Source organism: Pseudovibrio sp. Ad26, from assembly GCF_001623285.1.
GTDB lineage: Bacteria > Pseudomonadota > Alphaproteobacteria > Rhizobiales > Stappiaceae > Pseudovibrio > Pseudovibrio ascidiaceicola.
Window position 1 is genome coordinate 227495 of record NZ_LMCE01000095.1, and the last position, 88478, is coordinate 315972.

The window sequence follows — 88478 nt, forward strand, 5'->3', positions numbered from 1 at the left end:
ACGATCAGCAAGCGCACGATCTGCAACACCGCCAATGCGGTCCAGCACATCTTCGCCGGCTCCCAACTGATTAGTCAGCTTGCGGGAAACCGCCTCAGCTTCACCCAGACGCACACCAAGAGTACGGTCTGCATTTCCGCAAGTGGACTTGAGACCCATGATCGCACGCTCTGCAATTTCCGTTGCTGTAATCAGCTCAGAAATGGTTGCGCGCAAGGACTCTTCATCGGAGCGGAGACGGCTTAGGCGACGGTTAAGCGTCCAGCAATACCCAATGGTAATCACAAGAAGAACCGCAACGATGCATTCAATAATAAGACCTAGGGACATCTAGTTTGTCTCCAGTTCGCTTTGCAGGGACTTTTCAAAAGCGGCAAGCGTCATTTTCGGTTGCTTCAGCTTCTTTGAAATTTCGATGGAAATTCGGTCATCAACATGGCCCATAAGGCCTTCTGTCAAAGCCACGCCCCCGCACTTCACCTGAACAGGATCACGAGGGCCGGTATCAAACAGCAAGGTTTGACCAACTTCCAGATTCAACACCCGCTGGAGCGGGATGGTGTTTTCATAAAGGACAGCATCAACCTGTACTTCTGAGGAATAAACCTCAGTGGCAAGGTGCTCTTCCCAAATAGGATCACGCCCGAACTTCTCACCCATGAACATCTGCAGAAGCAGGTCACGGATTGGTTCAAGGGTCGCGTAAGGCAGCACAATCTCAACTTTACCGCCGCGATCTTCCATGTCGATACGCAGCTCAACCATGATGGCGGCATTCGCAGGACGGGAAATCGCGGCAAAGCGCGGGTTCGTCTCAAGGCGCTCAAGCGGGAAGCTCACCGGAGACAGCGGGCCAAAAGCCTGCTCCGCATCCAGCAGAATAATCTCGATCATCCGGCGCACCAGATTGCTCTCAATCGTGGTGTATGGCCGCCCTTCAACGCGTGTAGGTGAAGACCCACGGCCACCACCAAGCAACACATCAATGATGGAATAGATCAGAGAGCTTTCAACGGTGACAAGCCCAAAGCCATCCCATTCCTTGGCCTTGAACACACCAAGGATCGCCGGAAGTGGAATTGAGTTCAGGTAGTCACCAAAACGCACATTGGTCATGGAGTCCAAAGAGACTTCTACATTGTCCGATGTGAAATTACGCAGAGATGTCGTTGTGAGACGTACGAGACGGTCAAACACGATCTCCAGCATCGGCAAGCGCTCGTAAGACACCATTGCCGAATTGATCAGCGCACGAATACCGCCTTCATCACCAGCCAGAGACCCATCCAGCGTAAAGCCCAGAAGGTTGTCGATCTCTTCCTGATTCAGAATACGGTCCGCACCACGAGACGCGCTCTCTACATCCGGCTCGCTGTCGTCGATCATCGCAGCCCATTGAGCTGCGGCCTCTTCACCGCCTTCTACGCCTTGCTCCTGAAGCGCAGCGCCCCACGCCGCGGCAAGATCCTCATCGCTGTCACCGCCCTCAGCTTCAGAAAGAGCGGTGTCCCAGGCATCATCCATATTTTCAGGGAGAGTATCGGTATCTGACATATGCCGCTCCCCTACTGGATCAGGATCTCTTTAAAGAGAACCCCTTCAACCTTGGCTGGATAGATTGCAGAGTTGATGCGGCGCAGAAGTTGCTCCTTCAAGCGGAACAGTCCGGCAGATCCTTCCAGATCAGCAGGGCGCAACTCACGCAGATAAATCTGGAAAGCATCAAGAATGCGCGGAAGATAAGGCTCCACCTGAGAAACCATGCTGTCGCTCTCAACTTCAAGAGCGATGCGGACTTTCAGGTAGGTCGTACGGCCTTGGGTAGAAAGGTTCACCGTCATTTCTGGCAGATCGTAAAAAACGACAGGCTTGGTTTGGATCTGCTCAACAGTGCCATCCGCCCGTTTGACGGTGGCTGTGTCGCCCAGATTGATCCAGTCCATGACATATGCACCGCCCACACCAAGGGTTAACAGCAAGACGCCAGCAATCGCTCCGATAACGATCTTGCGTTTGCCGGACTTACCGTCATCCTCAGTATTTTGCAGTTCCGCATCTGCCATTTTTGCGTCCCGGTGAATCGCAATTAAAAGTTTAGTAACTATTAATGCAACCTAATTGGTTAACACTGATTACCGAATGGTTAATACCGTCATTACTAAGCAATTTTTGCCCACTAGGAAATTAAAGTAGGCATATTTTATCAAATACTTAACAGATAATTTGCGCTTCCCTCCGTCAAAACAGCAGAATTCAGCCAAAGTTTCAAACTGGCACAACTCCTGCAAGAACCTTGGCGCTGCGGGTCTGGGGAGACCTGTTGCAATGCTGGGGAGCATAAAATGGAAAACGCACAGCTGATCGGCTTATCACGCCAAAGTGCCCTTCGTCGGAACTTGGATGTGGTGGCCAACAATCTGGCTAACATCAATACGACTGGCTACAAGGCTCAAAGGCTTATCTTTGAAGAGTTCTTGATGCCAACCGCGCAGGCGACTGAATTTCAGCGCCCGGACCGCCCTTTGTCCTTTACGCAGGATGTAGGGACAGCAACAGTTCTGACACAGGGCTCGATCCAACTGACAGGCAATCCGCTCGACGTCGCAATCGAAGGTGACGGCTATCTGGCTGTGACTGGCGCAGGCGGTGAGCAGCTTTACACCCGCGCAGGCAGCCTTGCCATTGATCCTGAGGGCACGCTCGTAACAGACGCAGGCCTGCCAGTTCTCGCTGACGGCGCTCCAATCCAAATCAATCCAGAAGATGGTGAAATCACCATCACCAAAGAAGGCGTGATCTCCACCCCACAGACTCAACTTGGCCGATTGGATGTTTACACCTTCGACAACCGCCAAGAGCTTTTGCACGTTGGCACAAACCTGTTTTCCGGCTTGAACCCAATCCCAGCAAATAACCCGACTGTCGTCCAGGGCGCACTTGAAGGCTCCAACGTGGAAGGCATTCAGGAAATCTCCCGCATGATTGAAATCACCCGTCAATACAAAAGCGTGTCCAAGATGATGTCGCAGCGCAACGAACTTCGTCAGCGCTCCATCCGCGAACTTGGATCGGTTGAAGCTTAAGGAACAGCCCAATGAAAGCCCTTCACATCGCCGCAACCGGCATGAAAGCTCAGGAACTGAACGTCGAAGTTATTTCGAACAACGTGGCCAACATGCGCACCACTGGCTACAAGCGCCAGCGCGCAGACTTTCAGGACCTACTCTACGAAAACCAGCGCCGCATGGGCACCGAAACATCAGATGCAGGCACAATCGTTCCAAACGGCGTACAAATCGGCTCCGGTGTACGCACAGCAGCAACCACACGCATCATGTCACCGGGCTCAGTGACCCAAACGGGCAACGAGTACGACATAACAATTCGCGGCGAAGGCTTCTTCCAGATCCAGCGTCCGGACGGTACAACCGGCTTCACCCGTGACGGTTCTTTCGCACGCTCCCAGACAGGCCAGCTCGTCACCAAAGACGGCTATACAGTTCAGCCTGGAATCACAATTCCGGACAACGCCCGCGACCTGACAATCAACGTACAAGGCCTCGTGCAGGCCATGGACGATAACGATCAGGTCCTGAACCTTGGACAGCTCGAAATCGCCCGCTTCACAAACAAAGCTGGCCTTGAAGCAATTGGCGACAACCTCTTCCTGGAAACTCCGGCAAGCGGCCCGCCACAGACCGACAACCCAGGCAACGCAGGCTTTGGCAACATCCTTCAGCGCCATCTTGAATCATCCAACGTCGATGCTGTGACCGAGCTTTCCAATCTGATTTCTGCTCAGCGTGCTTACGAGATGAACTCCAAGATCATCAAAGCAGCCGATGAGATGTATTCCACCACAACGAATCTTCGCTAAGGAGTTGAGTTGATGAGAAAGTTGGCAACCACACTCATTGCAGCACTACTGGCCCTGACAGCCAGCAGCGCATTTGCTGCCTCAACCCTGCGCCCAACGGTCAACGTAACCGGACCAGTCGTCACCATTGGTGACTTCTACACCGAAGCAGGAGAGCTGGCTCAAACACCAATCTTTCGCAGCCCGGACCTTGGCACCACAGGCAACGTGTCTGCATTGATCATCGCACAGCAGGCACAAGCTGCCGGCTTTATTCAGGCCGACACCAACGGCCTGACCACTGTGAGTGTGCACCGCCTTTCCATTCCAGTAGATGAAACGCTCATCTCTGACATCCTGCGCAATGCATTTGCAGAACGTGCAAGCGTGCAGCCGGACGAGATTGAAATCTCCTACCACTCACCACTTCCGGTGAACATGCAGGCAGACGCAAACTCCATTTCACCGCTAACCATCGGGCACATCAACTGGTCACCGCACACCGCACGCTTCAAAGCCATCCTCAATGTGGTGCAGGAAGGCCAGAGAAAGCCAATCTCCGTCATTGGCAATGCCTCTCAGATGGTGTCCATCACCACTCTGGCACGCAATCTGGAACGCGGCAGGGTCATCACAGCCAAGGACATTCGCGAGGAGCGCAAGCCAGCCTCCCGCTATGCCGGACGTGAGTTTCTTGCAGCTGCTGATCTTGTTGGAATGGAAGTGCGCCGTAACATGCGCTCTGGCTCAACCATCACCCCAAGGGATGTAAGTGCACCGATCCTCGTCAAGCGCGGCGCTAAAGTGACTGTGATCTACAAGATCCCCGGCATGAACATCACAACTCAGGGCAAAGCCAAGTCTGAAGGCGGCAAAAATGACCTGATTGAGATTGTGAACCCAATTTCAAAGAAAACGATCCTTGCTGAAGTCATCGGCAGAGACATCGCCATCGTGACCACCGCAAAAACGCAGGTCGCAGCCGTATTGGAGAACCGCTGATGCCGAGAATATCTTCAGCAACCAAAATCAAGCAATATGCTGCGCTCACGATTGGCCTGTTTGCACTCGTCGGCTGCGAGACAGCCGACAAACTTTCCAAAGTTGGCCAAGAACCTGTTCTGACCGCGATTCAGGACCCACGCACGCAGCCAGGCTATCGCCCGGTACAAATGCCGATGCCAATTAAGGAAGTAGAGCGCTACAACGCGAACTCTCTTTGGCGCACCGGCAACAGAGCATTCTTTCAGGACCAGCGCGCAAAACGTGTTGGCGACATCGTAACGGTAAACGTCACCATTTCCGACAAAGCAGCGTTTGAGAACACCTCGAAGAGCTCACGCAGTGATGCGAAGAATTCCGGAGCTGGTGGCGCTCTCGGCGGCGCGATCAACACACTGGCACTTCCTGCCAGCGCTTCAGCTGACGCTCTGGCATCAATCAACAGCTCCGACAACTTTCAGGGCACCGGCTCTATCGACCGCACAGAAAGCCTGAAGACCACCGTCGCAGCTGTCGTGACACAGGTACTGCCCAACTCCAACCTCGTCATCGAGGGCCGTCAGGAAGTGCGTGTAAACCACGAAGTTCGCGAGCTGATCGTGGCAGGCGTTGTTCGTCCGCAGGACATTGCATCCGACAACACAGTTGAGAGCACCAAGATCGCAGAGGCACGCATCGGCTATGGCGGACGCGGCCAGATCTCCGTTGCCCAACAACCTAAATACGGCAGTCAGGTGCTGGACATCGTGCTTCCGTTTTAGAGCATGTTCCGTTTGATTGGTTTCAATCAAACGACAAGAGTTCGCCCTAACAAAGATGCTAGAGCGCGATGCGTGACTGTAAATGAACGCTGCGTGCTCAAAAAGAAATCAAAGAACCCCAAACCGCTTAATAAGCTCCCCAGCTTGAGCGGTACATAAAGCGAGCTCGGCAACATGCTCCCCAGCATGCCGGGCTCGTTTTCTTTCGTGCACCAGAACACCGCACACCGACGTCCGGCCAAAACAAAACAAGGGAAGCACAGCTAAGCCGTGCTTCCCTCGTAAAGTCATACTTCAAGTACTAGAGCCTAAAAACTTAGGACCACAGCTTGAAAGGCGATATCCTGTCTCCCTGAGGATCAGTCATCCCGATAGATTTTCTCGCGCCGCTCATGAGCCTCTTGGGCTTCAATAGAAAGCGTTGCGATAGGTCGTGCATCCAAACGACGAACAGAGATTGGCTCGCCAGTCTCTTCGCAGTAGCCGTAGGATTTGTCTTCAATGCGAGCAAGAGCAGCGTCGATTTTGGAAATCAACTTTCTCTGCCGGTCACGCGCACGTAATTCAATCGACCGATCGGTTTCAGAAGAAGCACGATCAGCCAGATCTGGGTGATTAGTGCTTTCTTCTTGAAGCGCAGCAAGGGTCTCCTTGCTCTCTTTCAGAATATCTTCCTTCCACGCAAGAAGCTTTCTACGAAAGTACTCGCGCTGTTGGTCGTTCATGAATGGTTCATCCTGTGTTGGACGATAATCAATTGCGACATCAACTGCCATCTGAAACTCCGCCTATTTATATGGGCGGCTGGAATATAGCGAGAGGAACCTGAAACAACAATCTACTAAAAAGATGAAATTGTCTAAGAACACAATTATTCAGTGTATTCAGCAACTTATGCGGTTGGAAACCTTTGATACTATCGTAAATGGATAGGCTATTCTACGTAATGACCCAGCTTTGCGAGCTCGATTCTTGCACGCAATTCAATATCTTCGACCACTCTGTCGAGACCGGGGTTACCACTTTTGACCTGCATGGACAGGTTACCAACAAGCCGCTCAAGGCGCTCTGGCTGCACTTTGCCTTGCAGCAAATCGATCCGCAGCGCATCTAGTTGATCCAGAAGTTTATTTCCATGCTGCACAGCGCGCTGCTTGTCATCGACCTGAACTTCCATCTGCTGAAGAGCCAGCAAAGAATCCACACCCTGCAGCGACGGTGTTGGAACACCAGCCTGCGACTGCGCAACGCTGGTGGTCTCCTCCTCAACGGCAAACGCACCCGCCTGCTCGCCTTCAGAACCTTTGCGACGTTTCGTACCCACTTTACTCGTGGAGTTCAAACCAGAAACTGGAGTGCTGCGTACAAGCAAGACCTTACCCTCAGAGCTATGGAACTGGACAAAAGCTTAAACCCGAACGCATTTGCCGAGCTGATCACGTAAAACTTTACCAAGCAGGCAACAATTGCCGCATTAAAATTTGCAGTGCTTTAACTTTTATCCACCCTCTACTAAAAATACCCAGTAAATTCAGCAGGTTAAAAATTAGCAAACGCAGCACCGAAACTGGCACAAAATTCGCATATTTCCGGCATGTGTGAACTGAACAGCCGGGTACCAATGCGCTCTTTCGCAAACTTACGTAGAATCGCCGCAGCGGCACTGATCGTCCTTATGGGCGCGACCCTTCAGGGAAACGCAGCCTCAAGGATCAAAGACATCACTGACTTTGAAGGCATCCGGGACAACCAGCTCATTGGTTACGGTCTCGTCGTCGGCCTTCAGGGCACTGGTGACTCTCTCAATGCCTCACCATTCACCCGGCAATCTTTGCAGGCAATGCTGGAACGCCTTGGCGTCAACACCAACGAAGCAGACCTGAACACAAAAAACACCGCCGCCGTAATGGTAACCGCCAACCTGCCAGCGTTCTCGACCCAAGGCACCCGCATCGACGTGACCGTGAGCGCACTGGGTGACGCAAAAAACCTTCAGGGCGGAACACTGCTGGTGACCCCACTGATGGGCGCAGACGGAGAAGCCTACGCCATTGCACAAGGTCCGGTGGCAATCGCAGGCTTTGCAGCACAGGGCGACGCAGCTTCCGTTGTGCGCGGCGTCCCAACATCTGGCCGCATTCCTAATGGTGCTCTTGTGGAGCGGGAGGTTGAGTTCAAACTCTCTTCTCTCAGCACCATTCGTCTGGCCCTGCGCAATCCGGACCTGACCACATCCCGTCGTATTGCTGTGGCAATTAACGAGCTGATTGGCCTACCGACTGCAGAACCACTCGACCCATCCACCGTTCGCCTCACACTTCCAAAACAGTTCGATGGCAACATTGTCGATTTGATCACCGATATCGAACAGCTGATCGTAGAGCCTGATTTACCGGCCAAGATCGTGATTGACGAAAGCTCCGGCATCATCGTCATGGGTCAGCAGGTAAAAGTCTCCACCGTCGCAGTCGCCCAGGGCAATCTCACAGTCACCATCGCTGAATCACCAGAGGTGGTTCAGCCGCTGCCATTCGCACAGGGCCAAACGGCTGCAGTGCCTCGCACAGACGTGCAGGTGACTGAAGACAATAGCCAGCTGGCACTCGTCAACGAAACAATCACACTGCAGCAGCTTGTTGATGGATTGAACGCTCTGGGCATCGGCCCAAGAGACCTGATCTCCATCTTACAGGCCATCAAAGCCGCTGGCGCCCTTCAGGCAGAAATTGAGGTCCTCTAATGCTCCAACAAGCACAACTGCCCTCACCTGCGCTGACAAGCTCTGCAGACCTGATCGCGGGCGCCAATCAGGCAGGCAAACCACCAGCTGCCAAAGATCCGCTGATGGAAAAGGCCAAGGAATTTGAAACCGTATTCCTCAATGAGATGTTGCAAAACATGTTCACCGGCCTTGATGAAGGCGGGACCTATGGCAACGGCGAAGGCTCAGAAGCGTGGAAATCCATGCTGATCAACGAGTACGCCAACACAATGTCTCAATCTGGCGGCATTGGTATTGCAGCTTCAGTTCACTCGCAATTATTACAACTTCAAGAGAACGCAGTATGACCAACCAGTACGACGCTGAAACTGTTCCAAGTACAGTATCGTTTGAAGAAGAACCTATCCAGACACGGATGCAAGCCGAGGTCTTCTGCGAAAATTTTGAGACGGCAATGGACAACCTCGTAGATATCATCGAGACCGAAACAGAGCTGCTACGCGAAGGGCAAATTTCTGAGCTGCCAACCGTTGCCCCCAAAAAACATGCAGCGATCGAGTCATATCTCTCCGGCATCCGTGTGGCGAGTGCAAACGCCATCGCGCTTGGCAACCTCGCTCCGCTGTCCATTCAACGTATGCGCGAACGTCACGGTAATCTACGGCCAATTCTTCAAACCAACCTGCAAGTGGTCTCTACGGCACGTTCAGTAACAGACAACGTCATCGAGACCGTTGCCAAAGCCGTTGGTTCTCAAATGAAGACAAGAGGTTACGGCGCAAACGGCATGATGAGCTCGCCACAGAGATCCGCTCAGGGCATCGCCGTTAACCAAACCCTCTGAACAGCGCGATATTAAGCGTGCATATTAACGAAATAGCCTGAAGACCGCCCGGAGCCTCCCTAAGAAATAGGGGTATTTGGCGGTTTTCAGTCGCATTTCTCTAAATATTTAGTAAATTCCGAGCGTTAAGATTAATCTTATTTAAGAACATTCCCCATAAAGTTGTCCGAGATTGAACACGTGGGGGACATTATGGAAATAGTCACACAAAGACCAACGCTTTTACATCAGGCACTGACAACACAGGCAGCACCGGTAAAATCGGAGACCGAACAGGTCAAAACCGAACTCTCCGGCGCTCGGGCCGTCACTGCATCCTCTGAGTCAGAGGATAACTCAACCGCCACCGAAAAGTCATACCTCTCAGACTCCCGTCTCGGCGTCATCCCTAGCAAACCTAAGGACGACCAGAGCCGCATTGAACGCGGTTACAATTATGATGAAGAGTCAGATGAGCTCATCTATTCGATGACGCAAGAGCCAGAAGGCGACGTCATTTACGAACTGCCATCCAAAACAGCTCGCCGCATTCGCGCATTCCTGGATGAAGTCCTTCAGGCACAAGAAAAGCGCAGCTTAGGCGGTGAAGATAAAGATATTGATCCTGCAATCTACGAAGCCAAGCAAGTCGAACCAACACAAGCAAAGCAGGCCTAAGCCTCACAGGCTTTATCCTCCCTGCAAACCAGACTTATCCCCCTTGAGCTATGCCGCCCCCGCAGCATGGCTCTTTTTTTGTCTGTCCAGTGACCACCACATAACAACGCGCCCACCACCAAAAAAACGCAAAGCAACGCACATACCAACGCAAAAAGAAAAACGCGCCCCAAAGAGCGCGTTCTCCAAATTCTAAATCTGAAACAAAGCTTATCGGATAAGCTGCAGCACAGACTGACCAGCCTGAGTTGCCAGAGACAGAGTAGAAGTAGCAATGGAGTTCTGAGTGTTCAGAGCCGCAAGGTTCGCACCTTCCAGGTTGGAATCAGCCAGCGTCAACTTACCAGCACCAACTTCCAGAGTGTTGATGAGATCGGCAGTAAAGTCCTGACGGTTGGTTACAACAGACAGGTTTGTACCGAAAGTAGAAGCCTGCGCACGCAGATCCAACTGAGCCTGACGGATTTGATCAAGAGATTCTTCAATCAACTCATCGGAACCCCAACCGCGACCAGCAACTGAATCAAGGTCTTTGCCGACTACGTTTTTCGCAGCATCAGCAAACTCACCGCCACTTCCAGCTCCATCAAAGCCAAAAGTGAGATCTTGTTTACCAACATCAAGAATCAGCTGTCCGTCTTTGAAAGATGCATTAACTTCTGTCGCAACACCATCAGCAGTTTCAATTGCCGCTCGCAAATCTTCGACAGTGTTAGAATCTGTAACATCAAAATACTGACGAGCATTGTCACCGTATTTGAATGAGATTCTGTCACCGTCCTCAAACGCACCAAGATCAGACAGCTTGGTATCTTTGATATCGTAAGTACCTCTGATCTCTAGCGTATCAAGAGCTTGACCAGCGGTACCACTAGACGTTTTGTGCTCGAGTTCAACAGAGTTTTTCAGACCGGACAACGTCAGCTGACCATCTACAGAAATACTTGCAGAAGCATTTTCTTCTCCAGCATCTCTCAAGGCCTGCGCAATACCATCCCCAACTTCCTGTAAGGTATTAGTACCCAATGTAGTAAAGGAAACATCGTTACCATCAGCATCCTTCAGATAGTTGCCGTCAGCATCTTTGACCTTAATGACATCACCAGTCGTAATATCGGTAAAACCAGTTGCGCCAGTACCACCAACGGTTTCATCGCCATCAATTGGGGCCGGCGTACCAGCCGCATCTGTCAAGCCAGTAGTTGTCGCTGAACCGCTCTGTCCCGGAATCTGCCCTACTTCGCCGAGCGTAAATGCTTGCTTTAAGTCCCGAGCTTCGACTTCCCCAACGGTTGTCGAGATACCTTCCAACTTAAATGCAGCATCTTCTGAATCAAGATCAGTGTAATCAACCGCCCCAATGTTCAATTTAGACGAACCATCTTCATTGAACTTCACAAGCAAATCATTGCCGTCGCCGCCCAGAAGGTTCTTACCTTTATAGCCGGAATCTTTGGCAATATCCTCAATCTGAGTACGTAATTCGTTGAACTCAGACGCATACTTAGCGCGCGTATCAGCATCTTTAGATTGCAGCGCCTGGTTAGCCTTACCTTTCGCCGCATCCAAGAGCTTATCAATACCCTGAATACCTTTGTCGGCAGCTTCAAGAGTAGAAACCGACTGCCCGATGTCGTCCTGAAGGTTGCCCAGGTCAGATGCGCGCGAGTTCAGAGAAGATGCTGTGAAAAAGGAATTCGGATTGTCGAGGGCAGAGTTAACTTTCTTACCAGTTGCGAGGCGCTCTTGAGTATCGCTAATCAGGTTAGCCGTGCTCTGGAGCGTGCTCAGGTTTGAGCGAACCGCAGCGGTGAGTGTAATATCAGCCATTTTAGTTGTCCCTTCTAGGATAATGAATGACCCTTCCTGGGTCACAAACGCAGTAAATAATTACTGAGTTTTAATTGGGTACAATTACCCGTCCTGCGAGTAAAGGGGGAACGTGTTAACAAGCACTTAATAAATCAGGGATTGCAGCAACCACACTCACCAGTTCGCAAATAAATTTAATTTTATATAATTAAGTCAAAAACTTACTCAACACCGGTATCCAGACAGCTACGTAATATTGTCTGTGCATATTTCCGCCTATTTGTTCTTCTGCAGCCCACCCAATAGCTTAAGTTGCGCTGCATGAATTGACGACTCTACATATTCAATTCAGAAGAGCTCTAAACTTAAGCAAAATTAGAAATAAATCGCTGAATAACTCGTAAGATTTAACTAGATTAACCTTTTGGTTGCCATCATAGTTAAGAGTGCTTTGAAGGAGGCCGCATGGCACTGAAGGTCGAATTAAAACCTGGAGAAAAGTTGATTGTTGGTGAGACACTTATCACTAACGATAAGCAACGTGCACGATTTTTCATTCAGGGAGATGCACCTATTCTCCGAGAGAAGGATATCCTTCTGCCGGAAGACGCCAGCACCATGGCACAGCAGGTCTACCTTGCAGTGCAGGTCATGTATTTAAAGCAGGATATCACGGTCACTCAGAAAGAGTATTTCGATGTGATCGGAAAGATCTTGCAGGCCGCACCAAGCACACGCGACCTTATCAGCGAGATTAGCACCGCAATTTTGCGAGAAGAGCTCTATCGCGCCCTGAAGCTCGCCAAGAAATTGATTGAATATGAAAGGACTTTGATAAGTCATGTATCAACAAGCAACTCAGGCATATCAGCAGTCCGCAAACACCTCGGCCTCAGCGGATCCGAGGACTCTGGAAGCTGAAGCTCTGATGAAAGCTGCAGCACGCCTTTCTGTGCTGCAACGTGAGTGGGATACAGTTTCACGCGAAGAACGCAATGAGACACTCATATTCAATCGGACACTTTGGACAATTTTTGTAACCGAAGCCACCGCAGAGTACAGCGAACTGCCTCTGGATCTTCAGAATAACATCGCAAATCTGGCTCTGTTTATGTTCAACAGAACCATGGAAATGATGGGTGGCGCGGAACCAGAAGCATTAGAGACAATGATCAGCATCAACAAGTCTCTTGCATCTGGATTAAGAGGCCAAAAGGCAAACGTATAATAACAAAAAGCCTCCGTTTTACGGAGGCTTTTTGTTATCTCAAGAAGTCAGTGATCGTAAGATTCAACAATATCGAAGTTGCCTGAAACGAGGCATCTAAATCTGTTTTTAGCACGGCTATCTCAGTACCAACTTCTGTTTTGTCAACATTTTCAAGCGAAGTCAGCGTGTTATGATACGTCAGAGACGCTTGCTTTTGCCTCTCGGCAGTGCGTTTCACAGTTGTGTTCACCACCGACATCTCAGAGGCAACACTTTGAATGCCTGAATTTCGGTCACCAGCAAAAGAAAGCGCATCATCACTCTTCTGCGCTAACGAAGCATAATACGATTTCGCAACAGCCTCACTCCCAGCATCATCTGGTGTCTCTGCTGTAAAGTCTGCTGCCACAAACACGGCAAGGTTCTGCAACTGTTCAGAAAACGCAGACTCGTTGGCACGCGCACCATACTCCACGCGCACATTGTCATCAATCTGAACAACCTTGTCTGAGCGCGGATCATCAGAGTTCTCGGTACCGGTATACCAGTCAACCAGAAGGTCAGGTGCGGTCTCATAACCAGAGCCATCCGCTTTTGGTACCTTCGGCGCCGGATCAGTCCGCCCGTGATTACCAAAAAATTCCTCACCAGCCTGCACATCAGCGACCGCACGAAGCTCAGTCTTGGCGATATCACTAATTGCCTCATCAAAGGCCGCTTGAGCGTTCTGAGCACTTTCCAGAGTAGGATTAGCGCCCGTCCCTATCAAGAACGTTCCGTTACCGGCATCAGGATCATCCGTTGCAGTCAGCTTTACAACAGACTTGGTACCGTCAGGAAGCTCCAGCTCAACCTCAATGGTATCCCCAACCACCGGGGTGTCATTGAACGCGAAGGCTCCTTTTTTCCCTTGAGGATTAAACGGATCCGTCAAATCTTCTGGAGTAACCGTTGCTGCGACATCAGCAGAGGATGCAGAGACGGAAGTGATCTCAAAACCAAATCCCTCAACATTATCCTGCTGAAGAGTGAGAGTAGGAACACCGAGTGGGCTCGTTACGCTCGACTCGATGCGACCATTTTCAGACGCACCAACATGAGCATTCTCATAACGCTTCATGAGCTCCTTAAGCCCAAGCTTACCGCCCTGCCCGTCCATTATGGCATCAAGTGAGGCAACGGGTGGTTCAGTCGCATCCTTACCGCCAAACAGATAGTATCCGTTCACTTCAGAATTCAGCTGCGAGATCGTCTCATGCAACATAATCTCGGTCGCTTGCTGACTGGTCGTCTGACCGTCGGTGGTCAGCGTGTAGTTATTCTCATCAATTGCACTCACACTTTCAGAGCGCATTTTCTCCATATGCTCAAGGGACTTACCCATTAAGTCGAGCTGGATACTCGCAATCGCATTAGAGTCTTCATAAACCTCAATATTCGAGATCTCACGGCGCAGTTCCAAAGCCATGCGAGAATCTGAGCTAATGCCACCATAGGTTTGCGACTTCAGTCCAGAAGTCAGCTGAATAGACTTATTCTCCAGCTGCGTCTTTTGCTGCATAAGGAGATCAAGCATATAACTATGAGATTTAGAATAACCGATTGTATTCATTTGAATAACTCAATCCCTAAAGCAGCATTATGCGATTCTAAAAAGTGTATCATACATTTCGTCAATGGCGGATAGTACGCGAGCGTTCGCAGCATAAGCATTCTGCAATTCAGTTAGCTTAACGAGCTCTTCATCTACGTCGACCTTATAACTGTTTTCATAGGCATTCTTAGCGATGCTCGTGACAGCTTTTGAGTTACTCGCAGCTGACGTTGCCGCACTCGCAATCTGACTTTGTTTAACCACAGTCTCAATGCCAAAGTCGGAGATCGTCCCAACATATGGAGCATTCTTTGCTCCGATCCCCGAGCTAGGCGCATACGTATATTCGGTCTCAGTCAGGCGACTTTTCAGGAGGTTTGCACGCTCGGAGCTCTGCTTGTCTGGCTCACCCGCTAAAAGGCTTGGATCATCAACAATAGCTTTGTTGACAGTCATCCGTTGCGCAAAGCCGGTCTTCTGACCACCATCTTCCAGCGCCCCAGTATAAGGTCCGCCGTCCCCCTTAGTGTCTACAAAAAGCGGGATCTCGGCACCATCAGCAGCGGTAACAGTCCGCGTATTTTTCGCTGTAAGACCAGTAATCTCAATAGTACCCGGGCTGATCGGAGACAGAACTTTCAACTCACCACCTGCATCAACGGAAACATCAAACCCAGAGCCCAGTGCACTGGAAATCTGACTTTCTAGCGAGGTCGAAGTCGCTGGAATTACAATACCATGCACGATATCATTGGAGTCAGCAGTTACATCCGAAGAAAGCGGAAGCAAACTTGGGTCGGTCACAGCAACAAATGTAACCTTGCGGCTTTCTCCATTAACATCAAACTCAAGCTCGATCGTATCACCGGAAGATTGCAGTTTGGACGTATCAACACTCAAACCCGTTGCTGCGGGTGGTGCCCCACCATCATCAGCGGCAACACCTTCAAACGTCTGCTGTGACAAAGACAACGCCATCTGGCTTGCAAGCTCATCCAAACGCGCCTGCGTCTCTGGAAGGGTATTATCCCGCAACTCCACGAGCGCACCCATACTACCGCTCTTCAGGTCAAATGATGAAAGCTCCATAACAGCGCCAGACTGCGACTTCACTTCAATCGGATTACCTTCAACACCGACGCCAAGCGTAGGGCGCGGAGTAAACTGTAACTCTGATGCGCGGTCGTTGTATAACGTGGTTCCAGATTTAGTTGATATCCGTAGCAAGCCATCGTTGTCCTGCTTGATTTCAACATCCATCTTTTCAGTCAAAGCTTCCAGTTGCCGGTCCATCTGATCATGCAAATGAGCCGTTTCCCGGCCTGCAGAACGCTCAACAACAATGGTGTCTTCCAAGTTCTCAATTTCTTTGAGGATGGAATTGACCTGCGTTACTTCATCAGCAATTCCAGCATCGGCATCGCGGCGCATTTCCTGCACTTGCTTGGCTGAATTATTGATGCTTCTGGAAAGCTCTTCAGCAGCATTTACGGCAACTTCCTGCGCACTTTGAGAACTGGGGTCTGTCGCCAACGACGTCAGCGCATTTGTGAAGTTGTTCATCAAACTCGGAATTGAGCTTGGGTCTCCAACCTTCCCAAACATCTGATCAAGCTGCGTGATGTATTCGTTGTATTGAGTAGCATAAGCCGTATCACTCAGGCTTTCCCAATAGGCCGATTGAAGTTGGGTATTGACTTGTCGTTGAACTTGATTGGTCAGAACGGAGGAAGAAGACGTCGACGTATTGTGAACTTCTGTGCCTACAATCGTCTTAAGCGTATAACCATCAACGTTCGCATTGGCGACATTCCTCGATGTAACCGCAAGTTGCGCCTTCGTAAGCGACAATCCCGACATAGCCGCATTCAAAGCTGCTCCGAGACCCATACCCTATACTCCTTAAGGCAACGAGGTAGGCAATAGCCTACCCCAACACCAGTTTATCGAACGATATTAAGAACTGAATCCAACATCTGGTTTGCTGTCGACAAGACTTTCGAGTTCGCCGAGTAGGCCTGTTGAGTGATGATCAACTTCGAGAACTCCTTGGCGATGTCAGCATTCGAGCTCTCTAGCGCTTTCGCACGGATCGTACCGCCGTTCCTAAAGTCAGGCTCGCCAGAAGTAGAGGTCTCGGAAAAAGCCGCACCGTCAACACGCTGAAGCTCTTGCTCCGCAGCAAAAGTCGCAACTGGAATCTTAAAGAGCTTCTGGGACTTATCGTTGGAGTACTTCCCAATCACATTACCTTCAGCATCAATGGAAACATCCTGAAGTTTTCCGGAAGGGAAACCGTCCTGTGAAGTGCCAATATTGGATGCACCACCAATTACATCTTCATATTGGGTTAAGTCATCAAGACCAAACTTGAAGGTAATGTCGCCCATACCGACACCATTGACTTCAAGATCAGGAATATCAACTAAGCCTGAAGCAGGTGACGTCAAACGACCAGCTGCGTCGAATGACATGTCACTGACTTTTTTCCACGCAACTTCATCACCAGACGCATTAGTGTTCGTATTGTAGAAAAGTGACCACTTATTCTCTGCATTCAACGCCCAGCGTAGTTCAACGTTAACTGGTGTCCCATTCTCGTCGTAAACAGTTTCCTGCCCACCAGCGACAGAGGACTTAATGAAATCGTCAGCTTTATCACCCGTGACAACGTCAGGATTATAAGTACCAGTTGAGGGTAAAGGCTGAGGAGCAAAGTCCATATCGAGTACGCTACCTGAAGAAGGTACACTTCCCGCCTGATCGATTGTTAATGTCTCGAAGGATGAGATCTCAATCTCGCCAAGTGCATTGATCTGAGCTGTTACTCCATGCATCCCATTCAGCTTATCAAGCAGATCCTGAACAGTCGTATTGGCATCAATATCCAACACTTCAGGGTCATGCTGCCCCACCTTCAATGTCAACACACTATCAGCTTCAAACTGGTTTGACGGCAACAACTTGCTCTCTGCTGTAAGCAATGTTGCAGGTGCACCGTCATCATTCAAAGCGAGTGTTGATTGTTCGTCTGGATTGGAAAACACGCTCAAATCAACATACTGCGAGTTAGCCGCACCATCTGCTTTTTGATAGTTCGCAGTCGTCGGCTTGGATGGCAAATTCGCCTGATAATTGATTTGCGTCGATGGTTGCGCTGGCATCGGAGCATCAGACACCTGAATTGGCACTGCACGATCACTCACAGCACCCGTTGCAGGGTTAATCGGGTACCCCTGCAGAAAATAGCCCGCGGAGTTAACCAGATTTCTCTCAGTATCCAGTTCAAAGTCACCAGCACGCGTATAGTAACTCTCAGGAGTTTCCTGACCTAAGCCATCTCTGTTGGTAACCAGAAAATACCCTGGCCCGTTAATCGCCATGTAGGTGTTGCGGTCAGCGGATGTGACATCGCCAGACAAGTAGTTAGTGGCACGAGAAGTCGCAATTACAGTACCGGAAACCTGTTCAGCCTGCCGACTACCTGTACTGGAAACAAGATCGGAGAAGCTTGTATCAAGGCGTTTATAGCCAGTGGTCGAAGAGTTCGCCACGTTACCGGAAATGTTCTCCAACGCCTTGGACTGTGCGTCCAAACCGGTCGTTGCAGCGTTGATAGCACCATAAATACTCATCGAGCCCACCTAGAATTCAAATTCGCTCATGCTTGCGCAGATCTTTGATCACTAAAAGCAACTTACGTGCCAAACTAAAAAAACGCAATTTACTCAACCATTTCAATAATTTACAATTTTAACTTATTGTAAAACATAGGATTTCCTGCCCGAACCCGGCAAATAACTCGCCTTACCCGGCACATAATTCCCAGAGAAGTAAAAGAAACCGAGCAAAGATCGAAACCACTAGATAAGCCCAATAGCGCAACGCTGCAGGGATTGCCCATTGCCTATCGAGAGATTAGTGTTTTCGCCAAATCACGATACTCAAGCAGGATTTAGCGATGAAATTTCAAGGGACCTCCCAATACGTTGCCACAGAAGATCTTCGGATCGCAGTCAACGCGGCTATTACCCTTGAGCGCCCCCTGCTTGTAAAAGGCGAACCTGGAACCGGCAAAACTGTCCTAGCGCAGGAAATCGCTCAGAGTTTAGGCGTCCCATTCCTTGAGTGGAACGTCAAATCGACCACAAAAGCGCAGCAAGGCCTTTACGAATATGACGCCGTATCTCGCCTCCGCGACAGTCAGCTTGGCGATGAGCGCGTAAAAGACATTCGCAATTACATTCGCAAAGGCAAACTCTGGACTGCTTTTGAAATGAATGAACGCCCGGTTCTTCTGATTGATGAGATTGATAAGGCTGACATTGAGTTCCCAAACGATCTACTTCAAGAGCTGGATCGTATGGAGTTCTTTGTTTACGAGACTGGCGACACGATCAAAGCAAAACAGCGTCCGATCGTGATCATCACCTCAAACAATGAGAAAGATCTTCCAGACGCATTTTTGCGCCGTTGCTTCTTCCACTTCATCAAGTTCCCAGACGCAGAAACAATGACTGAGATCGTCAATGTGCATTTCGGTGAAATCAAAGATCGCCTGCTAAAAGAAGCACTCAACGCGTTCTATAACCTCAGAGATTTGCCGGGCCTGAAGAAGAAACCATCAACTTCAGAGCTTCTGGATTGGATTAAGCTGCTTCTGAACGAAGACATTGATCCGGAAACACTCCGCGAAACCGAAAACCGGAAAATCATCCCGCCATTGCACGGTGCACTTCTCAAGAACGAGCAGGACGTTCATTTGTTCGAGCGCCTCGCCTTTATGAACCGCCGTTGATGCCTGTATTGCCTGGCTTGAAAATGAAACAAAACAATAAAACCAGTTTTTTGAGTCAGCGCATGCTTATCTATGCATCAAGAGTACTTTTCGCAAGCTGCCTCCTTTTATCTGGCAGCTTATTTGCCCAGGCAAACAGTACCATCTCAGAAAGTCTTCTTTACCAGCCGCATACCCTGCACAACGGCTGGCGCAAAGATGTGGACGCCCTCACGCATTTCACCGGCATGTTCTGCCCGGACTATATCAGTAAGCTCTCTAGATCAGCTCTCGTTCCCGATCTGAAAGAACTCGGTATCGGCTGCATTTACGAAACCGAAAACGGCGAGATCAAAGTCATTTTCCGCCGGCACAAAAAAGACACGGCGACAGCTCTCATAAACAACTTCAAAAGCGGATATAGTCAAAGCCATTTCAAACCGCTGGATCTGAAGACACCGCAAAACGAAGTTGCATTCCGAACCGAAACAACAATGCGGATGGGACGCGTCGAGAGCTTCACTGCCTATACAGCACCAAGTGCCGACTACACGGTCTGGGCATCCATTTCAGATGATCTCCCTGTCAGTGAACTTGAGAAGATCCGAGCGCAATTCAAAAAGCTCACTCTTCGCGTCGAACAGGAACAGCGCCGCAACTAACGCAGCGCAGCCATATTGGCAGATCGCCCAACGCACCTACATCAGTGCAATGCACACATTAAGACACATCGCAGCGCAAGCGACCAGCACAGTTGGCTAAACCATTATGCCAACTAAATATCCTGTCAGTGCCACTGAAATGAACTCAGTTACGAATGCATGCATCACTTATAAATATTTCAGTAATTGTAAGCTAAAAACCCCATACTATTAGGGGAATACTATTACCTTCCAAATTCAATCAAAAACATGTAGGTTTCAAACAGAGACAAAGCAAGCAACAAGCAAACAAGTCCATACAGTTATGCTGCATTGCGATATAGCACAGCATCACAAATACAACTTAGAATGTTTCTACCTCTTAGGAACATAAAGTAATAAAGTATATCTGGAGGATAACATATGCTTCGCCTGATGCTGTTACGCCATGCAAAATCCGACTGGAGTGACGAGGGTGCTCACGATCATGATCGTTCCCTTAACACCAGTGGTTGGAAAGCCGCAGCAAGGGTTGGAGCCCACATCCACCAACATCATATGCATCCAAAACTGATCTTATGCTCTACGGCTCTGCGGACACGGCAAACACTCATGGAAGTGATGCCATACCTACGAAATGATACGCGCATTCAACTACTCAGGGATCTCTATAATTCCAGCGAAGGCGACTACATTGATGCGATCCGCGCCTATGGCGGTGGCTTCGACACAATTCTTATCGTCGGGCACAACACAGCCATTCAGGACACGGCCCTTGAACTCACAGGAAAAGGCAACCCTGAGTACATACACCAGATGCAATCCAAGTACCCAACCGGAGCACTCGCCGTAATCGACTTTGAGGAACACCGCTGGTCAGAAATTGAATGTAAGAAAGGAAGGATCGTCTCATTCTTCCAACCTCGGCACCTACAGGCTGTTTCAGGCTCCTGACTAGAAAAATTTTGCGCAATACGGCATTTATTGACGTATTTACGATTGCATTCCTCCAAAGAACGCACCACATCGTTCCTTGGAGGATGATCTGTGAGCCCACTGAATTCATTATTTAAAAACGCTAAGCTGGCCCTGACTGATGCACAAACAGCATTGGACAATTTGACTGGGTCTGCAATTAATCTGACAGTCCCCACGGTCCGCCTGGGTGTAACCGGATTGGCACGTTCCGGGAAGACTGTCTTTATCTCAGCCCTCGTTCACAATCTCATTGCCGGAGGCCGTCTGCCCTTGCTGGATGCTGCCGGCACAGGACGGCTTGCACGCGCATATCTTCAGCCCCAGCCCGATGACAACGTCCCGCGCTTCAACTATGAGCAGCATGTCGAGACACTGACAAAAGATCGCCTTTGGCCTGAGTCCACACACCAAATCTCCGAACTTCGCCTGACCATTGAATACGAGTCAGCCACATTCCTGAACCGTCAATTAGGCGGCGGCAAACTACACCTCGACATCGTGGACTACCCTGGTGAATGGCTCCTCGACCTTGTTTTGCTACAACAAGATTTCCGGCAGTTCTCTGAGGAAGCCCTGAAACGCGCTAAAGCAAGGTCAGATTTGTCTGAAGAGTTCCTGTCAACACTCGCGCGCTATCAAGATAAGCTGCACGATGAGTTTTCAGAGGACATTGCAAAGGATCTAGCAAGCACCTTCACCACGTATTTGAGCCGCTGCCGAGATGATGAAAACGCGCTTTCCATGCTGCCACCCGGTCGCTTCCTTATGCCCGGCGATATGAAGGGCACACCAGCCCTCACCTTCGCCCCGCTCAATCTGGGTGACACGAAGATCAAGCCCAAAGCAGGCACGCTCCTCGCCATCATGGAGCGCCGCTATGAGGCCTATCGCAAGCACGTGGTGAGACCGTTCTTTAAAAACCACTTTGCCAAACTGGATAGACAGATTGTGCTCGTGGACGCACTCACAGCAATCAACGCTGGCCCCGAGGCCCTGGATGATTTGAGCGGTGCCCTCACTGAGATTTTGGGTGCATTCAGACCGGGCAAAGCAAGCTGGCTATTCTCAATAGTCTCTCGCAAGATCGACCGCATTTTGTTTGCAGCCACAAAGGCAGATCATCTGCGACGCGAGGATCATGATCATTTGGAGTTGCTCCTCAAACAGCTGGTTGAACGCGCAATCAATCGCGCAGAATTCTCTGGAGCTTCAGTTGAAACACTCGCCCTTGCATCCGTAAGAGCCACTCGTCAGGCAACCGTCCACCACGATGGTGCAGAAACCCCTGCGCTCCTCGGTACGCCAATGCCAGAAGAAACCATCGGTGAGATGAGGTTTGACGGTGAAGAAGAAGCCGCCATTTTCCCCGGAGACCTTCCTGACGATCTGGGTGATCTGTTCTCCACCGAGCAAAACCATGACACACCGGAAGACCAGACTGCATTGAAGTATGTGCGCTTCCGCCCTCCAAAGATGGAACGGACAGCAGAGGGGCTAACCTTATCCCTCCCTCACATCCGCCTGGACAGTGCAATGGAGTTCTTGCTGGGAGACAAACTCGCATGACCAACAAGAAAACACAGCAACATAAGCCTCAGGCACGCCGTGCACCGAAAGCATTCAAACTGGATGACAGCTCCGTCCGGCTGGAGGGAGAGTTTGCGCAGGAACCACTTTCTTCTGAAGCCGTTGTATCAGAAGAAGACGAAAATGCATTGACCCTGCCACAAAACAATGTAGCGCCAGAGCCGAAGCCTGCAAAGAGTCGTTGGAGCAAGATCATCGCCATTGGCGGTGGTGGCCTCGTCTCGCTTGCCGTTGGCCTGGCAGTCGATAGCCTGATCAGAGATCTCTTTGCCCGCTATGACTGGCTGGGCTGGACAGCTGTTGGCCTCACCGCTCTCGGCTTTCTCGGACTGATCGGTTTGTTCTTCAAAGAATGGCGAGCACTCTCTCGTTTGGAGCAAATCGACCATATACGCGATGACCTCCAAACCGCAGCAGACAATGATAGCGATAAAGAAGCCCGTGCAGCTCTACAAAAGCTAATGGCACTCTACGCAGACCGTCCGGAAACAGCTCATGGCCGTGCTCAACTCAAAGGTCATATGCAGGAAATCATTGATGGGAGAGATCTCGTCAAGCTGGCAGAACGGGAGCTGATGGCCCCGATGGATGCCCGCGCGCGCTTAATCGTCATGGAAAGCGCAAAGCGTGTTTCTGTAGTTACCGCACTTTCACCCCGTGCACTCGTTGATATCCTGATCGTTCTTTACGAGAACCTGCGCATTGTCCGCCGCATCTCTCGCCTCTATGGAGCTCGTCCCGGCGCGCTCGGTTTCTGGCGCTTGTCACGAGATGTAGCCGCTCACCTGGCCGTCACAGGTGGCATGGCAGCAGGAGATAGCCTGCTGGAACAGTTCATTGGTCAGGGATTAGCGGCAAAACTTTCCGCCCGCCTTGGCGAAGGATTGGTCAACGGTTTCCTCACTGCACGTATTGGCGTTGCTGCAATTCAAACCTGCCGCCCTGCACCATTCGTCGCCACAAAAGGCCCATCGCTAACAGAGCTCATGAGCGAGATCACGAAATCTGCCCCAGATGAGATTGTCGACCAAGATTAACGAATATCTCACGCCAGCCCTGTGCTTCCCCCAATCTCTTGGTATGTTCAAAGGACTGGCGAAACAAAGGCGGCAGACACAGCTATGATCACACGCAAAGTCAAAGTGGTAGATGCACAAGACAACTGGGCCGAAGAGTTCCGGCTGGAGCAAGAAATTTTGCGTGAGCTGCTCGGAGATATTGTCGAAGACATTCACCACATTGGCAGCACTTCTGTACCAGCCCTTGCTGCCAAACCAATTATCGACATCCTGCTGGAAGTCTCCAGCATCACAGCACTCGATGCTCAATCTGCAAAGCTGATCAATCTCGGCTATGTTGCCAAAGGCGAGAACGGTATTGAAGGCCGCCGCTACTTCGAAAAAGGCGGAGACAACCGCACCCACCACCTCCATGCGTTCAAATCAGGAGATCCACACGTCTACCAGCATCTGGCCTTTCGTGATTACCTGAAAGCACACCCTGACGTTCGCGAGAAATACGCCCACCTGAAGAAGAAGACGGCACAGGAGGTCAACGGAGACGTCGAAGCCTATCGTGAAGGCAAGAATGATTTCGTTGAACTACATCTAGCCAAAGCAATTGACTGGGCAAGAGGCTCCTATTGATCCCTATGCTTTTGCCTAAGGTGTCAATTGCACTCTCGACACTGCACCGCTCAATCGCATAATGTGACCCCATGTTTATTCAGTTTTTCGAAGAGCTAAAATCCGCAGGCCTGCCCGTATCCGTACGCGAGTATCTTACGCTTATGGAAGCGCTGGACGTTGATCTGGCCGGCAAGCGCGTAGAGGATTTTTACTTCCTCGCCCGCGCAACATTGGTCAAAGATGAATCCAACCTAGATAAGTTTGATCGCGTCTTTGGCCACACGTTCAACGGATTGGACCTGATGAGCGAAGTGGCAACCACAGACATTCCAGAGGAGTGGCTGCGCAAGCTCACAGAAAAACATCTTTCTGAGGAAGAGAAGAAGCTTATCGAATCCATGGGCGGCTTTGAGAAGCTCATGGAAACACTTCAAAAACGGTTGGAAGAACAGAAAGAGCGCCATCAGGGCGGCAACAAATGGATCGGGACAGGCGGTACATCCCCATTCGGCGCGTATGGCTACAACCCTGAAGGCATTCGGATTGGACAGGACGGCAGCCGCCATCGCCGCGCCGTCAAGGTTTGGGACAAGCGTGAGTTCAAGGATCTGGATGACACGGTTGAACTAGGCACCCGCAACATCAAGGTGGCCCTGAAGCGCCTGCGTAAATTCGCCAGAACCGGAGCAGCTGATGAGTTGGATCTGGACAACACGATCAAATCCACCGCCCACAAAGGCCTGCTCGACATCCAAATGCGCCCGGAACGGCGCAACTCAGTCAAAGTACTTCTATTCTTTGACATCGGCGGCTCAATGGATGACCACATTCGCGTCTGCGAAGAACTGTTCTCTGCTGCCAAAACCGAATTCAAGGTGATGGAATACTTCTACTTCCACAACTGCCTCTATGAGTTCGTCTGGAAAAACAATCACCGCCGCCACACAGAGCGCATCAACACGATGGACGTACTCCATAAATATCCAAGCGATTACAAAGTGATCTTTATTGGCGACGCTTCAATGAGCCCCTATGAGATCACTTATCCCGGCGGTTCAGTCGAACATTGGAACGAAGAAGCAGGCAACGTCTGGTTAAAACGCGTGACAGACCTTTATCAAAAAGCAGTCTGGCTCAATCCGGTACGGGAAAAGCATTGGGATTACACCCATTCCATCGGCATGATGAAAGAGTTGTTTGATCAGCGCATGTACCCTCTCACCCTGGAAGGTATGGATTCCGCCATGAAGGAACTTGTGCGCTAGAGCGTGTTCCGCTTGATTGGATTCAATCAAACGACACAGCGCATTTAACCTCCCTTTTTTGTAATTTTACAACTAGACTGCAAGTAGCATTGAGATCTAGACAGCAACCGCGCTTGGCAAAAAGCATGCTTCACACCTGTTTTGGAGTAGAAGCTGCAACACGCTTTCAGCTGGGCGCAAGCTGATTGCGTTAGGCAACAAGTGCACCAGAAGGGCTAAGAGAGGCTATGCTGTGAGCAAATCTATTTTGTGGCAACTGTTTACAAGGACATCGGCAGGCACCATCGCCTTCATTGCACCGTTCCTTGCTGCCAATGCCAACGCGACAACAATTCCGCCCATTAACTCGCTTATTCCAGCGCTCATAATTGAAAGCTGCCTCGACAAATCCGATGCAGCTTTGGACAGCCCGGAATTCATCGATTGCCTGACCAACACCCTCACCAGAAAACCTGAGGGCGATAACATACATAGCAGCGACCCGACGCACAGGCCTTCAACAGCAAACCATATCGCCAACACGCCAGATCGTCTTGATGGCACCAACGTGGTTGTTTGTGCTTCTGAGAATGCTGGCTACACCAAATGCAAGATCTCGAACGCCAACCGCAATTACGTCCAGTTGCTGCGCCAGACCTCTTCAGCGCTCTGCAAACTCAATGAAAGCTGGGGCGTCGTCCCGTCACATCTTTGGACGGATAAAGGCTGTTCTGGCATCTTCTATGTTGGCAACAAACCGTACGCTCGCAAAACCGTAAATACGGTAAGTGCCAGTTCGTCTTCGCTAAAGAAACAGATCAAGTCCGCCAGCTCAGGTGGTGTGATCACCCCCATTCCGCAACTTCCTGAATTTACGAAGGACGGATGGCGCAAATGTGCCCTTGAATTTCAAGTCTGTGAGTTGCCTTACGCGACAACGGTTCGCTTCGGCAGACCCGGCGCGTTTTATGAAAAGACAGCGAAAGGTGATGTTCATTGCCGGACTGACTTCTTCGGAGACCCAGATCCTGCCGCAAGAAAAGCATGTTATTACAAGCTGAAGCGGGATAGCACATCTCCACAGGCAGCACCTCCAACGCAGGTTGTGACACAAGACTTACCACCATTGAAAAACAGCCAGATCGCGCCGGAAGATGACCTGGTAATCAATGTAGCCGAACCACTCTGGAAGGCCCGCCGCGCTTGCTCCACACTGGGCAGTAAGATCATTGCGACCAAGAACTCCCTGTCAGAGATGCCGCCTGTCTACCTGGGTCTCGGCACCTTCACCAATCAGCAGATGAACCAGAAACCGGTACTGGTACGAACAGGAGACAAGCTCGCGGGCCGCGGTGTCTACCAAAGTCAGGGCATGTACGTGCCCTTCAACTTCTCCTGCGCCCTCAACAGCAACGGAAGAGCGGCTCAACACTTTGTTTTCCATGAGCAAAACACAGACCTCATAACACAAGACCTTCTGCCAAACCCCGATAAGTTCCTTCAGGAAAAAGCTCCATTGAATGGATTTGACGGTCCTTATGTCTGGGTGTCAGGCCTTCCAACAGGTGCAGGCGACAAGAGCGCTGTTCTGGTCCATGGCGTGCCAGAAACAGACGACACAGACTTTTTTGCCCGCTGCCTAGCTGGAAGCGGTGACATCGAGATTATGTTTCAGTCAACCGTCCCTGCACTCCAGGAAGGCGATAGTATCCTGATTTCGCTAAGCACGAGACGCTTCAAGGAAAGCTATGTTGGCGTCGGCAGTTCATTGAATCAGGAGGCCGGTGTTTCCCTGCCACTCCTCACTTTGAGTAATGGCTCCTCGCTCTGGAACCGAATGGTGCGAGACAACGAACTGAAGATCAATCTGGGCGGCTATGCTATCTACAACGTAAGCCTCAAAGGCAGCGCTAAGCACGTTCGCAACTTCATCAGCGCATGCAGCGCCAGCAAATAACCTAGGCTACGCAGTCTTGAAGTATTTGCCCGGCGTCGTGCCAAAGGCTTTGCGGAACTGAGAAATAAACGGACTTGGCCCTTCATAGCCAAGTTTGAAAGCCACATCACCCACACTTCGGCCTGCTGAGAGCAGCTCCAAAGCACGAAACAGCTTGGCCTGCCCACACCATTTGCGATAACTCCAGCCCGTCTCATCAAAGAACCGCCGCTCAAACGTGCGCTGGGACATAAGCGTCCGCTCCGCAGCATCCGCAAGGCTCGGCAGGTGCGCAGGGCATGACAGGATAGACTGGCAAAGCTCTTTCAAAAGCGCGTGGTTGACTGGCATCGGCAATTGCAGCGGCGCATCTGGTAAACTCTTCAATTGATCAACAATCACCTGCGCAATCCGCGCTGTCGCCCCATCAAGCGCATAGTCCCGGGGCGCTGCCATAATCTCCTGTATCAGCTCGCGTAAGAGCGGCGTCACCTGCACCACAACAGGCTTATCGGAAAGCCGCTCAGACCAGTCCTCTCGCAGATACAGGCTTCGAAACTGTGTTTTGATCGGATAGACAGTCCGATGCACCATACCTCCGGGAACCCAGACTGCACGCTCTGGCGGTACAACAAATGTCCCCTCCTCGGTAAACACCGTCGTGGACCCTTGCATGATATGAACCAGCTGCCCGCGTGAATGCGCATGCGGCTCCCCCTGCCCACCGATGGGCATATCTACCGCATAAGCAACAATGGGTTGCGGACGATCCACCTCATGTGGGTCTGCAAAAACATCAGCATGAATGGGCATCAAACACCTCTTGGCGACTTCAAGATATTTTTTGGCAAACTAGTGCTATCACGTAAACAAACTTTTCGCTTACTTAATTGCAAAACTCATTTCTAAGAACGAAGCACCATGTTGAATATCATTAAAGACATCAGAGCCGACTGGCGCTCACCCTTTGTATTTTTGTTGGTCCTCACCGTCGCCTCACAGCTCTCATTTTCTGTGTGGTGGAACCTCATCAATAACTTTGCAGTCAACACGCTCGATTTCACCGGCCAAGAAATCGGCATTCAGCAGTCCATCCGCGAAATCCCCGGCCTGCTGGCATTCACTGTCATTTTCATGCTGTTGATCTTCAAAGAACAAACGTTCACGCTGATCTCTTTGGGTCTGATGGGCTTCGGCATTGCAATCACCGGATACTTCCCATCCGCGATTGGCTTTTATGCCACCACCCTCATCATGTCTTTCGGCTTCCACTACTACGAGACGCTCATGCAGTCTCTATCCCTGCAGTGGTTACCCAAGAAAGACGCCCCGGCACTGCTCGGACAAATTATTGCGGTCTCATCACTGGTCTCACTGTGCATCTACGGCTCGATCATGATCGGTTGGAAGACGTTTGACCTATCCTATGAGCAAGTGTTCCTGTGGGCAGGCATTGCAGGCATGGCTCTAACTATCTTTGCAGCCTTTGCCTTCCCAAAGTACAAAGCACACGTGGAACAGCACAAAAAGCTGATCCTGCGCAAACGCTATTGGCTGTACTATGCGCTCACCTTCATGAGTGGTGCCCGCCGTCAAATCTTTACAGTCTTCGCAGGCTTCCTGATGGTCGAACGCTTTGGCTACGAAGTGCATGAAGTTGCAGCGCTGTTTCTGCTGAATGGCGCAATCAACATGTTCCTCGCTCCAAAGATCGGTGCGTTCATCGGTCGGGTTGGTGAGCGGACTGCGTTGACCTGCGAATATGTCGGACTAATCATCGTTTTCCTGTCCTACGCCTTCGTCACCAACGTGTACGTGGCTGGCACTCTTTACGTGATTGATCATGCTTTCTTCGCCATGGCCATCGCGATGAAGACCTACTTCCAGAAGATCGCAAACCCAGCAGACATCGCACCAACATCAGCGGTAGACTTCACGATCAACCACATCGCAGCTGTGGTGATTCCGGTGGTCTTCGGCACGATCTGGCTTTTCTCCCCTGCACTGGTGTTCATCGCAGGCGCATCCATGGCTGCCGTCAGCCTGATCTTGAGCCGCATGATCCCGCGCAATCCAGAACCTGGCATGGAAACCGTTTGGGTCCCTGCCCGTCAGCCACAAGCCGTCGGCGCTGAGTAAGCATTCCATTACCCAACAAAAAAGGCTGGCCCAATCGGACCAGCCTTTTTTCATTCAAGCTCTGCACTGCTTAGCTCTGGCTCTCTGGAATGTGAACCACGAGACCATCCATTTCGTCAGTCACACGGATCTGACAGGAAAGGCGAGACGTATCACGAACGTCCTGAGCAAAGTCGAGCATATCTTCTTCCATAGGCTCTGGTTCACCAGTCTTGTCATTCCACGCTGGGTCCACGTACACGTGACAGGTCGCGCAAGCGCAGGCACCACCACATTCCGCTTCAATTCCAGGAACCATGTTCTTAATCGCGTTCTCCATAACGGTAGAACCGGCAGCAGCATCCACCTCATGGCTTTCACCTGATGAGGTGATGAAAGTAATCTTTGGCATATTTAAAGTCGTCCCGACCCTGATTGGCTTATTCTGTTGTCTTCAGATACATGCAGGCGCCCAGCTATTCAAGAACTTCTGGGCCAGACCTTATGGTCAAACCCGCGCAGCCAATCTCGCATTACAAATTCCGCAGCTTTGAAAGATCCGCAGACACCTCCGTAAGGCAAGTCTCAACAGTCACCAGCAATGGCACAGCTCCGTTCGCAGCTTCCTGCTCAGCTTGCTCCAGCGCCTCCCCAAGCGCAAACGCACCAACACCGCGCGCAGAGCCTTTAAAGCGATGTAGCAAAGCACGAAGGGCTTCTGTTCCCATTGTCTCGCACAATCCCCGACGAAACTCTTCTATCTGGTGAGCAAACATCTCCAGGATCTGACCTTGCAAATCCGGGTCATCAAACGTCACAGAAGAGAAGTGATCCCTACATATAGCACTTGTAGTTTTATGTAGTTCCATAGCCAAGTTTACGTTAGGCCTCCAAACACAGCCAAGTGACTCAAAGTTATCGCGATATTCGGAAAGTTGATTCGCTTGAGTGACTCAAACCCTGCCACCACCAAGACTCTGCAGTGACTCTACCCCTCATTTCCCATAGGCAACGGAATCTAGTCCCCAAAAGAAAACACAGGTTTTTATTTCATGGTTAACAAGATCCTACCGCCCAGATTCAAATCTAGACTCGTGACCTCGTCACCGGCTCTCACTGCCATTACACGTTAAAATTGACAAGACGCTCTGTTAAAGATGGTTAACAAGATTTTTCGAATTACCATCACGCTCCAGCATCGCACGTCCCGTATCGGTCAGCTTACAAACGAGCCAATCCGGCTTCAACGGGTTGGAAAACCAAGGCTCCGCCCACCCTGCTGCAATACACGCCCGCACAGTTGCAGCTGGCACTTGTCGACCGCTCTCATCGAACAGCGGTTACTTTCCACCTGCTTCGTTAAGACCTCGCCTTAACCATTTGAGTTGCGTGGGACTCGGACGATTGGAACCTTTAGAACTGACTGGAGAATTTTCGCGATTAGCCATAGTGAGTTCCCCCCAAAATTGCTGCCTGTGACTTATCGTAGGGCACCTAAAAATCCCGGCAACTTCTGTTGTACAGTCCACCGGATTGTGCCATTAGGTTAAGGGTAGCTGCAAGGTGGGGAAATCTAAATCTTAAGGTATCGTTAACATTAACGGTCCGCTTTGATTCTGAAAACTCCCTGTTTTTGGCCCTAGAAGTTCGACGGTGCTCTCAATTCAGAGCTGTCGGATTGCATGGGGCGAAACCTATTGTTGTCTGAAATGCTTTCTTGTTTGGGAGGAATGTATTTCGCGTAGGACGGACACCTTGTGGTGACGGCGCCGGCACAAAAGGCGAAAAATGTGCTGACGACCGGCAAGTAGAGAGTACGGACGCGAGGCGAGATATGGCGAACACCCCGAAGGCGAAAGCTCCATCGGAAGTGGCTCTGTCAGCGGTAGAAGAAGCCCTTCAGGCTGATTTTGGCGCTCCACAAGAGTCTATTTTATCCAGTGAACAGGAGAGCACCACTGCGGAACCCCCGCAAATGTCTGCTAGCCCTGCAACGGAGTCTGTAACAACAGCTCCTTCCTCTGATAAAAAACTGGCTCAGCTTGTAGAAGAAAATCAAGCTCCGAGACAGGTTCGCAAACGTGGCCGTGGTGGCCGCCCGCCCACAGCAAGCAATGATGACCGCCAGTCCATTGGCTCACTGATGTTTGCTCTGCAGCGCAAGCCTTCTGCAGCTCCGTTCTGGTTCGCATTTGCAGTTTCCGTTGTCTGGGCCAGCCTTGGCTTGGCAATGTCCTGGGGCTCATTCGCTGCTCAGCTTGAAAAATCATCCTCCTTCTCAGGCGTATTTGAAAACCCGACGCTGGTTCTCATTTCCGTCTTTATTGTTGTTCCAATTGCATTTGTCTGGGTTATGGCTCTCCTGTTCTGGCGAGCACAGGAAATGCGCAACGTCGCACGCGGCATGACGGAAGTTGCTCTTCGTCTTGCTGAGCCTGAAGATGTTGCAAAAGAAAGCATCCTGAACGTTGGTCAGGCAATCCGCCGCGAAGCTGCCGCCATGGGCGACGGCATTGAACGCGCGATTGCACGTGCCAGCGAGCTGGAAGTTCTCATTCATAAGGAAGTCTCTTCCCTTGAGAACTCTTATAATGACAACGAACTGAAAATTCGCCGTCTGGTGGAAGAACTTGTCAGCCAGCGTGAAGCCATTCAGGCAAACGCAGAGCTGGTTCGTGAAACCATCTCCGGCTCCCACGAAAATCTTGCATCACAACTCGCGAACACATCAGAGGAATTCGCCTCCTCTGTTGATCGTGCCCGGGAACGCCTAACCGGTTCGATCGACGCTACGCTTGAGCAGATGACAAGCAAGATCGAAAATCGCGTCACAGAAGCAACCGACAGCTTCACTGAAGCTGGTAGCGAAATGGTCTCCTCGCTGACCGTTCGCTCCGATGATTATGTCGAGCGCCTCACCTCTACCGGCTCAGAGCTGGTTGAAACACTCTCCGACACCGGCTCCAAGCTCTCTGAAACACTTCACGAGCGCGGTTCTTCCATCAATGAAGAGTTCTCCTCTACCGCAAACTCCTTCATTGATAACCTGACCGAGCGCGGCACAGACCTCAACACCCGTCTTTCTGAAACCTCAGAAGCACTCGTTGACAATCTGGCGAGCCGCAGCGATGAAATCACCGCTTCCCTGTCCTCCACCGGAACTGAAATTGTTGAGGGTCTTTCCACTCGCGGCAATGAAATCAGCGACCTGTTGGCAGAACGCGGCGATGCTCTGAACGCAACACTCGGTGCTGCTGGCGCAGAACTGTCTGCAACCATCACAGACCAGACAGAAGCCATGAAAGGCGTTCTGCAGGCGCAGGGTACTGAGCTGACGGCCTCTATCGAAGAGACCGTCTCTTCTGTAACGGCACAGTTTGTTGGAGCAAGCTCTGACCTGACACAAACTCTGGTAACCACATCCGGTGATGTTGTTGGCCAGATCAGTGCAGCAAACACAGAACTCAACTCCACACTGACCAACGGTCTGTCCGAGTTTACATCCAGCGTTTCGCAAACCAGCGGCGAGCTGGCACAGACACTGGTGATCACCACATCAACCGTTACCGAGCAGCTAACCGAAGCAAATGCGTCCCTCACCGATACGCTCAACGTTTCCGTTCAGTCCATCAGCTCTGCTGCTGAGGGCGCAAGCTCGCAGATTGGCGCTGTTCTTTCAAACGGCGTTACAGAGTTGAGCACAAGCGTCACAAGCGCAAGCTCCGAACTCTCGCAAGCTCTGGCAACAACAACCTCCACTGTGACCGATCAGATCAACAGTGCGAACGACACCCTGACAGAAACAATGAACCTTGGTATTGTTTCCATTAACCAGAGTGTCGAAACCGCAGGTTCCGAGCTGACAACGACACTTCTCACCGCTTCCAGCGAAGTCACTGAGAAGATCACTACAGCAAACGACAACCTGACTGAGACCCTGAAGGGTGGCATCGATACCATCACCCGTACAGTGGATGGCGTCAGCGGCGAACTCTCTCAGTCTCTGGACAGCGGCGTTGAGCTTCTGTCTCAAACGGTTAGCAACACAACCTCTGTTATGGCAGAGACAATGGAAAGCGGCGTAGCTAATCTCAACGAGAGTGTTTACGGCGTATCCGCACAGCTGACAGAAACACTGGACACCAGCGCATCCAACTTCACAGCATCTGTATCCGGCGCGACCGCCAACATCACAGAAGCTCTGGAAGATGGCGTCTCCAGTCTCAGCACCACTGTTTCTGGTGCAAAAGAGCATATCTCCGAGGCTTTGGAGGGCGGCGTTGTCACACTCAGCGAAACCGTCAATGCTGCAGGTTCCCAGATCTCTACGATTATGGACAGCGGTGTGGGCAGCCTGACCGACTCGGTCAAAACTGCAGACACAATCATTTCCGAAACGCTGAACACAGGCGTCGGCAACCTCAGTGAAACCGTCAATGCAGCAAGCTCCCAGATCTCAACGATCATGGACAGCGGTGTGGGCAGCCTGACCGACTCGGTCAAAACTGCAAACACGATCATTTCCGAAACGCTGGATACAGGCGTCGGCAGCCTCAACGAAACCGTCAATTCCGCAAGCACACAAATCTCAACGCTTATGGAAACCGGTGTTGGCAGCTTGAACGAGACTGTAAACACCGCCAATACTCAGCTGACAGATACGCTGAACCTGACAGTCACAACAGTTTCCGATCAGTTCGGCAGTGCAAACGCGCAGCTGCATGAAACGCTCGAAACTTCTATCTCTGGCATCACCAATCACTTCACCTCCGCAAGCACACGTCTTTCCGACGAGATCCTTACCCGTGGTGAAGAAATCAACGCCAATCTGTCTCTCACAAGTGGCCGCCTGATCGATACGATCACAGGCCGCACCGAAGAGATGATGGGTGTTGTTGATGAGCGTGTGACCAATCTGGACACTGCCCTGCGCTCAACCGGCGAACAGGCAGCAGAAGGCATTGCAAATCGTGGTCGCGAGATCAATGAAGCAATAGCTGTTCAGTGCACCGACTTCATCGACACACTGTCCCACCGCTCCACTGAGGTTTCCGAAGTGTTGCGCGGCGCTGGTGAAAGCATCATTGCAGATCTGTCCCTACGTGGTGGTGACATCGCAACCCGTCTGGATGACACGGCAAACACACTCGGCACAACCATCACAGTTAGCGGCAGCGAGCTGGCTGACCGTCTTGGCAACGTCAGCACTCAGATCTATGAGAGCATCACCATCAACGGTGCTGAGCTGGATCAGCGTCTGGCAGAGCGCGGTGCAGAAGTTGCTGACACCATCAGCAAACAGACATCCGCCTTCAAGACCGCTCTTGAAAGCACAACAACCGACATCACCGGCGCACTTGGCCTGCGCACGGAGGAACTGGCTGACAAACTGGCTGACACCGGTACACAGCTGGCATACCTCATCGGCTCTCGTGGTGAGCGCGTAACAGCTGATCTGACCGAAATCGGCGATCGCATTACCGAAACCCTCGACATCCGTGGCCGTGCTTTGAACGATGGCCTGGCAAGCAAACTGGCAGAACTGGAACAGGTTGTTACCGAAAGCGGTTCCGATCTTGTTCAGTCCCTCGATTTGCGCAGTCAGAACATCGGCGAATCCTTCGACAATCGCATCGAGACACTCGACGCGAAACTCGAAGAACGCACCAACACCTTTGAGCAGAGCTTCGATACACGCGCAGCAGCCCTCACCGAGACCATCGAAAGCCGCACCACCAAGCTGGCAGACGCGGTCGAACAGGGCACTGGCATCATCGCAAGCACTCTGGAAGAGAAAACCCAATCCATCTCCAGGATCCTCGAAGATCGTACCGACATCATTGCGGTCAATCTCTCCGAGCGTGTGGAACAGGTTGGCGTCTCACTCTCCAATCGTGCAGAGAAGATCGGCGAAATCCTCGCGCAGCGTTCCGAAGCTATCGAAGAGACAATCTCCACAAGCCTGTCCACCTTCGATCAGGCAGTCGGCGACAAGGTCGAAGCAGCTGCAACTGTCATCTCTGACCGTGCAGAACACCTTGCAGACTCTCTGTCCACTGGCACAGAGCGCATCGATCAGGCTCTGGACGCACGCGCCAAGCAGATCTCCGAAACTCTGGTCAGCCGCACCCGCGAGATTGCCAAGGCATTCCACGACGGTCAGACCGAGATCAACGAAGCGCTCGACAGCCGTCTGGAAGAAGCTGGCAGCATCATCGTTCAGCAGTCCAAGAACCTCACCGACGCTTTGTTCGAGCAGGTCGCAGAGATCAACGTTTCTCTTGGCTCCAAAGTGTTCGAAGTTGCAGAAACACTCGACACCCGCTCCAAAGCCCTCGAAACGATCCTCAACGATCGCCTCGAAGCAATCTCCTCCACCATGGGAGACGAGAGCGAGAAGGCAGCAACCACGCTTACAAGCGCAATGGCAGAGGCAACCTCTTCTCTTGGCTCCGAAAGCACCCGTGTTCGCGACCTTATCCTCGAAGTCGTTGGTCAGGCATCCGATCGCCTTGCTCAGGAACGTGACCTCACAACCGAGAAGGTTGTCAGCAGCGTAGAGCAGCTTTCCGGCACACTGAGCAAAGAAGGCGAGCGTCTGCAGGAAATCGTTTCCAACTCCATCGGCGAAGCCCGTAACTCTCTGGAAGGCGAAGGCGAGAAAGCAGCAGCAGCTGTTTCCGATGCCATGGCAACCGTACGCGGTACGCTTACCAAGGAAGGCGACGAAGTCGCACAGCGCGTTCTCAGCACTGTGGCTCAGGCAGCTAACGCTCTGGCCGTGGAAAGCGAAAACGCCCGCGCCATGTACACCGCAACCCTTGCTGAAATGTCTGGCGCCCTCACCGGCGAAAGCGACAAGGTTCGTGGTGATCTGTCCCAGACTATCGAGCTGGTAACTGGCCGCCTTTCCGCAGAAAGCGAACGCTCCAAGACGATCCTCGCAGAATCTGCAGAAGACGTCCGCAAGCTTCTGGCTGGCGAAACCGACGAAGTTCGTGCTCGCGTCTTCACCACCATCGAAGAAGCAGCAGGCACCTTGTCCACCCGCGTCAAGTCCGTGGCAGACGAGCTGCTGGTTAAAGCCGAGAACCTCAACGATGCCTTCGGCAGCCGCTCTGCTGAGCTTTCCGAGATCATCGGCAAGGACGGCAGCGAGTTGATCACTGCCATCGAAAACCGCGCTCATGACCTCACCACACGCGTCAACGAAGTCCAGAACGCAATTCTGGATGCAGTGGCCGTGAAGGGCCGTGAGGTCTCTGACCGCTTCGCACAGAACGGTCTGCAGGCAACACGCGATTTGGTTGAAGCTGGCGACAAGATCGTGACTGCAATCGATGAGCGCAGCAACATCGCAACAACCCGTCTGGACGACAGCCGCGAGCGTATGCAGGCCGACATGAACGTCCTGCTCAACGCAGTCTCCACAAAGGGTCAGGAAGTTGCAGAGACCGTCACCCGTCAGGGTGCAGTCGCAACCGATGCTCTGACACAAACCATCGACGGCATCGGCAACACCATCGAAGATCGCACCCGGATGGCTGTGAACGTGATGACAGGTACCAAAGAGCGTCTGGAAACAGATGTCTCCGAAATCCTGACACGCCTCAACGCATCCAACGGAAGCCTTCGTCAGATCCTTGCATCCGCAAGTGAGAACCTGTCTGAAGTTGAAACCAACCTCGCAAACCGTGCAGGTGAGTTCAGAACCGCGATCGACCGTGCTGTTACCGAGACTGAAGCAGCAAACGCCACCATCGAGAACCAGGTCGGCCAGCTCCGCAACACAACACATACCGTGCTTGCAGACGCTGCGAAGATCGCAGGTCGCATGGAAGACCAGAACCAGCTTCTCGGTCAGGCCATTGCAGATCTGGAAGCAACCAATACCCATGTTGACAGTCGCTTCACAGACCGCCGCATGGCAATCGAAATGGTTGCAGACACGCTGATCAAGAAAACCTCTGATGTTGAAGTGCTCATGGCGAACTACACCAACACCCTTGGTGATACGCTTGAAGTTGCTGACGACAAGGCCCGCGAAGTTTCCGGCATGCTCCGTGCTGCTGCAGAAGCTGCGACCAAGTCTGTAACTGAGCAGTTCGAAAGCATGCGCATGACCGCTGGTATGGAAGGTCAGAAGGCACGTGACGCAGTTAAAGCTGCCCACGATGATATCCTTCATGACATGAAGTCCACCGTCACTGAAGCATCCGAGCGCTTTACCGATGCAACATCCCGCATGCGTGAAGTTGCCCGTTCAGTGCACCATGAGCTGGAAGCAACCCGCTCTGAATTGAATGCAGGTATTCTGGCTCTGCCAGATGAAGCAGAAGCATCTACCTCTGCACTGCGTCGCATCGTGAGCGAACAGGTGAAGGCACTGGAGGAACTCTCCACAATCGTGTCCCGCCAGTCTTCTCAGTTCGATGTGTCCACGCCAGCAGAACCAGCCCGCGCAGTCAACGCTGCTCCGGCAGCTGTGGCAGCAACCAGCCAGTATGCAGCAGCTGAAGCACCAACACTGCAGCAAGTTGCAGCCACCGGCGCAAAACCTGCCCGCATGGCCCCGTCCCCTCGCCGCATGGAAGCACCTGCTCCACGCGCAAAGCGTCCGCAGCCAGCGCCAGCAGCTGCTCCGCAGGGAAACGGCACATCCAAGGGCTGGATCAGCGACCTGCTCCGCCGCGCATCAGACGATGAAGACACAATGGGCGGACATCCGCGTGACACAGCAAACGCACGCACCCCGCAGCACATGGTTGAATCCCTCAACTCCCTGAGCATGGACATTGCTCGTGCAGTTGATCATGAAACCTTTGTGGATCTGTGGGAGCGTTACAAGCGTGGCGAACGTGATGTCTTCACCCGCCGTCTATACACCCTGCAAGGTCAGCAAACCTTCGACGAGATCCGTCAGAAATATGGCCGCGATCCTGAGTTCCGCAGCGCAGTTGAGCGTTACATTCAGGACTTCGAGCAACTTCTGTCCCAGGTCTCCAGAAGCGACAGCGACAATCAGCTCGGTCAGACCTACCTGACCTCTGATACTGGCAAGGTTTACACTATGCTTGCTCACGCAAGTGGCCGCTTCGACTAAGCGCTGCAGACATTCAAAATCAAAAAAGGCTCCTGATATTTTCAGGAGCCTTTTTTGTTGGTTCAGCACAGCTACGCCAGCCGTCATACCCGCTGCTTTTGTGTTTTGCCTCTCACACCTTTCAGTTTTTGCGATCTTCGACCCCAAAACCCTCTCATTCGCATCCTACAACTCGGGGATGTTTGATCCTCTGAGTTAGCGATAGGGTGTGCTTCACAAGAGCAAAGGCGGATAAGAGCAATGCAGGCAACGTGGCGGCTAAATTCCTTAAAAAACGCATTGGAACACATCCATTCAACAATGCAGCTGAAGTTCGGGTTCCGGTTGTGGGATGGGACACACGTTCCCGCCAATCCGCCCACCGCGATTATTGCAATCAATGACCCCGGTGTGATCTCGGCCCTTATGCGCCGCCCTAAGATTGAGACACTCGTCGATGCATGGGTGCAAAAGCGGATCGATATCGAAGGGGTCAACCTCTTCGAAATGGCAGAACTGCGGCCAGCTGGAAAGGTCAGCAAGCTGGCCAAAAAACTGAACCGTCGTCTTCTCGTAAAAGCTGCTCTCCCCTTCCTTTTCGCCCCCTCAAAACAGCGGACAAGCTCAGACATAAAAGGGGAAGGTGCCCGGGATGGCAGTGAGACCTCTAATAAACGTAACATCGCGCATCACTATGATGTCTCAAATGAGTTCTACGCATTATTCCTTGATGAGCAAATGCTCTACACCTGCGCTTACTTTACGAAGGCCGAAAACACACTGGACCAGGCTCAGCGCGACAAACTGGATATGATCTGCCGAAAGTTGCGACTGGAACCGGGAGACCACCTGTTGGATATCGGGTGTGGTTGGGGTGCTCTCATTTGCCATGCAGCAGAGCACTACGGCGTCAAAGCAAAGGGCGTAACTCTCTCTGAGCAGCAAGTCCTGCTGGGCCGCAAAATCATAGCAGAACGGGGCTTGGAAGACCGTGTCTCAATCGAACTGCAGGATTTCTCCAAACTCACCGGCACTTTCACAAAGATCTCGTCCATCGGCATGTTTGAACATGTCGGCCTCGCCAATCACGAAGGATACTTCCAGGCTGTGAAGCGCCTGCTGGAGCCCCGCGGAATTTACCTTCACCATGCCATTACAAGACCAGGCAAACGCACAGAGAAGAAGTTCAGGAAAAAGCCCGCAGAATACAAAGCACTGATCCGCTACATCTTCCCCGGCGGTGAATTGGACCACATTGGCATGAGCCTCCGCAACCTTGAGGCTACAGGCTTTGAAGTGCACGATGTGGAAGGCTGGCGCGAACACTATGCTTACACCACATCCCACTGGGCAACACGGCTTGTGGCACGCAAAGAGGAGGCGATAGCACTGGTGGGAGAAGAAACCTTCAGAATGTGGGCGCTGTATCTGGCAGGCGTATCACTGGCATTCGAGCGCGGCTCAGCACAAATTTTCCAGACAGTCGCGACCCGAAAAACAAAAAGCTTCTCGGGAATGCCCCTGACACGAGCCTCCTTGTACAAACGAGAGAATGAGACCTGTTAGCGATCAGGATATCGGAGGAACTGATCATCATCTCAAACTCCATGGCTCACAGGCCTCTTGCTGCGATAGCGACGATCAGCTCACCAGAGCAAATGCGATGGCCCACATGACAACGGCAATGACGCCATCAAGAACCCTCCATGAGATGGGACTTGCAAATATTGGTCGCAGCAAGCGGGCACCATATCCCAGAGAGAAGAAGAACACGAAGGACGCGACAACAGCCCCCATGCCAAAAATGTACTCAGCTCCTTCATGGCGACTTGCAACAGAACCAACGAGCAGCACCGTATCCAGATAAACATGCGGGTTCAAAAACGTAAGCGACAACACGACAGCAAGCGTACCAACCACACCAGCCGCTTTACCCTCATTGAGGCTGAGAACCGCCCCTCCCTTGATCGCCGATAAAGCACTGCGCGCACCATAAAGTGTCAGGAAGGCCGCCCCGCCATACCGTAAAAATGGCTCTAACTCCGGAATTCTTGCAGATATAGCGGCAAGACTGGATATTCCAATCGTAATCAAGAAAGCATCACTGACTGCGCATGTGATGCAAGTCAGGAAAACATGCTCTCCTCGCAAACCCTGCCTCAGCACAAAAGCGTTTTGCGAACCAATTGCGAAGATCAAACTAAGACCAAGTGAAAAGCCAGAAAAGGCGACTGATAACACTGACATTGCGCTTCCTAAGAGGGAATGGGAACTCATTGCCAACTTGACTATAACGGCCACCAACATTAGTAAAATTCAAATATCTACTCCTACATTAGAGATTCTAATGAACTTCGATCGCGCGCAGCTGGACGCATTCGCATCAATCCTAACAACCGGCACATTCGAGAGAGCCGCACAGCATCTCGGCATCACGCAATCCGCAGTGTCTCAGCGCCTGAAGTCCCTTGAAGAGAAGCTTGGCTGTGTCCTCATAATACGAGGCACACCATGTGTAGCCACCACTCAAGGAGAAGTGCTGCTCCGCCATGCCAACGAAGTTGCTTTGCTGGAGAAACAGGTCAAAGAGGAAATTGGCTTTTCAAGTGAGGCGAGCAACCTGACAAGCCTCCAGATAGCAGTCAACGCAGACAGCCTTGCCACGTGGTTCATAGATGCACTCGCACAGGTTGACGGCTTTCTGTTCGACCTGAAGATTGACGATCAGAACCACAGTGCAGACTGGCTGCGACGCGGGGAAGTTCAGGCTGCTGTCAGTGCGGAACCAACTCCTATACGCGGATGCGATTGCTTTCCATTGGGCGCTCTGCGTTACCGTGCGACCGCAAGCCCGGCATTCGTAAAGCGATGGTTTCCGGATGGCATAACCCTTGAGGCACTAAAGCTCTCCCCAGCACTCACTTACAACGTCAAAGACACGCTGCAGACAGAGTGGTTACGCTCGGTTTTTGGTGAAAGCATTTTCCCAAACACCCATTGGCTCCCAAGCCCTCAGGCGTTTATCGACGCCACAGTCAATCACATCGGTTGGGGCATGAACCCAAGCATTCTGGTCGATCCACTCATTGAGCAAGAGAAGCTGGTTGAGCTGATCCCGGACACGCCATTCGACACAAAACTCTTCTGGCATACAAGCAGGTCAACAGCTCACACAATACAGCCCCTCACAACAGCCATACGCCATGCAGCAAGGTCAGCACTGGCTGACTAAGGTCAGATGTGAGTAGACCGACTTACACATAAACATAACCTATGCCTGAGTGACGCCCCTCCTTCACGCGGCGAACCTTTATTATTGGAACTTAGCCATAACAAGCGTCCCAGTTTTACAGAGCACGCACATACGCTTTGGTACAAATTGCTAAATTGACCAAGAAATCAACATCATAGTAGTTCTGCCTACCTGCACCAGTGTATCGGGCACGCCACCGCATCAAACTGAGCAGCTCCTTCTCATCGGGCAACGCAAGGAATGCTGACATGAACCACCCAAACATCGCAATTCTCGGGGCCGGAACAATCGGAATGAGTTGGGCAGCGCTGTTTGCAGCCACGGGTCGGCAGGTCACGGTTTATGATCCCTCACCAGAGACAGAAGACCGGGTGACCACTCTGGTGAAAAATGCCACAGAAACGCTTGCTGCGCTTGGATGGCAACATGCCGGTGACACTTCAAAATTGCAATTTACAAATGACCCTGTGGCAGCAGTATCAGATGCGGACTTCATTCAGGAGAGCGTGCCTGAACGGCTGGAGATTAAACATGGGCTCTACCAACAGATCGAACCACACCTGAAACCAGAAGTCATCATTGGCAGTTCAACCTCCGGCTTGAAGCTCTCTGAGATGCAGGCAGGATTTCACAACCCAGGCCGTTTCATCTTGGCCCATCCGTTCAATCCGCCACATCTCATCCCATTGGTGGAGCTGATGGACAACGAGAAAACGGATGCTGGCGTACTCCAATCGGCAAAAGACTTTTACGAAAGCATCGGCAAAGTCTGCGTACGCTTAAATAAAGAAGTTCCCGGGCACATTGCAAACCGGCTACAGGCAGCAATCTGGCGCGAGACCATTCATCTTGCGATGGAAGGTGTCGCAAGCGTCGAGGATATCGACAAAGCCGCTGCTTACGGCCCCGGCCTCCGTTGGGCCGCTATGGGTCCAAACACACTCTTGCATTTGGGCGGCGGTGAAGGCGGTATCCGTTCGTTCTGTGATCACCTCGGCGGGCCTTTCCAAAGCTGGTGGGACGATCTTGGCTCCCCAAGGATCACACCAGAGGTGGTGGATACACTCGAAGATGGCGTGAAAGCCTCATTGGAAAACACATCCATGCAGGAACTGGCAAAGCGCCGAGATGATCTCGTTCTGCAATATGTCTTGTCGGGGCAAACCAAGAAAGAGAAAAGCCCAGCCTAAGCCAAGCTGACATCCAGCCCATCAAGCGCTGGTCCTATGTTTTTTTCCAACCCGTCCCTACCATGAGCACATGCACAACAAAGGAGAGTGCAATGTGCTCATCAACAGGCTCGGCAAAACCGACAGTTCTGATCGAGAATGACCGCGTAAAAGTCACCGAATGGCGGTTCAAACAACGCGGAGACAACACGGGCTGGCATCACCATGCCTACGACTACATCGTAGTCCCGCTCTTTGATGGTGCTCTGGAAATCAATTTAGGCAATGGGGAAACAGTGGAAGCCGCTATGCAAAACGGTGTTCCATACTTCAAAGAGATTGGCGTAGAGCATGATGTCATCAACGCCAACAACTTCGAATGCGCATTCGTCGAAATTGAACTTCTTGAAGCGCGTCGATAAACACCGGATTTGAACCCGCCTACTTCGTCGTCCCTGCGACCTCGATCGCAGCCGGTGCAGCAGCAGCCACTTGCCGCTTACCTGCGTCCTGCTGGCTGTTCAGTGCGGCGCGTTTGGCAGCGGCCTTTGCGCGGGGAATGCGACCGACAGTATTGATAGACCAGCTGGTGATCTGGGCGAGCACATTGTCTGAGGCAGCATTAAGTGCCGGAATTGCATCAGTGACAGTATCGCCAGTTGTTGGCACACTCGCCGCAAAGACACGCATGCCGATGGAGCGGCCATCCCGGTCATCCACGATACGGGCAGCCACTTCCACATAGGCTTTGTCACCACCGTCCACCTGCAGCTCAAAAGCCCGCAAAGTGGTTTGCAGTTGGTAGTCGATCAACAACCCCTGCCCCGGTTGCGAAACACCACGCAGCTTGCCGGTGTTCTCCAGCGTCTCAACGAGCTTCGCCTGAAAGACGCGCGGCAGTGTGTCTGTCCATGCCACTTTCGGGAAGTAGGAGTAAATTGGGCCACCGCCCTGTGTCACAGCAATATTGCTCGTATCCAATGCCTGAAGAGCAACAGGTGTCGCCACAAGCATTTGATAATCAGAGGCACGGACTTTAACAGGAACATCGCGCGGTGCAGTCAAGCCATACAAAGCTTCAGGGCCACTTGCCCCACACCCTGCAAGACCACCCAGCAGAACGGCACCAACAACGATTTTTTTAAGTGTCGAACCGAACACGCCGAGCTCCAGCCTACTGCCATTAGCCACTCGCACGTTTTCGAGTCGCTTATCTACATTTTTGTCAAACATTTTAAAAAACTCAACGCCGCTGCGCACCATTAAAGACAGGTGTGTCCGATCCGCCGAAAATCACGCGATTTGGGTTACGGTCAAAATTGCTCACAGCACGCCGAATTTCAATAAGTGTCTGGTTTAACTGCTGCATTGCTGCAGTAAAGTCCTGTCCGCCTTGTTGGCTTAGTTTCAACAGGGCAGCAGAGATTGGCTCTGCCCGCAAGGCAAACGCATCCGCAACCTTGCGAATGGAAGCCGCAGCCTCAGTCGCTTCCTTGATGAAGCCCTGCCCATCAGCTGAAACCATGCCGTCTACTTTCTCCAAAATCGTGTTCACACGAACGGAGGCAGCGTTCAGGTTTGTCGCAATGCTCTTCGCCTGGTCAATCACTTTATCGACGTCCGGCACCTTCTTCTTCAGCTCGCTCGTCATGTCATTGACAGATTTCGCAGCATTCTGAATTTCATCAATCGCTTTGGCGAGGTCTGGTGTCTTCTCAGCAAGAGTAGTCGCTACCTTGTCAGCGGAAGCAACAATATTGGAGACCTTTGCAGGGTCGATGGCTTCCACAATGCTGTTGGTATTCGAGATCAGAGAGTTCGCATTGTCCATCGTCTCGCTCAACTGATCAGAGGCAGCGCTCAGGTTCGTCCCAACCTCACGGGCAGAAACAATCACGCTGTCGATCTCCTTATTACGCCCGGCAATGGTATTGCTCACTTCACGAATATTCGCTGTGGCAGCGCCCGCATCATCAATAACCTTTGCAATCACCTGATCTTTGTCAGAAAGCGTTTTGGTCACCGTTTCAACCGATGACACGATGTTTCTGACTTGCTCAGATTTCACCATGCTCAGGATACGGTTTGCATTCTTCGTGGTCAGCACGATCTCATTGGATGCTGTCTCAGCGTTCGTCACGATACGGTCGATAGCATCCTTGTTCTTGGTCAGCTCAAGGGTCAACTCCCGCGCATTTTCCGCAACAACAGAGGCTGAGGAGAGCATGGTATTGATATCACCACGACGCTCAGTCAGCACACCACCAAGATCGGACGCACCTTTCAAGATACGCGCAACCTCCTCAGGCTTAACAGCTCCAATTACAGCTTCAATCTGATCAAGCTCATCGGAAAGCTCTGTTGTGAAGTTTACCAGCTGATCAGAGGCCAGCTTACCATTGGCAATGATGTCGCCAACACCATCTGCAGAGGCAGACAGTTTCTTGGTCATGACCTCAACATTGGTAACGATCTCACCCAGCTTGTCCGGGGGGACATTCGCCAGCAGGTCTTCACCGCGATCAACCAGTTTGCCAATCCGGCCCGAGAGCCCCGTCAGCGCTTTACTTGTCTCCGTCACACCAGCAAGAAAATCATCAACGCCCTTGGCATTGTTTGCCAGTGCCTGAGTAAAGACCTCGACGTTCTTTATGGTCTTTTCCACTTCAGGCCGCGCAGTCATCACCAGCTCATCAATATGCGCCAGTGTGGAATCCGCCTTGCGCATGATGTCTTTGGCACCCTCCAGCAAATCCTCAAACTGGGACCTGCGTGCATACATGACCGGAATAGTATCAGCTGCTTTGGAGAACAGCGCCGGACTGTCAGAGGATCCACCGGACAGATCCACATAAGCCACACCTGTCAGTCCGGTAAACCCAAGAGATGCAACAGTGTCACGGCGCAGCGGAGCATTGGCATCAACGCGCACAATCGCAACAACAAGCTTGGGGTTTTCAGGATCATAAGTCAGCGCACTCACATCGCCGATCTTGATGCCATTAAACAGCACCTGACCACCAATCGGCAGACCAGTAACAGCTCCGGGGAAAATGATTTTGACGTCACGACGGCTTGAGCGGTCACCCGCACTCAACAGCCAGAACGTAAACAGAAAGGCAATGCCAACAACAGTTAGAACGAATGCACCAATGGCGATGTTATTTGCGCGGGTTTCCATGCATCCTCCTCACACCCGTTTGAGGGCACGTGCCCCGCGGAAATAGGACTTAACCCAAGGGTGCTCCACCTGCATCATTTCCTCAATGGTTCCCTCAACCAGAACCCTGCGTTCGCCCAAAACGGCAATACGATCACAAATACTATGCAGACTATCCAGATCATGGGTTACCATGTAAACCGTGAGCCCCAGAGTTTCTTTCAGTTTTACAATAAGATCATCAAAATCAGCCGCTCCGATCGGATCAAGACCGGAAGTGGGCTCATCTAGGAACAATAAGTCAGGGTCCAGCGACAAGGACCGGGCCAACGCAGCCCTTTTGATCATGCCACCGGAAAGTTCAGAAGGCAGCTTGTCTGCAGCATCCAGAGGCAGCCCAACCATCTCAATCTTCAGCAAAGCCAGCTCATCCCGCAATCGCGGCGAGAGCTTCAGGTGCTCACGCATCGGCACCTGAATATTCTGCTTCACGGTGAGAGACGAAAACAAAGCCCCCTGCTGGAACAACACACCCCAGCGCTGCTCAATCTCGCGGCGCATGGCATCTGTTGCCTCATCGAAATCTTGCCCAAACACCTCAATGGAACCGGACCGTCGCGGCGTCAGCCCCAGCACAGCCCGCATAAGCACGGACTTGCCCATGCCCGAGGCACCAACAAAACCAAGCACTTCACCACGGTAAACATCCATGTTCAGGTTCTCAAGAACCAGTTTGTTTCCAAAGCCGACGGTAACATCCCGCACCCGAAGCAAAATCTCCCGATCATCAGTCGCACGATGACCTGAGCCCAATCCATTCACCGGTCCTGATTGTCCTAGTCCCATACTGGTTAAAACCCGATAGACGCGAAGAACACAGCAAAAACTCCATCCACCACGATGACCATAAATATAGCTTTCACAACAGAAACAGTCGTATGACGCCCAAGCGACTCAGAAGAGCCCTCAACTTTCATACCTTCCATACACGCGATAAGTCCGATGATCAGGGCCATGAACGGCGCTTTCACAATGCCAACCATCAATGTGTCGACAGTAACAGCCGCCTGTAGTTGTGCAATGAAGGAGTGTGGCACAATGCCCAGATACCACCAACAGGTCAGCCCCGCCCCAAACAACGCCGCGATGTTCGCCAGAAACACGAGGATCGGAAGCGCAATCATCAATGCCACCAGACGCGGCAGGATCAACACCTCGGTTACCCGTAAGCCGGTCACCTGAAGCGCATCAATCTCTTCCTGCATCTTCATGGACCCAAGCTCTGCCGTGTAAGCAGAACCGGACCGGCCAGCCACCATAATGGCTGTCAGAATAACGCCAATTTCGCGCAAAACCAGAATGCCGGAGAGGTCCACCACAAAGATCTCAGCACCAAACTGCTTCAGATAAAACCCGCCCTGCTGCGCAATAATTCCGCCAATCAGAAAGCTCATCAGGCAAACAATCGGAACCGCACCCATGCAGGAGCGCTGAAACTGAACGCCAATGGAGATTGGCCGTAGCCGGCTTGGATGCGTCGCTGCCGCTGTGATAATCGCGGTCAGGCTACCCAGCATTGCCAGAACGTCACGCGTATCACGACCCAACTGGCGCGTCGCCTCCCCCACAGCCTCCAGATAATTGACGAAAGAGTTACCAGAGTGTTCTTCGGCAGGATTGTCGACGTCTTCCCGATCAACTTCCTTCAGCAGGATGTCAAAACGTTCATCCTCGTAGATGAACTTAACCTCTCGCCCCTGCTCAGCTTGCTCCATCTGGAACCGCTGCAGCAACCAGGCACCAGCCGTATCAAGAAAACTAACCGCCTTTAAATCCACGCAAATTACGGAATGGCTCAGTTTGGACGCAGTCTGATTGATGAGTTTTTCGCAAGTAGAACCCTGCCGGATACCCCAGGCGCCGGAAGCCGTAAGCAAAAGTAACGCACCGTCTTCAGCAGTTACCAGGCCCGGCGCATCCATTTTATCAGTCAGCTTCATCACTGGACCCTGCGCCCTATAATCCAAAAATCCTATTGATCCTATACAGCTTTCTGTAGTGTGTCGTCTAGTAATCCTCATTCAGCCACAAGTACAACGGATAAAATTATGTCTATTTCTAAGCCATATCTATTATTTCTTGGGGACGTAAAAGACGAGCTGGCAGCAAAAACTGCACATGGCGTACTTGATTGGCGACCAGAGTGGTGTCTCGGGCAAATTACACTCCCGGGCTGTAAAGCCCACACGACCCTGTCAGAGATGAGTCTGACCGACGCCACAGAGGCAGGTGCAAAGACCATGGTCATCGGCTGCGTCAATGCAGGTGGCGTCTTGCCTGATCACTGGATTGAAACCATCGTCGATGCACTCAACCATGGCCTCGACATCGCAGCAGGCCTGCATATCGAGCTTGGCAGCATTCCCGCCATCGCCGAAGCGGCTGCAAAAAACAATCGTAAACTCCATGACCTGCGCTTTACAGACCTCACCTTTCCAACAGGCAAAGGCGACAAGCGCTCAGGCAAACGCCTTCTGACAGTTGGCACCGACTGTTCCGTCGGCAAGAAATACAGCGCACTCGCTCTACAAAAAGGCCTAGCAGACCGCAATATCAGCTCAGATTTCTGCGCGACCGGCCAGACCGGCATCCTCATTGCTGAACGCGGTGTTGCCATCGACTCTGTCGTCTCAGATTTCATCTCCGGCGCTGCTGAGCACATCAGTCCAGCCACTAAAGACGACCACTGGGATGTGATCGAAGGTCAAGGCGCATTGCATCACCCTTCCTTCGCCAGTGTCTCCCTCGGCCTGCTCCATGGCTCTCAGCCAGATGCGTTTGTCGTGTGTCATGAGCCAACCCGCTCCACCATGCGCGGCGTTTCGGCCCCCATTCCATCCATTCAGGACGTTATTGACCTGACAATACAACTGGGCCGTCTCACCAATCCGGACATCCGCTGTGTCGGCTTAGCGATCAACACCATGATGCTTTCTGAGAATCATGCAAAAAACCTGATTGAAGAGCTGGGGGAAGCGCATAAACTGCCCGCAACTGATCCTGTCCGCTTCGGGACCGATCCAATCATTGATCATATTTGCGCGGAGTTTAAACTGGTTTGACCTGTCGCCTGTCTATTGAAGCTGAAACATTCCCAATTGCGGGAAGCTTTACCATTGCCCGCGGTTCCCGCACGGAAGTGAACGTTCTCACCGCCACACTCACGCAAGACGGTCACACTGGCCATGGCGAATGCGTTCCTTATCCGCGGTACGGCGAAAGCGTCGAGAGCGTCACCGCTCAAATCGAAGCTGTGCGTGGGGCTATTGAAGCTGGTGTGTCCATTGAAGAGCTACAAAGCCTCATGCCAGCAGGCGCAGCCCGCAACGCTGTGGACTGCGCACTGTGGGACCTCAGGGCCAAACGCCAGAACACCTCCGTGGCTGATCTCATAGGCATCAAGTCCCAGCGCATTCTGGAAACCGCCTACACCATCTCTGTTGGCACGCCGGAAAAGATGGCGACAGACGCCGCCAAAGCAGCAAGCCGTCCTCTCCTCAAAGTCAAACTGGCAGGGGATGGTGATGTTGAACGCATCGCTGCGGTCAGACAAGCTGCACCAAACAGCAAGCTAATCGTCGATGCCAACGAAGGTTGGTCAGAAGATAATCTGGAAGCCAACATCAAAGCCTGTCAGCAGGCAGGTGTTGGACTGGTGGAACAGCCTTTGCCAGCGGGCAAAGACGGTATTCTGGCAGAAGTGGAACACCTCATCCCGATCTGCGCAGATGAAAGCCTGCACACCTCTGCAGACTTGGAGAGCCTCCGCAATCGCTATTCAGCCATCAACATCAAGATCGACAAGACAGGCGGTCTCACTGAAGGCCTGAAGCTGCTGCGCAAGGCGGAAGAGATGGATTACGTCATCATGGTCGGCTGCATGCTCGCCACATCTCTCGCCATGGCGCCTGCCATGCTGCTGGCGCAAAACGCAGAGTTTGTTGATCTGGACGGCCCTTTGTTGCTTGCCAAAGACCGAGGCCACGCGATCCGGTTCGAGGGCAGCCTGATGCACCCACCTTCCCCGCAGCTCTGGGGCTAATAACAGATACAAAGAAGGCGGCTCTCACATCGAGGCCGCCTTGTTTTTTAAACGCGCTTTGTCACCAGCATAAGCGTCAGCACACCGACACAGCAGATCCCCGCCATCAGATAGAAGGCATAGGCTTGCTCAATCGCGTAGAGCCAACCGCTGGCAATACCGCTCACGCCCATCACCACACCAAAGGCTGTTTGTGTCAGGCCTTGAGCAGTCCCAAGGCGCTTGCTTGAAACCAGTTTGGACGTATAGGCAACCATGCCCAGAAATACCATACCAAAGCTACCGGCATGCAAAAGCTGGAGCAAGACAGCGGACCACGTTTCCGTTGCATAAGGGAACAGCATCCAGCGGATGATGCTGGCAACACCGCCAGTGACCATCAATCCCCAGGCTCCCAGGTGGCGCATGAAGAAGGAACCCCAAACAAAGATCCCAATCTCTGCCAGAGTACCGATCGCCCACAATCCACCGACCATCGCATCGCTGATACCCACAGAAAGCCAGAAGATGCTGGCGAAGGCATAAAGCGCTGAGAAGCTGCCAAGCAGCAAACCACCAGACAACACCACAAGCAGGAACTGTGGATCACGCAATTCTTCAGCAGCCCAAACGCTTTCCTTGCTTGAGCTGCGGCTTTCGGACGGCATCCCCGGCAACAAAACTGAGGTAAGCGCCAACACACCAAGGCTGCCAACAGTCAGAAACAGCAGTTCAGCAGGCTCTCCGAATGTCAGATACCAACCGCCGATCAGTGTTGCCACCACAAACGCAATAGACCCCCAAGACCGCATTGGTCCGTAATTCAGGCCGAGTGTGCTCACGGTTTCATAGGCATATGCATCCTGCAAAGGCTGGATGGGCGTGTAAAAAATAGAGAGGAAGATAACCAGACCGATGACCACCCAGTAGTCATTTGAGTAGATCAGCGCCCAGAACGAGATCAAAGCAATGACACTGAAAAGTGCCATGGAGTGACGCCTGCGTCCGGCACGATCAGAAATGCTCGTCATCACCGGCGTTGCAAAAATCCGCACGATATTGGGCAAAGCTATCGTAAATGCGATCTGCACAGGGGTGAAGTTAATATCCTTTAGAAAAAGAGGAAAGTACGCAAGAAAGAAAGCGTTTGCGAAATTAAACGCTGCAAACAAACCACTTACGCCTGTTGCAATCCAGAATAGGTTACTGGCTTTCCCTAATGAGGAAGTTCTTCTGGGCATAGTCATTGGAAAACACTACAAATGGGGGTGGAGAGTACCCGGGGAGGTGGATGGGAAGGGATACTCCTATCACTTGTGCTAATAGGGACTATCCAAATCAATGTAAACCAATTATTAGCCGTAGAATCTGTTATATAAACTTGTAGTATTATCTTAGTTAGTTATGAAGGAGCCACTTATGGCTGGCAACAACCGAAAGGTCCTTTTGAGCCCCGAGGAATTTGATGCCATCAAAAGCGCACTCTCTGAGACTGATAGAGGCCGCGCTTTCCTTCATGATCACCTCACACTAAACAGATCCGCCGAAACAGCAGACCTTCTGGAAGCTGTGCGACGACTTGAAAAAACATTGGTTGAGCGCGAACTGCCATCTGAGATGGAAACTTATCGCCTGCACACCTATGAAATGTATGAGGCAATCGAGCGAACTAAGGACGAAATCTCAAAGATCAAGCTGGAAAACGCCGACAATAATCGCTTTTCAGCTGCCTCTGACGAGTTAGATGCAATCGTCACATCCACAGAAAGTGCAACACAAGTCATTCTGGAGTCCTCCGAAGCTATTCAGGATCTGGTGGACAAGCTCCGTGCGTCCGGCGCAGAAGATGCCCCATGCGATGCCATTGAAGAAATGGCCATGGAAATTCTGATGGCATGCTCCTTCCAGGATCTGACAGGGCAGCGTATCAACAAAGTGGTGAAGGCCCTTCATTACCTTGAAGGCCGCATCTCCAAGATGATCCGCATCTGGGGTGTAAACCTGGCTGATGAAGATCGCCCGGCAATCAATTTGGATGAGCCGCGTGATGAAGATGATCGTCATATAGACAAGCGCCCGGACGCCCACTTGCTCAACGGCCCTCAAATGGATGGTGCAGGCGTTGATCAGGCAGACATCGATGCAATGTTTGATGCAACACCTGCCTCGACCGAAGAAGCGCTGAACGAAAACGTCGTTCAGTTTGCAGCCGAAACACGAACAGAAACAGTCCAGCAGGAACAAGACACAGCAGAAGAGCCCGCCGAGGAACTTGCTGAAGTCTTTGAACTTGATGATGTGGAAGAAGAGCTGAACGCTGTCGAAACGCCTCAGGTCGCGTTGATCGAGGACGACGACCTCATCGTCACCAACGACGATACGCCAGTTGAGACGGACACCGCGACAGAGCAGGACGACGCGCCGATCGAGATCGAGGGGCAGTCGCCTCCGCTCACCTCCCCAAGAGGCAGCAATTCCGACCCGCTCCATCACCTCTCAACAGGAGAGCGCCTCGCACTCTTCTCGTAATTGAGACCTAAAACCAGAAATTCGAAAGCCGTTTGCCTCCTTTTCAGCGCAAACGGCTTTTTTCTTATGCAGGTGCTTTCTCTGCAGAGTACTGCTTCAGTGCTCTCTCAAAGATGGCAGGATCCACATTTCCGCCGGAGATCGTGATCACTGCCGTCTTCCCGGCAAGGTCAATCGTGCCGGACAAAACAGAAGCCAAAGCGACAGCTGCGCCCGGTTCAACAACCAGCTTCAGCTCAAAATAAGCAAAGGCAACCGCTTTCATCGCCTCGTCATCTGTGACACGCAGCCCTTTTGCCTGACGCCTACTCAATACTGAAAAGCCTTTGTCCCCCGGCATTTCAGTCAGCACGGCATCACAAACAGAACCGCCCAGAGCAGCATTGCGAACACGTGTCCCAGCTTCAAGTGAACGTGCATAATCATCAAAACCAGCAGGCTCTGCCGTGTAAATCTGACACTCGGGCAGGCTCGTTTCCAGCGCCAGCGCAATACCGCTGGTCAGACCACCGCCACCTGTACAGCTGATCAACACATCAGGCGTGACACCCAAAACCTCACATTGCTCTGCAATCTCAAGCCCGGTCGTGCCCTGTCCCACAATCACACCGCTGTCATTGTAAGGGTGGATGAACGTCGCACCGCGCTCCTCACAAAGACCACGGGCAATCGCCTCACGGTCCTCGCTCTCACGATCGTAAAGCACAACCTCCGCCCCCAGCGCCTTCGTCCGCTGGATCTTCAGCTGCGGCGCATCCTCAGGCATCACAATCACCGCCGGGAAACCAAGGATCTTCGCAGCAGCTGCAACGCCCTGCGCATGGTTGCCGGAAGAACACGCAACCACACCAGCGGGCCGCTGCTCCTGAGGGATCAGGGAAAGTCGATTGAATGCACCTCGAAACTTGAAAGACCCGGTGCGCTGCAGGTTTTCGGCTTTAATAAACACACGGCCATTCACCTGCTCATCCAACACCGGAAAGTTCAGAAGCGGTGTCAGGCTGGCATAGCCTTGTAACCTTGTTCTTGCTTTTTCAATTTCGGAAAAAGTGAGTTCGACTGGACTGGAAACATCTAAAACCATAAGAACCTCGGCAACAGCAATATGCCGCCCTGTATAGCACGCAAATCTACGAGGGTTTCAGATATTCTGATCACAGCTCAAGGAGATCCACTCAACCATTCAGGTGATTTCCAACAGAGCCTTTGCCCGCATACAGGTCCTGCCGGAATCCTGCAGTAAATGCAGGGTCATAGGCATGTTCAGCATTGGCCAGAAACTGCTCGGCACTCGCCCGCCACGTAAATCGCAGAGCAACATCCCGGCAGTGATCCCGCGAAACCTCCAGTGCTTCTAGTGCTGCGACCTGCAGATCATTCTTCAGCACGCCTGCCCCACTGTTCCCAATCACATCAATCGGCCCCATCACAGGAAAGGCCGCCACAGGCGTTCCGCAAGCAATTGCTTCCAGCAGCACATTGCCAAAAGTGTCAGTCAGGCTCGGAAACACAAACACATCCGAGTTTGCATAATATTCAATCAGTTCATCACCAACGACAGGTCCGGTAAACAACACCTCCGGATAAGCAACCTTAAGCTCCTCCATCTGCGGACCACCACCAACGACCACCTTGGTCCCCGGCAAGTTAAGCTGCAAGAATGCCTCGATGTTCTTCTCAACCGCCACACGTCCCACATACAAGAACCGGGGTCCTGGCAAGTGATCCAGCAAACTGGTCTGCATTGGCCGGAACCGCTGATGATCCACCCCGCGAGACCATCGCAGCAGGTTCTCAAACCCACGCATACGCAAGTCCGCTTCCAAAGTGCTCGTCGCAACCATGCACCCTTGTCCGCTGTTGTGAAAACGGCGCAGCCAGGAATAGCTGAAGGACAGCGGCACCGGATAACGCGCCTGTAGATACTCAGGAAAGCGAGTGTGATAGCTGGTGGTGAAGACACGCCCATCCCGCTTCGCCACCTGCCGCGCCATAAGACCCAACGGCCCCTCGGTCGCGATGTGCAGATGATCACAGTCGTACTTCTCAATAAACCCACGCACGATATGCGGCAGCGTCAGGCTCAGCCGGATCTCACCGTAAGATGGCATGGGGATGCTATGGAACGATTGCGGCGTCAGGAACTCAACCCGAATCCCCATGGAGCGCAGCTCAACAGCAAGCCGCTCCAATGTCCGCACAACACCATTGATCTGGGGCTTCCACGCATCGGTGACGATCAGGATCGAGCTCATGCGGCCACCTGTCCGTCAGAACTCTCATCCGATGGTTCATTCTCGACCCGCTTGCCATCTCCCCAATGAATAAGCTCAAACGTACCATCAAAGTTCTCGGCAACAGCGGTGCAACTCTCCACCCAATCACCAGTGTTGATGTAATGGATGCCGCTGGTTTCATGATCAGCCGCATGGTGGATATGACCACAGATCACCCCATCCACCTTCTGCCGCTGTGCTTCGGAAACCAGCGTCTCTTCAAACTTACCAATGAAATTGACGGCGTTCTTCACCTTCAGCTTCGCCCATGCTGAAAGGCTCCAATAGGTCAGCCCCAGCTTGCGACGGCAATAATTCAGCACTGTATTGAGATTGAGAGCACTCACATAAGCCCAGTCGCCAAAGAAGGCCAACCACTTTGCATGGCGTACCACCACATCAAACTGGTCGCCGTGAATGACAAGGTACTTCTTGCCATTGGCTCCCTCATGAATGAACTGGTCAACAACTTCCACCCCCCCAAAGTGAATGCCGAAGAAGTCCCGCAAGAACTCATCATGATTGCCGGGAATGTAAACAATCCGCGCGCCCTTGCGCCCTTTGCGCAAAAGCTTCTGCACCACATCATTATGCAGTTGAGGCCAGTACCACGACCGTTTTAGCCGCCAGCCATCAATAATATCCCCGACAAGATAAACCGTGTCGGCATCGTTTTGCTTCAGAAAGTCCAGTAAGAGATCCGCCTCACATCCGCGTGTGCCCAGATGCACATCAGATAAAAACAAGCTTCTGTACTTCTTGCTAGTAGAATCCCCGGTCACCACAAAGCCTCCGGAATAAGAAAACCTTCTTTCCTTTAAATTGATTCACAAGAAACAAATATGACAAGATACATATACTCAAACCTGTCAGTTTCTTGCTTGAACCTCAAGAAACATTACTCCCTGTTTATTAGGGGAGATAAAATCAAGTGCCTGCAATTCAAGTGAATATTCTATTTGCTTGCTAAGCTTGATCCTGACTGGCTCAAACCTTTCTGAGAATGTAGGCTGCCCTTCACAATTCACCGATTCATTAGGATGTTGAAATGCACTTGGGTATTGAGGGACGCAAAGCCATCGTCTGCGCATCCAGCCGTGGGCTGGGTTTGGGAACAGCAAAAGCACTGGCAGAAGCTGGATGCGATCTTGTAATCAACGGACGCAACGAGAAACTACTCGGCCAAATCGCGAGCGAACTGGCAGCACAACACAGCATCTCAGTCATTCCCGTGGCAGCAGATATCTCCTCACCAGAAGGCCAGCAAGCTGTGCTCAACGCCTGCCCAAATCCGGATATCCTCGTCAACAACAACGGCGGTCCACCTCGCCGCGATTTCAAGGAGCTGGACCGCCAATCCATTCAGGATGGTGTCATCCAGAACATGATCACCCCGATTGAGCTGATCAAAGCGGTTATTGATGGCATGGCAGAGCGCAAGTTCGGTCGCATCGTCAACATCACTTCCATGTCCGTGAAGATGCCCATTGAAGGTCTGGATCTGTCCAGCGGCGCCCGCGCTGGTCTCACCGCATTCCTCGCTGGCGTTTGCCGTCAGTACGCGCAGCACAACGTCACCATCAACAATGTACTGCCCGGAAAATTCGACACCGACCGCCTCAAAGGTGGGTTTGAGCGTCAGGCTGAGCAAACAGGCATCTCCATAGAAGAAGCCAAACAGCTATCTTCAGAAGAGATCCCTGCAAAGCGCCTCGGCGATCCAGAAGAGTTCGGTAAAGCTTGCGCATTCATGTGTTCAGCCCATGCTGGCTACATGACAGGCCAGAACCTCTTGCTCGACGGCGGTCTCTACCCAAGCGCCTTTTAAAAACGAAAAGCCTCCCCGCAGTCACACTGCCGGGAGGCAAATCAAACTGACATCGGCAAAGCCTTAGAACTTCAAACGCGCACCAAAGCTGATGATGTCAACATTGGTGTCATTGACCGGCCCTTGAATGGTAATGCCTTCATAGAACGGGTGGTCCGGATTGATGTTGATGTTTGAGCTTTCTGGGAAAATATGCGAGTAGCCAAAATCAACTTCCAGCCAGTCCTCGTAGAAATAACTCACCCCGGCACTCAGCCAGAACCGGTTTGAATCAGGCAGTCGCGGTGTCCGGTTCGCTTCGTCAATTGGAGACCACTCATAAGCCAACCCAAACCGACCAGTGATGTTCTGAGTGAAATCGTACTCTGTGCCCAATGAAATAAAGTAGCCGTCATTGTATTGGAACGGCAGTTCGGAAACCACTTGGTTTTGCAAGTTGAAAACAGGGAACGTTCCAAACCGTGACCAGTGTGTCCACTCAAACGTCCCCATCCCACGCCAGCGCTCATTCAGCTGTTGCTGGAAGGAAACTGTCACGGTTTCCGGCAAAATGATGTTTGCACGGATGGGTATTGGCTCATTGCCACCGACAACCAGTCGGCCCCTCAGGTTCTGTTCAATAGGAGAACGATACCCAATACCCAGTTGGGTGCCTTCCCATGGTTTAAAGAGCGCTCCAACCGTTGCGCCAAACCCGAGGTTATAATCCTCACCGCGCAGTTCCGCCGTTGGAGAGGTCGCTGCAATCGGCGGCACCCCTGTTGCCGATTTCAACCGAACCTGCAGATACTGAAGCTGCACCCCAACTCCGAGTGAAAACTTCTCCGTCACCTCATAAGCAGCCATTGGTGTAATGTTCACGGAAAGCACTCGAGAGGACCGCGCATAAACCTGCCCCGCCCATTCATTTTGAGGCTTGGTTTCAAATCCATATGGAGCGCTGGAACTGACCCCGAGAGACAAACGGTCATTGATCTTCCAGGTCCCGTATCCCGCAGGCACCCAGGCATCCACTCCAATATCACCGGAGGAATATGGCACCCCCGTTACAGGAATACCCAGTGCATCAATCGTCGCCGTATCCAGATCAATCGTTGCACGTGGAAACACGATGGTCTGCGAGGTTTCCGCCTGCACACCGTCATGACCAGTCATGGTCGCCGGATTCCAATACATACTGGAAAGGCTTTTTGAGATAGTCGCATTTCCCGCAAAGGAAAGTCCCTGATACCACGCCGATTGCTCACGAACAGCAAAAGCACCGGCAAAAGCATCAGACGCAATCAGCAAAGAAGAAAGACTAGCGATCGTAATGGGTAGATATCTGGACATGCACGGTACTTTCTGTTCTCAAGAAAACAATCAAGCAGTGCCATGATCAAACTACGAGTTACTTATTGATTCGGCTCTCTTCACTAGAATGGAAAATGTTACAAACTAATTGCACTGGCATATTTAAGGGTAAAGGGAGCTAACTTCACAAAACAACAATACCTAGCGGGCTCACAATCACTTGGTTATTCGCATTTCAGGCAGGTACACTGAAACATTTTCTGTGACAAAACTTCCGCATAACAAAAGGCCCTCCATATGGAGGGCCCTTCAAACACGATTTGATCTGCCGACTAACCTCTTGCAGAGATGTTTTTGCCCAATGAAAGAGCGCTCCACCCCGCCAGAAGCTTCTGCGCTTCTATGTAACTCTCATAAATCTTACGAGCCCTCTTGTCTTTCTGGGTGTAAACATCCAGCACCTCAGCACTGGTTTCCTTCAGGGCAGTCAACACCTCTTCCGGGAACTCACGCACTTCAACACCATGCTCTTCCTGCAGTACTTTCAGGCTGGCAGCGTTCTGCGCATTTGCTTCAGACAGTGCAAGATCAGCTTCCACGCGGCAAGCCTCTTCAACCACCACCTGTAGTTCTGGAGACAGCCCCTCCAGCGCAACAGCGTTCACGATAGCCTCACCCGTGCCATTCGGCTTATTGAAGCCCGGACCGTAGTAGTATTTGATCAGCTTCTGAAAGCCCAGCGCACTGTCGCTCCATGGACCAAGGAACTCGACACCATCAACCACACGCGTTTGCAGACTGGTGAAAATCTCGGAGGCTGGAATATTGACCGGAGTAACACCAAGCTTACGCAAGATCTCACCACCAAGGCCAGCGATACGGAGCTTCCGGCCTTTCAGGTCATCCAGCGTCTCAACAGGATCACGATACCAGCCAGCCATGGTTGGGCCAGTGTTGCCCCCCATAAACGGCTTCACACCAAATGGCGCGTAAAGATCATCCCAGAGCTCCTGACCACCAAGCTGATCCACCCATGCAGTGTGTTCCTGAGGCAAAAGGCCGAACGGAATTGTCGTAAAGAACACTGATCCGGGCATCTTGCCAGCCCAGTACATGGCAGCTGAATGGCCCATCTGTGCAGTACCGCTTGAAACAGCGTCAAACACCTCAAAAGCCGGAACCAGCTCACCAGCAGCAAACAGGCGAACACGCATCCGGCCATTGCTCATAATGTTGATGCGATCACAAATGCGTTGCGCAGACATTCCAGGGCCTGGCAGGTTCTTCGGCCAGCTGGTCACCATACGCCATTCGATGACCGGATCAGCATCCTGAGCCAGTGCTGGCGCAGCAAGTGCAACGCTTCCAGCAACCGCTCCGGCTGTAAGCCCAAGCGCCTGACGGCGGGTCAGATTGTTTTCTTTGTTCTTGGTCATTATCTCCGCCTTATTACTCAGACCAGAATTCATGGAAATGATGCACAGGCCCATGTCCCTCGCCTATATCAAGCGTATCCGCAGCTTTGATCGCCTGACTAATATACTCTTTTGCTTCACCAATAGCATCTTGCAGCGCTAGCCCTTTGGCAAGCTCCGCTGCAATCGCAGAGGACAAGGTGCAGCCCGTCCCATGCGTATTCTTCGTTTCATATCGTGGAGCTGTATACCACCGCTCCACATCACCGGAGAGGAAGAGGTCGTCACAGGTTTCATCAGATCCATGCCCGCCTTTCAGCAGAACCCCATTTGCACCCAAATCCAGCAGCAGTAACGCTTGTCTGTGCATGTCTTCACGAGATCCAGCCATCGGCTGCCCAAGCAAAAAGGCCGCTTCCTGCATGTTTGGCGTAATCAACGCCGCAATTGGAAACAACTTCTGCTTCAACACAGAAACAGCGGAGTTTTGCAGCAAAACATCTCCGGAAGTTGCCACCATCACCGGATCAAGGACGACGCACTTAACATCATATTCCGCCAGCTTTGTGGCAATAACATCGATAATCTCTGGCTGTGAAAGCATGCCGATTTTCACGGCATCCACCTTCAGATCAGAAAAAACAGCATCCATCTGCTCCGCCACAAATGCTGGCGGCACATCATGAATACCTGTCACACCTTTGGTGTTTTGGGCCGTCAGTGCAGTGATGACACTGGCCCCATAGACACCGCGAGCCGAAAAGGCCTTCAGGTCTGCTTGAATTCCGGCACCACCACCGGAATCCGACCCTGCAATTGTGACTGCAATCGCACTCATTAGGCCAATACCCCACCTTTATTATTCATTGTTTCGAGCTTGAGACGCTCGTTGAACTGGTCAGCCTTCAAGCTATAAAGGGTATCTATGAAAGCTGGAGTGAAGCTTCCCGGCCCGTTCGCCTGCTCTGCGGCAATCTCGCCGCATACACCATAGACAGCAAGCGCAGCAAGCACGGCAAGTTCCTTATCCGGCTCAACAGCGGCAAAACCAGCCAGCACACCGCCCAGCGCACAGCCAATGCCAGTCACCTTGTCCATATAAGCATGCCCATTGCCCACGGTGTAGGTTGTCTCACGGCCAAACACAGCGTCCTCAATACCAGTGCGCACAACCAGCGTGTTCTCGGTGACAGCTCCACCAAGCCCAGCGCTCTCACCCATATTGGCTTTGAGGATTGAAACGTTCTCTTTCAAAATGTCCTTGGCAAACTCCATGCGAATGTCTGAGCGATCTACTTTAACCGGGTCCAACACCACGGGCATAGATTTCTTGGCCGCCCCTTCAAGCCCCAGCCGGATACCATGTCGTCGCTTACCATCCAGCGTACCAAGATTGAGGAGCAATCCGTCAACACTCTCAGTAAATGCAGGAATTTCATCATGAGCAGACGTCATTGACGGCACAATATTACAAGCCAGCATCACATTCGCCGTGATGCTCTGAGCAACAGAGTTCGTCAGGCAATGAACTCGCACACCACGCTCGCGCACGCTCTCAAAAACCTGCCAAAGATTTTCAGCTGTGTAGGACATTTGTTTTCGCTTCCCTATCGATTACGGCGGGAACGATTACCTTGGTACTCATCCCAATTCCCTCCGCCGGCACAATCCGGATCAGGTTCTAGGAGTTGGCCTTCCGCCTCTCAGCCCGTCAGTCACTGCCGAGCACCCCCATTGGTTAGAATTTTTTGCTAGCAAACAAGAGAGCGAACTGCAAGCGGAAACGAGAGGCAGCGACAAAAGGCAACTGGGGGTAAATTTCGCTTAAAAAACGCAAAAGCTTGCAAAAAAACGCAGCTTCAACGCAAAATGCTCACAAAACAACGCAAACTCAATTTTGAGCGCAGCCCTGAAAGACAAATCAGTCTTACGGGACAGAAGGATAGCAGATTAATGATTCCGTTCTTTGTACAGATCAAATGCCAGCTCGGAAAAACCTATCAGGTTGCCAATGCAATTGCGGACGCAGAAGTTGCCTCCGAAATCTACTCCACCTCCGGGGATTTCGACCTGCTGGCCAAGTTCTACGTCAACGATGACGACGACATCGGCCACTTCGTTGCTGACAAGGTTCAGGTCTTCGATGGCATCCAGGACACCAGAACCATCATCACCTTCAAAGCGTTCTGATACCTACGAAAACAGGCGGGACACCAGCCCGCCTGCACAATCTCTTTTCAAGCTCTAAAGTCTTGATAACTTAGCTTTGAGCATCCTGAATTGCGCTCCACACAGCAACCGGCGTCGCGGGCATATCTATATGCTCAACACCTGCATTCTTGCGCAGCGCATACTGCACAGCATTCATCACCGCCGGCGCCGCTCCAATAGAACCAGCCTCACCAGCCCCTTTGATACCCATCGCATTTGTCGTGGAAGGAACATTGCTCGTCGAGAAGTCGAAATTCGGCAAATCATCAGCACGCGCAACATGATAGTCCATGAAGGACGCTGACAGCAGCTGCCCGGTTTCATCATAAACCGTGTTCTCACACAACGCCTGCGAGATCGCCTGCCCCGCACCACCATGCACCTGACCAGCCAGAAGCATCGGATTCACCGTCACGCCAAAATCATCCACAATCACATAACTGACCACGTCCGTCTTGCCCGTTTCCGGATCAATCTCCACCTCACACACATGCGTGCCATTTGGATAAGTACATTCATCCTGCATGACTTTTTCCGCTGCACTCAAGATATCCGGTTGCGATCCAGCCACATCAACAAGGCTGACCTGCTGGTCGGTACCAACCACGCGCACCTGCCCGTCTTCAAGTGTGAGATCCCCAACACCAACCTCAAGCTTCTCACTGGCGATCTCCTTGATCTTCTTGACCAGCGTTTCAGAAGCCGCCTTCACAGATGGCATGCCAATCGGAATAGACCGCGATCCACCGGTACCACCGCCAGTCGCCACACGGTCCGTATCCCCCTGCACCATCTCAACCTGATCAAGCTGCAAACCAAGATGTTCTGCAATGACTTGGCCATAAGCAGTGGCGTGACCCTGACCGTTGCTCTGCGTTCCAATCAGCAAAGTAACGCTGCCGTTCGTATTCAGCTCAAGCTTGGCTTCTTCACCGCCGGCAAAGGCACACGCCTCCACATAAGTCGATAGCCCAACACCGCGATACAAACCTTTTGCCTTGCTCTCCGCTTCACGCTCCGCAAACGTCGAATAATGGATCTCGTCGAGCGCCTTAGTAAGATGAGCCCCAAAGGAACCCGTATCATACATACGGCCAAGCGCTGTCGTATAAGGTAAGGCAGCGTCGGGGATAAAGCTCTTACGACGAAACTCCGCCGGATCCATACCCATCTCATGCGCGGCCTTATCAGCCAGCCGTTCCATCAGATAAAGCGCTTCCGGACGCCCTGCCCCGCGGAACGCATCCACCGGCACTGTATTGGTATAAACGCCTGTCGCTTCCACCCATGTTGCGGGGATATCGTAAAGACCGGGGGTCATGGTGATGCCGATCTGCGGAATGCCCGGGCCAAATTCATGCAGATAAGCGCCCATGTTTGCAAGCACATGCACCTTGAGGCCGATCATCTTACCGTTTTCATCAAGCGCAAGCTCAGCCGTGGATACATTATCCCGGCCATGCGCATCAGACATGAAGTGTTCAGTACGTTCCTGAAGCCATTTCACGGGATGACCAAGACGTTTTGCGGCAATCAGGCAAAGTGGGTATTCAAGATAGGTGAACATCTTGGTTCCAAAACCACCACCCACATCAGGTGTCACAACGCGGATATCTTTAGGGTCAACGTTGAGTATGTTCTTGGCAATCAGATCACGCATCCCATGACCGCCCTGCGTTCCAGTGGTCAGCGTATACCTGCCGCTCTCACCATCAAACTCGCCAATACAAGCCCGAGGCTCAATCGCATTGGACACCAGACGGTTGTTGATCACCTTGATCTTGGTAACATGATGCGCTTTCTGGAAGGCCTTTTCCATCACCTCCTTGTTACCCATACCAATGTGAAAGGCCTCATTAGACCCATGCTCAGGCCACACAAGCGGAGCGCCGTCTTCTAAGGCTGCTTCAGTTCCGATTGCCGGATCAACATCCTCGTAGTCAACCTCAATCGCCTCCATCGCAGCCCGCGCCTGCTCCACCGTATCGGCAACAACAAACGCAAGAGCATCACCAACAAACCGGGCTGTATCAGAGCAAAGAACTTCACGATGAGGCACCCAGTGCTTCGTCCCATCCAGCTGCCGAAGCACGGCTTTACATGGGATAGAGTTCGTTCCTTCAATATCCGCAGCAGTCAGAATAAGCTGCACACCATCCATAGCCCGTGCATCATCCACTCCCTCTAAGGTGAACTTGGCAAACGCGAGAGGAGACCGCAAAACAACGGCATGTGCTGCACCAGCCACCTTCAGGTCATCCGTGTAATGGCCCTTGCCAGAAATAAAGGCAGCATCTTCTTTTCGGCGAACGGGAGCACCAATTCCAAACTTCGGTGTAGCAACCTGATTCATGAAAACCTCAAAAATCTGGAGAGCGACCCAACACCGCACCTCCCAATACAGCTTTTTACGTATCAGCAGAGAACGTACAGTGCTTTTCTCAGGCTGCAAGTGTTTTCTGGTTCACCACAAAGGTGTATTTTCCAGAGTGACTTAAGGTCATTATCGCATCATTTAGAGCAAATTACGGAAGGGTACTTGGAGCTCTAAGTTGTCGGCAGCTTCGTGCTTACTGTCGAAACTCTCAAGCTAAAATTTGTTTTAGAATTTGACCAAACCGCAAACATTAGGTTATTTAAGCCATACACCCATCTGATCTTTGTTACGTTGTCCGCCCCCTGGCGCACACCATTTTGCACCAGACATTGGGTCTGGTCGTTTTGATCGTATCAAGGCAGCTTCGAAAGCAGTTACATGCCTGTTCCTTCAGCAGAGCCTGAAGGCAGCTCATCATCTGCTGCGTTAAAAACAAGGTTTTCCGCAAAATGGCAAAGCCTGTCCAATAACACACGCGGCATCTGCTGGGCCCTTCTGGCAACATTCCTTATGGCCGTCATGAGCACCATCATCAAGCTGCTCGGCGACCGCTTACACGTTACTCAAATCCTTATGCTGCGCCAGTTTTTCATGCTGGTGATCTCAGCACCGATCATTATCAAAGGATTTCCGGGTTCGCTCAAAACACAGGCTCCACTGCTTCACCTGGGCCGCATCCTGCTTGCGTCCTCTGCAATGTATTTCGGCTTCACCGCAGTCATTCACCTGCCGCTTGCTGAAAGCACAGTGATTGGTTTTGCACGCACGTTTTTCATCACGATCTTTGCAGTTTTCTTTCTGAAAGAAGTTATCGGCATTCACCGAATTTCGGCGACCATCCTTGGCTTCATCGGTGTGATGGTCATCGTCCAGCCCGGCACCGGCGCGGAAATGAGCATCTACAGCTTCATGGCGATCCTGGCCTCAGCCTGTGCCGCACTCGTAGGCATCATCCTACGCAAGGTCACTCAGGTTGATCAGCCCATCACGATCCTGACCTTTCAGGCAACTTTTGTGGGTCTGATCATGGCCCCCTTCGGCATCTATTATTGGGTATCAATCAACCTAAATGATGCGATCCTGCTGCTCTTGCTGGCAGGTGTCAGCTGGAGCGCTCAGATGAGCAACATTCAGGCCCTCAAGTTTGGTGAGGCCTCTGTGATTGCACCGTTTGATTATATCCGCCTTGTCTACGCGGCAATCATTTCTGTCGTAATCTTTGGCATCTGGCCGCTCTGGACCACATACCTTGGTGGCGCAATTATCGTTGCAGCTTCCCTTTACACCCTGCACCGCGAGACTGTGCTGGGCAAGAAAGTGGCAACTGGAACAGCGCCCACGAAAACGCACTAGAGCAAACGCTAAGCTCAAGCAAAAAGCCCTCGCAAATGCGAGGGCTTTTCTTTGTCACGAGGTAGCTATCAGCTGGCGTTTTCAGTGCTGCGCGTCTTGGCAGCCTCTTCCTCAACCAGCTCTTTCTTGGAGAGCTTACCAACCATTGTCTTAGGCAGCTCATCTCGGAACTCAATCGCCTTCGGCATTTCAATCTTGGAGATGTGCCCCTTCAGGAAGTCTTTCAACTCGTCTGCAGTAGCGCTCTGTCCATCTTTCAGCTTCACAAAGGCCTTCGGCGCCTGACCACGATATCCATCAGGGATAGCAATCACGATGACCTCGGCAACGGACGGATGCTGATAAAGCGCCTCCTCGATCACACGCGGGTAAACGTTGTAGCCAGAACAGATGATGAGGTCCTTGATGCGATCAACAAGGAAGATGAAACCCTCATCATCCATGTAACCGACATCACCAGTGTGCAACACGCGGCCATCTTCCAGAGTTTTAGCGGTCTCATCAGGACGGTTCCAGTAACCCTTCATGACCTGCGGACCGATGATGCAAAGCTCACCTTTTTCTCCGCGCTCAACCGTTTTCTCTAGATCTTCCAGATCACGGAACTCAATAGTCGTCCCCGGCATTACAACGCCGATAGAGCCGTCTTTACCTGTTCCGTCCATCGGGTTAGCTGAGGCAACCGGAGAGCTCTCTGTCAGACCGTAGCCTTCCACCAGAACACAGCCTGTCAGGGCTTCAAACTTCTGCTTCACTTCAACAGGCAGCGGCGCTCCACCAGACATACAATAGCGGATTGATGTCAGGTCGTAGTTCTTAGTTAGCTCGCTGTTGTTGATCGCGGTGTAAAGCGTTGGCACAGCAGCAAACAAGGTTGGTTTCTTCTTCGCAGCCAGATCAAGCAGTTCTTTCAGGTCAAACCGCGGCATAAGCAGCATTTCTGCCGCACCTAGAATGGAAAGATTCTGCAGAACAGTCATCGCAAACACATGGAAGAATGGCAGCACACAGAGTGTCTTCTCGTAGCCGCGCTTCAAGCCACCGTAATGGCTTTCCAGCATCTCCATGTTTGATGTGATGTTGTAATGCGTCAGCATCGCACCCTTAGGCACACCAGTGGTACCACCGGTATACTGCAGGATCGCCACATCTTCCTTCGGCTCGATTTCAACCGGAGTAATGCCTTTGGACTTTGCAAGAAAATCTTTGAAGCGGATGTGAGCTTTATCAGCAGGAATGTTGGAAACATCCTTCCGCTTGAACAGCTGGAACAACAGCTTCTTAGGCTGAGGCAGAATATCCGCCATCGGACAAACAATGATGTTGTCCAGCGCACCTTCCTGACGAACAGCTTCCACACGATCATAGATCACGGAAAGATCCATGGTCACCATGATACGCGCGCCAGAATCCCGCGCCTGGAACGCAATTTCGCGCTCAACATAAAGCGGGTTGAAGTTGACGACGACGCCACCAATTTTCATGATCGCAAAATAGAAAATAGTGTAGTACGGCGTGTTAGGCAGACAAAGGCCGACTTTGTCACCCTTCTTCACACCCATCGCCTGCAGGGCACCTGCAGCACGCTCAACGAAATCTCCCAATTCGCCGTAGCTTGTTGATTTGCCCATGAAGTAGATAGCCGGACGGTGCGCATAATTTTTGACCGTATCATCCAGATAGCTATCGATAGTACGAATTGGAAATTCCACTTGTCCCTCACGACCTGTCGCCATGCGCAGATCTCCTCCCCGAATTATTATAGTTCTTCAGACGAAGTTGACAGGAAACCGAAGCTGAGCGCCAAGGTTCATGTGCGCAACATATCAGAAAAACCTTATATCATCATGCTTTGCGTGGAATTTGCGTCAGGTTTACCATTGCGTCAACCCAGACATACGGTTGACCTTCAATGCGACACTTTATTCAATTCCACTGATTTTTTCTCGAGAAACCGAGAGATATCAAAGCCCTGCTCTATTGAATGAGCTGAAAACTCGACACGTCAAAAAGCCCAAAATCTGTAATTTTAAGGTGGGGAATAACCGGAAGAGGCAAGAATGCGACCTGCAAAAACGGCTCTGGCAAAACACAATTGAGCGATTTTGCGGCTTCGCGCAGCACTTCCAAACGCTCTTTGACCACCTCAAAACGCTCCAGGCTCATCAATCCGGCAAGTGGCAATTCCATCTCAGCCAGCACCTCATCACCTTCAGCAACCACAAATCCACCGCGCAACGCAATGCATCGGTTCACGGCTGTTGCCATGGCTTCCTCATTGGCCCCAACCACACAGATATTGTGGCTATCATGCCCGACAGACGAGGCAATCGCCCCCGATGTCATTCCAAAACCATTTACGAACCCTGTCGCAATGTTCCCAGTCTTTCCATGACGCTCAACAACAGCCACTTTGATAGCATCCTGCCCCAAATCGATCTGGGAATAATTATGCTCAACGGGCAAATCCATCTTTAGATGCTCGGTGATAATCAGCCCCGGTTTCACACCAATCACTGATGTTTCGCGCTGCGCAGGCACACGGAAGCTTTCTGCATGCACTGGTTCAGCATGGCAACTATCCAGCAAACCTTCCGGCTCAATCAACTTGCGGCTGGCAAACAACTCATCCGAAACCACACGCCCAGCACTGATCACCTGATCCACATCACAGCTTTCCAAATCATTGAGCAACACAATATCCGCACGCCAACCCGGCGCGATCAATCCGCGATCTCGCAGACCAAATGCAGTGGCTGCTGACCAGCTTGCCGCACGGTAGACATCACGAGGTGCGCATCCATGAGCAATCAAGCGCTTGATGAGACAATCAAGATGTCCCTCCTCCGCAATATCAAGTGGATTCCGGTCATCCGTACAAAGCGCAACAAAACTGGCCCGTTCAGGCGTCAGGACAGGCGCTAAAGCATCCAGATCTTTAGAGACAGATCCTTCTCGGATCAGGATCGTCATGCCCTTAGAGATCTTCTCCAATGCTTCTTCTGCAGTGGTCGCTTCATGATCAGTCCGAATGCCCGCGGCAAGGTAGCCATTCAAGGCTTTGCCACGCACCAAAGGCGCATGACCATCAATATGCTCACCTTCAAACTCTGCAATCTTAGCCAAAGCATCCGGATCACCGGCCAACACACCGGGGAAGTTCATAAACTCCGCCAAACCAATAACGCTTGGATGGTCCTTGAACGGCAAAAGATCATCAATCTCCAATTGAGCACCAGCTGTCTCAAATTTGGTGGCAGGCACACAGGAAGACAGGTTCACCCGCAAATCCAGAATGGTCTCAACAGAGCTGTCGAGGAAGTACTTGATGCCAGCAGCACCGGTCACATTGGCAATCTCGTGCGGATCACAAATCGCAGTCGTCACACCGTGAGGCAGCACACAACGATCGAACTCAAACGGTGTCACCAACGATGATTCCACATGAAGATGGGTATCGATAAAGCCCGGCACGGCAATCTTGCCGCTGCAGTCGATCTCGTTCACACCGCTGTAGTTGTCATAAGTCCCAACAATCTTCTCGCCGGAGATCGCAATGTCGGTCTTCGTCAGACTGCCGTCGATCACATTGAACAGCTCAACATTCTTCAACACCAGATCGGCTGGCACATTGCCCTGCCCCTGATCGATGAGTGTTTTTAAACCGGCAACCTTTTGCTGACGAGATCCCATGCCATTTCCTCCCAGAGGAAGCATAGGGCATGCTTCCTCATTTATATTTCCCTTGGGGTAAGCCTAGCAAAAGATCGCAAGCTCCCCAATGCCGCCATTACAAATGCTTGTTGGAATTGTACAAATCATGACAGTGGGAAAACAAAACCCACAGAAACTGCATTTTTTGGATGGCGACTTCCCCTTTCAGTACGCCGAACTGCCTAGTTTCTAGGCACATTCGTATTTTTGCTTGCATTTTGATGAAACCCGCATCAAACAGAGGTGCAATTTCATAAATGCAACCTTTGTATGAGTTTTGATGCAGATAAGAGCAGTCTAACTGCCAAGCTTGCGGCTCACGTCCGCGCCTCTCACAACTCTACAATCAAATTTAATTCAGTTGGCCTGCTGGCTTGCTCCTGCAAATTCTCCAACTGATACCGCATGCCAAGCAATTGAAGCCGGATATCCGATACCGGCTCACGACTAAGGGAACTCCATGGCGAACCGTCCAGCTCAATCTGACCCATTTGATCTCGTTGTATTTGGAGGCACCGGCGATCTTGCACACCGCAAGCTGCTCCCAGCTCTCTATCATCGCGAACCAGTCGGTCATCTGGGTGAAGACGCGCGCATCATCGCCGTTTCCCGCCGCGAGCTTAGCGATACAGAATACCGCGACTGGGCCCGCACAGCAATTTGTGAGCACGTCGCTGAAGTAGATCAGGAAGCTCTCGAACGCTTCCTCGCCCGCATCCAATATGTGTCCGTTGACGTTGCTCAGAACACCGGCTGGGAAGCGCTTGAACAGAAGCTGGCAGGCCGCGAAGACGTTGTCCGCGCTTTCTACCTCTCTGTTTCTCCAGACTTCTTCGGCCCAATCTGCTCCGCCCTTGGCGAACACAACCTCGTGACAGAAACGTCCCGCGTGACCATCGAAAAGCCGATCGGTAAGAATGGCAGGTCTGCACACGACGTCAACGAAACCATCGGTTCTGTCTTCAAAGAGCACCAGATTTTCCGTATCGATCACTACCTCGGCAAAGAAACCGTTCAGAACCTTATGGCTCTGCGCTTTGCTAACGTACTGTTTGAGCCACTCTGGAACGCGGCTCACATCGACCACGTACAGATCACCGTGGCAGAAACACTCGGCGTTGAAAGCCGCGCTGGTTACTACGACACCGCAGGCGCTCTGCGCGACATGGTCCAGAACCACCTGCTTCAGCTGCTTTGCCTCGTTGCTATGGAACCACCTGAATCCATGGCACCAGACAGTGTGCGCGACGAGAAACTGAAGGTGCTCAAAGCCCTTCGTCCAATGAGCACCGAAATGGTCGAGCGCAACACAGTTCGCGGTCAGTACCGTGCTGGTGCATCTGCTGGCGGTGCCGTGAAGGGTTATCTGGAAGAGCTGGGTCGCAACGATTCCAACACTGAAACCTTCGTAGCTGCCAAGGTAGACATCGAGAACTGGCGTTGGGCCAACGTTCCGTTTTACCTGCGCACCGGCAAACGCCTTGCCGCTCGTGTTTCCGAAATCACCATCCAATTCAAAGACCTGCCGCACTCCATCTTCCTGCCAGATGCTGGACGGATTGCTGCAAACAAGCTGGTCATCCGCCTGCAGCCAGATGAAGGCGTGAAAATGCAGGTGATGATTAAGGACCCGGGCCCAGGTTCCATGCGGCTGCGTGAAGTTCCGCTGGACATGACCTTTGCCGAAGCCTTCAGCTCCCGTCATCCGGATGCTTATGAGCGCCTCATCATGGATATGATCCGTGGCAACCAAACCCTGTTCATGCGCCGAGACGAAGTAGAAGCGGCATGGACATGGATCGACCCGATCCTCGAGCAGTGGTCCCAGATCAAAGAAGCTCCAAAACCTTATACCTCAGGAACCTGGGGCCCATCGGCCTCCATCGCCCTTATCGAGCGTGATGGTCGTACATGGCATGACGAAACATACTGATTAAGTTGCAGGTGCCGGTCCCCGGCACCTCACCACCCTAGCAAGTATTTCTCCCACTTGCGCCAATCCCCGAAACAATCAAAATTGCCTATGGGCAGAGTTGTCACAATAAAAATTAGGCTCAGAATTTAAATCGATTAAAACGACCAAAATCAGGGATTTCTCCTCCCATTCCCGCAGCTGGTCATTCGGTTTGACTGATGAAAAGTCAAAGAACAAAAGGCAGAGCAAAAGACATGGTTCACCCTCGCCTCAAAGAGATTACGGATCGCATAATTGAACGCAGCGCCGCGAGCAGACAAGATTATCTTCGTCGCATGCAGGCGCAGCATACCCAAGCACCACAACGTACAAACCTCGGCTGCACAAACCTTGCACACGGCTTTGCTGCATGCCCCGCAGCTGACAAGCAGCACCTCGCCACAGACAAGCAGCCAAACCTCGGTATCATCACCGCCTACAACGACATGCTCTCCGCCCACCAACCATATGAGAACTACCCGGAAATTATCCGCGCAACAGTCCGCAAAATTCAGGCGACAGCTCAGGTTGCTGGCGGCGTACCAGCCATGTGCGATGGTGTCACGCAAGGTCTGCCAGCGATGGACCTGTCACTGTTCTCCCGCGACCTGATCGCCATGTCCGTTGCCGTAGGCCTGTCCCACGGCATGTTTGACGCAGCTGTGTTCCTCGGTGTTTGCGATAAGATCGTTCCCGGCTTGCTCATCGGCGCTTTGTCCTTTGGCCATCTGCCTGCTATCTTCCTGCCTGCCGGCCCAATGACCTCCGGCCTTGCCAACGACGAGAAAGCCCACATCCGCCAGCTGTTTGCAGAAGGCAAAGCAACCCGCGAAGAACTGCTCGCTTCTGAAAGCGCATCCTACCACTCTCCGGGCACCTGTACGTTTTACGGCACTGCAAACTCCAATCAGATGCTGATGGAAATCATGGGCCTGCACATGCCGGGCAGTTCCTTCACCAACCCTTTGACGCCCCTGCGCAAAGCATTGGTTGAAGAGGCAGTCACACAAGTTGTCGAACTCACCGCACAGCGCAGCACACCTACGCCGCTCTTTGAGATCATCGACGAACGCGCAATCGTGAACGGTGTTGTGGGCCTCCATGCAACAGGTGGCTCCACCAACCACACAATGCATCTTGTTGCCGTGGCCGCAGCGGCTGGCATTCAGCTCACATGGCAGGACATTTCAGACCTCTCCGAAGTCGTCCCGTTGCTCGCCCGCGTTTATCCAAACGGCAAAAGCGATGTAAACCATTTTGAAGCAGCAGGAGGAATGGGTTTCCTCATTCGCGAACTGCTGGATGCAGGTTTGCTGCACAAAGACGTCAAAACAGTCAACGGAACAGGCTTGGACGGTTACACCGTCAACGTCTTCCTTGATGATAAAGGCGGTGTCCTCCGCAAGCCAGCACCGGCTAAGGCATTGGATGAAACCATTCTTGCGCCAATGTCCGTTCCGTTCAACAAAGACGGCGGTCTCAAAGTCCTCACAGGCAACCTCGGCTCTGCCATCATTAAAACCTCTGCTGTCGCACCTGATCGCCATATCATCGAAGCCCCAGCTCAGGTCTTCCATACGCAAGAAGATGTTGAAGCAGCCTTCAAAGCTGGCAAACTCAACAAAGATGTGATTGTCGTGCTCCGCTACGTCGGCCCGCAAGCCTGCGGCATGCCAGAAGCCCATAAACTGACACCGCCTCTTAGCGTTGTGCAGAACCGGGGGTATAAAGTCGCACTTGTAACAGATGGTCGGATGTCCGGCGCCAGTGGCAAGATCCCAGCTGCAATTCATGTTACTCCCGAGGCCATGGATGGCGGACCAATTGCAAAGGTAAAGGACGGTGACTTGCTGCGCCTTGATGCAGTAAGCGGTACGCTGGAGCTACTTGTTCCTGCCGATGAGTTTGCGCAAAGACCTGCCGCACCTGCAGACCTGCAAGCTTACCAGAGTGGAACTGGACGAGAATTATTCGCAAGTTTCAGAGCAAACGTGAGCTCAGCCGACACCGGCGCTCGCCTTTTCAATCTGGAGCAAATCAACAAAACCCAACAGAATGCTGACACGGTCAGCGCAATGGAGACAGTGTAATGGCTCAGAATATCGAGCGCGTAGAAGCAATCATGACCGCCGCCCCGGTGATCGCAGTTCTCATTGTGAATGACCCTAAAAAAGCAGTGCCAATGGCTCAGGCCCTCGTTGATGGTGGCATCCCCGGCATCGAGATCACCCTGCGCACCCCAAACGCTCTGGACTGCATCAAAGCAGTTGCCGATAACGTGGAAGGTGCTCTGGTTGGTGCAGGTACCGTTCTCACTCATCAGCAGTACGAAGCCTCTGTCAAAGCAGGTTCAACATTTGTCGTTTCTCCGGGCGCAACAGACAATCTGATCGCAGCTGCTGAAGACTTCCAGCAAACTCCTTTGCTTCCGGGCACATGCACTCCGTCAGAAGTGATGAAGCTTTTGGAAGCAGGCTATGAGCGTCTCAAGTTCTTCCCAGCTGTTCCAGCTGGCGGCACTCCAATGTTGAAAGGTCTGTCTTCTCCTCTGGCTGCGGCTAAATTCTGCCCAACTGGTGGTATCAACCTTGGCAACGCACGTGATTTCCTTGCTCTGCCAAACGTACTTTGTGTTGGTGGGTCCTGGATCGCAGACGCAAAAGCAATTGAATCTGAAGACTGGGCCGGCATTGAAAAGCGGGCTCGCGAAGCAGCTGCATTGACTGTTTAATCGCAAACCATCACGATTGATTGCATTGAATTTCTTACCCGGGGTCTTACATCAAGGACCTGTCATGCTCCTAAAAACAGGAACAGATTTTCGGGTAAGAAGACGTATAAAAACAAAACTTTGAAGCAGTTTGCACGTCCCGAAAACGAGCAAGCTGCTTTACGGTAAATTGGCAAGGCGCGACGCTCGCTGCCAGCCAGAAGCTATTACAAGAATAAATGGAGGCCTTGATGCCGACAGCTAATCCAAAAGATATCTTTAAACGCCTTGATGACCACGCTCAGGCCATTCATTCCACTAAGATTACCGATCTCTTTGCAGCAGATCCCTCTCGTTTTGATAAGTTCTCCCGTTCTGCTGACGACCTGCTCTACGATTTCTCCAAGAACAAGCTGACCGAAGAAACCCTTGAGCTCCTGCTCGAACTCGCACGCGCTGCCAATGTTGAAGCAAAACGTGATGCCATGTTCGCAGGTGAACACATCAACACCACTGAAGATCGCGCTGTGCTGCACACCGCTCTACGCAACCAGTCCGAAAACCCGGTTCTGGTGGACGGCAAAGACGTCATGCCTGACATCAACGAAGTTCTCGTCAACATGGGCGACTTCGCAGAAGGCATCCGCTCTGGCGAAATCACAGGCCACTCCGGCGAGAAGATCACGGACGTCGTCAACATCGGCATTGGCGGCTCCGATCTTGGCCCGGTGATGACAACTCTGGCTTTGGCCCCATACCATGATGGCCCGAACCTACACTACGTCTCCAACGTAGATGGCGCACACATCGCCGACACACTGGAGAAGCTGAACCCGGCGAAAACCCTCTTCATCATCGCCAGCAAGACCTTCACCACTATTGAGACCATGACCAACGCGGCAACAGCCCGTCGTTGGATCGCCAAACATAACGGCGAAGAAGCTGTTGGAGCACACTTTGCAGCTGTCTCCACCGCACTGGAAAAAGTCGCGGCCTTCGGCATTTCCGAGGAGCGTGTCTTTGGCTTCTGGGACTGGGTCGGCGGACGTTACTCCATCTGGTCCGCGATCGGCCTCCCGCTTATGATCGCTATCGGCCCGGACGCATTCTCCGATTTCCTCGGCGGCGCCCATGCAATGGACAATCACTTCCGCACAACCCCGATTGAAGACAACATCCCGTTCCTGATGGGCCTCATCGGCGTCTGGCATCGCAATGTGTTGGGTTACGACACCCGCGCAGTTCTGCCATATGATCAGCGCCTCGCCCGCTTCCCTGCCTACCTGCAGCAGCTGGACATGGAATCCAACGGCAAGAGTGTCACCAAAGACGGTACTGCTGTTGAAACCCAGACCGGCCCAATCGTCTGGGGTGAGCCTGGCACCAACGGCCAGCATGCGTTCTACCAACTGATTCATCAGGGTACGAGCATCATTCCTTGTGAATTTCTGGTTGCTGCCAACAGCCACGAAGAGGACCTGCAAGTCCATCACAATCTCCTTCTGGCAAACTGCCTTGCCCAGAGTGAAGCCTTGCTCCGTGGCCGTTCTCTGGAAGAGGTTGAAGACAAATTTCGTAAAGATGGAAAATCTGAAGAAGAGATTGCCAAACTAGCTCCACAAAAGGTCTTCCCGGGTAACCGGCCTTCAACCACCCTCATCTATGATCGTCTTGATCCATTCACACTGGGTAGATTGATCGCGTCTTATGAACATCGCGTCTTCGTTGAAGGAGCGATTTGGAACATCAACTCCTACGACCAGTGGGGTGTTGAACTTGGAAAAGAACTTGCGACACAGCTGTTGCCAATGGTTGAAGGCAGCCAATCTGCAGCAAACAAAGACAGTTCGACCCAAGGCTTGTTAAAATACCTAAAGAAGGCGAGGAGCCTCTAATTTTTAACAAACTTTAACCATGTTCTTTTTGTTAGCTCAGCCTCACAAAGTTAGAGCTGCCAGGAGGTATCGGGGTCCGGTCAAATTGGGATTGGCAGCAAAAGGAGACTGGAAAAAATGAAAAAAATTGCTCTTGCTGGTGTAAGTGTTGCTTTGCTTGCCCTTGCTGGCTGTAACACATCCTCAAGCACAGACCGTACTCTCATCGGCGGTGGCCTTGGTGCTGCGACTGGTGCAGCTATCGGTGCTGCCACAGGCGGTGGTGTGGGGTCTGCTGTCGCTGGTGCAGCAATCGGCGGTGTAGCTGGTGGCATTGTTGGCAATGTGACAACTCCGAAAAACTGTACTGCCTATGATCAGTATGGTCGCCCTTACCGCGTGAAGTGCCCATAAGCCTCGCAAAAAGATTTGGTTATACCATTCCAAAGGCCCTGCAATTGCGGGGCCTTTTTGCGTTACATACCTACAAGTCTCAAAAGACAAACAGCTTCAACTTAACCACCTTGCCATCTCGTCAGCCGCATTCATTCATCTGCAACGGGTCAAGCACTACCGTGGGTTTCAAACAATCAGACCATGGGTAGGATCGTGAGAAAATTAATAATCCTAACAGCCACCCTGCTCACACTCGGTGCTTGCAGTGAGTATAACCGAACAGACCGCGTCCTCGTTGGTGGTGGTCTTGGTGCAGCCACCGGCGCTGCGATTGGAGCAGCAACAGGGGATGTCGGCGCGGCCTTTGCCGGTGCGGGTATCGGTGCCGTTGCTGGCGGGTTGATTGGTGCAGCTACCACTCCGCGCCGCTGTGTCGGCTACGACACCTATGGCCGCCCATACTACTACCGCTGCTGACAGCAATCCTCTCTACAGATCAGCCATAAAGTCCGGTGCAGTCATGTCCAGCTTGAAGCTGCGCGGGCTTTTGGCACCCGCACTCTGCTGCACTATCTTCTTGTAGATGATCTTATGTGCAGCCGCCAAAGCCATCTTGGCGTATTTCATCGCACCTACGCTATGCCGGTTGCCAGAGATACCTGCTCTACGCAGCAAACCATTGGCATAGATGATCGCATAAAAATCCCTGATCTCAGCGGTGAAGTGCTCAGTGGTCACCGAGATGTTCACCTCATCATGGTTCTCAACTCGATGTGGGTTGTTGAGCGGCCAGTGCGCCATCTCACCTGGGCTCAGCGTCACCTTTGTAGCGAACTCATCATACCAGGGCTCAAAGCGGATCTCTTCTTCGGTCGTCCCAAGGAAGATACCTTCCAGCTGCTCATCAGAAAGAAACGGCGCGGTATTCTCATAAATATAAACGTCCTTATGGCCCTTCACCTGCCATAAGGATTGTCCGGGTACATCTGCATGATAGTACACTTGGGCACAGGGGGAAGAAATCAACATCCCGGTCTTGTGCTTAAAGGTCTCAAAGCCCGGAACCTTCACCTCAAGCTCATCAAATATCTTCGATGTGACCTGCTTGAAGCCTTCATCCCAGTCCTGAAGTGCACGAAGAGAAAGCCAGAAACGTCCTTCTTCTACAGCACGAAGCACATCCTCGCCTTTGGCGCCTTCAATACTGCCTTGTAGCCACTGGGACTTCTTGGTGCCAATGGCACCGGGACGAACAAAATCATAGTGCTCAGAGGGAGTGGTCTCAATCAACCGCGCTAGGTTTTCTGGCAGAAACACAGGCAGCTCATGCAGGCGGTTATTCAGCAGGAGCGTGTGCTTGCCGAACACCTCTTTGTAGTGCTCTTTCCATTCAACAATCAAATCATGCTGAAGAACCAATTCCAAATCATGATACATGATACCGCCTAACCCGAAAAATACTAGTAAATTTTGACCAGTATATCGAAACCGCACCTGCAAACTCATTAACGCCGCAGCAAACCGGTGACAGGGTAAACAGAATCTTTACCAACGCAAAACGGGAGCCAGTGGCTCCCGCTTCTAATCTCTAGAGCGCGTTCCGTTTGATTGGATTCAATCAAACGACAAGAATTCGCTCCGCCAAAGATGTTAGAGCACGATGCGTGAATGCTAATGAACGCGACGTGCTCTAAGTCCGCTTGGACTTTCAGGCTGCTTCAGTTTCCTGAACCAGAGCAGCTTCAGGAGCCACGTAAGTGTAGCCCAGGTTTTCAGCAACTTCAGCAACAGTGACCTGCCCCTTATAAACGTTCAGACCCGGCAGGAAGCCTGGGATGTCGCGAAGAGCAGCTGCGTAGCCTTTGTCAGCCAGCGCCAGAACGTAAGGCAAGGTTGCGTTGTTCAGCGCGTAAGTGGAGGTGCGAGCCACAGCGCCCGGCATGTTTGCCACGCAGTAGTGAACCACTTCATCCACGATGTAGGTTGGATCCTGGTGAGTTGTTGCACGGGAGGTTTCAAAACAACCACCCTGGTCGATAGCAACGTCAACGACAACAGAACCCGGCTTCATCGCCTTGATGTGCTCTTTGGTCACCAGTTTCGGTGCAGCTGCACCAGCCACCAGAACAGCACCAACAACCAGATCAGCAGCCAGAACTTCTTTCTCAAGCGCGGCACGGTTGGAGAACACTGTCTTCAAGCGGGAACCGAAGCGTGCAGAAAGGGCGTCGAGAACATCAACGTTTCTGTCCAGAACGGTAACATCGGAGCCAAGGCCGATTGCCATTTCAATTGCGTGGGCACCAACAACACCACCGCCAATCACAACGGTTTTCGCAGGAGCAACACCCGGTACGCCGCCGAGTAGAACACCAGCGCCGCCATTGGCTTTCTGCAGTGCAGTTGCACCAGCCTGAATGGAAAGACGACCAGCAACCTGAGACATAGGCGCCAGCAGTGGAAGGCGGCCTTTCTCATCCGTTACGGTTTCATAAGCGATGCAAACCGCGCCGGAGGCGACAAGGTCAGCAGTCTGCTCTGGATCCGGAGCCAGGTGCAGGTAGGTGAACAGCAGGTGATCAGGACGGAGCATCTTGCGCTCAACAGCCTGAGGTTCTTTCACCTTCACAATCATTTCTGCTTTCGCGAAGACGTCAGCAGCAGTCGGCAGGATGGATGCGCCAGCTGCAATATAGTCAGCATCGCTCGCGCCAATGCCAACACCGGCATTGGTTTCAACAACCACGTCGTGGCCATGAGCAACAACTTCACGCACGCTGTCTGGCGTCAGACCAACGCGATATTCGTGATTTTTTATTTCCTTAGGAACACCAACAAGCATCACAATCTCCCAATCAGCTTCGGCTTTGTGTTTCTACATAGCTTATGGAAATCTCAACTGCAGATGCTTGCAATGTGCGCACGACACGGTACATTTTAGCAAACATCTACGAATAAACATCGTTCAGACACAATAATCTGCGAAAACGGCAAAGCTATGAAACTCGACAAGCTTGATAAAAAGATCCTCCGTGCGCTGCAGGACAATGGCCGTATCTCCAATTCTGATCTTGCAGATCATGTGGGTCTGTCCGCCTCTGCCTGCTTGCGTCGTGTCCGGACGCTGGAGGGTGAAGGCGTCATCGAGAAGTACGTCGCACTGCTCAATCCGAAAAAGCTGGGCAAGCGCATGAGCGTCTTTGTCGAGATCTCACTCGGCTCTCAGTCAGAAGAAGCCCTTTCAACATTCGAAAAGGCTGTTGATCGCTCCACCGAGATTATGGAGTGCCACCTCATGGGCGGCGATGCGGATTACATCCTACGTGTGATGGCCGATGATCCGGTTGATTTTGAGCGCATCCACCGTGACCACCTCACCCGCCTCCCCGGCGTTGTGCGCATGCGCTCCTCCTTCGCAATCCGCTCCACCAAACAAGGCAGCGCTCTGCCAATTTCAGAGAGCTAATTCACCTCGGAAACCTTGCGGTTTTCTCACAGGCATACTCGACGCTTCTGCCAAACCTCTCTATAACAACGCTCAATTGTATATTGCTGCAGCTCTCCCGGGCTGCATGAGTATGGAGCACGACTTTGACCCCAATTATCACTTGCTTGCTGGATGGTCGCTACGAGCTGGCCGAAGGTCTCCTCTGGGATGAACTGACAAAACACCTGTTCTTCTGTGACATTCTCGGAAAACAGATCCACGCAATGCATTGGGATAGCAAAGAAGTCACCACATGGGACTTCCCGAAAGTCGTTGGCTCCTTCGGCCTTTGTAAGGACGGTCGCCTCATCGTGGCGATGAAAGACGAAATCATCCTGTTCGATACAGGCACCAAAATGTACGAGGTCATCGCAAAGATTGAGCCGGATAATCCACGCACCCGTCTGAACGACGGTAAGGTCGGACCTGACGGCGCATTCTGGGTGGGCACCATGGACGACATCAGTCCAAGAACACCTATCGCCAGCCTCTATCGCGTCACGCCAGATGGCAACGTCACGCAGATTGCCACTGAAATCAGAACCTCCAACGGCTTGGCATGGTCTCCGGATAATAAGACCATGTACCACTCCGACACCGGCTCCGGTGAAGTCTTCGCCTATGATTTTGACCGTGACTTCGGCGCGGTCACCAACCAGCGCAAGTTCCTGCAGCTGGACAACACAGTGGGCAGACCCGACGGCGCAACAACAGACACCGATGGCAACTACTGGTCCGCAGGCGTCTCAGCAGGCAACGTCAACTGCTTTGATCCGGATGGACAGCTGCTGCAGTCTATCGCTATGCCAGTCCCACGCCCGACCATCCCGTGCTTTGCAGGTCCAAACCTGGGCACACTGGTCGTGGCAAGCCTGCGCCCACATGGAGATGAGGAGCTTCTCAAAGAGTTCCCGAAATCAGGCGGTCTCTTCGCAATGGATGTGGAGCACAAAGGTCTGCCAACCTGCCGTTTCGGATAAGCTCTGCCCTGCCTCCTGAAAAACAAACAGATTTAGCACCGCTGGCTCCTGTCCGGCGGTGTTGTCGTTTGGGCCCCGGAGTACGGGGTGAGCAAGGCGAGCAGGCGATGCCTGCGCATTGTGAGTAAGTTAGTTTCTTCGGCATTGGCTACTCGCCTTGCCCGGGCGTTTTTGTATGAAACAAGGTCTCCACCGAAAGGCATTGGGAGCAGGCACCATCAGCAACAAGCACACCAGCCAGAGGCAAATGTGAGTGTCAGTGATAGCTAAACGCCTGCCAGTGTAGACGCCCATCGGGTGACCAGCTTCCGCTTGGTCCCTGCACTAAAGACTTTCAAGGGGTGTTTCAACGGACCCGCCGGAGGATGCGTTATGTCTCCCGGTAGCCCCGCCCAGCTCACGCTGCACTGACGGTCGCTCCGCCAGCTGCCCGTTTACGTGAACATGAGATCAACAATAAGCTAGCCTGAGCAAACGGGGATAAGATTTTCCGGATCCAAGCAAAAATAAGAGGCAGTCAAACCGCCCCTCAATCAACTCTGCTTCAGCTTTCACCAGCCTCAGAAGGCTTGTCGTCAATCTGGTAGGGCGCGAGAACCTTCTTGGTTTTCTCCGGCAGGTTCTTCCCCCAGCCAGCATCAAGCTTGTGGTCAACAGACACGCGGTCATCAAACACAAAGCACTCGCCTTTCCAGAGGCTCTCGTCCTCTGGCACATTTTCCAGATAATTCAGAATACCGCCCTCAAGGTGGTAAACCTCATCATAACCCTGCTCCAGCATCAAGCCGGTAGCCCGCTCACAGCGGATACCGCCGGTGCAGAACATGGCAACCTTCTTCTTGGCACGCAGAGCATTGTCATTGCGTTTGACCCACTCAGGAAACTCATTAAAGGTCTCCGTGTCAGGGTCCAATGCACCTTCAAACGTGCCAAGAGCAAACTCATAGTCATTGCGCGTATCAATCACGACCGTATCCGGGTCAGAGATCAGCGCATTCCAGTCCTCTGGCTTCACATAGGTGCCGACAAGATCATTCGGATCGATATGGTTCACGCCCATATTCACGATCGCTTGCTTCAAACGCACCTTCATGCGCTTGAATGGAACTTGCTTCGCCCAGCTTTCCTTGACGGTGATATCATGAAAACGCGGGTCTTTGCGCAAGTAGGCAATCACGTCCCGCATCTGCGGTTCTTCACCAGCAATCGTGCCGTTAATGCCCTCACGAGCAATAAGAAGACTGCCGCGAATACCACGGCTTTTGCAGTAGTCAAGCAGAGGTTCGCGCATGTCTTCAAAGTCCGCAAACTCAACAAACTTGTAGAGCGCACAGACCAAAATGGGGGTTAGCGTATGTGTCATTCTTTGCCTTTGTGGGCTTATTCGTAGCAGTACCTATACCCATTTCCATCGGGTCTGTCAGCAAAAGAGACCATACCAAAACTGCAAACCTCCCCTGCCGAAGCAGGGAAGGTTGAAATGTAACTCGCACGAGAGGTCGTCACAGGTTCATTTACCGGCCCGGACGGAAGGTTTCCATAATGGTAAGAAGCGTCTGAAGCTGATCCGGCGTTCCAGACTGAGCAACCTTTTCCGTAGCACCAGCAGCTGCCATGGTATCCATGGAGTAGATCTGCATAACGCCCTGGTTGGTTGCAGCCTGAGCCAGAATGTTCTGCTGCTGCGAAGCAGCCACGTTATTCTCAAAGAGAATACCGGTTGAGTGCGCCATCGTCTGGAAAAGCGAACCCATTGCCATGGCGGGTGCTTCACCAACAACCTTCACATTGGTTTGTGTGACGGCATCAGTAATCATTGGATTTACCGTATCCGGCATAGTCGTCATCCTTAAAAATGCAGCATATCTTTCGAAGAGACGAAACCGCCTTTCGAATACCGATACGCGGGAGACAGAAACAAAAGCAGCTCAGCAGAATATGAACTGCCATGAATAAGAGAAGTCGTGTCCGGTGATTTCACAGAGAACCACCAGGGGCATGCCCACCTGAAAACCAACCGGACACCATTAACTGCAAGTTGAACCAACGCCGCCGGAGGGCGACGCCTAAACCCTTTAGGTTGGGTTGAAAACGCGCATGATTGTCAGCAGCGTGTTCAACTGGTCTGGTGTGCCGCTCTGAGCAACTTTTTCGGTAGCACCAGCACCAGCCATCGTATCCATGGAGTAAATCTGCATGACTCCCTGGTTAGCTGCTGCCTGAGAAAGAATGTTCTGCTGCTGAGCGGCAGAAACATAGTTCTCAAAGAGAATTCCGGTGGAATGAGCCATTGTCTGAAAGACACTGCCCATTGCCATCGCAGGGGCTTCACCCACGACCTTTACGTTGGACTGGGTAACCGCGTCAGTGATCATAGGGCTAACAGTTGTTGGCATTCTAATAGTCCTCTTTCATACAGTTCTGGTCAAAATCCGGTTCTGCATTTCCTTGAACTGGCTCCAAAGGAGTACGCGCTACTACAACTTAAAGGATGCATCAGAACCATTCTCATCGCTCTGGCCTTTGCACCAGAAAGCGAAGCTCGAAAGTTCCGGTTATGGGTTGAAACTACGCAAGGTAGTCAGCAGCGTGCTGAGTTGGTCAGCTGTCCCAGCCTGAGCAACTTTTTCTGTGGCCGATGCCCCGGCCGTTGTATTCGCAGAATAGATTTGCATGACGCCCATGTTGGTCGTCGCCTGTGCAAGAGTGGTAGATTGAGACGCGGATGCGACTGAGTTCTGCAACAAAATGCCCGTTGAATGTGCAAGGGATGCATAGAGGTTTCCCATCGCAATTGCAGGCGCTTGCCCAAGCACCGTTACATTGGATTGCGTGACAGCATCCGTCACCATGCCGCCCTCTGGTATTACGGGGCCAATCCCCGGTAGATCCGCCATAAATCACTCCCACCTGATCAACCGAACTCATGAGCAGTTCGGTAAAAACGCAGCCCTGCTTCACCTCTGATCAAGCGCAAGCACTGCACTGACCAGAGGCAAACTCTCAATTATTTCGAAAACTCAATGGCCGTTGCAGACCGACCAAACACCGCGACTTAACGCGAAAAATACCGACACAATGTTCCGAGCAAACTCTCGTTCACCTGCTCGGCTTCCTTCGGCTCCATATGTGAAATGCTGTTTGCAGCAGCCATGGAACCAACAGAATAAGTATGCAAAATTCCTTGATTCAACGCGGTCTGCGCAATGATGTTCTGGCGCTGTGCATTCGAGACGGAATTCTCAAAAAGCACCCCTGTCGATTGCGCCGCGGTCAGGAAGGTCAGCGCCAGCGCAAACGCGGGAGCCACCCCAAGAATTGCAATCACGTCAGCATCAACAGTTCCGCCATCGGAGGGTTTTGCTGCGCCACATTGTTCCTCAATAGTCTTTGGCATTTTTTCTCCAATATGCTTGTTATTATTGCCATTTACAGACTATTGACGCCGCTCCTCTCAATTTGTGAACTCTTTCCTAAGAGCCTGTGCTCTTTGTAAGAATTGGTTCACACATCACACTCACCTGTCGCGAGTTCTCTGTTGCAGATAACTAATCAAAAGCTCAGAGAGCTTCTCATTAAGTGGCGCAATCTGCTTTGAAAGCTCTGATTTGATTTCCTTCTTCAGAAAATCCCGCATGGCTTCAGCAGCCTGTACTGCCATCGCTTCCTGATTGGGAACCCCGCCCTGACCGGGCAGGCCAGAGGCCGGAAACTGCCCTAAGCCAGGACCAGATTGCGGCACACCTTGCCCAGGTGCTATTTGCGGTTGCGGTTGCGGCTGCACAGGCGGCGGCGCTGGTTGAGGTTCCTCACCTTCCTCCCCGGTGCCAATCACACTCTTAATCGTCGAAATCTCTTCATCAATGGAGGTGCACAGCTTGGCTGCCGCATGCTCCACCTCAGACACAATCGTCTGCGCTGAGGACGTTGCATCATCACAAGCCCGATTGATCTGCGCCTGCTGCTGCCGGATTTCAGCAACCACCTCATTGTAGTTTGGAATGCCCTGCCTCAGCTGCGCAAATTCGCTGGCCGCCTGATCCACATTCTGCTTCACTTTGGTCAGCTGCACGACAGCATCATCCAGCGCAGAGTTGAATTCTGGACCCGGTGTCGCCGTGACCTTCTGAGGACCAGCATCTGCGGCCCCTGACGTTTCGTTTGCGGCTGTACTCATCGCCTCACTCCTCAAGTCCAGTCTTACCAGTTGTGATCTGAATTCCGCTCGGAACTACGGTCCTCTCCCCGCGCGTCAAACTCAATGTCGCCAGTGGAGGTAAACCGCGCAAGAAGCTCCTCTTCCACCCCATCCTGAATCAACCGGTCCTCGTCTTCGCGGTCCTCATATCGGTCGGCCTCTTCCTGCAATCGCTCATCGCGAAACCCGAGCACCACATCCGCTGCAGTAATGCCATCTTCACACACCAGCATCCCTTCCGCCTTCACCAGCGCATCCCGCGCCAGACTCAGATGACACAAAAGCCCTGGCAGCGTCTCAACACCAGACCGCGACAGCGTAAGCGTCTCTTCCTGCTCGATAACCCCTTCCCAGCGGCGCAACTGATTGAGGATCACCTCCTCCAATTCCTCTCGAATGTATGTAACGTCCCGTTCCATATCTCACCTTTAGAGCTGACCGGGGATCTGCCTATCGCGTCAGAGCCCGAAGAAAAGTCGCAAGCAAAATGTAGTTCTATTGAAAAAACAGCGTTATTTCCTGAAGCAGATCCACCAGCCGACCCACTTCCGACGGGTCACTCGCTCACATCCTGAAACGCCGAGATGGCATTGGTCACCATGACGTTCAGCTCCGTCAGCGCAGGTGTCGCAGCCAGCGCCGGATCCTGTGCGATCTTCGCAGCCACAATCGCCTGTGCAGCCATCGAGATTTGCATGACACCGTTCATGTAGGTCTCCGCATTTTGCGACGCATGCCCGCTGGACTGCTTGGTCATTACATCCTCAGGAATGGAGATCATCGACTCCAATCCCTGGTAATTTTGAAAGTTGGTGAACTGCACAGCCTGAGTAATCTGTTCATTTAAAGCAGAAGTTGAAGGCGCAGAGGTTGGCAATGGTGGATAGGATGGCCCGGAGGACTGCCCCTTCCCGGTATCCGTGGATGTGCCCTGCGACTGTCCACCTGTCCCGTCAGAACCGGTAGTATCCTCATAGTCTGCACCGCCAGCAGATCCCTTTTCACTATCCATCACCATGGTTTGTTGCGCTCCGGATTGACTGTTGCTCTCACTTGCTGTGTTGACGGTTTCCGTTGCCGCCTGTGAGGACATTTTGACCGCTGGAGAAGATCGCTGAGCACCCTGTGTTCTGGATGCCTCAGCACCGGACTGAGTTGAGGAACGCAAACTATTATCGCTCAAAGGTCCGTGGAGCAGAGAGATCAGGCGCCGCCGGCGCGTAATCGCATTCTCATACTCTTGAGAAGCTGAACTCTCACCTCTCTCCCTCACCATCAAATTCCCTCAAATTAGCCACCTGAAGGTTTAGACTCCGCTCCAGAGGTCGGGCCTATTTCCATAATCAGCTGCACGCCTTTGGACACAACAGCCGTCGATATCTGGTTCATGGATTGTTGCGCATGGGTCGCATTTTGAACCGACAATCCCGTCGCATTGCTAACCACTTGGTACAGATTGGCAATTGCCTGAGAAGGTGCTTCACCCACCACCTTCACATTTGTCTGGGTAACGGCATCCGTCACCTGAGCATTTACAGTATCTTCCGCCATGCTTTCGCCCTCGCAGTCTAAATTCGTTAACTATTCGGAGAGACGCACTCCCAACCCTCCTGTGAACATTCAATCTGCTCAATTGAGCCGCTTACGCTTTTTGGAGCGGGCATCTCTCAGCTTCTCACGCAAAAACTGCACCCGCTTTCGGGCCAAAGCCTGAGAAATATTCAGCTCCTCCGAAATCTCGCTGTAACTGCGATCCTCGGCAAATTTCATGGAAAAAATCTGCTGGTAGATAAGAGGAAGCCGCTCCAGCGTCTTGCTGATCAGCATCAGCTCTTCCTTCTGAGCCAGCAACACTTCCTGCGGTGCGCTTTCAATCTCTGTATTGGCCAGATGTTCGTCGTAAACATCCTTATCGCCATCACGAAACTGATATTCATAACGCTTCTTCCGGTACTGACTGATAAACTCGTTTTTGAGCGCATACATAAAAAAGGCGATTGGCTCCCTCATATTCAAGGGACGCTGTTCAAAGTGCGATGCAACTTTGATGATCGTTGCCGACATCAACTCTTCAGCCGCATCCATGTCACCACCAGTAAGATGAAACGCTCTTCCAAATATCTTTTTTCTATGTTCGTTCCAGTATTCCCAAACAGGCGTCAAATCCTGACGCCCATCAAGATGTTCTATTCGTGTATTCTTGTAATACATCCGCCACACCTCAATGTATTACAGACTAAATCTCTAAAAATCACAAAGAGACATCACAAAATACACACCAACACTGGCATGAAGAACAGATATCAACTTTATTTCTAGAGAATTCGTCCGCTTCGATAGAGATGACGCTACGGATATTCTTGTTTTCGGAAAACCAACGCAATTTTATGGGTTGTATAAATTTATGCTTACAACCCTTAATAACAACACCCGAACCAGATTAGAAATTTTAAGAGGTTCCAGTCACTTAACAATCTTCAAGTAATCAACCTTGCAGAATTACCACACAACCAGAAACACGACGACGACCTGTTAACAACCTATAAGGTGTATACTTGAGATTGGTACAACCCGAAAAATGCATAAGCCCAATCTCATAGAGCAACATCCACCCTGCTCTTAATAGACAGCCCGCCCGACGTTTTGTGACATCAGCGATTCTAGAAATTAAAGCAGGGATCGTTTTCCGGCACGCTCAATCACAAACCGCGCACGCTCTTCAACACACACTTGCGGCACTTCAACCAGCTCATATCCATAGGCACGATAGACCGAAACATTCGCCGCATAATCCTGGCATGCAAAGTCAAAGCCATGCGTTCGCTCCGCATCATGTTCAAAAATCTCTTTCCACGGTGCGCACACAAAAACAGGAGAAGCAAACCGCCTCTTTTGTGCAGCAATCACCATGCTCTGAGGAACAGAAGCCCCAATAATTGCACTGTAAGCAATCGCCTCAAGAAAACTGCGATCATGGAAAACAGGCTCATCTGATCGCACCACCCTCTGATCAAACGCCGCAATGGAATGCTCAAACAACAAATCCCGAAAGGCAACGCAGTCCTGATCAGGAAGGGCAGACCCGCCAATCGTCCGTTGCTCCCGCACCAACTGGCGCCCAACCTCCTCCCGGCACGCATACCCAAGAGACTTGAGATACTCCAGCAAAGTAGATTTCCCAGCACCAGACGCACCAGTAATGACAAAGTTCATCGCAAAACCTCGCAAAGAAAGAGCGGAACAAAACGATATATTGGGGGGGAGAGTTCGAAAACCGGAATGCAAGGAGTGCAAAAAGGGTAGTGCCTTCAACCTGAAGCAAGGCACACACAAGCACCACTGAGGCATAAATGCCTTTGTGAAACAGTCACCAATTTTCTGAGAGAAAATGGTGAGCCTGCACGGGTTCGAACCGTGGACCTACTGATTAAAAGGCGCTTCAGCATAGAGCGTTCACTTACGATGAATAGCGATTCATTACTATGAATCAAAGAGTTGTAGAAAATTATTTGCGCCTGCCTACCTTGCTTTTCGCGCTCAATCTCATACATTTGCTTACATAGTGCTGACACAGAACGGTAAGCAGTTCGTTTTTGATCTATGACGGTTTGGATGCTGTTTTGCACAGGTCCTAAAAGAAAGCCCCAAAGGTCGTCAAAAGCTGTCATGCCGTCAGAAACAGCTGCAAACGGAGGCGTTTTTCAACTTCAAAATTCGTATGTGTGGTGGCTCCTGTCACGAGCCGTCAGCGGGAGAGGTATGTCTATGCCG

80 protein-coding genes and 1 riboswitch (1 of these 81 cut by a window edge) are annotated in these 88478 nt (G+C 51.9%); of the genes, 38 read left to right on the forward strand and 42 right to left on the reverse strand.

Annotated features, from left to right (window positions below):
* The 3 genes in view from PsAD26_RS22385 to PsAD26_RS22395 are tightly spaced (at most 11 nt apart) and all read right to left on the reverse strand, a layout consistent with a single transcriptional unit that may run on beyond the window.
* Nucleotides 1-330 carry the 5' portion of a DUF6468 domain-containing protein gene (locus tag PsAD26_RS22385; protein ID WP_063292779.1) on the reverse strand. 237 nt of this gene lie to the left of the window's left edge, so 330 of the gene's 567 nt are visible here — the first part of the coding sequence; the start codon lies at nucleotides 328-330; the stop codon falls past the left edge of the window.
* On the reverse strand, nucleotides 331-1554 hold the full coding sequence (gene fliM / locus PsAD26_RS22390; RefSeq protein WP_063312185.1) for a flagellar motor switch protein FliM: 1224 nt from the start codon (nucleotides 1552-1554) through the stop codon (nucleotides 331-333).
* 11 nt (nucleotides 1555-1565) lie between these two features.
* The gene (locus tag PsAD26_RS22395; RefSeq protein WP_057462619.1) at nucleotides 1566-2063 is read right to left on the reverse strand and encodes a flagellar basal body-associated FliL family protein; all 498 of its coding nucleotides are present in this window, start codon (nucleotides 2061-2063) and stop codon (nucleotides 1566-1568) included.
* 279 nt (nucleotides 2064-2342) lie between these two features.
* Between PsAD26_RS22395 and flgF the strand changes: the two genes are divergently transcribed.
* From flgF to flgH, 4 genes are read left to right on the forward strand one after another with little or no spacing between them, the layout of a single operon-like run.
* Nucleotides 2343-3083 (forward strand): flagellar basal-body rod protein FlgF, encoded by a 741-nt coding sequence (flgF, locus tag PsAD26_RS22400; RefSeq protein ID WP_063312186.1) that lies wholly within the window; start codon nucleotides 2343-2345, stop codon nucleotides 3081-3083.
* 11 nt (nucleotides 3084-3094) lie between these two features.
* Entirely contained in the window at nucleotides 3095-3877 is a 783-nt protein-coding gene (gene flgG, locus PsAD26_RS22405) for a flagellar basal-body rod protein FlgG (RefSeq protein WP_057462621.1), read from the forward strand.
* A 12-nt stretch (nucleotides 3878-3889) separates the two neighbouring features.
* On the forward strand, nucleotides 3890-4858 hold the full coding sequence (flgA, locus tag PsAD26_RS22410) for a flagellar basal body P-ring formation chaperone FlgA (protein ID WP_063312187.1): 969 nt from the start codon (nucleotides 3890-3892) through the stop codon (nucleotides 4856-4858).
* On the forward strand, nucleotides 4858-5619 hold the full coding sequence (gene flgH / locus PsAD26_RS22415; protein ID WP_057462623.1) for a flagellar basal body L-ring protein FlgH: 762 nt from the start codon (nucleotides 4858-4860) through the stop codon (nucleotides 5617-5619). The genes flgA and flgH overlap by 1 nt, the downstream gene beginning before the upstream one ends.
* Nucleotides 5620-5978: 359 nt before the next feature.
* Here the strand turns inward: flgH and dksA are convergent, their stop codons facing one another.
* Nucleotides 5979-6395, reverse strand: a complete 417-nt coding sequence (dksA, locus tag PsAD26_RS22420) for an RNA polymerase-binding protein DksA (RefSeq protein WP_057462624.1) — start codon at nucleotides 6393-6395, stop codon at nucleotides 5979-5981.
* A gap of 158 nt (nucleotides 6396-6553) precedes the next feature.
* Nucleotides 6554-6991 (reverse strand): flagellar assembly protein FliX, encoded by a 438-nt coding sequence (locus PsAD26_RS22425; protein WP_057462625.1) that lies wholly within the window; start codon nucleotides 6989-6991, stop codon nucleotides 6554-6556.
* 249 nt (nucleotides 6992-7240) lie between these two features.
* On the opposite strand from PsAD26_RS22425, the gene PsAD26_RS22430 reads away from it, so the two are divergent.
* The 4 genes from PsAD26_RS22430 (at nucleotide 7241) to PsAD26_RS22445 (ending at nucleotide 9842) form a co-directional block, all read left to right on the forward strand.
* Entirely contained in the window at nucleotides 7241-8359 is a 1119-nt protein-coding gene (locus PsAD26_RS22430) for a flagellar basal body P-ring protein FlgI (protein WP_057462689.1), read from the forward strand.
* Nucleotides 8359-8688: a rod-binding protein gene (locus tag PsAD26_RS22435; RefSeq protein ID WP_057462626.1), complete on the forward strand. Its 330-nt coding sequence runs from the start codon at nucleotides 8359-8361 to the stop codon at nucleotides 8686-8688. The genes PsAD26_RS22430 and PsAD26_RS22435 overlap by 1 nt, the downstream gene beginning before the upstream one ends.
* Nucleotides 8685-9185 (forward strand): flagellar protein FlgN, encoded by a 501-nt coding sequence (locus PsAD26_RS22440; protein WP_057462627.1) that lies wholly within the window; start codon nucleotides 8685-8687, stop codon nucleotides 9183-9185. The genes PsAD26_RS22435 and PsAD26_RS22440 overlap by 4 nt, the downstream gene beginning before the upstream one ends.
* A 192-nt stretch (nucleotides 9186-9377) precedes the next feature.
* Nucleotides 9378-9842 (forward strand): hypothetical protein, encoded by a 465-nt coding sequence (locus tag PsAD26_RS22445; RefSeq protein ID WP_063300904.1) that lies wholly within the window; start codon nucleotides 9378-9380, stop codon nucleotides 9840-9842.
* 210 nt (nucleotides 9843-10052) lie between these two features.
* Here the strand turns inward: PsAD26_RS22445 and PsAD26_RS22450 are convergent, their stop codons facing one another.
* Complete coding sequence (locus tag PsAD26_RS22450) at nucleotides 10053-11672, reverse strand: hypothetical protein (protein WP_063300905.1); 1620 nt, start codon at nucleotides 11670-11672, stop codon at nucleotides 10053-10055.
* A gap of 447 nt (nucleotides 11673-12119) precedes the next feature.
* Between PsAD26_RS22450 and PsAD26_RS22455 the strand changes: the two genes are divergently transcribed.
* On the forward strand, nucleotides 12120-12575 hold the full coding sequence (locus PsAD26_RS22455; protein ID WP_057462630.1) for a flagellar biosynthesis repressor FlbT: 456 nt from the start codon (nucleotides 12120-12122) through the stop codon (nucleotides 12573-12575).
* The gene (locus tag PsAD26_RS22460; protein ID WP_084403780.1) at nucleotides 12496-12882 is read left to right on the forward strand and encodes a flagellar biosynthesis regulator FlaF; all 387 of its coding nucleotides are present in this window, start codon (nucleotides 12496-12498) and stop codon (nucleotides 12880-12882) included. The genes PsAD26_RS22455 and PsAD26_RS22460 overlap by 80 nt, the downstream gene beginning before the upstream one ends.
* A 34-nt stretch (nucleotides 12883-12916) precedes the next feature.
* Here the strand turns inward: PsAD26_RS22460 and PsAD26_RS22465 are convergent, their stop codons facing one another.
* From PsAD26_RS22465 to PsAD26_RS22475, 3 genes are all read right to left on the reverse strand, one after another.
* Nucleotides 12917-14425, reverse strand: a complete 1509-nt coding sequence (locus tag PsAD26_RS22465; protein ID WP_208985811.1) for a hypothetical protein — start codon at nucleotides 14423-14425, stop codon at nucleotides 12917-12919.
* Between the two features lie 78 nt (nucleotides 14426-14503).
* Complete coding sequence (gene flgK / locus PsAD26_RS22470; RefSeq protein ID WP_084403781.1) at nucleotides 14504-16348, reverse strand: flagellar hook-associated protein FlgK; 1845 nt, start codon at nucleotides 16346-16348, stop codon at nucleotides 14504-14506.
* A 53-nt stretch (nucleotides 16349-16401) separates the two neighbouring features.
* A complete protein-coding gene (locus PsAD26_RS22475; RefSeq protein WP_063312190.1) occupies nucleotides 16402-18093 on the reverse strand; it encodes a flagellar hook-basal body complex protein in 1692 nt (563 codons plus the stop codon).
* A gap of 326 nt (nucleotides 18094-18419) precedes the next feature.
* On the opposite strand from PsAD26_RS22475, the gene PsAD26_RS22480 reads away from it, so the two are divergent.
* From PsAD26_RS22480 to PsAD26_RS22515, 8 genes are all read left to right on the forward strand, one after another.
* Nucleotides 18420-19256, forward strand: a complete 837-nt coding sequence (locus PsAD26_RS22480; protein ID WP_063312191.1) for a MoxR family ATPase — start codon at nucleotides 18420-18422, stop codon at nucleotides 19254-19256.
* Complete coding sequence (locus PsAD26_RS22485; protein ID WP_208985812.1) at nucleotides 19256-19897, forward strand: hypothetical protein; 642 nt, start codon at nucleotides 19256-19258, stop codon at nucleotides 19895-19897. Before PsAD26_RS22480 ends, PsAD26_RS22485 begins: the two co-directional genes overlap by 1 nt.
* Before the next feature lie 402 nt (nucleotides 19898-20299).
* Nucleotides 20300-20830: a histidine phosphatase family protein gene (locus PsAD26_RS22490; RefSeq protein ID WP_063312192.1), complete on the forward strand. Its 531-nt coding sequence runs from the start codon at nucleotides 20300-20302 to the stop codon at nucleotides 20828-20830.
* A 93-nt stretch (nucleotides 20831-20923) separates the two neighbouring features.
* Nucleotides 20924-22420, forward strand: a complete 1497-nt coding sequence (locus tag PsAD26_RS22495; RefSeq protein ID WP_063312193.1) for a YcjX family protein — start codon at nucleotides 20924-20926, stop codon at nucleotides 22418-22420.
* On the forward strand, nucleotides 22417-23478 hold the full coding sequence (locus PsAD26_RS22500; protein WP_063312194.1) for a TIGR01620 family protein: 1062 nt from the start codon (nucleotides 22417-22419) through the stop codon (nucleotides 23476-23478). Before PsAD26_RS22495 ends, PsAD26_RS22500 begins: the two co-directional genes overlap by 4 nt.
* Nucleotides 23479-23562: 84 nt before the next feature.
* On the forward strand, nucleotides 23563-24087 hold the full coding sequence (locus PsAD26_RS22505; protein ID WP_063312195.1) for a GrpB family protein: 525 nt from the start codon (nucleotides 23563-23565) through the stop codon (nucleotides 24085-24087).
* A 71-nt stretch (nucleotides 24088-24158) separates the two neighbouring features.
* Nucleotides 24159-25334 carry a VWA domain-containing protein gene (locus PsAD26_RS22510; RefSeq protein WP_063312196.1) on the forward strand — a complete coding sequence of 392 codons (1176 nt, stop codon included), beginning with the start codon at nucleotides 24159-24161 and terminating at the stop codon, nucleotides 25332-25334.
* A gap of 232 nt (nucleotides 25335-25566) precedes the next feature.
* Nucleotides 25567-27270 carry a DUF3011 domain-containing protein gene (locus PsAD26_RS22515; protein ID WP_208985813.1) on the forward strand — a complete coding sequence of 568 codons (1704 nt, stop codon included), beginning with the start codon at nucleotides 25567-25569 and terminating at the stop codon, nucleotides 27268-27270.
* Nucleotides 27271-27276: 6 nt separating this feature from the next.
* Here the strand turns inward: PsAD26_RS22515 and PsAD26_RS22520 are convergent, their stop codons facing one another.
* On the reverse strand, nucleotides 27277-28062 hold the full coding sequence (locus PsAD26_RS22520; protein WP_063312197.1) for a helix-turn-helix transcriptional regulator: 786 nt from the start codon (nucleotides 28060-28062) through the stop codon (nucleotides 27277-27279).
* A 108-nt stretch (nucleotides 28063-28170) separates the two neighbouring features.
* On the opposite strand from PsAD26_RS22520, the gene PsAD26_RS22525 reads away from it, so the two are divergent.
* Nucleotides 28171-29388, forward strand: a complete 1218-nt coding sequence (locus PsAD26_RS22525) for an MFS transporter (RefSeq protein WP_063312198.1) — start codon at nucleotides 28171-28173, stop codon at nucleotides 29386-29388.
* Nucleotides 29389-29458: 70 nt separating this feature from the next.
* On the opposite strand, the gene PsAD26_RS22530 is transcribed toward PsAD26_RS22525, so the two are convergent.
* The 3 genes from PsAD26_RS22530 to PsAD26_RS29870 form a co-directional block, all read right to left on the reverse strand.
* A complete protein-coding gene (locus PsAD26_RS22530; RefSeq protein WP_008547474.1) occupies nucleotides 29459-29779 on the reverse strand; it encodes a 2Fe-2S iron-sulfur cluster-binding protein in 321 nt (106 codons plus the stop codon).
* 121 nt (nucleotides 29780-29900) lie between these two features.
* A complete protein-coding gene (locus PsAD26_RS22535; protein ID WP_063312199.1) occupies nucleotides 29901-30185 on the reverse strand; it encodes an Hpt domain-containing protein in 285 nt (94 codons plus the stop codon).
* Between the two features lie 333 nt (nucleotides 30186-30518).
* Nucleotides 30519-30680 (reverse strand): hypothetical protein, encoded by a 162-nt coding sequence (locus PsAD26_RS29870; protein WP_208985814.1) that lies wholly within the window; start codon nucleotides 30678-30680, stop codon nucleotides 30519-30521.
* A gap of 521 nt (nucleotides 30681-31201) precedes the next feature.
* Between PsAD26_RS29870 and PsAD26_RS22545 the strand changes: the two genes are divergently transcribed.
* Both PsAD26_RS22545 and PsAD26_RS22550 read left to right on the forward strand, forming a co-directional pair.
* Nucleotides 31202-38470: a hypothetical protein gene (locus tag PsAD26_RS22545; protein WP_063312200.1), complete on the forward strand. Its 7269-nt coding sequence runs from the start codon at nucleotides 31202-31204 to the stop codon at nucleotides 38468-38470.
* A gap of 240 nt (nucleotides 38471-38710) precedes the next feature.
* Nucleotides 38711-40015 (forward strand): cyclopropane-fatty-acyl-phospholipid synthase family protein, encoded by a 1305-nt coding sequence (locus PsAD26_RS22550; RefSeq protein ID WP_063312201.1) that lies wholly within the window; start codon nucleotides 38711-38713, stop codon nucleotides 40013-40015.
* 75 nt (nucleotides 40016-40090) lie between these two features.
* Here PsAD26_RS22550 and PsAD26_RS22555 read toward each other — a convergent pair whose 3' ends face one another.
* Nucleotides 40091-40696, reverse strand: a complete 606-nt coding sequence (locus PsAD26_RS22555) for a LysE/ArgO family amino acid transporter (protein ID WP_063312202.1) — start codon at nucleotides 40694-40696, stop codon at nucleotides 40091-40093.
* A gap of 100 nt (nucleotides 40697-40796) precedes the next feature.
* Between PsAD26_RS22555 and PsAD26_RS22560 the strand changes: the two genes are divergently transcribed.
* The 3 genes from PsAD26_RS22560 (at nucleotide 40797) to PsAD26_RS22570 (ending at nucleotide 43293) form a co-directional block, all read left to right on the forward strand.
* Entirely contained in the window at nucleotides 40797-41681 is an 885-nt protein-coding gene (locus PsAD26_RS22560; RefSeq protein ID WP_063312203.1) for a LysR family transcriptional regulator ArgP, read from the forward strand.
* 269 nt (nucleotides 41682-41950) lie between these two features.
* On the forward strand, nucleotides 41951-42892 hold the full coding sequence (locus PsAD26_RS22565) for a 3-hydroxyacyl-CoA dehydrogenase NAD-binding domain-containing protein (RefSeq protein WP_063312204.1): 942 nt from the start codon (nucleotides 41951-41953) through the stop codon (nucleotides 42890-42892).
* A 92-nt stretch (nucleotides 42893-42984) separates the two neighbouring features.
* The gene (locus PsAD26_RS22570; RefSeq protein ID WP_063312205.1) at nucleotides 42985-43293 is read left to right on the forward strand and encodes a cupin domain-containing protein; all 309 of its coding nucleotides are present in this window, start codon (nucleotides 42985-42987) and stop codon (nucleotides 43291-43293) included.
* A gap of 19 nt (nucleotides 43294-43312) precedes the next feature.
* Here the strand turns inward: PsAD26_RS22570 and PsAD26_RS22575 are convergent, their stop codons facing one another.
* The 4 genes from PsAD26_RS22575 to PsAD26_RS22590 are packed head-to-tail and all read right to left on the reverse strand — an operon-like array spanning nucleotide 43313 to nucleotide 48031.
* A complete protein-coding gene (locus PsAD26_RS22575; RefSeq protein WP_208981987.1) occupies nucleotides 43313-44104 on the reverse strand; it encodes an ABC-type transport auxiliary lipoprotein family protein in 792 nt (263 codons plus the stop codon).
* 10 nt (nucleotides 44105-44114) lie between these two features.
* Nucleotides 44115-46052 carry an MlaD family protein gene (locus PsAD26_RS22580; RefSeq protein ID WP_063312207.1) on the reverse strand — a complete coding sequence of 646 codons (1938 nt, stop codon included), beginning with the start codon at nucleotides 46050-46052 and terminating at the stop codon, nucleotides 44115-44117.
* A 9-nt stretch (nucleotides 46053-46061) separates the two neighbouring features.
* Nucleotides 46062-46877 carry an ABC transporter ATP-binding protein gene (locus PsAD26_RS22585; protein ID WP_063312208.1) on the reverse strand — a complete coding sequence of 272 codons (816 nt, stop codon included), beginning with the start codon at nucleotides 46875-46877 and terminating at the stop codon, nucleotides 46062-46064.
* A 5-nt stretch (nucleotides 46878-46882) separates the two neighbouring features.
* Nucleotides 46883-48031 (reverse strand): ABC transporter permease, encoded by a 1149-nt coding sequence (locus tag PsAD26_RS22590; protein WP_063312209.1) that lies wholly within the window; start codon nucleotides 48029-48031, stop codon nucleotides 46883-46885.
* Between the two features lie 108 nt (nucleotides 48032-48139).
* Between PsAD26_RS22590 and dgcN the strand changes: the two genes are divergently transcribed.
* Entirely contained in the window at nucleotides 48140-49153 is a 1014-nt protein-coding gene (dgcN, locus tag PsAD26_RS22595; RefSeq protein ID WP_063312210.1) for an N-acetyltransferase DgcN, read from the forward strand.
* Nucleotides 49150-50133, forward strand: coding sequence for an N-acetyl-D-Glu racemase DgcA (gene dgcA, locus PsAD26_RS22600; protein ID WP_063312211.1), 984 nt, complete (start codon nucleotides 49150-49152; stop codon nucleotides 50131-50133). Before dgcN ends, dgcA begins: the two co-directional genes overlap by 4 nt.
* 47 nt (nucleotides 50134-50180) lie before the next feature.
* Here dgcA and PsAD26_RS22605 read toward each other — a convergent pair whose 3' ends face one another.
* The gene (locus PsAD26_RS22605) at nucleotides 50181-51359 is read right to left on the reverse strand and encodes an MFS transporter (RefSeq protein ID WP_208985815.1); all 1179 of its coding nucleotides are present in this window, start codon (nucleotides 51357-51359) and stop codon (nucleotides 50181-50183) included.
* A gap of 172 nt (nucleotides 51360-51531) precedes the next feature.
* Between PsAD26_RS22605 and PsAD26_RS22615 the strand changes: the two genes are divergently transcribed.
* The gene (locus PsAD26_RS22615; RefSeq protein WP_208985816.1) at nucleotides 51532-52641 is read left to right on the forward strand and encodes a protein phosphatase CheZ; all 1110 of its coding nucleotides are present in this window, start codon (nucleotides 51532-51534) and stop codon (nucleotides 52639-52641) included.
* A gap of 64 nt (nucleotides 52642-52705) precedes the next feature.
* Here PsAD26_RS22615 and PsAD26_RS22620 read toward each other — a convergent pair whose 3' ends face one another.
* The 3 genes from PsAD26_RS22620 to PsAD26_RS22630 form a co-directional block, all read right to left on the reverse strand.
* Nucleotides 52706-53725 carry a threonine/serine dehydratase gene (locus PsAD26_RS22620; protein ID WP_063300929.1) on the reverse strand — a complete coding sequence of 340 codons (1020 nt, stop codon included), beginning with the start codon at nucleotides 53723-53725 and terminating at the stop codon, nucleotides 52706-52708.
* Between the two features lie 91 nt (nucleotides 53726-53816).
* Nucleotides 53817-54896 (reverse strand): glycosyltransferase family 1 protein, encoded by a 1080-nt coding sequence (locus PsAD26_RS22625; protein WP_063312215.1) that lies wholly within the window; start codon nucleotides 54894-54896, stop codon nucleotides 53817-53819.
* Entirely contained in the window at nucleotides 54893-55699 is an 807-nt protein-coding gene (locus PsAD26_RS22630; protein WP_244278302.1) for a UDP-2,3-diacylglucosamine diphosphatase, read from the reverse strand. The genes PsAD26_RS22625 and PsAD26_RS22630 overlap by 4 nt, the downstream gene beginning before the upstream one ends.
* Nucleotides 55700-55965: 266 nt before the next feature.
* Here PsAD26_RS22630 and PsAD26_RS22635 point away from each other — a divergent pair, with 266 nt between their 5' ends.
* On the forward strand, nucleotides 55966-56745 hold the full coding sequence (locus PsAD26_RS22635; RefSeq protein WP_063312217.1) for an SDR family oxidoreductase: 780 nt from the start codon (nucleotides 55966-55968) through the stop codon (nucleotides 56743-56745).
* Between the two features lie 63 nt (nucleotides 56746-56808).
* On the opposite strand, the gene PsAD26_RS22640 is transcribed toward PsAD26_RS22635, so the two are convergent.
* From PsAD26_RS22640 to PsAD26_RS22655, 4 genes are all read right to left on the reverse strand, one after another.
* Nucleotides 56809-58077 (reverse strand): OmpP1/FadL family transporter, encoded by a 1269-nt coding sequence (locus PsAD26_RS22640; RefSeq protein WP_063312218.1) that lies wholly within the window; start codon nucleotides 58075-58077, stop codon nucleotides 56809-56811.
* A 293-nt stretch (nucleotides 58078-58370) separates the two neighbouring features.
* Nucleotides 58371-59474, reverse strand: coding sequence for a TRAP transporter substrate-binding protein (locus tag PsAD26_RS22645; RefSeq protein WP_063312250.1), 1104 nt, complete (start codon nucleotides 59472-59474; stop codon nucleotides 58371-58373).
* A 13-nt stretch (nucleotides 59475-59487) separates the two neighbouring features.
* Nucleotides 59488-60291: a bifunctional hydroxymethylpyrimidine kinase/phosphomethylpyrimidine kinase gene (gene thiD / locus PsAD26_RS22650; protein WP_063312219.1), complete on the reverse strand. Its 804-nt coding sequence runs from the start codon at nucleotides 60289-60291 to the stop codon at nucleotides 59488-59490.
* Nucleotides 60291-61046, reverse strand: coding sequence for a hydroxyethylthiazole kinase (locus PsAD26_RS22655; protein WP_063312220.1), 756 nt, complete (start codon nucleotides 61044-61046; stop codon nucleotides 60291-60293). Before PsAD26_RS22655 ends, thiD begins: the two co-directional genes overlap by 1 nt.
* 41 nt (nucleotides 61047-61087) lie before the next feature.
* Nucleotides 61088-61196, reverse strand: a riboswitch (TPP riboswitch).
* Nucleotides 61197-61406: 210 nt separating this feature from the next.
* Here PsAD26_RS22655 and PsAD26_RS22660 point away from each other — a divergent pair.
* Entirely contained in the window at nucleotides 61407-61643 is a 237-nt protein-coding gene (locus PsAD26_RS22660; protein ID WP_063300934.1) for an Lrp/AsnC ligand binding domain-containing protein, read from the forward strand.
* 70 nt (nucleotides 61644-61713) lie between these two features.
* Here PsAD26_RS22660 and PsAD26_RS22665 read toward each other — a convergent pair whose 3' ends face one another.
* Entirely contained in the window at nucleotides 61714-64017 is a 2304-nt protein-coding gene (locus PsAD26_RS22665) for a xanthine dehydrogenase family protein molybdopterin-binding subunit (RefSeq protein WP_063312251.1), read from the reverse strand.
* Between the two features lie 402 nt (nucleotides 64018-64419).
* Between PsAD26_RS22665 and PsAD26_RS22670 the strand changes: the two genes are divergently transcribed.
* Complete coding sequence (locus tag PsAD26_RS22670; protein ID WP_057462666.1) at nucleotides 64420-65394, forward strand: DMT family transporter; 975 nt, start codon at nucleotides 64420-64422, stop codon at nucleotides 65392-65394.
* A 68-nt stretch (nucleotides 65395-65462) separates the two neighbouring features.
* On the opposite strand, the gene PsAD26_RS22675 is transcribed toward PsAD26_RS22670, so the two are convergent.
* Nucleotides 65463-67130, reverse strand: a complete 1668-nt coding sequence (locus PsAD26_RS22675) for a long-chain fatty acid--CoA ligase (RefSeq protein ID WP_063312221.1) — start codon at nucleotides 67128-67130, stop codon at nucleotides 65463-65465.
* A gap of 241 nt (nucleotides 67131-67371) precedes the next feature.
* Complete coding sequence (gene ade / locus PsAD26_RS22680) at nucleotides 67372-69087, reverse strand: adenine deaminase (protein ID WP_063312252.1); 1716 nt, start codon at nucleotides 69085-69087, stop codon at nucleotides 67372-67374.
* Nucleotides 69088-69568: 481 nt separating this feature from the next.
* Between ade and zwf the strand changes: the two genes are divergently transcribed.
* The 6 genes from zwf to PsAD26_RS22710 all read left to right on the forward strand — a co-directional run bounded on the left by zwf (nucleotide 69569) and on the right by PsAD26_RS22710 (nucleotide 76519).
* Nucleotides 69569-71041: a glucose-6-phosphate dehydrogenase gene (gene zwf / locus PsAD26_RS22685; RefSeq protein WP_063312222.1), complete on the forward strand. Its 1473-nt coding sequence runs from the start codon at nucleotides 69569-69571 to the stop codon at nucleotides 71039-71041.
* Between the two features lie 236 nt (nucleotides 71042-71277).
* The gene (gene edd / locus PsAD26_RS22690; protein WP_063312223.1) at nucleotides 71278-73152 is read left to right on the forward strand and encodes a phosphogluconate dehydratase; all 1875 of its coding nucleotides are present in this window, start codon (nucleotides 71278-71280) and stop codon (nucleotides 73150-73152) included.
* Nucleotides 73152-73793 carry a bifunctional 4-hydroxy-2-oxoglutarate aldolase/2-dehydro-3-deoxy-phosphogluconate aldolase gene (eda, locus tag PsAD26_RS22695; RefSeq protein WP_063300938.1) on the forward strand — a complete coding sequence of 214 codons (642 nt, stop codon included), beginning with the start codon at nucleotides 73152-73154 and terminating at the stop codon, nucleotides 73791-73793. The genes edd and eda overlap by 1 nt, the downstream gene beginning before the upstream one ends.
* 230 nt (nucleotides 73794-74023) lie before the next feature.
* Complete coding sequence (pgi, locus tag PsAD26_RS22700) at nucleotides 74024-75667, forward strand: glucose-6-phosphate isomerase (RefSeq protein WP_063312253.1); 1644 nt, start codon at nucleotides 74024-74026, stop codon at nucleotides 75665-75667.
* Between the two features lie 117 nt (nucleotides 75668-75784).
* Nucleotides 75785-76060, forward strand: a complete 276-nt coding sequence (locus PsAD26_RS22705) for a glycine zipper domain-containing protein (RefSeq protein ID WP_057460914.1) — start codon at nucleotides 75785-75787, stop codon at nucleotides 76058-76060.
* 195 nt (nucleotides 76061-76255) lie between these two features.
* Nucleotides 76256-76519, forward strand: coding sequence for a glycine zipper domain-containing protein (locus PsAD26_RS22710; protein ID WP_063312254.1), 264 nt, complete (start codon nucleotides 76256-76258; stop codon nucleotides 76517-76519).
* Nucleotides 76520-76531: 12 nt separating this feature from the next.
* Here the strand turns inward: PsAD26_RS22710 and PsAD26_RS22715 are convergent, their stop codons facing one another.
* Together PsAD26_RS22715 and ald are read right to left on the reverse strand one after the other, a co-directional pair.
* A complete protein-coding gene (locus PsAD26_RS22715) occupies nucleotides 76532-77479 on the reverse strand; it encodes a hypothetical protein (protein WP_063312224.1) in 948 nt (315 codons plus the stop codon).
* Nucleotides 77480-77750: 271 nt separating this feature from the next.
* On the reverse strand, nucleotides 77751-78884 hold the full coding sequence (gene ald, locus PsAD26_RS22720) for an alanine dehydrogenase (protein ID WP_057460912.1): 1134 nt from the start codon (nucleotides 78882-78884) through the stop codon (nucleotides 77751-77753).
* A gap of 156 nt (nucleotides 78885-79040) precedes the next feature.
* Here ald and PsAD26_RS22725 point away from each other — a divergent pair, with 156 nt between their 5' ends.
* The gene (locus tag PsAD26_RS22725; protein ID WP_057460911.1) at nucleotides 79041-79508 is read left to right on the forward strand and encodes an Lrp/AsnC family transcriptional regulator; all 468 of its coding nucleotides are present in this window, start codon (nucleotides 79041-79043) and stop codon (nucleotides 79506-79508) included.
* A gap of 125 nt (nucleotides 79509-79633) precedes the next feature.
* On the forward strand, nucleotides 79634-80509 hold the full coding sequence (locus tag PsAD26_RS22730) for an SMP-30/gluconolactonase/LRE family protein (RefSeq protein ID WP_063312225.1): 876 nt from the start codon (nucleotides 79634-79636) through the stop codon (nucleotides 80507-80509).
* Between the two features lie 544 nt (nucleotides 80510-81053).
* On the opposite strand, the gene PsAD26_RS22735 is transcribed toward PsAD26_RS22730, so the two are convergent.
* The 11 genes from PsAD26_RS22735 to PsAD26_RS22785 form a co-directional block, all read right to left on the reverse strand.
* The gene (locus tag PsAD26_RS22735) at nucleotides 81054-81872 is read right to left on the reverse strand and encodes a rhodanese-related sulfurtransferase (RefSeq protein WP_063292811.1); all 819 of its coding nucleotides are present in this window, start codon (nucleotides 81870-81872) and stop codon (nucleotides 81054-81056) included.
* Nucleotides 81873-82023: 151 nt separating this feature from the next.
* Nucleotides 82024-82347, reverse strand: coding sequence for a RebB family R body protein (locus PsAD26_RS22740; RefSeq protein ID WP_057460908.1), 324 nt, complete (start codon nucleotides 82345-82347; stop codon nucleotides 82024-82026).
* 237 nt (nucleotides 82348-82584) lie between these two features.
* Nucleotides 82585-82905 carry a RebB family R body protein gene (locus PsAD26_RS22745; protein ID WP_057460907.1) on the reverse strand — a complete coding sequence of 107 codons (321 nt, stop codon included), beginning with the start codon at nucleotides 82903-82905 and terminating at the stop codon, nucleotides 82585-82587.
* A gap of 159 nt (nucleotides 82906-83064) precedes the next feature.
* Nucleotides 83065-83361: a RebB family R body protein gene (locus PsAD26_RS22750; protein ID WP_063298110.1), complete on the reverse strand. Its 297-nt coding sequence runs from the start codon at nucleotides 83359-83361 to the stop codon at nucleotides 83065-83067.
* Nucleotides 83362-83564: 203 nt separating this feature from the next.
* Nucleotides 83565-83906: a RebB family R body protein gene (locus tag PsAD26_RS22755; RefSeq protein WP_063301265.1), complete on the reverse strand. Its 342-nt coding sequence runs from the start codon at nucleotides 83904-83906 to the stop codon at nucleotides 83565-83567.
* 120 nt (nucleotides 83907-84026) lie between these two features.
* A complete protein-coding gene (locus PsAD26_RS22760) occupies nucleotides 84027-84686 on the reverse strand; it encodes a hypothetical protein (RefSeq protein WP_063312226.1) in 660 nt (219 codons plus the stop codon).
* A 23-nt stretch (nucleotides 84687-84709) separates the two neighbouring features.
* Nucleotides 84710-85126, reverse strand: a complete 417-nt coding sequence (locus tag PsAD26_RS22765) for a hypothetical protein (protein ID WP_057460905.1) — start codon at nucleotides 85124-85126, stop codon at nucleotides 84710-84712.
* A gap of 137 nt (nucleotides 85127-85263) precedes the next feature.
* Entirely contained in the window at nucleotides 85264-85983 is a 720-nt protein-coding gene (locus PsAD26_RS22770; RefSeq protein WP_063312227.1) for a hypothetical protein, read from the reverse strand.
* Between the two features lie 14 nt (nucleotides 85984-85997).
* Nucleotides 85998-86258 (reverse strand): RebB family R body protein, encoded by a 261-nt coding sequence (locus PsAD26_RS22775; RefSeq protein ID WP_054663306.1) that lies wholly within the window; start codon nucleotides 86256-86258, stop codon nucleotides 85998-86000.
* A gap of 78 nt (nucleotides 86259-86336) precedes the next feature.
* A complete protein-coding gene (locus PsAD26_RS22780) occupies nucleotides 86337-86918 on the reverse strand; it encodes a sigma-70 family RNA polymerase sigma factor (RefSeq protein ID WP_063312228.1) in 582 nt (193 codons plus the stop codon).
* A 456-nt stretch (nucleotides 86919-87374) separates the two neighbouring features.
* Entirely contained in the window at nucleotides 87375-87920 is a 546-nt protein-coding gene (locus PsAD26_RS22785) for an AAA family ATPase (RefSeq protein WP_063312229.1), read from the reverse strand.
* Nucleotides 87921-88478 lie beyond the last annotated feature (558 nt).

Excerpts from the sequence above, each read along its gene's own strand:
- PsAD26_RS22505 (WP_063312195.1), top strand. The coding sequence starts at position 23,563 with ATGATCACACGCAAAGTCAAAGTGGTAGATGCACAAGACAACTGGGCC.
- PsAD26_RS22445 (WP_063300904.1), top strand. The coding sequence starts at position 9,378 with ATGGAAATAGTCACACAAAGACCAACGCTTTTACATCAGGCACTGACA.
- thiD (WP_063312219.1), bottom strand. The coding sequence starts at position 60,291 with ATGAGTGCGATTGCAGTCACAATTGCAGGGTCGGATTCCGGTGGTGGT.
- ade (WP_063312252.1), bottom strand. The coding sequence starts at position 69,087 with ATGGGATCTCGTCAGCAAAAGGTTGCCGGTTTAAAAACACTCATCGAT.
- PsAD26_RS22555 (WP_063312202.1), bottom strand. The coding sequence starts at position 40,696 with ATGTCAGTGTTATCAGTCGCCTTTTCTGGCTTTTCACTTGGTCTTAGT.
- ald (WP_057460912.1), bottom strand. The coding sequence starts at position 78,884 with ATGCTTGTTGGTGTTCCTAAGGAAATAAAAAATCACGAATATCGCGTT.
- PsAD26_RS22395 (WP_057462619.1), bottom strand. The coding sequence starts at position 2,063 with ATGGCAGATGCGGAACTGCAAAATACTGAGGATGACGGTAAGTCCGGC.
- PsAD26_RS22740 (WP_057460908.1), bottom strand. The coding sequence starts at position 82,347 with ATGCCGGATACGGTAAATCCAATGATTACTGATGCCGTCACACAAACC.
- PsAD26_RS22500 (WP_063312194.1), top strand. The coding sequence starts at position 22,417 with ATGACCAACAAGAAAACACAGCAACATAAGCCTCAGGCACGCCGTGCA.
- dgcN (WP_063312210.1), top strand. The coding sequence starts at position 48,140 with ATGTCTATTTCTAAGCCATATCTATTATTTCTTGGGGACGTAAAAGAC.
- PsAD26_RS22770 (WP_063312227.1), bottom strand. The coding sequence starts at position 85,983 with ATGGTGAGGGAGAGAGGTGAGAGTTCAGCTTCTCAAGAGTATGAGAAT.
- PsAD26_RS22745 (WP_057460907.1), bottom strand. The coding sequence starts at position 82,905 with ATGCCAACAACTGTTAGCCCTATGATCACTGACGCGGTTACCCAGTCC.
- PsAD26_RS22620 (WP_063300929.1), bottom strand. The coding sequence starts at position 53,725 with ATGGTTTTAGATGTTTCCAGTCCAGTCGAACTCACTTTTTCCGAAATT.
- PsAD26_RS22615 (WP_208985816.1), top strand. The coding sequence starts at position 51,532 with ATGGCTGGCAACAACCGAAAGGTCCTTTTGAGCCCCGAGGAATTTGAT.
- PsAD26_RS22645 (WP_063312250.1), bottom strand. The coding sequence starts at position 59,474 with ATGACCAAGAACAAAGAAAACAATCTGACCCGCCGTCAGGCGCTTGGG.
- PsAD26_RS22455 (WP_057462630.1), top strand. The coding sequence starts at position 12,120 with ATGGCACTGAAGGTCGAATTAAAACCTGGAGAAAAGTTGATTGTTGGT.
- PsAD26_RS22530 (WP_008547474.1), bottom strand. The coding sequence starts at position 29,779 with ATGCCAAAGATTACTTTCATCACCTCATCAGGTGAAAGCCATGAGGTG.
- PsAD26_RS22435 (WP_057462626.1), top strand. The coding sequence starts at position 8,359 with ATGCTCCAACAAGCACAACTGCCCTCACCTGCGCTGACAAGCTCTGCA.
- PsAD26_RS22450 (WP_063300905.1), bottom strand. The coding sequence starts at position 11,672 with ATGGCTGATATTACACTCACCGCTGCGGTTCGCTCAAACCTGAGCACG.
- PsAD26_RS22665 (WP_063312251.1), bottom strand. The coding sequence starts at position 64,017 with ATGAATCAGGTTGCTACACCGAAGTTTGGAATTGGTGCTCCCGTTCGC.
- flgH (WP_057462623.1), top strand. The coding sequence starts at position 4,858 with ATGCCGAGAATATCTTCAGCAACCAAAATCAAGCAATATGCTGCGCTC.
- PsAD26_RS22605 (WP_208985815.1), bottom strand. The coding sequence starts at position 51,359 with ATGACTATGCCCAGAAGAACTTCCTCATTAGGGAAAGCCAGTAACCTA.
- PsAD26_RS22675 (WP_063312221.1), bottom strand. The coding sequence starts at position 67,130 with ATGGCGACAGGTCGTGAGGGACAAGTGGAATTTCCAATTCGTACTATC.
- PsAD26_RS22545 (WP_063312200.1), top strand. The coding sequence starts at position 31,202 with ATGGCGAACACCCCGAAGGCGAAAGCTCCATCGGAAGTGGCTCTGTCA.
- PsAD26_RS22670 (WP_057462666.1), top strand. The coding sequence starts at position 64,420 with ATGCCTGTTCCTTCAGCAGAGCCTGAAGGCAGCTCATCATCTGCTGCG.
- PsAD26_RS22785 (WP_063312229.1), bottom strand. The coding sequence starts at position 87,920 with ATGAACTTTGTCATTACTGGTGCGTCTGGTGCTGGGAAATCTACTTTG.
- PsAD26_RS22655 (WP_063312220.1), bottom strand. The coding sequence starts at position 61,046 with ATGTCCTACACAGCTGAAAATCTTTGGCAGGTTTTTGAGAGCGTGCGC.
- PsAD26_RS22755 (WP_063301265.1), bottom strand. The coding sequence starts at position 83,906 with ATGCCAAAGACTATTGAGGAACAATGTGGCGCAGCAAAACCCTCCGAT.
- zwf (WP_063312222.1), top strand. The coding sequence starts at position 69,569 with ATGGCGAACCGTCCAGCTCAATCTGACCCATTTGATCTCGTTGTATTT.
- PsAD26_RS22520 (WP_063312197.1), bottom strand. The coding sequence starts at position 28,062 with ATGCCCATTCATGCTGATGTTTTTGCAGACCCACATGAGGTGGATCGT.
- PsAD26_RS22725 (WP_057460911.1), top strand. The coding sequence starts at position 79,041 with ATGAAACTCGACAAGCTTGATAAAAAGATCCTCCGTGCGCTGCAGGAC.
- PsAD26_RS22660 (WP_063300934.1), top strand. The coding sequence starts at position 61,407 with ATGATTCCGTTCTTTGTACAGATCAAATGCCAGCTCGGAAAAACCTAT.
- PsAD26_RS22760 (WP_063312226.1), bottom strand. The coding sequence starts at position 84,686 with ATGAGTACAGCCGCAAACGAAACGTCAGGGGCCGCAGATGCTGGTCCT.
- PsAD26_RS22780 (WP_063312228.1), bottom strand. The coding sequence starts at position 86,918 with ATGTATTACAAGAATACACGAATAGAACATCTTGATGGGCGTCAGGAT.
- PsAD26_RS22580 (WP_063312207.1), bottom strand. The coding sequence starts at position 46,052 with ATGGAAACCCGCGCAAATAACATCGCCATTGGTGCATTCGTTCTAACT.
- PsAD26_RS22510 (WP_063312196.1), top strand. The coding sequence starts at position 24,159 with ATGTTTATTCAGTTTTTCGAAGAGCTAAAATCCGCAGGCCTGCCCGTA.
- edd (WP_063312223.1), top strand. The coding sequence starts at position 71,278 with ATGGTTCACCCTCGCCTCAAAGAGATTACGGATCGCATAATTGAACGC.
- flgG (WP_057462621.1), top strand. The coding sequence starts at position 3,095 with ATGAAAGCCCTTCACATCGCCGCAACCGGCATGAAAGCTCAGGAACTG.
- PsAD26_RS22525 (WP_063312198.1), top strand. The coding sequence starts at position 28,171 with ATGTTGAATATCATTAAAGACATCAGAGCCGACTGGCGCTCACCCTTT.
- PsAD26_RS22475 (WP_063312190.1), bottom strand. The coding sequence starts at position 18,093 with ATGAGTATTTATGGTGCTATCAACGCTGCAACGACCGGTTTGGACGCA.
- PsAD26_RS22550 (WP_063312201.1), top strand. The coding sequence starts at position 38,711 with ATGCAGGCAACGTGGCGGCTAAATTCCTTAAAAAACGCATTGGAACAC.
- PsAD26_RS22575 (WP_208981987.1), bottom strand. The coding sequence starts at position 44,104 with ATGTTTGACAAAAATGTAGATAAGCGACTCGAAAACGTGCGAGTGGCT.
- PsAD26_RS22705 (WP_057460914.1), top strand. The coding sequence starts at position 75,785 with ATGAAAAAAATTGCTCTTGCTGGTGTAAGTGTTGCTTTGCTTGCCCTT.
- PsAD26_RS22640 (WP_063312218.1), bottom strand. The coding sequence starts at position 58,077 with ATGTCCAGATATCTACCCATTACGATCGCTAGTCTTTCTTCTTTGCTG.
- PsAD26_RS22765 (WP_057460905.1), bottom strand. The coding sequence starts at position 85,126 with ATGGAACGGGACGTTACATACATTCGAGAGGAATTGGAGGAGGTGATC.
- PsAD26_RS22460 (WP_084403780.1), top strand. The coding sequence starts at position 12,496 with ATGTATCAACAAGCAACTCAGGCATATCAGCAGTCCGCAAACACCTCG.
- PsAD26_RS22440 (WP_057462627.1), top strand. The coding sequence starts at position 8,685 with ATGACCAACCAGTACGACGCTGAAACTGTTCCAAGTACAGTATCGTTT.
- PsAD26_RS22590 (WP_063312209.1), bottom strand. The coding sequence starts at position 48,031 with ATGAAGCTGACTGATAAAATGGATGCGCCGGGCCTGGTAACTGCTGAA.
- PsAD26_RS22485 (WP_208985812.1), top strand. The coding sequence starts at position 19,256 with ATGCCTGTATTGCCTGGCTTGAAAATGAAACAAAACAATAAAACCAGT.
- PsAD26_RS22625 (WP_063312215.1), bottom strand. The coding sequence starts at position 54,896 with ATGAGCTCGATCCTGATCGTCACCGATGCGTGGAAGCCCCAGATCAAT.
- flgA (WP_063312187.1), top strand. The coding sequence starts at position 3,890 with ATGAGAAAGTTGGCAACCACACTCATTGCAGCACTACTGGCCCTGACA.
- PsAD26_RS22465 (WP_208985811.1), bottom strand. The coding sequence starts at position 14,425 with ATGCAGCAAAAGACGCAGCTGGAGAATAAGTCTATTCAGCTGACTTCT.
- PsAD26_RS22560 (WP_063312203.1), top strand. The coding sequence starts at position 40,797 with ATGAACTTCGATCGCGCGCAGCTGGACGCATTCGCATCAATCCTAACA.
- flgK (WP_084403781.1), bottom strand. The coding sequence starts at position 16,348 with ATGGGTCTCGGAGCAGCTTTGAATGCGGCTATGTCGGGATTGTCGCTT.
- PsAD26_RS22565 (WP_063312204.1), top strand. The coding sequence starts at position 41,951 with ATGAACCACCCAAACATCGCAATTCTCGGGGCCGGAACAATCGGAATG.
- PsAD26_RS22775 (WP_054663306.1), bottom strand. The coding sequence starts at position 86,258 with ATGGCGGAAGATACTGTAAATGCTCAGGTGACGGATGCCGTTACCCAG.
- pgi (WP_063312253.1), top strand. The coding sequence starts at position 74,024 with ATGCCGACAGCTAATCCAAAAGATATCTTTAAACGCCTTGATGACCAC.
- fliM (WP_063312185.1), bottom strand. The coding sequence starts at position 1,554 with ATGTCAGATACCGATACTCTCCCTGAAAATATGGATGATGCCTGGGAC.
- eda (WP_063300938.1), top strand. The coding sequence starts at position 73,152 with ATGGCTCAGAATATCGAGCGCGTAGAAGCAATCATGACCGCCGCCCCG.
- PsAD26_RS22750 (WP_063298110.1), bottom strand. The coding sequence starts at position 83,361 with ATGGTGACGGATGCTGTCACGCAATCCAATGTAACGGTGCTTGGGCAA.
- PsAD26_RS22480 (WP_063312191.1), top strand. The coding sequence starts at position 18,420 with ATGAAATTTCAAGGGACCTCCCAATACGTTGCCACAGAAGATCTTCGG.
- dksA (WP_057462624.1), bottom strand. The coding sequence starts at position 6,395 with ATGGCAGTTGATGTCGCAATTGATTATCGTCCAACACAGGATGAACCA.
- PsAD26_RS22585 (WP_063312208.1), bottom strand. The coding sequence starts at position 46,877 with ATGGGACTAGGACAATCAGGACCGGTGAATGGATTGGGCTCAGGTCAT.
- PsAD26_RS22490 (WP_063312192.1), top strand. The coding sequence starts at position 20,300 with ATGCTTCGCCTGATGCTGTTACGCCATGCAAAATCCGACTGGAGTGAC.
- flgF (WP_063312186.1), top strand. The coding sequence starts at position 2,343 with ATGGAAAACGCACAGCTGATCGGCTTATCACGCCAAAGTGCCCTTCGT.
- PsAD26_RS22635 (WP_063312217.1), top strand. The coding sequence starts at position 55,966 with ATGCACTTGGGTATTGAGGGACGCAAAGCCATCGTCTGCGCATCCAGC.
- PsAD26_RS22430 (WP_057462689.1), top strand. The coding sequence starts at position 7,241 with ATGCGCTCTTTCGCAAACTTACGTAGAATCGCCGCAGCGGCACTGATC.
- PsAD26_RS22570 (WP_063312205.1), top strand. The coding sequence starts at position 42,985 with ATGTGCTCATCAACAGGCTCGGCAAAACCGACAGTTCTGATCGAGAAT.
- PsAD26_RS22715 (WP_063312224.1), bottom strand. The coding sequence starts at position 77,479 with ATGTATCATGATTTGGAATTGGTTCTTCAGCATGATTTGATTGTTGAA.
- PsAD26_RS22735 (WP_063292811.1), bottom strand. The coding sequence starts at position 81,872 with ATGACACATACGCTAACCCCCATTTTGGTCTGTGCGCTCTACAAGTTT.